Origin of the sequence: Microbispora sp. NPDC046973, from assembly GCF_040644495.1 — a bacterium.
Lineage (GTDB): Bacteria > Actinomycetota > Actinomycetes > Streptosporangiales > Streptosporangiaceae > Microbispora.
In genome coordinates, this window is sequence record NZ_JBEYWQ010000006.1 from 224,614 (window position 1) to 339,956 (window position 115,343).

The 115,343-nt window shown below is 72.6% G+C and carries 99 protein-coding genes and 1 tRNA gene (1 of these 100 running past the window's edge); 44 read left to right on the forward strand and 56 right to left on the reverse strand.

The genetic code is table 11. The features are described from left to right. Positions 1-208 carry the 3' portion of a glycosyltransferase family 2 protein gene (locus ABZ860_RS15055; RefSeq protein WP_357220096.1) on the forward strand. 830 nt of this gene lie to the left of the window's left edge, so 208 of the gene's 1,038 nt are visible here — the last part of the coding sequence; its start codon lies off the left edge, out of view; the stop codon is at positions 206-208. 122 nt (positions 209-330) lie between these two features. Here the strand turns inward: ABZ860_RS15055 and ABZ860_RS15060 are convergent, their stop codons facing one another. Genes ABZ860_RS15060 through ABZ860_RS15080 form a run of 5 tightly spaced genes read right to left on the reverse strand, consistent with a single transcriptional unit; the run spans position 331 to position 6,848 of the window. Further along, a complete protein-coding gene (locus ABZ860_RS15060) occupies positions 331-573 on the reverse strand; it encodes a CDGSH iron-sulfur domain-containing protein (RefSeq protein WP_357220098.1) in 243 nt (80 codons plus the stop codon). A 55-nt stretch (positions 574-628) separates the two neighbouring features. Continuing rightward, on the reverse strand, positions 629-2,584 hold the full coding sequence (locus ABZ860_RS15065; protein ID WP_357220100.1) for a hypothetical protein: 1,956 nt from the start codon (positions 2,582-2,584) through the stop codon (positions 629-631). An 18-nt stretch (positions 2,585-2,602) separates the two neighbouring features. Continuing rightward, positions 2,603-3,355, reverse strand: coding sequence for a hypothetical protein (locus tag ABZ860_RS15070; protein ID WP_357220102.1), 753 nt, complete (start codon positions 3,353-3,355; stop codon positions 2,603-2,605). Next, positions 3,355-4,335, reverse strand: coding sequence for a MinD/ParA family protein (locus ABZ860_RS15075; protein ID WP_357220104.1), 981 nt, complete (start codon positions 4,333-4,335; stop codon positions 3,355-3,357). The genes ABZ860_RS15070 and ABZ860_RS15075 overlap by 1 nt, the downstream gene beginning before the upstream one ends. Before the next feature lie 41 nt (positions 4,336-4,376). Then, entirely contained in the window at positions 4,377-6,848 is a 2,472-nt protein-coding gene (locus ABZ860_RS15080) for a hypothetical protein (RefSeq protein ID WP_357220106.1), read from the reverse strand. A gap of 572 nt (positions 6,849-7,420) precedes the next feature. On the opposite strand from ABZ860_RS15080, the gene ABZ860_RS15085 reads away from it, so the two are divergent. Beyond that, positions 7,421-8,710 (forward strand): deoxyribodipyrimidine photo-lyase, encoded by a 1,290-nt coding sequence (locus ABZ860_RS15085; RefSeq protein WP_357220108.1) that lies wholly within the window; start codon positions 7,421-7,423, stop codon positions 8,708-8,710. 138 nt (positions 8,711-8,848) lie between these two features. Here the strand turns inward: ABZ860_RS15085 and ABZ860_RS15090 are convergent, their stop codons facing one another. The 3 genes from ABZ860_RS15090 to ABZ860_RS15100 form a co-directional block, all read right to left on the reverse strand. Next, the gene (locus tag ABZ860_RS15090; protein WP_357220110.1) at positions 8,849-10,636 is read right to left on the reverse strand and encodes a SelB C-terminal domain-containing protein; all 1,788 of its coding nucleotides are present in this window, start codon (positions 10,634-10,636) and stop codon (positions 8,849-8,851) included. After that, positions 10,636-11,907, reverse strand: coding sequence for an L-seryl-tRNA(Sec) selenium transferase (gene selA / locus ABZ860_RS15095; protein ID WP_357220112.1), 1,272 nt, complete (start codon positions 11,905-11,907; stop codon positions 10,636-10,638). The genes ABZ860_RS15090 and selA overlap by 1 nt, the downstream gene beginning before the upstream one ends. 87 nt (positions 11,908-11,994) lie before the next feature. After that, a complete protein-coding gene (locus tag ABZ860_RS15100) occupies positions 11,995-13,896 on the reverse strand; it encodes a hypothetical protein (RefSeq protein ID WP_357220114.1) in 1,902 nt (633 codons plus the stop codon). Positions 13,897-14,118: 222 nt separating this feature from the next. Here ABZ860_RS15100 and ABZ860_RS15105 point away from each other — a divergent pair, with 222 nt between their 5' ends. The 4 genes from ABZ860_RS15105 to ABZ860_RS15120 all read left to right on the forward strand — a co-directional run bounded on the left by ABZ860_RS15105 (position 14,119) and on the right by ABZ860_RS15120 (position 20,302). Further along, positions 14,119-15,261 (forward strand): pectinesterase family protein, encoded by a 1,143-nt coding sequence (locus ABZ860_RS15105; protein WP_357220116.1) that lies wholly within the window; start codon positions 14,119-14,121, stop codon positions 15,259-15,261. 158 nt (positions 15,262-15,419) lie between these two features. Then, complete coding sequence (locus tag ABZ860_RS15110; RefSeq protein ID WP_357220118.1) at positions 15,420-16,103, forward strand: helix-turn-helix domain-containing protein; 684 nt, start codon at positions 15,420-15,422, stop codon at positions 16,101-16,103. A 98-nt stretch (positions 16,104-16,201) separates the two neighbouring features. After that, positions 16,202-18,823 carry a caspase family protein gene (locus ABZ860_RS15115; protein ID WP_357220120.1) on the forward strand — a complete coding sequence of 874 codons (2,622 nt, stop codon included), beginning with the start codon at positions 16,202-16,204 and terminating at the stop codon, positions 18,821-18,823. A gap of 210 nt (positions 18,824-19,033) precedes the next feature. Continuing rightward, positions 19,034-20,302 (forward strand): ATP-binding protein, encoded by a 1,269-nt coding sequence (locus ABZ860_RS15120; RefSeq protein WP_357220122.1) that lies wholly within the window; start codon positions 19,034-19,036, stop codon positions 20,300-20,302. A 20-nt stretch (positions 20,303-20,322) separates the two neighbouring features. Here ABZ860_RS15120 and ABZ860_RS15125 read toward each other — a convergent pair. Then, positions 20,323-20,416 (reverse strand) — tRNA-Sec (locus ABZ860_RS15125). 90 nt (positions 20,417-20,506) lie between these two features. Between ABZ860_RS15125 and selD the strand changes: the two genes are divergently transcribed. Together selD and ABZ860_RS15135 are read left to right on the forward strand one after the other, a co-directional pair. Next, positions 20,507-21,520, forward strand: coding sequence for a selenide, water dikinase SelD (gene selD / locus ABZ860_RS15130; protein WP_357220124.1), 1,014 nt, complete (start codon positions 20,507-20,509; stop codon positions 21,518-21,520). A gap of 46 nt (positions 21,521-21,566) precedes the next feature. Continuing rightward, on the forward strand, positions 21,567-22,160 hold the full coding sequence (locus tag ABZ860_RS15135) for a DUF6886 family protein (protein ID WP_357220126.1): 594 nt from the start codon (positions 21,567-21,569) through the stop codon (positions 22,158-22,160). Between the two features lie 11 nt (positions 22,161-22,171). On the opposite strand, the gene ABZ860_RS15140 is transcribed toward ABZ860_RS15135, so the two are convergent. The 3 genes from ABZ860_RS15140 to ABZ860_RS15150 form a co-directional block, all read right to left on the reverse strand. Continuing rightward, the gene (locus tag ABZ860_RS15140) at positions 22,172-23,347 is read right to left on the reverse strand and encodes an MFS transporter (RefSeq protein ID WP_357220128.1); all 1,176 of its coding nucleotides are present in this window, start codon (positions 23,345-23,347) and stop codon (positions 22,172-22,174) included. A gap of 179 nt (positions 23,348-23,526) precedes the next feature. Beyond that, positions 23,527-24,174: a response regulator transcription factor gene (locus ABZ860_RS15145; RefSeq protein WP_357220130.1), complete on the reverse strand. Its 648-nt coding sequence runs from the start codon at positions 24,172-24,174 to the stop codon at positions 23,527-23,529. After that, a complete protein-coding gene (locus tag ABZ860_RS15150; RefSeq protein WP_357220132.1) occupies positions 24,159-25,418 on the reverse strand; it encodes a histidine kinase in 1,260 nt (419 codons plus the stop codon). The genes ABZ860_RS15145 and ABZ860_RS15150 overlap by 16 nt, the downstream gene beginning before the upstream one ends. A 223-nt stretch (positions 25,419-25,641) precedes the next feature. On the opposite strand from ABZ860_RS15150, the gene ABZ860_RS15155 reads away from it, so the two are divergent. From ABZ860_RS15155 to ABZ860_RS15165, 3 genes are read left to right on the forward strand one after another with little or no spacing between them, the layout of a single operon-like run. After that, positions 25,642-26,052 (forward strand): hypothetical protein, encoded by a 411-nt coding sequence (locus ABZ860_RS15155; protein ID WP_357220134.1) that lies wholly within the window; start codon positions 25,642-25,644, stop codon positions 26,050-26,052. Between the two features lie 58 nt (positions 26,053-26,110). Further along, a complete protein-coding gene (locus ABZ860_RS15160) occupies positions 26,111-26,500 on the forward strand; it encodes a hypothetical protein (protein ID WP_357220136.1) in 390 nt (129 codons plus the stop codon). 1 nt (position 26,501) lies between these two features. After that, complete coding sequence (locus tag ABZ860_RS15165; protein WP_357220138.1) at positions 26,502-27,113, forward strand: helix-turn-helix domain-containing protein; 612 nt, start codon at positions 26,502-26,504, stop codon at positions 27,111-27,113. A 34-nt stretch (positions 27,114-27,147) separates the two neighbouring features. On the opposite strand, the gene ABZ860_RS15170 is transcribed toward ABZ860_RS15165, so the two are convergent. Together ABZ860_RS15170 and ABZ860_RS15175 are read right to left on the reverse strand one after the other, a co-directional pair. Next, positions 27,148-28,485: a HAMP domain-containing sensor histidine kinase gene (locus ABZ860_RS15170; protein ID WP_357220140.1), complete on the reverse strand. Its 1,338-nt coding sequence runs from the start codon at positions 28,483-28,485 to the stop codon at positions 27,148-27,150. Between the two features lies 1 nt (position 28,486). Further along, positions 28,487-29,155 (reverse strand): response regulator transcription factor, encoded by a 669-nt coding sequence (locus ABZ860_RS15175; protein ID WP_357220142.1) that lies wholly within the window; start codon positions 29,153-29,155, stop codon positions 28,487-28,489. Between the two features lie 156 nt (positions 29,156-29,311). On the opposite strand from ABZ860_RS15175, the gene ABZ860_RS15180 reads away from it, so the two are divergent. Beyond that, positions 29,312-29,929, forward strand: coding sequence for a hypothetical protein (locus ABZ860_RS15180; protein WP_357220144.1), 618 nt, complete (start codon positions 29,312-29,314; stop codon positions 29,927-29,929). Positions 29,930-30,067: 138 nt separating this feature from the next. Here ABZ860_RS15180 and nrfD read toward each other — a convergent pair whose 3' ends face one another. Genes nrfD through ABZ860_RS15200 form a run of 4 tightly spaced genes read right to left on the reverse strand, consistent with a single transcriptional unit; the run spans position 30,068 to position 37,781 of the window. Beyond that, positions 30,068-31,003: an NrfD/PsrC family molybdoenzyme membrane anchor subunit gene (gene nrfD / locus ABZ860_RS15185; RefSeq protein WP_357220146.1), complete on the reverse strand. Its 936-nt coding sequence runs from the start codon at positions 31,001-31,003 to the stop codon at positions 30,068-30,070. Between the two features lie 22 nt (positions 31,004-31,025). Then, entirely contained in the window at positions 31,026-31,775 is a 750-nt protein-coding gene (locus ABZ860_RS15190) for a 4Fe-4S dicluster domain-containing protein (protein WP_357220148.1), read from the reverse strand. Further along, entirely contained in the window at positions 31,768-34,938 is a 3,171-nt protein-coding gene (gene fdh, locus ABZ860_RS15195) for a formate dehydrogenase (protein WP_357220150.1), read from the reverse strand. Before fdh ends, ABZ860_RS15190 begins: the two co-directional genes overlap by 8 nt. A 29-nt stretch (positions 34,939-34,967) precedes the next feature. Then, complete coding sequence (locus ABZ860_RS15200) at positions 34,968-37,781, reverse strand: BTAD domain-containing putative transcriptional regulator (RefSeq protein WP_357220152.1); 2,814 nt, start codon at positions 37,779-37,781, stop codon at positions 34,968-34,970. Between the two features lie 105 nt (positions 37,782-37,886). Between ABZ860_RS15200 and ABZ860_RS15205 the strand changes: the two genes are divergently transcribed. From ABZ860_RS15205 to ABZ860_RS15225, 5 genes are all read left to right on the forward strand, one after another. Further along, positions 37,887-38,786: a M23 family metallopeptidase gene (locus tag ABZ860_RS15205; protein WP_357220154.1), complete on the forward strand. Its 900-nt coding sequence runs from the start codon at positions 37,887-37,889 to the stop codon at positions 38,784-38,786. A 5-nt stretch (positions 38,787-38,791) separates the two neighbouring features. Continuing rightward, positions 38,792-40,270: a peptidoglycan recognition family protein gene (locus tag ABZ860_RS15210; protein ID WP_357220155.1), complete on the forward strand. Its 1,479-nt coding sequence runs from the start codon at positions 38,792-38,794 to the stop codon at positions 40,268-40,270. Positions 40,271-40,495: 225 nt separating this feature from the next. Further along, a complete protein-coding gene (locus ABZ860_RS15215; RefSeq protein WP_193204198.1) occupies positions 40,496-40,786 on the forward strand; it encodes a hypothetical protein in 291 nt (96 codons plus the stop codon). 201 nt (positions 40,787-40,987) lie between these two features. Continuing rightward, positions 40,988-41,626, forward strand: coding sequence for a DedA family protein (locus ABZ860_RS15220; protein ID WP_357220157.1), 639 nt, complete (start codon positions 40,988-40,990; stop codon positions 41,624-41,626). A 64-nt stretch (positions 41,627-41,690) separates the two neighbouring features. Further along, a complete protein-coding gene (locus ABZ860_RS15225; protein WP_357220159.1) occupies positions 41,691-42,833 on the forward strand; it encodes a histidine kinase in 1,143 nt (380 codons plus the stop codon). Between the two features lie 96 nt (positions 42,834-42,929). On the opposite strand, the gene ABZ860_RS15230 is transcribed toward ABZ860_RS15225, so the two are convergent. Both ABZ860_RS15230 and ABZ860_RS15235 read right to left on the reverse strand, forming a co-directional pair. After that, positions 42,930-43,661 carry an alpha/beta hydrolase gene (locus ABZ860_RS15230; RefSeq protein WP_357220161.1) on the reverse strand — a complete coding sequence of 244 codons (732 nt, stop codon included), beginning with the start codon at positions 43,659-43,661 and terminating at the stop codon, positions 42,930-42,932. A 223-nt stretch (positions 43,662-43,884) separates the two neighbouring features. Then, positions 43,885-44,586 (reverse strand): DUF998 domain-containing protein, encoded by a 702-nt coding sequence (locus ABZ860_RS15235; RefSeq protein WP_357220163.1) that lies wholly within the window; start codon positions 44,584-44,586, stop codon positions 43,885-43,887. A gap of 341 nt (positions 44,587-44,927) precedes the next feature. Between ABZ860_RS15235 and ABZ860_RS15240 the strand changes: the two genes are divergently transcribed. From ABZ860_RS15240 to ABZ860_RS15255, 4 genes are all read left to right on the forward strand, one after another. Continuing rightward, positions 44,928-45,278: a YciI family protein gene (locus ABZ860_RS15240; protein ID WP_357220165.1), complete on the forward strand. Its 351-nt coding sequence runs from the start codon at positions 44,928-44,930 to the stop codon at positions 45,276-45,278. A gap of 103 nt (positions 45,279-45,381) precedes the next feature. Then, positions 45,382-47,592, forward strand: a complete 2,211-nt coding sequence (locus ABZ860_RS15245) for a sigma-70 family RNA polymerase sigma factor (protein WP_357220167.1) — start codon at positions 45,382-45,384, stop codon at positions 47,590-47,592. After that, positions 47,593-49,197 (forward strand): histidine kinase, encoded by a 1,605-nt coding sequence (locus tag ABZ860_RS15250; protein WP_357220169.1) that lies wholly within the window; start codon positions 47,593-47,595, stop codon positions 49,195-49,197. A gap of 41 nt (positions 49,198-49,238) precedes the next feature. Further along, positions 49,239-49,901: a response regulator transcription factor gene (locus ABZ860_RS15255; protein ID WP_357220171.1), complete on the forward strand. Its 663-nt coding sequence runs from the start codon at positions 49,239-49,241 to the stop codon at positions 49,899-49,901. Here ABZ860_RS15255 and ABZ860_RS15260 read toward each other — a convergent pair. The 4 genes from ABZ860_RS15260 to leuA form a co-directional block, all read right to left on the reverse strand. Continuing rightward, positions 49,864-50,505, reverse strand: a complete 642-nt coding sequence (locus tag ABZ860_RS15260; RefSeq protein ID WP_357220173.1) for a phosphatase PAP2 family protein — start codon at positions 50,503-50,505, stop codon at positions 49,864-49,866. The genes ABZ860_RS15255 and ABZ860_RS15260 overlap by 38 nt on opposite strands. A 108-nt stretch (positions 50,506-50,613) precedes the next feature. Then, positions 50,614-51,936 carry an APC family permease gene (locus tag ABZ860_RS15265; protein WP_357220175.1) on the reverse strand — a complete coding sequence of 441 codons (1,323 nt, stop codon included), beginning with the start codon at positions 51,934-51,936 and terminating at the stop codon, positions 50,614-50,616. 71 nt (positions 51,937-52,007) lie between these two features. Further along, complete coding sequence (locus tag ABZ860_RS15270; RefSeq protein ID WP_357220177.1) at positions 52,008-54,806, reverse strand: AAA family ATPase; 2,799 nt, start codon at positions 54,804-54,806, stop codon at positions 52,008-52,010. Between the two features lie 115 nt (positions 54,807-54,921). Next, a complete protein-coding gene (gene leuA / locus ABZ860_RS15275) occupies positions 54,922-56,655 on the reverse strand; it encodes a 2-isopropylmalate synthase (RefSeq protein WP_357220179.1) in 1,734 nt (577 codons plus the stop codon). 365 nt (positions 56,656-57,020) lie between these two features. Here leuA and ABZ860_RS15280 point away from each other — a divergent pair, with 365 nt between their 5' ends. The 3 genes from ABZ860_RS15280 to ABZ860_RS15290 all read left to right on the forward strand — a co-directional run bounded on the left by ABZ860_RS15280 (position 57,021) and on the right by ABZ860_RS15290 (position 59,903). Continuing rightward, complete coding sequence (locus ABZ860_RS15280; protein WP_357220181.1) at positions 57,021-57,902, forward strand: UbiA family prenyltransferase; 882 nt, start codon at positions 57,021-57,023, stop codon at positions 57,900-57,902. 111 nt (positions 57,903-58,013) lie between these two features. Continuing rightward, complete coding sequence (locus tag ABZ860_RS15285; RefSeq protein ID WP_357220183.1) at positions 58,014-59,033, forward strand: histidine kinase; 1,020 nt, start codon at positions 58,014-58,016, stop codon at positions 59,031-59,033. Positions 59,034-59,189: 156 nt separating this feature from the next. Then, a complete protein-coding gene (locus ABZ860_RS15290) occupies positions 59,190-59,903 on the forward strand; it encodes a response regulator transcription factor (protein WP_357220185.1) in 714 nt (237 codons plus the stop codon). A gap of 3 nt (positions 59,904-59,906) precedes the next feature. Here the strand turns inward: ABZ860_RS15290 and ABZ860_RS15295 are convergent, their stop codons facing one another. The 12 genes from ABZ860_RS15295 to ABZ860_RS15350 form a co-directional block, all read right to left on the reverse strand. Then, a complete protein-coding gene (locus ABZ860_RS15295) occupies positions 59,907-60,848 on the reverse strand; it encodes an aldo/keto reductase (protein ID WP_357220187.1) in 942 nt (313 codons plus the stop codon). A 183-nt stretch (positions 60,849-61,031) separates the two neighbouring features. Beyond that, complete coding sequence (locus ABZ860_RS15300) at positions 61,032-61,808, reverse strand: cupin domain-containing protein (protein WP_357220189.1); 777 nt, start codon at positions 61,806-61,808, stop codon at positions 61,032-61,034. Between the two features lie 14 nt (positions 61,809-61,822). Then, positions 61,823-63,115, reverse strand: a complete 1,293-nt coding sequence (locus ABZ860_RS15305; RefSeq protein ID WP_357220191.1) for an MFS transporter — start codon at positions 63,113-63,115, stop codon at positions 61,823-61,825. Next, the gene (locus ABZ860_RS15310) at positions 63,112-64,338 is read right to left on the reverse strand and encodes an ATP-grasp domain-containing protein (protein WP_357220193.1); all 1,227 of its coding nucleotides are present in this window, start codon (positions 64,336-64,338) and stop codon (positions 63,112-63,114) included. Before ABZ860_RS15310 ends, ABZ860_RS15305 begins: the two co-directional genes overlap by 4 nt. Positions 64,339-64,655: 317 nt before the next feature. After that, positions 64,656-66,149, reverse strand: coding sequence for an MFS transporter (locus tag ABZ860_RS15315; RefSeq protein WP_357220195.1), 1,494 nt, complete (start codon positions 66,147-66,149; stop codon positions 64,656-64,658). Positions 66,150-66,176: 27 nt separating this feature from the next. Continuing rightward, positions 66,177-67,658, reverse strand: coding sequence for an FAD-dependent oxidoreductase (locus ABZ860_RS15320; RefSeq protein ID WP_357220197.1), 1,482 nt, complete (start codon positions 67,656-67,658; stop codon positions 66,177-66,179). Beyond that, entirely contained in the window at positions 67,655-69,772 is a 2,118-nt protein-coding gene (locus ABZ860_RS15325) for a molybdopterin-dependent oxidoreductase (protein ID WP_357220199.1), read from the reverse strand. Before ABZ860_RS15325 ends, ABZ860_RS15320 begins: the two co-directional genes overlap by 4 nt. A 43-nt stretch (positions 69,773-69,815) precedes the next feature. Further along, on the reverse strand, positions 69,816-70,898 hold the full coding sequence (aroF, locus tag ABZ860_RS15330) for a 3-deoxy-7-phosphoheptulonate synthase (RefSeq protein ID WP_357220201.1): 1,083 nt from the start codon (positions 70,896-70,898) through the stop codon (positions 69,816-69,818). 162 nt (positions 70,899-71,060) lie between these two features. Further along, positions 71,061-72,752, reverse strand: a complete 1,692-nt coding sequence (locus ABZ860_RS15335) for a class I adenylate-forming enzyme family protein (protein WP_357220203.1) — start codon at positions 72,750-72,752, stop codon at positions 71,061-71,063. A 5-nt stretch (positions 72,753-72,757) separates the two neighbouring features. After that, entirely contained in the window at positions 72,758-73,744 is a 987-nt protein-coding gene (locus ABZ860_RS15340) for a prephenate dehydrogenase/arogenate dehydrogenase family protein (RefSeq protein ID WP_357220205.1), read from the reverse strand. Positions 73,745-73,746: 2 nt separating this feature from the next. Further along, positions 73,747-75,822, reverse strand: coding sequence for an aminodeoxychorismate synthase component I (pabB, locus tag ABZ860_RS15345; RefSeq protein WP_357220207.1), 2,076 nt, complete (start codon positions 75,820-75,822; stop codon positions 73,747-73,749). Positions 75,823-75,876: 54 nt separating this feature from the next. Continuing rightward, on the reverse strand, positions 75,877-76,185 hold the full coding sequence (locus tag ABZ860_RS15350; RefSeq protein WP_357220209.1) for a chorismate mutase family protein: 309 nt from the start codon (positions 76,183-76,185) through the stop codon (positions 75,877-75,879). A 312-nt stretch (positions 76,186-76,497) separates the two neighbouring features. On the opposite strand from ABZ860_RS15350, the gene ABZ860_RS15355 reads away from it, so the two are divergent. After that, on the forward strand, positions 76,498-77,817 hold the full coding sequence (locus tag ABZ860_RS15355) for an ATP-grasp domain-containing protein (RefSeq protein WP_357220211.1): 1,320 nt from the start codon (positions 76,498-76,500) through the stop codon (positions 77,815-77,817). A gap of 77 nt (positions 77,818-77,894) precedes the next feature. Here ABZ860_RS15355 and ABZ860_RS15360 read toward each other — a convergent pair whose 3' ends face one another. Further along, positions 77,895-80,528: a discoidin domain-containing protein gene (locus ABZ860_RS15360; protein ID WP_357220213.1), complete on the reverse strand. Its 2,634-nt coding sequence runs from the start codon at positions 80,526-80,528 to the stop codon at positions 77,895-77,897. Between the two features lie 220 nt (positions 80,529-80,748). Beyond that, positions 80,749-81,933, reverse strand: coding sequence for an ROK family protein (locus tag ABZ860_RS15365; RefSeq protein WP_357220215.1), 1,185 nt, complete (start codon positions 81,931-81,933; stop codon positions 80,749-80,751). A 196-nt stretch (positions 81,934-82,129) separates the two neighbouring features. On the opposite strand from ABZ860_RS15365, the gene ABZ860_RS15370 reads away from it, so the two are divergent. Both ABZ860_RS15370 and ABZ860_RS15375 read left to right on the forward strand, forming a co-directional pair. Continuing rightward, complete coding sequence (locus tag ABZ860_RS15370) at positions 82,130-82,381, forward strand: type II toxin-antitoxin system prevent-host-death family antitoxin (RefSeq protein ID WP_079314423.1); 252 nt, start codon at positions 82,130-82,132, stop codon at positions 82,379-82,381. Then, positions 82,366-82,773: a PIN domain-containing protein gene (locus ABZ860_RS15375; protein ID WP_357220217.1), complete on the forward strand. Its 408-nt coding sequence runs from the start codon at positions 82,366-82,368 to the stop codon at positions 82,771-82,773. Before ABZ860_RS15370 ends, ABZ860_RS15375 begins: the two co-directional genes overlap by 16 nt. A gap of 24 nt (positions 82,774-82,797) precedes the next feature. On the opposite strand, the gene ABZ860_RS15380 is transcribed toward ABZ860_RS15375, so the two are convergent. Genes ABZ860_RS15380 through ABZ860_RS15390 form a run of 3 tightly spaced genes read right to left on the reverse strand, consistent with a single transcriptional unit; the run spans position 82,798 to position 87,266 of the window. Continuing rightward, positions 82,798-83,865 carry a nitronate monooxygenase gene (locus ABZ860_RS15380; RefSeq protein ID WP_357220219.1) on the reverse strand — a complete coding sequence of 356 codons (1,068 nt, stop codon included), beginning with the start codon at positions 83,863-83,865 and terminating at the stop codon, positions 82,798-82,800. 9 nt (positions 83,866-83,874) lie between these two features. Next, positions 83,875-85,254, reverse strand: a complete 1,380-nt coding sequence (pcaB, locus tag ABZ860_RS15385) for a 3-carboxy-cis,cis-muconate cycloisomerase (protein WP_357220221.1) — start codon at positions 85,252-85,254, stop codon at positions 83,875-83,877. Then, on the reverse strand, positions 85,251-87,266 hold the full coding sequence (locus tag ABZ860_RS15390) for an FAD/NAD(P)-binding protein (RefSeq protein WP_357220223.1): 2,016 nt from the start codon (positions 87,264-87,266) through the stop codon (positions 85,251-85,253). The genes pcaB and ABZ860_RS15390 overlap by 4 nt, the downstream gene beginning before the upstream one ends. A 99-nt stretch (positions 87,267-87,365) precedes the next feature. Here ABZ860_RS15390 and ABZ860_RS15395 point away from each other — a divergent pair, with 99 nt between their 5' ends. Further along, positions 87,366-88,304, forward strand: a complete 939-nt coding sequence (locus ABZ860_RS15395; RefSeq protein WP_357220225.1) for a LysR family transcriptional regulator — start codon at positions 87,366-87,368, stop codon at positions 88,302-88,304. A gap of 10 nt (positions 88,305-88,314) precedes the next feature. Here the strand turns inward: ABZ860_RS15395 and ABZ860_RS15400 are convergent, their stop codons facing one another. Beyond that, a complete protein-coding gene (locus ABZ860_RS15400; protein ID WP_357220227.1) occupies positions 88,315-88,974 on the reverse strand; it encodes a disulfide bond formation protein DsbA in 660 nt (219 codons plus the stop codon). Between the two features lie 169 nt (positions 88,975-89,143). Between ABZ860_RS15400 and ABZ860_RS15405 the strand changes: the two genes are divergently transcribed. Further along, entirely contained in the window at positions 89,144-89,938 is a 795-nt protein-coding gene (locus ABZ860_RS15405) for an isocitrate lyase/phosphoenolpyruvate mutase family protein (RefSeq protein WP_357220229.1), read from the forward strand. Positions 89,939-89,966: 28 nt separating this feature from the next. On the opposite strand, the gene ABZ860_RS15410 is transcribed toward ABZ860_RS15405, so the two are convergent. Further along, positions 89,967-90,395: a TIGR03668 family PPOX class F420-dependent oxidoreductase gene (locus tag ABZ860_RS15410; protein WP_357220293.1), complete on the reverse strand. Its 429-nt coding sequence runs from the start codon at positions 90,393-90,395 to the stop codon at positions 89,967-89,969. A gap of 76 nt (positions 90,396-90,471) precedes the next feature. On the opposite strand from ABZ860_RS15410, the gene ABZ860_RS15415 reads away from it, so the two are divergent. Next, the gene (locus ABZ860_RS15415; RefSeq protein WP_357220231.1) at positions 90,472-90,897 is read left to right on the forward strand and encodes a ClpX C4-type zinc finger protein; all 426 of its coding nucleotides are present in this window, start codon (positions 90,472-90,474) and stop codon (positions 90,895-90,897) included. A gap of 40 nt (positions 90,898-90,937) precedes the next feature. On the opposite strand, the gene kynU is transcribed toward ABZ860_RS15415, so the two are convergent. Next, positions 90,938-92,176 carry a kynureninase gene (gene kynU / locus ABZ860_RS15420; protein ID WP_357220233.1) on the reverse strand — a complete coding sequence of 413 codons (1,239 nt, stop codon included), beginning with the start codon at positions 92,174-92,176 and terminating at the stop codon, positions 90,938-90,940. Between the two features lie 262 nt (positions 92,177-92,438). Here kynU and ABZ860_RS15425 point away from each other — a divergent pair, with 262 nt between their 5' ends. Together ABZ860_RS15425 and ABZ860_RS15430 are read left to right on the forward strand one after the other, a co-directional pair. Next, positions 92,439-93,194 (forward strand): GntR family transcriptional regulator, encoded by a 756-nt coding sequence (locus tag ABZ860_RS15425; RefSeq protein WP_357220235.1) that lies wholly within the window; start codon positions 92,439-92,441, stop codon positions 93,192-93,194. A gap of 115 nt (positions 93,195-93,309) precedes the next feature. Further along, entirely contained in the window at positions 93,310-93,522 is a 213-nt protein-coding gene (locus ABZ860_RS15430) for a hypothetical protein (RefSeq protein WP_079314365.1), read from the forward strand. A 113-nt stretch (positions 93,523-93,635) separates the two neighbouring features. Here ABZ860_RS15430 and ABZ860_RS15435 read toward each other — a convergent pair whose 3' ends face one another. Further along, positions 93,636-94,784: a hypothetical protein gene (locus tag ABZ860_RS15435; protein WP_357220238.1), complete on the reverse strand. Its 1,149-nt coding sequence runs from the start codon at positions 94,782-94,784 to the stop codon at positions 93,636-93,638. A gap of 152 nt (positions 94,785-94,936) precedes the next feature. On the opposite strand from ABZ860_RS15435, the gene ABZ860_RS15440 reads away from it, so the two are divergent. Continuing rightward, positions 94,937-95,467, forward strand: a complete 531-nt coding sequence (locus tag ABZ860_RS15440; protein WP_357220240.1) for a gamma carbonic anhydrase family protein — start codon at positions 94,937-94,939, stop codon at positions 95,465-95,467. On the opposite strand, the gene ABZ860_RS15445 is transcribed toward ABZ860_RS15440, so the two are convergent. Beyond that, positions 95,373-96,347: an endonuclease/exonuclease/phosphatase family protein gene (locus tag ABZ860_RS15445; protein WP_357220242.1), complete on the reverse strand. Its 975-nt coding sequence runs from the start codon at positions 96,345-96,347 to the stop codon at positions 95,373-95,375. The genes ABZ860_RS15440 and ABZ860_RS15445 overlap by 95 nt on opposite strands. 26 nt (positions 96,348-96,373) lie before the next feature. Then, complete coding sequence (locus ABZ860_RS15450; protein ID WP_357220244.1) at positions 96,374-97,618, reverse strand: mannosyltransferase family protein; 1,245 nt, start codon at positions 97,616-97,618, stop codon at positions 96,374-96,376. A 312-nt stretch (positions 97,619-97,930) separates the two neighbouring features. Here ABZ860_RS15450 and ABZ860_RS15455 point away from each other — a divergent pair, with 312 nt between their 5' ends. Both ABZ860_RS15455 and ABZ860_RS15460 read left to right on the forward strand, forming a co-directional pair. Next, positions 97,931-99,379, forward strand: coding sequence for a hypothetical protein (locus tag ABZ860_RS15455; protein ID WP_357220245.1), 1,449 nt, complete (start codon positions 97,931-97,933; stop codon positions 99,377-99,379). A gap of 147 nt (positions 99,380-99,526) precedes the next feature. Further along, entirely contained in the window at positions 99,527-99,715 is a 189-nt protein-coding gene (locus ABZ860_RS15460; protein ID WP_142574679.1) for a hypothetical protein, read from the forward strand. A 118-nt stretch (positions 99,716-99,833) separates the two neighbouring features. Here ABZ860_RS15460 and ABZ860_RS15465 read toward each other — a convergent pair whose 3' ends face one another. Then, complete coding sequence (locus tag ABZ860_RS15465) at positions 99,834-100,115, reverse strand: metal-sensitive transcriptional regulator (protein ID WP_079314359.1); 282 nt, start codon at positions 100,113-100,115, stop codon at positions 99,834-99,836. A gap of 114 nt (positions 100,116-100,229) precedes the next feature. Between ABZ860_RS15465 and ABZ860_RS15470 the strand changes: the two genes are divergently transcribed. Beyond that, positions 100,230-101,273 (forward strand): PP2C family protein-serine/threonine phosphatase, encoded by a 1,044-nt coding sequence (locus tag ABZ860_RS15470; protein ID WP_357220248.1) that lies wholly within the window; start codon positions 100,230-100,232, stop codon positions 101,271-101,273. Positions 101,274-101,383: 110 nt separating this feature from the next. After that, the gene (locus ABZ860_RS15475) at positions 101,384-101,767 is read left to right on the forward strand and encodes an anti-sigma factor antagonist (RefSeq protein ID WP_357220250.1); all 384 of its coding nucleotides are present in this window, start codon (positions 101,384-101,386) and stop codon (positions 101,765-101,767) included. A 10-nt stretch (positions 101,768-101,777) separates the two neighbouring features. Here ABZ860_RS15475 and ABZ860_RS15480 read toward each other — a convergent pair whose 3' ends face one another. The 7 genes from ABZ860_RS15480 to ABZ860_RS15510 all read right to left on the reverse strand — a co-directional run bounded on the left by ABZ860_RS15480 (position 101,778) and on the right by ABZ860_RS15510 (position 109,052). Beyond that, positions 101,778-102,326 (reverse strand): hypothetical protein, encoded by a 549-nt coding sequence (locus tag ABZ860_RS15480; RefSeq protein ID WP_357220252.1) that lies wholly within the window; start codon positions 102,324-102,326, stop codon positions 101,778-101,780. 77 nt (positions 102,327-102,403) lie between these two features. Continuing rightward, on the reverse strand, positions 102,404-103,480 hold the full coding sequence (locus tag ABZ860_RS15485; RefSeq protein ID WP_357220254.1) for a glycosyltransferase: 1,077 nt from the start codon (positions 103,478-103,480) through the stop codon (positions 102,404-102,406). Then, positions 103,477-104,346, reverse strand: a complete 870-nt coding sequence (locus ABZ860_RS15490; RefSeq protein ID WP_357220256.1) for a hypothetical protein — start codon at positions 104,344-104,346, stop codon at positions 103,477-103,479. The genes ABZ860_RS15485 and ABZ860_RS15490 overlap by 4 nt, the downstream gene beginning before the upstream one ends. Positions 104,347-104,505: 159 nt before the next feature. Further along, positions 104,506-106,608, reverse strand: coding sequence for a (Fe-S)-binding protein (locus ABZ860_RS15495; protein ID WP_357220258.1), 2,103 nt, complete (start codon positions 106,606-106,608; stop codon positions 104,506-104,508). A 225-nt stretch (positions 106,609-106,833) separates the two neighbouring features. After that, entirely contained in the window at positions 106,834-107,451 is a 618-nt protein-coding gene (locus ABZ860_RS15500; protein WP_357220260.1) for a TetR family transcriptional regulator, read from the reverse strand. A gap of 18 nt (positions 107,452-107,469) precedes the next feature. Then, positions 107,470-108,240: a class I SAM-dependent methyltransferase gene (locus tag ABZ860_RS15505; protein WP_357220262.1), complete on the reverse strand. Its 771-nt coding sequence runs from the start codon at positions 108,238-108,240 to the stop codon at positions 107,470-107,472. Next, entirely contained in the window at positions 108,237-109,052 is an 816-nt protein-coding gene (locus ABZ860_RS15510; RefSeq protein WP_357220263.1) for a sugar phosphate isomerase/epimerase, read from the reverse strand. Before ABZ860_RS15510 ends, ABZ860_RS15505 begins: the two co-directional genes overlap by 4 nt. Before the next feature lie 163 nt (positions 109,053-109,215). On the opposite strand from ABZ860_RS15510, the gene ABZ860_RS15515 reads away from it, so the two are divergent. The 7 genes from ABZ860_RS15515 (at position 109,216) to disA (ending at position 114,603) form a co-directional block, all read left to right on the forward strand. After that, positions 109,216-109,917: a class I SAM-dependent methyltransferase gene (locus tag ABZ860_RS15515; protein ID WP_357220265.1), complete on the forward strand. Its 702-nt coding sequence runs from the start codon at positions 109,216-109,218 to the stop codon at positions 109,915-109,917. Positions 109,918-109,958: 41 nt separating this feature from the next. Beyond that, the gene (locus ABZ860_RS15520; protein WP_357220267.1) at positions 109,959-110,366 is read left to right on the forward strand and encodes a MerR family transcriptional regulator; all 408 of its coding nucleotides are present in this window, start codon (positions 109,959-109,961) and stop codon (positions 110,364-110,366) included. Next, complete coding sequence (gene trxA, locus ABZ860_RS15525) at positions 110,363-110,677, forward strand: thioredoxin (RefSeq protein ID WP_357220269.1); 315 nt, start codon at positions 110,363-110,365, stop codon at positions 110,675-110,677. Before ABZ860_RS15520 ends, trxA begins: the two co-directional genes overlap by 4 nt. A 71-nt stretch (positions 110,678-110,748) precedes the next feature. Further along, positions 110,749-111,162 (forward strand): metalloregulator ArsR/SmtB family transcription factor, encoded by a 414-nt coding sequence (locus ABZ860_RS15530; RefSeq protein WP_357220271.1) that lies wholly within the window; start codon positions 110,749-110,751, stop codon positions 111,160-111,162. After that, on the forward strand, positions 111,159-111,797 hold the full coding sequence (locus ABZ860_RS15535; RefSeq protein WP_357220273.1) for an SRPBCC family protein: 639 nt from the start codon (positions 111,159-111,161) through the stop codon (positions 111,795-111,797). The genes ABZ860_RS15530 and ABZ860_RS15535 overlap by 4 nt, the downstream gene beginning before the upstream one ends. An 84-nt stretch (positions 111,798-111,881) precedes the next feature. Continuing rightward, entirely contained in the window at positions 111,882-113,318 is a 1,437-nt protein-coding gene (radA, locus tag ABZ860_RS15540) for a DNA repair protein RadA (RefSeq protein ID WP_357220274.1), read from the forward strand. Positions 113,319-113,514: 196 nt separating this feature from the next. After that, positions 113,515-114,603: a DNA integrity scanning diadenylate cyclase DisA gene (gene disA, locus ABZ860_RS15545; protein WP_357220276.1), complete on the forward strand. Its 1,089-nt coding sequence runs from the start codon at positions 113,515-113,517 to the stop codon at positions 114,601-114,603. A 6-nt stretch (positions 114,604-114,609) separates the two neighbouring features. On the opposite strand, the gene ABZ860_RS15550 is transcribed toward disA, so the two are convergent. Beyond that, a complete protein-coding gene (locus tag ABZ860_RS15550; RefSeq protein ID WP_357220278.1) occupies positions 114,610-115,308 on the reverse strand; it encodes a hypothetical protein in 699 nt (232 codons plus the stop codon). Positions 115,309-115,343 lie beyond the last annotated feature (35 nt).

The following is a 115,343-nucleotide window of genomic DNA, read 5'->3' on the forward strand; positions in this document are numbered from 1 at the left end:
GGCGGAGATCGGACGCCGCCGCGCCGGGGGCCGCCGGGTCTTCCCCGCGGCGGCCAGCCTGTTCGCGCCGGTCTGGGTGCTCGAACGCGCCACCTGCAGCTGGGCGGCCCTCGCCGCCAGGTTCGCGCTGGGCGGCGTGCCGTACGCCGGGCGGCGCCTGCGGGTCGCCGCGCACTCGACGCGCCGGCTCCGCCGCCGGGCACTCTAGGCGTCCGCCCCTTCCGGATCGGGCTTCGCCGGCCGGATCGGGCTTCGCCGGCCGGATCGGGCTTCGCCGGGCAGATTCGCTGGGCAGATCAGGCTTCGCCGGGCGGCGGTCGGCGGCTCTCGTCAGGCGGGCGGGTCGGGCTCGCTCGCCGCGCGGAAGCCGACCGCCTTGTGAGAGCCGTCGCAGAACGGCTTGGTCGAGGATCGGCCGCAGCGGCACAGCGCCACCGTGGCCCTGCCCGGATCGATGCGCCGCCCGTCCTGCGTCATGAGCGTGAACGGCCCGCGCACCAGCAGCGGGCCGTCCTCGCAGGGCGTCACCGTGACCGCCGTCGCCGTGCCCGGGTCCTCCGCCATGTGGTCCATGCGGTGCAGCCTGCCCGGGACGGCGACGGCATAACACGTGGTCAGCGGCGTACGGTCAGTCCCATCTCGCACAGTGGGCGGAGGGGCTGAAGGCCCAGCACCCCGCCCGGCGCGCGTCCGGTTCGTCGGCCGCGAGCGCGAACCCGGCGTACGGCGCGCTGAACGCCCCGGGGACGCCCGACGGGCTGGGCAGGCCCGGCTTCGCGCTCGGCGGGGCGAAGGCCCACCGCGGCGTCGCCGTGCCGCCCGTCGTGCCCCCGTCGGCCGAGAACTCGTGGGAGTGCCCGGCTGTACGGCTCCGCCAGGGCGCCAGGCTCCAGCAGCCGGCCGTACCGTCGTCCCCGCATCGATCGTGCGCACGGGCGATCAGCGGCGGCAGCGGCAGGTATCCCGGGATCGCGATCGGCGCGGTCGCCGCGGCCGGCGGCTGTCCGGCGGCGGGAGGCGCCGCCGCCGCGGACCGGCCGGTGAGCGACGGCGCGGGGATCCCCCACTCCGGGCCGCCCGGGGACGTCGGCACAGCCGTGGGAGCCGTGGACGCCGTGGGAGCCGTAGGAGCTGTGGAGGCCGTGGGCGTCACGGGCGGAAGAGCCGTCCGTGCCGGCGTCGCCGTACCGACCTGGGGGACGCTGGGCGGACTGGCGGCGGGAAGCGCGGTCGAGGTGACGGCTGCGCTGGGCTTGGGCTCCGGAGCTTGCTGCGTCGGCTTGTGCGTCGGTTTGTCGCTCGGCGCCTGCTTGGCTGTGGGCTTCGGCTTCGAGGTGGGCTTGTCCGTCGCCTTCTCGTCCGGCTTCGAGGTGGGCTTGTCCGTCGCCTTCTCGTCCGGCTTGTCTTTCGGTCCATCCGTGGGCTTGCTCGTGGGCTTCTCGGCCGGTTCATCCGTCGCGGTGGAGCCCGGTTGTGTGCTCCCCGTGGAGCCCGGGTTGGGCGAGACGCTCACCGGGACGGGCGCGGGCGGACCGGCCTGCGGTGTCGCGGCGTGGTCGCCGCCTGCCTTGGGCTCGGCATGCTCACCGCCTGCCTTGAGCTCGGCGTGGTCGCCGCCTGCCTTGGGCGCGGTCGCGCCGCTCGCGGCGGGTGCGGGGGTCTCGGGACCGGCGTCCCGGGCCGCCACCCTCTGCGCCGCCATCCCGGTGGGTCCGCTGCTCGCGGCCGGCGCCTGCGCTCCCTGACCGGCCTGACCGGCCTGACCGCCTTGGCGGTCCTGATCACGGGACTCGTGGGCCGTCCGGTCGCGCGGGGAGGCGCCGCCCGACCCGGTGCCCGGGGCGTCGCCGGACGAGCCGGAGGAAGATCCGGCGGACTCGTGTGACTCCCCCGACGAGCGATCGGAGCCGCCGGCGGAGTCACGGGCCGCACCGGACGAGCCGCCGGAGTCGCCCGAACCGGCCTTGTTCGCCGTCTGCGTGTCGGACCCGGCGTCGTTCCCCGCGTTTCCGGCGGCGCGCGACGCGTCCCTGGCACCGCCTGACTCGTTTTCGGCGCGATTCGGCGCATTCGTGGTGGTGTCGCGTTCCTTCGCGGTGTCCGCCGAGGAGTCGTCGTGCGCCGAGCCGGATGAGTCGCCCGGACCGCCGGACGAGTCCCGCTCCGCACCCGACGCACCGTCGGAACCGCGCGAAGAGCGATGTGAGGCGTCGGAGGAGTCGTGGACCGCGACCGCGTCGGACGAGCCGCCGGAGGAACCGGAGCCGGCCCTGTCCGTCGCCTGTCCGTCAGAGGCGGCGTCCGGGGCGTTCGCGGCGTCGTCATTCGCGCTGTCACGCACGCCGCCGGAGCCGCCCGACGAGGAATCCGGCGCCGAATCCGATGACGACGAGGCGTCGCCGGGCTCGTCGGAGGTGGGCGCGGCCATGGGGGCGGCGCCCTCTATCGGTGGGGGGGCGTCCCGGCCGGGCTCGGCCACGGCGGCCCAGGGCTGCGCGACGACGACGCCGCCGGTGGCGGATACCGCGGCCAGGAGCAGGCCGGAGACCAGGGTGGCGCGCCGGGAGGACATTCGGGGGGTCATTGAGGGCTCTTCCTCGATCTAGGGAGTGGGCCGGGGACCGATGAGGGACTTCCAGCCCGCCGCGGCGAACTCGGGCGTCCCTGGGAGAGCGGCTGCGGGGACGGACGGGGGCGTCGGGTCGGGGATGTTGACCCAGTCGCCCTTGTCCGCACCGCGCATATCGGGTTTCCACGCCATCAGCAGGCTCATGGCGTAGGGGCTGGAGTAGACGGGGCCGGTGGCACCGGCGCCCGTGGTCGCCGTCACCTGCACCAGGACGGAGACCTGCACCTGGTCCTCGGAGCGAACCTTCCACTGCACGCCGATCGTCTGCGTGCGAAGGGCCGCCCCGGCGGGGAGTTCGCCTTCGGAGGGAAGGCCGAGGGTCTCCCGCCAGCCGCGTACGGCGTCGCGGGCACCCTCGCGTGCCGCCTCGCGCTGGTCCGGCGGGGCGTACAGCGCGGCCGCCTGTTCCGCCTGACCGACGTCCAGCGTCCAGGCGGCCTCCAGGGCGGCGGCCGCGGCGGACGCCGCCCCGATCTCGGTGTGGGGGAAGCCGACGGGATAGCCCCCGTCGCCCTGGTGACCGGTGGGCACCGCCAGCGCGACGGACGGCGCGACGACGCGTGCCCGTGTGGGCGGCGCCTCGGCGTGCCGGGTCTGCAGCACGATCACCGCGACGGCGATGACGGTGACGACCCCCGCGACGGCGACGATCAGGTGCCGGGGATCCCACCGTCGCGGCGGTCCCAGGTCCCAGTCGAGCGCCGGATCGGGGATGACCGGTCCCACTACTTGCTCCGGTCGGGCCGCTGTGAGAACGCCTGCCCGGCGGCCGCGGCGAGGCGCAGGTACGCACCGCGGGTGGTGGGCCGCAGCCGGGCCAGGTCGACCTCCGCGCCCTCCTTGAGATGCGGGTCGAACGGCACCCGCACCACCGTGCGGCAGCGTCCGGCGAAGTGGCGTTCGAGCAGGTCGACGTCCACGTGTGACTTCGGCTCGACCGCGTTCAGCACGACGATGGCGTTCTTGACGAGGTGGCCGTGGCCGTGGGCGGTGAGCCAGTCGAGGGTGGCGGCGGCCGAGCTCGCGCCGTCCACCGCGACCATGGTGACCAGCACGATCTGGTCGGCGAGCTCCAGCGTGGCGCCCATGGCGCCGTGCAGGAGCCCGGTGCCGCAGTCGGTGATGCAGATCGAGTAGTAGCGCTCGATCAGATTGGCGACCGTACGGTAGTCCTCGGCGTTGAACGCCTCGCTCACGGCCGGGTCGGTGTCGGACGCGAGCACCTCCAGCCGGGCGGAGGACTGCGAGGTGAACGCGCGAGCGTCGGCGTACCGGACGATGTGCGGCGCCTCGGCCAGCAGGGTCCTGATCGTCGCCGCGGTCTCCGACTTGACCTTGATGCCGAGCGTCCCCCTGTCGGGGTTGGCATCGATGGCGATCACCCGGTCGCCGCGCAGCGAGGCCAGCGTGTTGCCCAGCGCCGCCGTCGTCGTGGTCTTCCCCACCCCGCCCTTGAGGCTCATCACCGCGATCCTGTGGTGACCGCTGGCGACGGGCGTCTGGGCCTGGGCGATCAGCGTGCGCCGTTCCAGCTCCGCCGCCGACTCCGAGGGGATGATCCGGCCGCCGGAGAGCTGGTAGACGAGCCGCCGCCACCCGCCGGTGGGCTCGATGCGGCGGTTGGTCAACAGGTGTTCGGCCGTGAGAGGCACGCTCTCCGGGAACTGCTCGGCGGGAGTGGGCACCGAAGTGTGGATCTCAGTCATGGGCGGGTCCTTTCACCGAGGACGAGAGGAAACGGAGGCGGTCAGCAGGTGCTCCATCGCACGGTGGCGGTGCCTTTGCCCTTCGGGCCGTGCAGTTCGAGCGGCGCCGTCACGGGCGCGGGGACCCCGCACCAGTAGCGGACGCGCATCGCGCGCACGGTGAGCACGTCGGTGTGCCCGGGCTTGAGCGTTCCACTGGACGGCTCGACCACCAGGCCGGGAGCCGATATCCGCCATTTCACGGGTTTTCCAGATGTCGTCGAGAGAGTGAGGGTCCCTCTCCCGAACGCGTCGAGTGTGACGACGGACGGCGCCTGCACACCCCAGGCGCCCATCAGGAAGGCGCCGGGAGATGCGGGGGTGTCCGGAGCGGCGCCCGGTTTGCCGGCCTGCGCGGCGCCTCCGGCTGTGGTGCTCTGTCCGCCAGGCTGCGCGGCGCCTCCGGCTGTGGTGCTCTGCCCGCCAGGCTGCGCCGCGCCCCCGGCCGCGGTGCTCTGTCCACCGGGCTGCGCGGCGCCTCCGGCTGTGGCGCCTCCGGCGGCGGTCGCGGTCACCGTGGCCCGCGGCGCGCCCGAGGCCGTGCTCGTGGCGCCCTCGCCCGCCGCCGCGCCACCCGCCGCGCCACCCGCCACGGTCCCGCCGGTTGCGCCGCCCACCGCCGCGCCGTCCGTTCGGCCGGCCGCCGGAGGGTTCGCGCCCGTCCTCGTTCCCTGCGGATCGCCGGACGCCTGCGCGACGCTCGCCTCCAGTGACCCCTTCTGGGATTGGGGGGCGGGAGCGAAGAGGTTGATTCCCGTCACGGTCCCGGCGGCCCCCGCGATGACGACGATGACGATCCTCAAGGCGGTCGCCCGAAGCAGCGTGCCGACCCGGGCCAGGACCTCGACGATCCTGATCTGCGCACCGGCGGGCGGCCTGTGGGTGAGGTCCACCTCCCCCACCGTGTCGGCGACCTCGGCGGCGTGAGCGGGAACGGGGGCGGGGGCGGGAACCGCCTCGGCGGCGTGCGCCAGTGCCTCTCTGGCCCTGATCTGCGAGAGCAGCGCGTTGTAGAGGGGCGTGTCCTGCCCCGGTGGCAGACCGGCGTCCTCTCCGGACGCCGGATGCGCCCCTCTCGCCGCCCCGGTCGCGCCCAAGTAGCCGGTCGGCCCAACCTGCCCGGACGGCCGGGCGGGCCCGACCGGCCCGGCCGAGCTCGCCCCCGGTGACCCAGGCGCCCCCGGGGACCCAGGCGACCCAGGGGACCTGGCGGCGCCCGACGGCTTGGGGAACGGGTTGGGCCGTTGCGCGCCGCGCGACCTCGCTATCCCCTGCGGCCACGGCAGGCTCGGCTGGGTGTCCTCCTGGGAGATGGCCCGCACCGGGCGCTCCGGCAGTTCTGGTCCGGCACCGGCCGCAGCGCCGGCAGGACGCGGCGCTACCGGCAGTTCTGGTCCGGCACCGGCCGCAGCGCCGGCAGGACGTGGTGCTTCCGTCTTCGCGGGCGGGACCAGGCGGCCGGGACTCGTGTCCTCCCTGCTCTCCCTGCCCTCCCGATCCCGCCGGGCCTGCCGCGCCTGCCGGTCCTCGTCGGACGGCGGGCGGGACTCCTCACGCGGCACGGCCGGCGACAGGCCGGAATCGGGCGGCGCCGACGGCGGAGCGGCCGGAGACGGCGCAGGGAACGCAGGTACGGAAGGCGGCGCGGGGAACGCAGGTGCGGGGACGACAGGCGCGGGCGCGGTGTCCACGGGCGCGGACAGCGGCATGCCGAACGACGAGGGAGGCCGGTGCGCCGCCGTCCGCTCCGCCGGAGCGGGCCTGGCCCTGCTCAGGGCGTCCAGGAGTCGCTGCCTGGTCTCGGGTGCGAGGTCGGCGACCGGAGGGCGGGAGAGGATCTGCGGAACGGTGTATCGGATGTTGATGGGCCGCTTGCACACCACGCACGTCACGATGTGCCGGAGCAGCGCCGTACGGGCCGCGCCGAAGTCGGCCGCCTCGCCGTGCTCGTCCGGGAAGACGGCGGCGGCCAGTGGAGCGATCTCAGGGCAGATCGGCCGGCCCCGGGCGAGGCCGTCCAGCCCGCTCACGAGGATCTCCACCACGTCCTGGGTACGCGCGATGAGCCTGCCGGTCTCCTTCAGCGGCAGGGCGAGCACGTACACGAGATCCCGAAGTGGGAGTTCGTGGCGGTAGAGCAGGAGCAGCGTCTCCGCTCCCAGAGGGTCCGCCAGGCGCCAGGCGCGCCGCACCGCGAGGTGGTCGGGCCCGCCGGGACCGGCCCCGGGCAGGAAGCCCCGCCCCGGGCCGGTGGCGACCTCACGGCGCAGCGCGGACAGCAGCCAGGCCCGGTCTGAAACGTTCCCGGGCCGTTCGCGGGCGGCGCACGACTCCAGCGCGGCGATCACCGCCGCGAGCATGGGGCCGGACTCGAGGTGGCCGGAGGCGTAGTCGACGAGGTGGGCGCCGTGCTCGTCCACCCATGCCATCCCCCGGCCGGGGTCGAGCGTCACATCCCCGGCGGGCGGGTTCATGCGCACCGGATCGGGGTGAGGATGACGACGGCGTCATGTTCGGCCAGAGCATCCCTGCGACTTAGGCATGGCACTTGCCTAACAGGAAATCTTGATGCATACCGATACATAGAACGAGATCTTAGACTGACTGCGATGTGTTGGGAAGGAAAAGAACCAGAGAAATCCTGAGTTGAGGATAAGCCGCAAATAACACCGATATGGTCATCCGAAAGGGACCCAATCGCGGCACCGTTATCGCCTCCCGACATGTCTGGAGAAGTTGCGGATCACGCCCGCTCCGGCCAGCCCATCAACCGGATGACCTGGCCTTTCATTTCGTTTTCCGGCTCGGAACACAGTCGGGGGCGGACCGGTTTCCATGCCCGCCTTTCGCCCGTCACCCGATCGCCACATCCGATGTGAATAGCCTTCATATTTCCGGGGAATAACCAGCTTTCCATGCTTTTTCGGCATTACAGCATGCGCACGACCGGTCTCGGCGTGAAGCAGCCTCCGCCGTACGACGAAACGATCTCCTGATTTACTCGGGAGCCGCAACCATCGGCGTGATCGGCGGCGAAGAGGTACGCGTGGAGACCGTCGTCGTGTTGTTCAACCGGGACCTGCGAATTCATGATCACCCGGCGTTGTTCGAGGCGTGCGCCGTGGCCGGGCACGTCGTTCCGTTGTTCGTGTTCGACCCCGCGATCGGGGCCCGGCACCGCCGTGACTTCCTCCACGCGTCCCTCCATGACCTGCGGTCGTCCCTGCGCGCGCTCGGCGGGGACCTCGTCGTACGGCACGGCGACCCGGTGGCCCACGCCGTACGGGCCGCCGGGGAGGCGGGCGCGTCGGCGATCTGGGCGAGCGAGGACGTCAGCCCGCTGGCGCGGCGGCGGGAGCGGCGCCTGGCGGAGGAGTGCCGGGCCAGCCGGCTGGAGTTCCGCCTCTTCCCCGGCGTGACCGTGGTGCCCCCCGGCGCGCTGCGACCCGGCAGCGGGAGCCACTACCGGGTCTTCTCGCCCTACTGGCGGGCCTGGTCGGCCACGGCGAGACGGCCGGTCCTCGATGCGCCCCACCGTCTGTGCCTGCCGCCCGGCGTCGACGCGGGAGTCCTGCCCGGGGCTCTTCCCGAGCCGTACGGGATCGTGCGGGGCGGGGAGAGCGAGGCGCGACGGCGGCTGGAACGGTGGGTGGGCGACGGCCTCGCCTCCTACGCCGAGACCCGCGACCGGATGGCGGAGCGCACCTCGATGCTGAGCGCCTACCTCCACTTCGGTTGTGTGTCGCCGCTGGAGGTGGTGGACCGTGCCGGCGAACGGCCCGGCGGCGAGGAGTACGTCAGGCAGCTGTGCTGGCGCGACTTCCACTACCAGGTCGTCGACGCCTTCCCGGACATGGGCCGGCGCGACTACCGCCCGCGAGACGTGGAGTGGCGGCGCGACGAGGAGGCGGAGGCCGCCTGGCGGGAGGGCGCGACCGGGGTTCCGATCGTGGACGCGGGCATGCGCCAGCTTCTCGCCGAGGGCTGGATGCACAACCGGGTGCGCCTGGTCACCGGCTCCTACCTGACCAAACGGCTCGGGATCGACTGGCGGGCCGGGCTGGAGCACTTCGCCGAGTGGCTGCTCGACGGCGACATGCCCAACAACTGCGGCAACTGGCAGTGGGTCGCGGGGACGGGCAACGACACCCGGCCCTACCGCAGGCTCAACCCCCTGCGGCAGGCCAGGAGGTTCGACCCGGAGGGGGAGTACGTGCGGCGCTATGTCCCCGAGCTCGCGTCACTGCCCGACGACCTGGTCCACGAGCCGTGGAAGGTACGCGGCGGGGTGCCGGGCTACCCCTCCTGTCCTCTGGGCGGCGAGCTCAGTGCGTGACGGCCGCTGTGCCCGTCCCGCCACCGGCTGCGCTCTCGGCGCGCGCCGGGCGGCGCCACGCTCTCCTGCGCCCGCGCTTCTGCGGTGCGCCGCGCTTGAAGCGCGACGTCCCGGAGGCGTGAGCATCCTCGAACCGGATCAGCCGGCGGGCCGGCAGCGGCGGTGGACCTCGTCCACCCGCTCGGTGAGGCCTCTGCGGTCGAGGTGTTCCAGCAGCGGCACCGCGACCCTGCGGCTGGTGCCGAGCGCGCTCCTGGCCTGGCTGACCGTGAACGGCTGCGGCAGCCGGGCCAGCAGCGCCGCGGCCCGCGCGTCGGCGCCCGGCCCGAGCACGATGCCCTCGGCCACGCGCAGCAGCGCCCCTGCGCGTACGGCGGCGGCGAGCTCGCGTGGCCCGAGCCCCAGCGCGGCCAGCCGCCCGGCCTCCGGCGCCTGGAACGGGGCCGTGGCCAGGTCGTCCAGCAGGGCCCGCACCGCCCGGGCGACGGGAGCGGGCAACCCCGCGGTCCCGGTCACGACACGGCCCGTCGTGGTGATCCGCCCGTCGGTCACCGTCAGCGGCGGCCGTACGAGCGCGGTCACGAGCCGGCGGTCGGGCAGGCCCAGCTCGTGGCGGGCGGCCTCCACCGGCATGCCGGGCTCCAGCGGATGTTCGGCGGCGTATCGCCGTACGACCTCGGGGAGCCGGGCGGACAGCCCCGACCAGTGATCGGGATCGGCGTGCCAGCCGGCGGCCACCGGCCGTCCCTCGGGTGGGCAGCCCATCGCGACCAGCTCGCCGTCGCGCAGCAGCAGGTGCGTACGCAGGAGGGAGGCCGCGTCGGCCGACGCGTCCGCCAGCGCCTTGGCCCGCTCCCTGGCCGCCCCCCGCCGGCGCAGCTCCGGAGGCCGCACGTCGAGCACGGTCGCCCGCGCGAGCACCCGCGGCTCGCCCTGTCCCCGGCCCGGGTCCCGCAGCAGCAGCGCGTCTCCCACGTGCAGGGGAAGCGGCCGGGCCAGGCGCAGCCGGGCCGCCGCCCCCTCGGCCTCGGCGCCGAGCGGGCGCACCTCGCAGGGCACCGACGCCGAGCCGATGTGGGCGGTGAGCCGCGCCGGCAGGGGCCCGCGCGCGCCTTCCGCCATCGTCACCCGCACGTCGGCCAGGCTCGTCGCCGTCCAGGCGCCGGGCGTGACGAGGGCGTGCCCGCGTTGCGGCGCGATCCGCCCGCGCAGGTTGAGCGCCACCCGCGCGACCCCGGCGACCGACTCGACGTGCTCCTTCAGCGACTCCAGGCCGCGCACCCGCACCGGCTCGCCGTCCAGCTCCAGCTCGTCGCCCACCTGCACGCGGCCGGCGGGCAGCGTGCCGGTCACGACGGTCCCGCTGCCCCGCACGCTGAACGCCCGGTCGATCCACAGTCGCACGGGGGCCCGCGGATCGGGCGCGGGCAGCGCCGCCACCAGCCGGTCGAGGGCGGCGCGCAGCCCGTCGAGGCCCTCGCCGGTGCGCCCGCTCACCGCCAGTGCCTCGACGCCGCCCAGCCCGGCCTCCGCCAGCCGGTCGCGCGCGTCCTCCAGGGCGGGGGCGGGGTCGGCCAGGTCGGCGCGGGTGACGGCGAGCAGGCCGTGCCGTACGCCGAGGGTGCGCACCGCGACCAGATGCTCCTCCGACTGAGGCATCCACCCCTCGTCGGCGGCGACGACGAACATCACGGCGGGCACCGGGCCGACCCCGGCGAGCATCGTGCCGAGGAACCGCTCGTGTCCGGGCACGTCGACGAACGCCACCCGCTCCCCTGAGGGCAGCGCCGTCCAGGCGTAGCCCAGCTCGATCGTGAGCCCGCGCCGCCGCTCCTCCGCCAGCCGGTCGGGCTCCATCCCGGTCAGCGCCCGCACCAGCGTCGACTTCCCGTGGTCGACGTGCCCGGCCGTGGCCACGACGTGCATCAGCCGGCCGCCTTCAGGACGGCCTCCAGGACCTCGCCGTCCCGTTCCGGCGGCACGGCGCGCAGGTCGAGCAGCAGGCGGCCCCCCTCGACCCGGCCGACGACCGGCGGCTCACCCCGCCGCAGCGGTGCGGCCAGCCGTTCCGGCAGGCTCACCGCCATGCTCGGCAGGCGCACTCCGGGGGCTCCGCCCCCGCCCACGGTCGCCTCCGCGGACACGGCCGCGGCGTCCACACCCGCCTGGCACAGCGCCTTGGCCAGCGCCTCGGCCCGCTCGCCGAGCGTGATCGGGTCGGCGTGGAGAGCCTGCCGTACGGGGGGCTCCGGGCCCCGCAGCGTCGCCTCGAGCGCGGCCAGCGTCAGCTTGTCCACGCGCACCGCGCGGGCGAGCGGGTGCCGCCTGAGCCGTTCGACGAGGTCGCGGCGGCCGAGCAGCAGGCCCGCCTGCGGGCCGCCGAGCAGCTTGTCGCCGCTCGCGGTGACCAGGTCGGCGCCGGCCCGCAGCACGCTCGCGGCGTCGGGCTCCTCGGGCAGGAGAGGATCGCGTTCGAGCAGCCCCGAGCCGATGTCGACGACCACGGGCACGCCCAGCCCGGTCAGCTCGGCCACCTGGGCGGAGCCGGTGAAGCCCTCGACCCGGAAGTTCGACGGGTGGACCTTGAGCACGAACCCCGTCTGCGGCCCGATCACGTCTCGATAGTCGGCCGGCGTGGTGCGGTTGGTCGTGCCCACCTCGCGCAGGCGCGCGCCGGTGGACACGAGCAGGTCGGGGATGCGGAAACCGTCGCCGATCTCGACCAGCTCACCCCTGCTGATCACGATCTCCCGCCCGGCGGCGAGCGCGGTGGCGGCCAGCACGAGGGCCGCGGCGTTGTTGTTGACCACGTGGACGCCCTCGGCGTCGGGCACGGCCCGGGCGAGCGCCTCGGCCGCGCCGCGTCCCCGGCGCGCCCGCGCCCCCGCGACCAGGTCGAACTCCACGTCGGTCGCCCCCGCCGCCACCGTCACCGCCTTAACGGCGGCCGGGGACAGCGGCGCGCGGCCCAGGTTCGTGTGGAGCAGCACGCCGGTCATGTTGATCACAGGACGGAGGCTCGTGGCGTGGCGCGGCAGCGCCGCCAGCGCGACGCCGGCGACGTCCTCCGGTCCGATCTCGCCCTGCCGCACCCGCTGCTGCGCGCGCACGACCGCGTCCTTGACCGCCGGACGGCCGAGCCGTTCGACGGCGGCGACCAGCCGCGGATCGGCCAGCACGGCATCGGTGCGCGGCACCCGCCTCCGTGGATCCACACTTCAAATTACAGCGGTGGCGCACGACCCGGCCCGCGAGGCCGGGCCGTGCGCTCATCTGGTCCGTCGTCAGCTCTGGCAGCGGACGGGGTAGGTGACCTGCACCGCCGGCTTGTTGTGGTTCAGGACCTCGAGCTTGACCGTGCCGTCGGTCCTCGCCTCCCGTGTCCAGTAGTAGGCCTGGACGCCCAGCACTCCGCTGTCCGGGACCTTCAGGGTGACGGTCTCCCGTTCCACTCCGTCGACCACCCAGCGGTGGGTGATCTCGGTTCCCGGGGCGGCCTTGAACTCGCCCATCGCCGACGTGTACGGGGCGGCCACGCAGTCACCGTAGTAGCCGAGCGGCTCGATCTCGGTGATCTGGACCGTGCCCGGCGAGGGGTCCGGCGCCACACACGTCCAGGTGTACGGCACCTGCTTGGCGGGCTTGTTGTGGTTCAGGATCTCGAGGCGGACGACGCCGGAGCCACTGGACCTGGCGTTGCTGTACCAGAAGTCGCCGATCTTGCTCCGTACGCCGGGCTTGAGCCGATCGGTCCTGACCGTGCCCGGCTTGCCGTCGACGACCAGGCGATACTTGACCTCCGCGTCGCGGTCCGTCATCACCAGCGCGTCGGCACGCAGGCTGAACGAGCCGTCGCACTGCCCGGTGAACTGGGACGCCAGCATGTATTCGAAGGTCAGGGTGGCGTCGCCGCCCTCGGCCACGCACGCGAACGTGAACGTGCGCTGGACCGGCTGGGCGGGGCCGCCCTCGGCCTGCAGGCCGAGGGTGTGGGAGCCGCTCCGGGTGGAGTCGAGGCTCCAGGTCGCGGACACGTTCTGCACACGGGGCTGGTCGCCGGCGGGGAAGTCGGCGAACTGCTCCTGCCACTTGGTCCCGTCGAGGGTCCACCAGTACCTGACCCTCTGGGCCGCACCCGCCGGGAGCGAGATCTGGCCGGTGGCCTGGTACGCGACGGGCTCGAGGCAGCCGCCCTCGTAGTCGCCCGGGGTGAGGTCGGTGATCTGCGGCACCGGCGTCTGCACGGGCGGCGGACTCGGACTCGTCGACGGCGACGGCGACGGGCTCGCGCTCGTCGACGGCGACGGGCTCGGGCTCTTCGACGGACTGGGCGACGGCGACCGGCTGGGCGGAGCCGACGGGCCCGGCGAGGTCGGCGGCGTGGTCGGCGGCGTGGTCGTGCAGGTCACCGTGTAGGCGGCCCGTCCGGAGTCGCGGCCGCCGGCGTTGACGATGCGGATGGCCTTCCAGCCCGTGGTGGAGCTGCCCACGGCCAGCGGGAGGGTGACCTGCCGGCTGCGCGGGCCGCCCGCCGCGAAGAAGAGCGACTCGAGCCGGCCCTCCCCGGTGCCGCTGTCGATCCAGCGGTAGTAGACCTTGGCGGGCGTACGCGACACCTGGACGGTGCCCGTGAACGTCACGGTCGTGGGGCAGGCGCCCCGATAGGTCGCCGGGCTCGCGCCGACCGCGGCCGCGGCGACGAGCGGTGCGCCGGGCCTGGCGGGCAGCGGGTGGGCGGTGTCCCAGATCACGACGGCGCCGGTGCACCCGACGTCGAAGCGGCCCTTGGCCGACAGCCCCTTGCCGAGGATCTCCACGGCCTGCCAGCCGGAGGTGCTGCGGTCGAACGTCTGGCGGTCCCGCACGACCACCTTGCGTGCGCCGTTGACGCGGAAGCTCCTGATGGCGCCCTTGCTCCCGTCGCCGCGCACCCAGCGGTACCGCACGGTTCCCTTCCCTCTGGCGGCCACCACGGCGGAGAAGCCCACAGTGGTGGGGCAGGCGCCGGATCTCGTGGCCGGGCTCGCCTTGACCCTGGCCACGGCCGTCTTGACGACAGGGGCCGGCCTGGCGGCGGCCGGCTTGGAGACGGGGGCCGTCATGGGGGCAGGGGCCGCGAGCACCGGAGGGGCGGTCAGCAGGCTGCCGAGCAGCATGGCGCTCAGCAGCGTCGCCGTCCATCTCATCGGGGGTCCCTTTCGTTGTTCACGGGGGAGTCGTTGCTCTTGAAAGACGGGCCATGCTGTCCGATCCGGCTTGGAGATCACTTGGCACCCGCTTGCGACTGCCGCCCCCGCCGTCTCCCTCCGGCCGTCTGCGGCCGTCGTTGACAGGGCCGGAGGCGGATCTTACGGTGCTTCTGTTCGCATGTGAGGAAGTAGTTCACATATGTGACTATAGGAGTCGCCATGTCGTCCCTGACCCCCCTGATCGGCCGGCGGCAGGCGCTGGCCGGTGCGGCCGCCGCGATCCTCGGCCTCGCGGTCGCACCGCCCGTACGCGCCGCCCACGTGCTCCCCTTCGGCCGGTACGGCTCGCCCCGGCGCCGGCTGGACGACCGCACGCTGTACGTCGACGCCCAGGGACGAGGGGACCACGCCACCGTCCAGGCCGCCGTCGACGCGACCCCGGACACCCCGGCCGAGGGCTGGACCCTGGTGATCGCCGCCGGGACATACCGGGAGACCGTCCTCGTGCCGCAGGCCAAGACCGGCCTGCGCTTCCTCGGGGCGACCGGCGACGCGCGCGACGTGGTGATCGTCTACGGCAACGCGGCCGGCACGCCCAAGCCCGAGGGCGGCACGTACGGCACCAGCGGAAGCGCCACCACCACGATCCAGGCCGACGGCTTCACCGCCGCGCACGTCACGTTCGCCAACGACTGGCTGCGGGCCGACCATCCGGACGTCACCGGCACCCAAGCGGTGGCGGCGAAGGTCATGGGCGACCGGTCGTACTTCGAGAGGTGCCGCTTCCTCGGCCACCAGGACACGCTGTACGCCGACACCCGCACCCTGGCCTCCTTCGCGCGGCAGTACTACCGCGAGTGCCACATCGAGGGGGACGTCGACTTCGTCTTCGGCCGCGCGACCGCCGTCTTCGAGCGGTGCGAGCTGAGCGCCCTGGCCAGGGACGTGACGTTCCGCCCGTACGGCTTCGTGTTCGCGCCGAGCACTGCCGCCGCCAACCCGCGCGGCTACCTGGCGGTGCGATGCGTGATCGACGGGACCGCGGCCGACGCGTCCTTCGGCCTGGCCCGGCCCTGGCGGCCCAGCAGCGACCCGACCGCCCTCCCGTCGCTCGTCGTACGCGAGACCTGGATGGGCCCCTCGATCGACGCGGCCACGCCGTACGTGGACATGAGCTCCGGGTATCACTGGCAGGACGCGCGGTTCGGCGAGTTCCACGACATCGGCCCCGGCGCCGCGATCCCCGTGCCCGAGAACCGGCCGCAGCTCACCCCCGAGCAGGCCGCAGAACACACCCCCCGGACCTACCTCGGCGACTGGCGCCCCGGCCCCGCCCTGCTCCCCCGCCCCTCCGGCAGGTGACACCGTTCTCCCTGTTCCGGCGGTAACGGCCGGCTCCTCCTCCGCGAGTTCCTGGTGACCGCCTCGGGAGGGGAGCCCTTATGGATGTGCGGGACCACGCCGGCGCCGGTCCCGGGCATGGACCGGCGGTTCGAGCCGGGACAGCCGGCGGACGCGGCGTGCTCGAAGGGGCGTTCCACCTGCTCGACGTGCTGGCGGCGGCCGAGGAGGGAGCCGGTCTGTCCGAGCTCGCCCGCGACGCCGGCATGCCGAAGGCGACCACCTATCGCCTGCTCCGGCAGCTCGCGGCCCTTGGCGCGGTGCAACAGCACGGGCAGCGCTACTTCGTGGGACGGCGGCTCGCCCGCCTGGGCGGCGCCTGGCAGCCCGACCCGCGGCTGCAGGCCGCCGCCCGCGAACCCGTACGCCTGCTGTCCGCGCTGACCACGACCGTCACGTTCCTCACCGTGCTGGAAGAGGACCGGGTCAGGGTGATCACGGCGACACGGGGAGAGATCAGGGAGGTGCCGCCGGTCCTGCCGGGCTCCGAGCTGGCCGAGGCGACCGCCGCGGGCCGGGTGCTGCTGATGCAGAGACCGGACGGCGACGCCGTGCCGCCGGGGTTCACGCTCGCCGAATGGCGGCGGGCCCAGGCGGCCTTCCGCCGGTCGGGTTCTGTCGCCGCCGATCACCAGGAGGTCCTTCCCGGGGTCTGCTGCGTGGCCGTACCGGTCCGGCGCCCGGACGGCGAGATCGTCGCGTCGGTCAGCGCGCTCGTGATGCGGCCGACGGTGCCGGCCGGGCTCACCGAACTCGTGCTGCGCGCGTCGCGGGAGATCACCCGCAATCTCGGCCGCACCTGACGCCCGGTCCGCTGAGTGGACCGCGCTGTTTCCTCCCCCGGGTCGCCCGGCCGACACTGCATCGGCAGAGAACCGGCCGTACGTGCGAGGGAGCCGCAATGGCCGCTGAGACGACCCGGCTGACCATCCATATCGGGGAGGAGGACGCCGACCCCCACGAGCTGGAGGACCTGACGGCCCGGCTCCGGGCGGAGTTGCTGGAGATCGACGTGGTGACGGCGCAGGCCGAGCGGGGGGCGCCGCCACCACCCGGCGCCAGGGCGGTCCTGTCGTTCTCCCTCGGCGGCCTGGTGGTCTCCCTCGCGGGCACGGAACTGCTCGCCGCGGTCGTGAGCGCGGTGACGGCCTGGCTGGCGCGCAACCAGCACCGGTCCGCGAAGCTCACGATCGACGGCGACGCCATCGAGCTGACCGGTGTGCCGTCCGGCGAGCAACGCCGGCTGACCGATCTCTGGGTGCGGCGGCACGAGAGTGCTCGGCAGGGCGGCGCTCACGCCCCCGCCGGGACGCGGAGCGCTCTCATCGTGGCCGGCGACGAGTATCGCGATCCGGGACTGCGCCGGCTGCGCGCCCCCGCGCACGACGCGGAGGCGCTGGCCCGCGTGCTCGGCGACCCGGCGATCGGCGGCTTCCACGTACGGACGCTGCTCAACGAGCCCACGCACGTGGTCAGCGAGATGGTCGAGGAGTTCTTCACCGACCGTTCCCCGGACGACGTGCTGCTGCTGCACTTCTCCTGCCACGGCGTGAAGGACGACAACGGAGAGCTGTACTTCGCCACGCCCACCACCAAGCTGAACCGCCTCGGGGCGACCGCGGTCTCGGCCGAGTTCGTCAGCCGCAGGATGAGCCGCAGCCGGTCCAGGCGCATGATCCTGCTGCTCGACTGCTGTTACGCGGGAGCGTGGGCACGAGGCGCGCTGCCGCGTGCCGGCCTGGGCGTGCACGTGGAGGAGCAGTTCGGCGGTCGCGGCCGGGTGGTGATCACGGCGTCGAACGCGATGGAGTACGCCTTCGACGGCACCGAGCTCGCCGACGCCCAGGAGCAGGCGCCGTCGGTGTTCACCCGGGCCCTCGTGGAGGGGCTGGAGTCCGGGGACGCCGACCGCGACCAGGACGGCTACGTCGGCATCGACGAGCTGTACGACTACGTCTACGACAAGGTCCGGCAGACGACACCGGGGCAGACTCCGGGCAGATGGGCGTTCGACCTGCAGGGCGATCTCTACGTCGCGCGGCGCGCCCGCCCCGTCACCGTGCCCTCTCCCCTGCCGGCGGAGCTCCAGGCGGTCATCGAGAATCCCATTCCCGGGGTCCGCGCCGGGGCGGTCAAGGAGCTGCGGCGCCTGCTGAGGAGCAGGCACGAGGGTCTCGCCCTGGCGGCACGGCTGGCCTTGCAGGAACTCGCCGACGACGACAGCCGCTCCGTGTCCACGGCCGCGGCCGAGGCCCTCGCCGGGGCCCTCGCCGGCGGCAGGACAGCGGTGCCGGCATCGCCGCCGACGCTCCCGCCCTCCGTGCCGGCAGCGCCGGAGCCCGAGCCGTCGGAATCCGCACCTCCCGCGCCCCCCGCCCGTGCCGCTACAGGCGAGCCCGCTCCGCCCGCGCCCACCCGCCCCGCGGACGACCGCGCCGAACCGGTTCCGGGGGTGGTCACCGCCCCTGGCGAAGGCAGGCCGGGCCGATCGGTCCCGTCGTCCCGTCAGGAAACACCCCCGGCCACGCCGTCCCCGGCGGGACAGCCCACGTCATCCGTTCCCGCCGCGGCGACCCCGGCGCCGCCGACCCCGTCCGAGGGTACGGCGGGGATCCGGAACCACACCCTCGCGGCGCTCCGGAACCGCGTCCTCACGGCGTTCCGGTCACGCGACCGAGCCCCGAACCACCGGGTGCCCGCCCTTCTGGCGGCCTTCCTGCTGGCGAGCGCGGCGCCCTCAGTGCTGAGCCCGACCGCCACGATCTGGCACTGGCTGCTGGTGGCCGCCGCCCTCGGGGCGGCACTGCTGCCCCCGGACGGACGCGCCCGGGAGATCACCCTCGGGTTCGCCGCCGGTCTGGCCGCGATCGCGCTGGCGTTGATCGCGTTTCTCGCGGATGAGTACGGCATCGGCTGGAGCGTGTGGATCGCGGCGGCCGGAGCCCTGCTCGTCCTCGCGATAGTCATGCTGGAGGACGCACCGGGCACGACACGGTGGTCACGGCTCGGGGAGCGTGTCGTCGGCCTGATCGCGGTGGCGTTGATCGCGGCCCACCTGGTCTCTCCCGAACGCATCACCTACGACCCGGGGGAGACGCTGCAGTGGTGGGGAGCGATGGTGGTGGCGGTCGCCTGCCTCTGCCTGCTCGTCGTCCACGCCATCGAGCAGCGACGCGACGCCCGAGCCCTCGTCGCGTTCGTCCTCGGCGCCGTCGCGACCGTGCTCGTGGTGCTCGACCTCGGCCGGTCCGAGGCGGTCACCACTTACCTGCCCACTCTGCTCGTCATGCTGCTGCTCGGCGTCCGCCCGGCCCGCCGGCGACCGGAGTTCCTCGCCGCCGCCCGGCTCTCCCTCATCGCGGGAGTTCTGCAGGGCGTCGTCGACTACGGTCTCGTGAACCGCACCCTCCCGAGGTTCATCACGGGCACCGCCGCGAAGGACCACCTGATCCTCCAGCTCGTCGCGGCCCTCCTGGTCGCGATCGCCGCCTACACGGGGGGACAACGAGGCACAGAACGGTAGAGGTCGCCTATCTAGTGGCGCGAACCGTCCGGCAGATCCACCGCTACATGTTCGGCAGATCCACCACAGATGTCCGGCAGATTCGCCACATACCATCCGGCGAATCCACCACGACGTAGTCGGCAGAATCACCACGTGGAGCCCGGCAGATCCACCATAAGCTGTTCGGCAGATCCACCACGGCGAAGCCCGATCGCCTATCCTGAACTGGTGGATATCGATGAGCTGACGCTCTTCCCCAGGCGTGCGGAAGACATGGCGCTGGAGGCACTGGCGGATACTCGCGTAGTCGTCATCAACGGCGCGCGCCAGGTCGGCAAGAGCACTCTGGCGAAAGCGATCGTACGGCGCTCGCCCAGGGCTCGGGAGATCTACCTGGACCAAGCCGCTGTACGTGCTGCCGCCCGGCAGGATCCGGATGGCATCGTGCGCCACGACGGTCTTCTGCTCATCGACGAGGTCCAACGCGTACCTGAGCTGCTTCTGTCGATCAAAAGCGTTGTCGACGCCGATCCTCGGCCAGGGCGCTTCCTGCTGACGGGCTCCGCCCGGCTCCTGGGTCTACGAGATCTCCCCGATGCACTACCCGGCCGGTCCGAGACAATCGAGTTGTGGCCGCTCTCACAGGGGGAAATCGAGCGGAGCGCAGATGCGTTCGTCGACGCGGCCTTTCGGCACGGACCTGACATCAAGGTTCCGAGAACACGCCTTCGACGGGTCGACTACGTGGACCGCGCGCTGAGAGGAGGCTATCCGGAAGCAGTCCACCGGCCGACACACCGAAGGAGGGCCCGCTTCTTCGAGTCCTACATCTCAGATCTCATCAACCGAGACGTGAGACAGGTCTCCGACATCGAACGTCCCGCGGACATGCGTCGCCTGCTCAACATCCTGTGCGGCCGGATGGGCGGCCTGGCCGTGATCGACAACATAGGCCGTGATCTGGGATTGCCGTCCACCACCACCAAGCGGTACGTCGACCTGCTCGAACTTGTCTACGTGATCCGGCGGATTCCGGCGTGGTCCTCCAACGCCACCACCCGCGCCATCGCAACACCGAAGCTGCTGGTGGTGGACTCCGGTCTCGGGGCTCATCTCGCCGGGCTCACTCCCGCCCGCACCGCCGACTTCACCGCCCCAATCGGGCCTCTCCTGGAGAACTTCGCCCTCGGCGAGCTGGCCCGCCAACTCACCTGGGCAGAGGAACCGGTCAGGCTCTACCACTATCGAGATCGCGATGGAGTGGAAGTAGACGGGGTGCTGGAGAGGGCATCCGGCGAGATCATCGGTATCGAGGTGAAAGCGGCGGAGACCGTTCGCAGCGAGGACTTTCGGGGGCTCCAGCACCTCGCTCGCAAGCTCGGCGACCGGCTGATCGCCGGATACGTCCTATATGCGGGTCCGGAGACACTCCCCTTCGGGGATCGGATGCGGGCGCTTCCGATGTCCGCGGTGTGGGAGGCGGGGCCGGACGCCTGACGTAGGAAGGCGAAAGGTGAGCGGAGGTGGACGGGAATCGAACCCGCCAGGCCGAGGACCTCGGCCTCGTCGGTTTTGAAGACCGCGGGGGCCACCAGGCGCCCACACACCTCCAGGGAGAAACCTAGCCGGAACGGGGTAGGGACCGGGGCACGCCCCCGCGGTGGCGGCGTGACGGACGGACGACGCGAAAACGGGTGCGGGATGACCGAGACGGCGGAGCGGGCCGGGATCCGGCTGACCCGGCAGGCGCACGGAGGCGGCTGCGCCTGCAAGATTCCCCCGGGTGAGCTGGAGAGCATCGTGGCCGGGCTCGTGGCCCCGGACCCCTCGGCGTACGCGAACGAACTGGTCGTCGGGCTGGACGACGGCGACGACGCGGCCGTGGTCAGGATCGAGGGCGGCCGGGCCGTCGTCGCCACCGCCGACTTCTTCACCCCCGTCGTGGACGACCCGTACGACTGGGGGCGGATCGCGGCGACCAACGCGCTGTCCGACGTGTACGCGGTGGGCGGCGAGCCGGTCGTCGCGGTGAATCTGCTGGGCTGGCCCAGGGAGAAGCTGTCCATGGACCTCGCCAGGGAGGTGCTGCGCGGGGGCCTGGACGTGGCGCGGGCCGCGGGCTGCCACGTCGCGGGTGGTCACAGCGTCGACGATCCCGAGCCGAAGTACGGCATGGCGGTCACCGGCCTGGCCGACCCGGACCGGCTGCTGCGCATCGACGCGGGCCGTGCGGGGACCCCGATCTCCCTCACCAAACCGCTCGGCGTGGGCGTGCTCAACACGAGGCACAAGGCGACAGGCGAGGTGTTCCCGCAGGCGGTCGAGGTGATGGCGACGCTCAACCGGGACGCCTCCCGGGCGGCGCTGGCGGCCGGGGCCGGGTGCGCGACCGACGTGACCGGATTCGGCCTGCTCGGCCACCTGTACAAGCTGGCCAGGGCGAGCGGCGTCACGGCGGTGGTCGACGTGGCGGCCGTGCCCTACCTGGAGGGCGCGCGGCAGGCGGTGCGCGACGGCTACGTCAGCGGCGGCACCCGCCGCAACCTGGACTGGGTGTGGCCCCACCTCGACCCGGGCCGGTACGCGGAGGAGGACCTGCTCCTGCTGGCCGACGCCCAGACCTCGGGCGGCCTGCTGGTCGCCGGCGAGGTCCCCGGCGCGCCGATCGTCGGCGAACTCGTCCCGGCCGAGGCCGCCGCGATCCGGCTCGCCTGAGTCCTCGGCATCGGCCGCGGTCACGGCGAGGTGGTAGACCCGGGACATGCGACCTGAGCCGGGCGAGGTGCTGCATTTCTCCGAGGACCCCGATATCACCCGATTCGTTCCACATGTAGCGGCCACGGCGCGGCAGCCGGAGGCGTACGTCTGGGCGGTGACGGCCGAGCGCTGCCCCGACTACTGGTTCCCCCGCCAGTGCCCGAGGGCCATGGCGTGGACGACGCCCGACTCCACGGACGCCGATCGCGACCGGATCATCGGGCCGGGCTGCGGCGAGCGGGTCCACGCCATCGAGTACGGCTGGCTGGAGGCCTTCCTGACCGTCCGCTTGTACGCCTACCGCTTCCCCGCCGAGAAGTTCGTGCCGTTCGGCGAGCCGGTGCCGAACGCGGTGGTGGCGACCGAGCCCGTCGAACCCCTCGGGCCGCCCGAACCCGTCGGCGACCTGCTGCGGCTGCACGAGGAGGCCGGCATCCAGCTCAGGCTGCTGAACGACCTCTGGCCGTTCTGGGACGCGGTGACCGCGAGTTCCCTGGGCTGGAGCGGCATCCGCCTCCGCAACGCTCGCCCCCGGCGCTCACAGCCGTTCGTCGATCGCGGCGATGAGGATCGCGGTTCCGTGGCGCACGGCACGTGACCTCGCGGGCGTCAGCGGGGTCTGCCGAGTGACCACAGGGATGCCGCCATGAGGAGAGCGGTCAGCCCGCCGCAGATCATCACAGTGGAGACCGAGAAAGCGTCGACGACGCGTCCGCCGAGAAACGCGCCGAGGGCGAAGGTCGCCTGGAAGGAGGAGGTGAAGACGACCGTCGCGGCCTCGGGCGCGTGCGGGGCGGCGACGATGAACGATGCCTGCGAGCAGACGGGTACGCCTCCGTAGGCCAAGCCCCAGACCACGAGTGACATCACGGCGCCGATGGTCGTGCCGCCGACCGAGGGCAGCAGCAGGGTGGTGACCGCGATCAGGCAGCCGCAGGTCACGAAGGAGGTTCGCAGCCGCGTCGCAGTGCCCTTGCCAGCCAGGAAGTTGCCGACGATTCCGGCGATGCCGTACGCCAGCAGGATGGCGCTGACGGCGGCGGGAGGCAGGCCGGTGACGTTCTGGAGGAAGGGTGTGACGTAGGTGTAGGTGCCGAAATGGGCCAAGACGATGAGGAAAGTGGCCAGCAAGGCGATGGCGGCACCCCGGGTGCGCAGCAGGTCGAGCAGGACGCGAGGGCTGGTGACCTGATGGGCGGGCAGCGGCGGCAGCAGCAGGATCAGGGCCGCGAGGACCAGGAGTGCCAGCACGGCCAGGCCCAGGAAGGCGGTCCGCCAGCCGGCGAGGTTGCCGATGAAGGTCCCGGCCGGTACGCCGAGCACGGAGCCCAACGGCACGGCCGAGAAGATCACAGCGGTGGCGGCGCCGACGGCGTGCGGCGGCATCAGACGGCCGGCCAGTCCGGCCCCGATGGACCAGAAGCCGCCGATCGTGAGGCCGACGAGCACCCTGGAGATCAGCATGATCCAGTAGGAGGTCGCCACCGCGGCCAGCACGTCGGCCAGGGCGAGCACCCCCATGAGGACACACAACATCACACGCCGGTCCAGGCGCGCGGTGGTCAGTGTGACGGTGGGCGCGGCGATCGCGGCGACGATACCGGGCAGGGTCATGGTCAGCCCTGTGGTGCCGTCGGAGATGCCGAAGTCGGCGCCTATGGCGGTCAGCAGGCCGATGGGCAGGATCTCGCTGGTGACGATGGCGAAGATGCCCAGCATGAGCGAGGTGACGGCGAGCCAGCCGATGAGAGGCGAGCGGGGCCGCGTGAGCGTGGTGGTCGACATGGGTCCGTTCAGCCAGGTGCGGGTGGAGGGCGTGCACCCAGCCAAGCAGTGGGGAGGCAGCGGGCACCGGCACGTTTCGGACGTGACCACCCGCCTTGCCGGCGGTGGCCGGCAAGGCGGGGCGTTCGCGGGCATCGTCGTCACGCCTCCGCGACGCCCGGCTGGCCTAGGCAGGCACGTCAGGGCTTGTTCAGGTAGGTGAGGACGGCGAGGACCCGGCGGTTGTTGTTGCCGTCGTCGGTGATGCCGAGCTTGCCGAAGAGGGAGGTCGTGTACTTGCTGATGGCGCTCTCGCTGAGGAAGAGCCGCTGGCCGATGGCCTGGTTGGACAACCCTTCCGCCATGAGGCCGAGCACGTCGTGTTCGCGTTCCGTGAGCCGTTCGAGCCGCCGGTTCGATGATCCGCTGGACAGCAGTTTCGCGATGACGGCCGGGTCCATGGCGGTCCCGCCACCGGCCACCCGTTCCAGCGCGTCGACGAACTGATCGGCGTCGAACACGCTCTCTTTGAGGAAGTAGCCGATGCCGCCGGTGCCGTCGGCCAGGAGCTCGCGGGCGTACAACTGTTCGACGTGCTGGGAAAGGATCAGGATCGGCAGTCCGGGCAGCCGGCGGCGGGCGTCGAGAGCCGCCCGCAGGCCCTCGTCCGACTGGGTCGGCGGCATGCGGACGTCGACGACCGCGACGTCCGGCCGCTGTGTCAGCAGCGCGTCGAGCGTCTCGGGCCCGGTGGTCGCCGTCGCCACCACCTGGTGTCCGTACGCCTCGAGGAGGCGGACCATCCCGTCGCGCAGGAGGTAGAGGTCTTCGGCTACGACGATTCGCATGGCACCGCCATTCTCACCCGGGTCGGACCGCCCGCCGGGCTGGTGATCTCCAGAGTGCCGTCGAAGACCGCGAGGCGGCGGCGCAGCCCGTCGAGCCCGCCCCCGGCCCGCATGCCGGCCCCGCCCCCGCCGTCGTCCTCGACGTCGACGACGATGCCGGTGCCGTCGCCGGTGATGGAGATCCGCGCCCGGGTCGCACGGGCGTGCTTGGCCGCGTTGGCGAGCAGCTCGGCGACTCCGAAATACAGGGCGGACTCGATCGGCGGGTCGAGTCGCAGCCCGAGGTCGGCGCTGACGGCGGCTTCGAGGGGGCTGTCCAGGGCGAGGGCGCGGACGGCGTCGACCAGCCCTCGCTCGGTCAGCACCGGCGGGCTGATGCCCTTGACCAGGTCGCGGAGCTCGGTCAGCGACGTGGCGGCCCCGGCTCGCGCCTCCCGCAGCAGCCCCTTGGCCCGGCCGGGGTCGGTCTCCATCAACCTCTCGACGGTCGCCAAGGACATCCCGAGCGCGACCAGCCGCGCCTGCGCTCCGTCGTGCAGGTCCCGTTCGATGCGGCGGATCTCGGCGGCCTGCGCGACCGTCGTGTCCGCGCGCTGGGCCGTCAGCTCGTCGACCCGGTCCGCCAGCGCCATCGCGCGCGACGGCCGCAGGAAACGGACGGCGACCGGCCCGACAGGCCGCCAGGCGTACGGGGCGGCGCCGATCGCCACGGCCACGCCGAGCACCCCGAGGAGACGCATGGGGAGTCCTGGGTGGCTGAACCCGGCGACCGCCGCCACGACCCCGGCCGGCGGGACGGCCGCGATCAGCCCCATGGTGAACGGTGCGATCACCGCGAAGCGCAGGTCGCGCCAGGTGGCGGGATCGCTCCACCACAGCCGCATCCGCTGGTCGCGGTGAGCGTGCCGGCTGGTGCGCTCGTAGGAGAATCCGTTCCACCAGTATCCGGTCGACATGCGCACCACCGGCGCGGCCTGCCGATATCCGGGGGGAATGACGGCGCCCGTCCATCTGGCGACGACGGCGCGGGTCATTCGGCACACCGGGCGGGACAGGGCGAGCGTGCCGATGCAGGCCCACAGCAGCGGCGCCGGCCCCGGCCACGGGTTGCCGCCCCACCACCAGATCCACAGCCCCACGGCGGCGGCCCACACGGCCGGGACCGGCATGCTGACGACCACCACGACGCACGCTCGCACGAACCCCACGGCGGCACTCGCCACCCACGACGTCAGTTGCCGCATGATTCTTCCTTCGCGCTTCATGACCCCGATTCCCGGTGTGTCCAGCAATGCGCCGATCCGGCCGGTACGGCGTGATGATTCCACTGTGTACCGCGCCGGGCCCCGTCCCCACCGGATCGGCCCCGGAGTAGGTCTGGCCCCACCCCCCGTACGTCCAGACGGATATCGCGCCGCCCATCCGCTCCGTAGCGTCGAGACCACGACGAGAAGGAGGAAGAAGGACATGACCACCATCGACGACGCCCGCGCCCACGAGGCCTTCGACATGGCGAAGAAGTGCGTCACCCTCTACGGCGTGATCTGCGCCATCACACTCGCGACGGTCGCCGCGCTGTCGATCATCGACCACACGGCGACCACGTTCATGTGGGTCCGGGCGGTCATACTGCTCGCCATCGCCCCGGTGCTCCACCGGCAGATCGTCGGTGCTTCACAGGGAGCGCGGCGCAGCTACGAGCGCATGCGCACCGTCACCGTCGTCATGCCGATCGCGATCATCGGCGTCGACCTGATCCCCGGCATCTGCCCGACGTGGTACGCGGTGATGCAGGCCATAGGCGCCCTGCCCCTGGTCGCGGTCGCTTTCCTCCTCAACGGGTCCGGATCACGCGCCGCCTTCCCCGCATCACGCTGACCGGCCCGGTCCTCCAGGAGGGTTGCGCATTCTTATCCATGCGGATAATTTTATCCGCATGGATAAGAAGTCGGTCTGGACTCCCGTGCGGGCGCTCTTCATCGCCGTCCTCGTCATCTCGATCGCCGCACTCGGCGTGGCCGCCGTCGTCGGCGGCACCTGGGTGGTGTGGGTGCGCGGGGCCGCGGTGGCCGCGGCATCCGCCTGGCTCGTCGCCCTGACCGGGCAGGCCGCGCGCGGCAGGCGGTCCGCCTACGTGCGCATCCGCTTCGTCAGCATCGCCGCCCCCATCGGCATCGTGCTCATCCTGCTCGCGCCCGACAGCGGATACCCGGTGTGGATGAAGGCGGAGCAGGGCGTGGTCGGCGTCCTGGTCGCCGCCGTCGCGCTGATCGTCAACCGGCGCGAGGTGCGTGAGGCCTATCCCAAGGGTGGCAAGCTGAGGTGACATGAGAAGCTCTGGGACCCGGCAGGCGGCCACCGAGGCACGCAAGGCTCAGATCGCCTCGGCCGCGATCGCCGTGCTCGCCGAGCGCGGCTACGCGGAGACCACGTTCGAGGCCATCTGCGACCATGCGGGGCTCAGCAGCAAGAGACTGATCACCTACCACTTCTCCAGCAAGGACCGGCTGTTCGAGGCCGTCGTCCACCAGGTCGTCGCCGACGCCGCGGCCTTCATGCGCCCGGCGCTGCAGGCCGCGCACGGAGCCCGCGCCCAGCTGGAGGCGTTCATCCGGTCGAACCTCGCCTTCGTCGCCCGCCATCCCGGACACGTGCGCGCGGTGCAGCAGATCGCCCTCAACCAGGTCCCCGTCGGAGGCCAGGAGCGGGACGCCGCGATAGCCAGGCTGGTGGACCTGTTCGCGGACGGGCAGCGCACGGGGGTCTTCCGGACGTTCGACTGCACCGTGATGGCGGCGGCTCTGCGCGCGTCCATCGACACGATGGCCGAGCGGGTCGTCGACGGCCTCGATCCCGGCGTCTGCGCGGACGAGCTGTTCGAGCTGTTCGACCGCGCGACCCGCGCCGAGCCCTCACCGGCGCAGGGTGACCGGCACTAGCCAGTGCTGTGCCCGGCATCGGGTCGGGTGGTCGTCAGGCGCGTTCGCGACGGTGCGCGCACACCGCAAGATCACCGAGCGGGTCCGCAGCAGACCTCCCGGACAACGGGAAGACCGCACGCAGCCTCGCGCCCGGGCTGTGCGGGACCACCTGGAGGGTCCCCCCGTGAGCCCGCGCGATATCCCGGGCGATCGGCAGCCCCAACCCTGAGCCTCCCGTGTCCCGGGTCCGGGCGTGGTCCAGGCGGGTGAATCGGTCGAAGACGATGGCGTGGTGTTCCGGTGGGATACCGGGGCCGTCGTCCACGACGTCGAGGACGGCGTGGTCGCCCAGAGCCGTGAGGGTGACGTGGACCGACGTGGAGGCGTGGCGGACCGCGTTGTCGACGAGGTTCGCGACAAGGCGGCGGAGTTGGTCGGCGGAGCCGTCGAGGAGCAGGTCGGGGGTGAGGTCGAGGTACACGTGGACGTCCGGCCGAGGGCGTTTGCGGACGGCCTCCTCGGCGACGACCTGGGCCAGGTCCAGTTCCTCGGCCCGCGACAGGGGTTCGCCTGCGTCGAGCCGGGCCAGCAGGAGGAGGTCGGCGGAAAGGGACTGGAGGCGTGCGACATCGTCCAGTGCCGCAGTCGCCAGCGGCTTCTCGGCGGGCCGGGCCAACTCCAGCCGGGTTCGCAGGATCGCCAGTGGGCTGCGGAGTTCGTGCGCGGCGTCGGCCACGAACTGTCGCTGCGCGTCGACGGAGGTCTGCAGCCGGTCGAGGGTGGCGTTGACGGTGCGGGCCAGTGCCGCGATCTCGTCTCGGGTGTCCGGCTCCGGCACGCGTTCGTGCAGGCCGTGCGCGGTGATGTCGGCGACCTTCGCCCTGATCGCGGAGACCGGGCGTAGCACTCGGCCGACCGCCAGCCACGTGAACAGCGCGACCACCGCGAGGAGCGCCGGAACCCCCGGGATCAGCAGGTTCCTCAGCGTGGTCATCGCCGCCAGGGCGGGTGCCTTGGAAGCTTTTCCGAGGACGGTGACCGGGCCGTCCTCGGTCTCGAACGTCCGCCTGACCACGAACACGGCCTCGTCGGGTATCGGAGGGCCGTCGTCTTCGCCGGTGGCAGCCGAGCCCGGCATCGGTCCCTTCCCGCCCGGCGGCACCGCTCCCTTTTCGAGCGGTGACACCATTCCCGTTCCGTCCCCCGCGTAACCCGGCCCCGACTCCGCCTTCAGATGTCGCATCTGTTCCTTGGCGTCGTTCGCCGCCAACTCCTTGGTGGAGGCCGTCAGGCTCGAGTCCAGCGCGGTGAACAGCGCGATCGAGGCCAGGCAGAGCGCCGCCGCCACCGCCGCGGTGGCCGTCAGCGTCGTGCGCAGACGTACTCCCATGTCAGCCCTCCAGCCGGTAGCCCACGCCCCGCACGGTCTTCAGCGTCGCCCGTCCGAAGGGTTTGTCGATCTTGCGGCGCAGCGCGCTGATGTAGACCTCGACGACGTTCGAATCGCCGTCGTACGCGAAGTCCCACGCCTGGGCGAGCAGCTCGGCCTTGGTCACCACCTCGCCCGCGTGCCGCGCCAGGCAGTGCAGGATCGCGAACTCCTTGGGCGTCAACGCGATCTGTACGTCCCCGCGACTGCACTTCAGCCCCGCCGGATCGACCCGGAGATCCCCGGCGGTCAGCACCGTCGGCCGCTCCCGCACCTTGCGCCGGGCCAGTGCCCTGAGTCGCGCCAGCAGTACGACGTATGAAAACGGCTTGGTCAGATAATCGTCCGCGCCGGTGTCCAGCGCCTCCGCCTCGTCGTACTCTCCGTCCTTCGCGGTCAGCATGAGGATCGGCGTCCAGTTTCCGGCCTCCCGCAGCTTCGCGCAGACCCCATAGCCGTGCAGCAACGGCAGCATCACATCCAGCACGATCACGTCGTACGAATGCTCGGTCGCCATCCACAGGCCCTCGCGCCCGTCGTAGGCGAGATCGACCGCGAAGCCCTCTTTGGTCAGGCCGTCTTTGAGCAGCTCGGTCAGCCTGCGTTCGTCTTCCACCAGAAGTAAGCGCACGCCGACAGGGTGAAGGTACGCACCTAAGGCAAACATGAAGATCATCGCTTACCTCTTCAGGATCGCTTCAGGTGGAGGAGCCCAGACTGCTGAGCGTTCCGTCAACCGATCACGCGCAGCCCCCCACGGGCAGCCGATCTAGGGAGTGACCAGAGAATGAAGAAGAGGAGCATGATCCTCGCGGGGGTCGTCATGACGGTGGGCCTCGGCATCGGCGGCGCCACGGCCGCGTCCGCGACCTCCACCGGCGCCCCGAAGCCGGGGGTCGCCTGCGCCGTGAAGGGTGGGCCGACGGCCGCGGAGAAGGGCAAGACCACCGTCAGGGTCGACCAGGACGGCAAGGTCTTCGTGGACGGCAAGGAGGTCCCGAAGAGCAAGCTGCGCATCCTCTGCAAGCAGCCCCCGCTGCCCGGCAAGGGCGCCACCTGCATCGTGCACGTCAAGGACGGCAGGGCCGGCAAGGGCGGCAGGTTCAGGGAGGACACGTTCAGAAGGGACACGCTCAGGGGCGGCAAGGTCTTCCTGGACGGCAAGGAGGCCCCGAAGGGCAAGCTGCGCACCCTGTGCAAGGAGCCCCGGCTGCCCGGCAAGGGCGTCGCCTGCATCGTGCACGTCAAGGGCGACGAACGCGGCGAGTTCGGCACGAGCGACGAGAAGATCTACGTCGACGGCAAGCCGGCGCACGGCAAGTGCCCCGTGCCCAAGAAGCTCGGTGAGGGCATGGATGACGTGCACGCCGGGGACGACGCCCCGGTGACCGTCACGCCGAACTGACACACGACTCGCCGCAGGCGCTGACCACCCCATGCGAAGGTCCCGCCGGCCACCTCGCCGGCGGGACGTCTCCGCCGGTCAGCCGCGTGCGAGCATCCGGCTTGAACCAGGCGGGCAGATCGTTTCCGGTCCACAGCACTAGCGGCCGGGGACGGAGGCGGGGCGGCCGGCGTCGAGGCGGTCGCGCTGCGGCACGACCGTGTACCTGGGGTCCTTGGCCGAGGCCCGGCCCGCCTCCAGCACGCCGAACCGGGTGCACAGGGCTCCGGCCGTGATCGCGAGCCCGCTCAGCGCGGTGAGGGCCCGGCTGCGCCCGGCGACGGTGGCGAGCAGGCCGCCGCCGAGGGTGAGCGCGCGGGAGGCCCGCATGAGCCTGCCCGCCCTGCCCTTCCGGTACGGCTCGCCGACGAGACCGAGGCGGCGCTCCATCAGCCCGCCGGCCACGACCTCGGCCATCGCACCCGCCGCCGCCGCGGCGCGGGCGGGCCCGGCCTGCGCCCTGGGCGTGGTCAGCATGACGGCCGCGCCCGCCGAGGCGAGCGCGCTTCCGGCGAACAGGAACGGCAGCTCGCGCATCGCCTCGTGCCACGCCGGAACCGCCGTGTCGGCCAGCAGGACGGCCGTGTAGGTGGCCATCGCCACTCCGCTCAGGCCGCTCGCGAGCGTCGCGGCGTCGCCCACCACGGGCAGGACGCCGGTCACGGCCGAGCCCATCGCCACCGAGGTCAGCCCGCCCTGCGCGGCCAGCGTCCAGGACCCGACGCTCATCGGCGAGCTCGGCTTGAACACCCGGAGCATGTTGAGGAAGCGCATCGGGCGGCCCAGTTCCGCCACGAGGAAGGCCGCCCCGGCGCTTCCCCCGGCGAAGGCGGCCGCCCGGGCGGCGAGTTCGAGCCGTTCGTGCCCGGTCAGGCGGGCCACGGCTGCCATCGTGGAGGCCGCGCCCGACATCCCGCCCAGATAGAGGTACGCCGGCATGTGGGGCTCGTGCCAGATGGGCTGTTTGATGACCGGCTGGCCGTAGTAGGACCGGAACTCGGCGTCCGGCACCATCTCGTCCCGGCGCCTCGGCATCAGGCCCTCCCCGCAGAAACGATCACGGCCTTCTCCTCAGGAAGCACGCGGCGACGCCGGCGGCCAGGGCGAGCGCCGCGCCGCCCGCCCAGCGCCACATCGCGGGCAGGTCGCGGGTCGTCACCACGGGGTCCGGCGGCAGGCCGTAGGTCTCGGGCTCGTCGAGCAGGAGGAAGAACGCGCCCGTGCCGCCCACCCCGTCGTCCGGGTCCGCGCCGTACAGCCGGGCCTCGGTCGTGCCCTCGGCGTGCAGCCGCTCGACCCGTTCCGCGGCCCGCTGCCGCAGCTCGTCGAGCGGCCCGAACTGGATGGACTTCGTCGGGCACGCCTTGGCGCAGGCGGGCTCCATGCCGCCGCGCAGCCGGTCGTAGCAGAGCGTGCACTTCCACGCCCGGCCGTCGTCCTCCCTGCGGTCGATCACGCCGTACGGGCAGGCGGGGACGCAGTAGCCGCAGCCGTTGCAGACGTCGGCCTGGACGACGACGGTGTCGAACTCGGTGCGGAACAGCGCCCCGGTGGGGCAGACGTCGAGGCAGGCGGCGTGGGTGCAGTGCTTGCACACGTCCGACGACATCAGCCACCGGCCGTCCTGCTCCACGAACGCCACGTGCCGCCAGGTGCTCGCGCCGAGCGCGCCGGTGTTGTCGTAGGAGGTGGCCCGGAACACGAACCCGTCGTCGGGCACCTGGTTCCACTCCTTGCAGGCCACCTCGCAGGCTTTGCAGCCGATACAGATGGACGTGTCGGTGAAGAACCCCACCCGCTCAGCCATGGCGATACCTCTCGATCAGGTCGAGCAGGGCCTCGCCCCGCGGGCGGCGCCCCGGCAGGACGTCGCAGGTGCCGGCCTTGCTCTCCTGGATGTAGACGTTCGGGTCGAGCACGATCGACGGCAGGTCGTTGACGACGTCCCCGGTGATCACCCCGCCGCTGCTGTACCCCCAGTGGTACGGCATGATCACCTGGTGGACGGTCCGGCCGTTCAGCCGCAGCGGGCGCACCCGGCCGGTCACGAGCACGCGCAGCTCGATCGCGGTCCGCGTGGTGACGATCGTCGCCCAGCCGCCGTTCTCCAGGCCGAGCTCCTCCGCCATGTCCGGGGACACCTCGCAGAACGCCTCCGGCTGGAGCTCCGCGAGGTAGGGCAGGGGCCTGCTCATGGCGCCCGTCGTGTGGTGCTCGGTGAGCCTGCTCGTCGTGTAGACGTACGGGAACCGGGGCGACAGCGCCGGGTTGTACGGGTTCTCCGGCCGGTCGATGGTCCGGCGGGCCGGGTTGGCCTGCTGCCCGTACAACGCGTTGCGCACCGGCGACTCGTGCGGCTCGTAGTGGGTGGGCAGCGGCCCGTCGGACAGGCCGGACGGGACGTACAGCCAGCCCCTGCCGTCCGACTGCATGATGAACGGATCGGTCCCGGCCAGCGCGTCCTGTGCCTTGGCCCCCTCGGGCGGCACGTAGCCGGGCGCCTTGTCCTCCTCGAAATCCGGCACGTCGGGTCCGGTCCATTTGGTTCCGTCCCAGTAGACGTACTTCTTCCGCTCGCTCCACGGGCGGCCCTGCGGGTCGGCCGAGGCGCGGTTGTAGAGGATGCGCCGGTTCGCCGGCCAGGCCCAGCCCCATTCGAGCGCGACGGGCCCCTGCTCGGTGTGCGGCGTGCGCCGGGCCGCCATGTTGATCCCGTCGGCGTACACCCCGCAGTAGATCCAGCAGCCGCAGCTCGTCGAGCCGTCGGGCTTCAGCTCGCGCAGCGACGCCAGCAGGCGGCCGTCCGGGCCGGTGCCGTTGATCTCGCGCAGGACGGCCCCGGCGTCGGGATCGCGCTGCTCGCCGATCTCCGGGTAGTTCCAGGTCAGCTCCATGACCGGCCGGTCGATCTCGTCGTCGCCGAGCCGCTGCCTGATCCGCTTGCCGAGGTGGTAGAAGAACCACAGGTCGCTGCGGCAGTCGCCCGGCGGGTCGAGGGCCTTCTCCCGCCACTGCAGCAGCCGCTGGGTGTTGGTGAAGGTGCCCTCCTTCTCCACGTGGCTCGCGGCCGGCATGAAGAAGACCTCGGTGCCGATGTCCTCGGTCCGCAGCTCGCCCGTCTCGATCTCGGGCGCATCCTTCCAGAACGTCGCGGTCTCGACCGGTACGAGGTCGCGGACCACCAGCCAGTCGAGGTTCGCCAGGCCGAGCCGCTGGGCCTTGCCGTTGGCCGAGCCGACCGCCGGGTTCTCGCCCACGACGAAGTAGCCCTTGACCGTCCCGTCGATCTGGCCCATCACCGTCGCGTAGTGGCCGTGGTCGCCGGTCAGGCGCGGCAGGTAGTCGAAGCGGTAGTCGTTGGCCTCCGTCGCCGCATCGCCCCACCACGCCTTGAGCAGGCTGACGACGTACGCCCGCCGGTTGCCCCACCAGCCGGTGTCGGCGCCCTCCCGCTCCAGATAGTGGTCGAGGCCGTCGTGCCGGTGGGCGTGCGGCATCGCGATGTATCCCGGCAGCAGGTTGAACAGCGTCGGGATGTCCGTGGAGCCCTGGATGCTCGCGTGCCCGCGCAGCGCCATGATGCCGCCGCCCGGCCGGCCCATGTTGCCCAGCAGAAGCTGCAGGATCGAGGCGGCCCTGATGTACTGCACGCCGACCGAGTGCTGCGTCCAGCCGACCGAGTAGACCCACGCCGTGGTCCGTTCCCGGCCCGAGTTGGCCGTGATCGCCTCGGCCAGCTCGTGGAACCGCTCCGGCGGGATGCCGCACAGCTCCTCGACCATCTCGGGCGTGTAGCGCGAGTAGTGCCGCTTGAGTATCTGGTAGACGCACCGCGGGTTCGTCAGCGTCGGGTCGGCCGGCGGCGTCGCGCTCGCGCCCGCGCCGCGCGCGCCGTAGGAGTCGGACCCCGCCGCCTCCGCGTGACGCTTGCCGCCCTCGACCTGCTCCTCCTCCTCCTCGGGCACGTCGCCCTCGTACGCCCAGGTCGACGGGTCGTACCTGCCGGTCTCCTCGTCGTAGCCGGAGAACAGGCCGTCGAGGTCCTCGGTGTCGCGGAAGTCCTTGTTCACCAGGGTCGCGGCGTTCGTGTACGCCAGGACGTACTCGCGGAAGTCGAGCCCGTTCGACAGCACGTAGTTGATCAGCGCGCCGAGCAGCACGATGTCGGTGCCGGCGCGGATCGGCAGGTACCTGTCCACGGTCGCGCTGGTCCGGCTGAAGCGCGGGTCGATGTGGAAGACCTTCGCGCCGCGCGCACGCGCCTCCATCACCCACTGGTACCCCACCGGATGGCACTCGGCCATGTTGGAGCCCTGGATGACGATGCAGTCAGCGTTGGCCAGATCCTGCTGATACTGGGTCGCGCCGCCACGCCCGAAGCTGGTCCCCAGACCGGGGACGGTGGAGGAGTGTCATATGCGCGCCTGGTTCTCGACCTGGATCGCGCCGAGGGCGGTGTAGAGCTTCTTCATCAGGTAGTTCTCTTCGTTGTCGAGCGTCGCCCCGCCCAGGCTGGCGATGCCCAGAGTCCTCCTGACCTCCTGCCCCTCGTGCGTCTGCTGCCAGGTCTCGCGCCGGGTCCGCACCACGCGGTCGGCGATCATGTCCATCGCGGTCTCGAGGTCGAGCGGCTCCCACTCGGTGCCGTACGGCCTGCGGTAGAGGACCTTCGTCTGGCGGCCGGGGTGGGTGACGAGCTGCTTGCTGGCCGATCCCTTCGGGCACAGCCGCCCGCGGGAGATCGGCGAGTCGGGGTCGCCCTCGATCTGGGTGACCTTGCCGTCCTTGACGTAGACGAGCTGGCCGCAGCCCACGGCGCAGTAGGGACAGACGGAACGCGCGACCGTCTCGGCCCCCTCGACCCGGGGCCGCAGGGCGTCCGTACGCGCCGAGCGCGCCGCCTGCCCCCTGCCGTCCTCTCCCTTGAGCTGCCGGATCACCGGCCAGCGGGAGAGCCATCCACCACCCACGACGCCTCTGATGCCCCAGTGGTGACGGTCTAATCATGAGAAATCGCCGTGTCTTCCCCCACCTGCCGGGAGGTGACCGCGTGGAGGTAGCCCCGGGCGAGCGCGCGACGCCCGGACGAGCGGCGCAGCTCGCTGAGCAGCCGCCGCGTGGCCGCCTCCCCGCTCCGGTCGCCGAGCTGCCGGAAGATCGCCAGCGAGCTCTCCAGCCTGGCCGAGCCGTGCCGCCAGTCGCCCCTGGCCGCCTGGAGCCCGCCCAGCCCCTGCATCGCGTACGCCGCGCAGTGCCGGTCGCCGAAACCCTCGAATATCGTCAGCGCGCGGCCCTGGGCGCGCATCGCCCGCCCGGTCTCCCCCGCGAGGTCGTGCAGGCGGCCGATCTGGAGCGACACGCAGCCCTCCCGGTGGGCGTCGCCGAGTTCCCGCGCCATGCGCAGCGCGCCGCCGAGCCAGTCGGCGGCGCCGTTCAGGTCGCCCGCGCTCAGGCAGGTGCGCCCGAGCGCCTGCCGGGCGTACGCCTCGCCCGACCGGTCGTCCAGCGACACGAACATCCCGAGGGCCCTGCGGAAGTGCCGGGACGCGGCGGCCTGGTCGCCCCGGAACTGGCCGACCGCGCCCAGCCCGCAGATCGACACCGCCTCGCCCCTGACGTCCCCGAGCGTACGGAAGATCACCCGGGAGCGGCGGAACATGCCCGCCGCCTGGACGTACCTGTCCCGATAGAGGGCCACCTGGCCGAGCCCGCGCAGCATGGCGGCCTCGCCCGCCCGGTCTCCGGCGGCGCGCGCGGCCTCCAGCGCGACGCGGTGGGTTTCCTCCCACGCGCCGAGGTGGCAGCGCAGGTCGAAGTACGGCACGAGCGCCGCCGCCAGGCCCCAGGCCGCGCCGGCCAGCCCCGCGTCCGCGGCCAGCCGTACGGCCTCGACCAGGGTCTCGTGCTCGGCGCCGAACCAGGAGACCGGGTCGGCGGCGACCCGGCGCAGGGCGTCCTCGGGCAGCCGCCAGCGCCGGGCGGCGGGCGAGGTCAGGCGGAAGACCGTGGTGGGCAGCCGGGCCGTTGCGTGTTCCGCGGCGGCCGTCCAGCCCGCGACCACGCGCGCCAGCGCCGGCATGTCCACCGCGCCCGCCTTGTCCCTGGCGTCGACGCGCAGCAGGTCGGGCAGCCGGTAGCGGGGCTGGCCGAGGGGATCGGTCCCCACCGGGCGCAGCAGGTTCGCGTCGACCAGCACGTCGGTCACGTCGTCGCTGCGGTGCCGGTCGAGCACCGCGTCGACCACCCAGCCGGGCAGCGGCCGGGTGCCGAGCAGGCCGAGCGCGCGGAACGTGCGCGCGGCGTCGTCCGGCAGCAGGCGGTAGCTGCGGTCGAAGGACTCCCGCACCTCCAGGTCGCCGGCGCGCAGCTCGGCGAGCCTGGCCGTCTCGTCGTCGAGACGCCGCCGCAGCACGGCCGGCGACCAGCCGGGGCGGGCGGCCAGCCGGGCCCCGGCCACCCGGATCGCGAGCGGCAGCCGGCCGCAGGCCCGCACGATGGCGGCGGCCTCCTCCGGCTCCCGCTCCAGCCGCTCCGCGCCGACGATCGCCGTCAGCAGCCCCAGCGCCTCGGCCTGTGGCAGGACGTCCAGGTCGATCCGCGCGGCTCCGGGCAGCTCGGTGATGCGGCGCCTGCCGGTCACGACGACGGCGCTGCCACCGCCCGGCAGCAGATGCCGCACCTGCGCGGCGCCCGCCGCGTCGTCGAGCACGACCAGCATCGGCCGTCCGGCGAGCAGCGTGCGGTAGAGCGCGGCGCGCTCGTGGACGGTGGGCGGCAGCGGCTCCGCCGCGCCCAGCGCGCGCAGCGCCTCGGCCAGCAGCTCCCCCGGCTCGACGAGCTGCGCCGTGCCGCCCAGCGACAGGAAGAGCTGGCCGTGGGGGTACGCCGTGCGGACGGCGTGCGCGCAGCGCACCGCGAGCGCGGTCTTGCCGACGCCCGGCGGCCCGGTGACGACGGCGACCCCGCCGGGGGCGAGCGCCCGGGTCAGCGCCGCCACCTCGGCGGCCCGCCCGGTGAAGTCCACCAGATCGGGTGGCAGCTGACGCGGCACCACCCCCGGGGGCGGCTCCCCGGCGAGCACGGCCTCGTGCGCCCGGCGCAGCTCGGGGCCGGGCTCGATGCCGAGTTCGGTCACGAGGTGCGCGCGGATCGTGCCGAAGGCGTGCAGCGCCTCGCCCTGCCGCCCCGACCAGTGCAGGGCCAGCATGAGCCTGCGCCACAGGTCCTCGCGGAAGGGGTGGTCGGCGAGCAGGGCGCGCAGCTCCCCCGCCGCCTCGCCGTACTCTCCGGCCGCCATGAGCAGCTCGACCAGGTCCTCGGCGGCGCGCAGCCGCGTCTGGGCGAGCCGTTCGAGCCTGCGGTCCCACAGCGGGCTGCCGGGCAGGTCGGACAGCGGGACGCCCTGCCACAGCGCCAGCGCGCGGGCCAGCAGGTCGGCCGCCTCGTCCGGCCGGCCCCGCGCCCGGCGCTCCCGCGCGGCGGCCACCCGTTCCTCGAACAGCAGCAGGTCGAGCTCATGCGGCGGCAGCTCGATCGCGTACCCCGCCCCGAGGGCCCTGATGCGGGCCGGGGCCTGGCCGAGCTCCGCGCGCAGGGCACTCGCGTACGTGCGGAGGTTGGCCGCGGTCGAGCGCGGCCGATGGTCCGGCCACAGCACCTCGGCGAGCTCGTCGCCGCCCACCGTGTGGTTGGCGTGGAGGAGAAGGGTGGCCAGGAGCATGCGGGGTTTCGGGCCGCCGAGCCGTGCCGCCGAGCCCGGCAGGCGGACCTCCAGGGGACCGAGCACTCTGAACGTGGGCTGATCGACTGTCATGACCGCGTTGCTCCCCCTGTCGAAGGACCGGTTCGCCATGACTCGCCCACCCTTTGTACCGACTCTTGATGTTTTTTGTGCAGTAGATTCCGACTCTTTTTGGTCATGAGACTCAGATCGCTTGTCACGGCGGGCCTCGCGGTGGTCCTCGGCCTCGCGTTCGGCGCCGCCACCGCCCCGGCGGCCTCCGCGGCGGGTCCGCGCCCGGACTTCCAGATGCCGTTCCCCTGCGGCCAGGTGTGGACCGGCAACTCCAGCGCCAGCAGCGCGCACCAGTCGTGGGAGATCGACTTCAACCGGGGCAGCACGGCCGACGCGGACCTCGGCGACCCGGTCGTCGCGGCGGCGGCAGGCACGGTCGTCATCGCCGCCAACCAGGGCTCGACCAACGGCTTCGGCAACCTCGTCAAGATCGACCACGGGGGCGGCTGGTTCACCTACTACGCCCACCTCCGGGTCATGTCGGTGAGCCAGGGCGCGCAGGTCGGCCAGGGCCAGAAGATCGGCGAGGTCGGCAACACCAGCAAGCCGGGCAACAACATCTCGCCGCACCTGCACTACGAGGTGCGCACGAGCGACACGTCCTACCCCGCCAACATCCAGAAGGCGGTGTTCGACGGGGTCACCTTCGGCTACCCCGTGCAGACCGTGACCTCGCACAACTGCGGCGGCGGATCGACCAACCCGTACACCCCGCAGGAGGTCTGCGGCAGCGGCTACTCGGTGATCGACTCTGCCGCCCTCGGCACGGCGGGCACCGTCTACCTGCTGTACAACTCGGGCAACGGCTACAACTGCGTCGTCACGATGAAGAAGACCTCGCTGGGCACGACCACCGCGACCAGCGCCTACCTGGAGGTCCAGGGCAAGACCCGGGTGACCGACTCCGGCGACTACGGCTACTACGCCGGGCCGGTACGGGCGGCCGCCGCGGACAAATGCGTGAAGTGGGGCGGCAAGGCCGGCTCGTCCACCTACGACAGCCCCTTCGAGCACTGCGGCTGACCCCCATGACCGAACCCCTGACCGTCCGCGTGTCCCGACGTACGGCCCTGACCGCCGTCGGCGTCGTCACGCTCCTGCTGTGCCTGGCCGGGCTCGTCCCGGCCGGGCCGGCCTCGGCCGCCGAGGGCCCGCTCGCCGCCGCCTTCACGCGGGCGGCGGCGGCCCACGGCGTCCCCCGCGACCTGCTCGTCGCGCTCGCCTACGCCGAGACCCACCTCGACGGCCATGACGGCAAGCCGAGCGCGAGCGGCGGCTATGGCGTGGCGCACCTGGTCAGCAACCCCACGGCGCACACCCTGGAGGAGGCGGCGCGGCTCACCGGAGCGCCGGTCGCCTCGCTCAAGGCCGACGACACGGCCAACGTGGCGGGCGCGGCGGCCGTCCTGCGGGCCCGGGCCGACGCCCTGGGCCTGGACGCCGCCGCCCGCGCCGACGCCGGCCGCTGGTACACCGCCGTCGCGCGCTACGGCGGGGCGAGCACGCCCGAGGTCGCCCGGCTGTACGCCGACGCCGTCTACGACCTGCTCTCGGCAGGGTTCACCGCGCGGACGCCGGCGGGCGAGACGATCACCGTGGCCGCCCGCCCGGTCGATCCGGACCGAGGGGCCCTGGCGAGCGCCCGCGACCTCGACCGGCCGGAGAACCGCACGCTCGCCGCGGCCGCCGTCGACTATCCCGGCGCGACGTGGGTGGCGGCCAGCAGCGCCAACTACGCGGTGTCCGACCGGCCGGCGAGCGACGCGATCGACCGCATCGTCATCCACGTCACCCAGGGCTCGTACGCCGGGACGATCTCCTGGTTCCAGAACCCCGCCGCCCAGGTCTCTGCGCACTACGTCGTACGGTCCTCCGACGGCGCGATCACCCAGATGGTGCGGGAGAAGGACCGGGCCTGGCACGCGGGCAACTCCGACTACAACCACCACTCCATCGGCATCGAGCACGAGGGATACGTGGACGACGCGTCGTGGTTCACCGACGCGATGTACCGCTCCTCGGCCGCCCTCGTCCGCTCCATCGCCGCGCGGTACGGCATCCCCAAGGACCGGTCCCACATCGTGGGGCACTACCAGGTCCCCGGATCCGACCACACCGACCCCGGGCCCTACTGGGACTGGAACACGTACATGCAGTACGTCACGGGTGGCAGCGGAACCGGGAACCCGTACACGCCGGAGCAGGTGTGCGGCAGCGGCTACTCGGTGATCGACTCTGCCGCCCTCGGCACGGCGGGCACCGTCTATCTGCTCTACGACTCCGGCAGCGGCGACAACTGCGTCGTGACGCTGAAGAAGACATCGCTGGGCACGGCCACCGCGACCAGCGCCTATCTGGAGGTCCAGGGCAGGACCCGGGTGACCGACTCCGGCAGCTACGCCTACTACGCCGGGCCGGTACGGGCGGCCGCCGCGGACAAATGCGTGAAGTGGGGCGGCAAGGCCGGCTCGTCCACCTATGACAGCCCCTTCGAGCACTGCGGCTGACCTCTTCCGGCATCGGTCCGAGGCCTGATCCCGGCATGACCGGGACACGATCGAGAGCCCCCGCGCGCCGCATCGCGCCGGGGGCTCTCCCCGGTTGTCTGAGATATCCGTGAGAGCGTGGGCCCTGTGGGGTGTAGAGCGCGCAGGGAGGGCAATAAGGGCCTGATCCGGCACTCTTCGTGGGCTACTCATGCCCGCGGGACCACCCTCACGCAGAGGACATCGATGAGCGACCAGCCGCCCGAGTGGGCGAGGAATCTTGAGAAGGCGGCGATCGAGGCGGCCAGGGCCGTCGAACGCGCCGGCCGGGCACTCGGCAAGGCGGTGGAGCAGGCAGGGCGCACCGCCAAGGCCCAGGCGGCGATGGCGGCCGCCTACCAGGCGGACCTGGAGGGACTGGAGAAGGTGCTGCGGGCCCTTCCCGCGGAGCAGGTCAGGGACATCTCGGCGGCCGCGGCGGTGGTCACGGCGACCGCCGACCAGGTGCTGGCCCAGACGCCCAAGGACGACCTCTGAGCCGGCGGCGGCGAAGGCACGCGGATCCTTCCCCTGAACGGCGGGCAGGAGCGGCGGGCAGGAGCGGCGCGCCGGTATCCACAGCCTGTGGACGACCACGGGGCCCTGTGGTTTTCCGCACCCCCGGGATGCGGCGCACCGGACAGAGCCCGGCGGCGCCCCTCATGGTGACCGCATCGCCCGGCTTCTAGCGTCACCCGCATGGACACCGCGGAAATCGGAGGGATCGCCGGGTGGGCGATGGAGCTCACCGAACGCCTGGGCGCGCCGGGCGCCGGCGTGGCGATCGCCCTGGAGAACCTGTTCCCACCCCTGCCCAGCGAGGTCATCCTGCCGCTCGCCGGGTTCACCGCCGCGCGCGGGGACATGAGCCTGGTCGCCGCCCTCCTGTGGACGACCGCGGGCTCCGTCGTGGGGGCGCTCGCGCTCTACTGTGTGGGCGCGCTGCTCGGCCGGGAGCGTACGGTGGCCATCGCGGCGCGTCTGCCGCTGGTCAAGATCTCCGACATCGAGAAGGCGGAGGCGTGGTTCGCCCGGCATGGTGTGAAGACGGTGTTCTTCGGGCGCATGATCCCGATTTTCCGCAGCCTGATATCGGTCCCCGCCGGTGTGGAACGCATGCCGCTCGGCACCTTCCTCCTGTTCACCACGCTCGGCAGCCTGATCTGGAACACCGTGTTCGTGCTGGCGGGTTACCTGCTCGGCGAGAACTGGCACCTCGTCGAGGAGTACATGGGGATCGTGTCCAAGGTGGTCGTGGCGGCCGTCGTGCTCGTCGTCGTCCGGTTCGTGGCCGTACGGCTGCGGGAACGGCGCGGCCAGGGACGCCGTGCCCGTTGACCAGCCGCTCCCCGGGCAGGTCCGCCTGCCGTCCGGAGCGGCGCGAACCGCCGCGAAGGAGCCGATGAACGTCGCGCGCGCCCTCAGGATCCTCACGGCGCTCGTCATCGGCACGCTGACGGCGGTCGTCGAGCTGGCCTGCCTGCTGGTGGCCGCGCCGCTGGCCCTGCTCTGCCTGCCGCACCCCGCCGCGCGACGCACCGGGGAGCGGGTGCTGCGGGCCGTGGCCGTGCCGCTGGCCAGGCTCGAGATGCGCAGGCTCGGCCTGCTCGGCGGCCTCGACCTCGCCGTCGGAACGGGCCGGGTCGCCGGGTATCTCGCGGCCCGGTGGCCGGTCGGCCTGCTCGGCGGTCTCGTGCTCTTCCTGCTGGTCGTGGGCGTGAGCGTGTCCGTGTACATGGTGTGGAGCTGGGCGCACGGGGAGAACCCCGACGGCATCCCGCCGACTCCCGGCATCCTCGCCTACTTCGGGGTGGCCGGGCTCGTCCTGCTGTTCCTCGACGTCATGGGCATCCAGGGCGTCGCCGCCCTGGAACTGCGGGTCGCCCGGCGCTTCCTCGGCCCCAGCCCCACCGAGCTGCTGGAGCGCCGCATCGACGAACTGGCGAGGACCCGCGCCGGCATCGTGAGCGCGGTGGACCAGGAGCGGCGCAGGATCGAGCGCGACCTGCACGACGGCGTTCAGCAGCGGCTGGTGGCCCTCGCCGTGCTGATCGGGCGGGCCCGGCGGGGGCGCACCCCGCAGCTGCGCGACGACCTGCTCCAGCAGGCCCACGAGGAGGCGCAGGAGGCCCTGCGCGAGCTGCGCGAGGTCGCCTGGCGCGTCTACCCGGCCGAGCTCGACACGCTCGGGCTGCGCGAGTCGCTGGCCGCCGTCGCCGAGCGGGCCGGGACGCCCGTCACGGTCGCGTACGGCCTGACCGCGCGCCCGCCCACCGAGGTGGAGACCGCGGTCTACTTCGTCGTACGGGAGGCCGTGACGAACGCCGCCAAGCACGCGGCGGCGGGGCAGGTGCGGGTGGAGATCCTGGAGGACCGGGACACGATCGTCGTACGGGTGCGCGACGACGGGCGGGGCGGCGCCGACCCCGGTGGGGGCGGCCTGTCCGGGCTGGCTCGCAGGGTCGCCGCGCTGGACGGCCGGTTCCGGGTGGACAGCCCGCCCGGGGGCCCGACCACCGTGAGCGCGGAGCTGCCCTGCGGGTGACCCCGCTCGAAGGCCGGGCCCTCCTGCGATACCGAACGGCCTTTCGTGCGAACGCGCCGGCCGGATACGAAGCCCGGCCGGCGCGTCACGGATGATCTAACCGAGGTGCCGTGCGAAGAACCGCAGCGCGCTGTCGGTCTCGAACTCGGGGACCTCCCCGTGCCCTCCGGGATTGGCGTGCAGCGTCTTGTCGGCCGTCCCCAGAGCGTCGAACAGCGCCAGGCCCCGCGCCCGCGGCACCCGCTCGTCGTCCCACTGGAGCAGGAACCGCACCGGGACGGCGACCCGGGCGGCGGCCTCGGCCAGCCCGTCCACGCCGAGCAGGCCCAGCACCGCCGCGCGGACCCGGGGGTCGGCGGCGACGAAGGGCACGCCGAGCCCGCAGCCCATCGACATTCCGTAGTAGCCCACAGGGCCGGCGCCGACGACGTCGAGTTCCCGCACCGCGGTCAGGACCGCCTGCCATTCCGGAACGGCGTGGCCGGCCAGGAACGTGTGCATGGTGGCGAGATGCGGGGCGATGTCCTCACCCGCGGCCATGCCTGCCCGCAACCCGGCCGCGACCCGGGCGAACTCCTCGGTTTTCGGCCGGTCGCCGTGGCCCGGCGCATCGACCGCGACCACCGCGAAACCGCCCTCGGTGACGAAGCGGCGCGCGCGGGCCACGATGCCGGGGGCCTTCTTGTGCTGCCCGCCGCCGTGGCCCATCAGGATCAGGGGGCGAGCTCCGGTGGCGTCTTCCGGCGTCCACAACACACCGGGAACCTCGCCGAGGGTGAACAGCTGTTCGGTGACGCCGTCCGACGACGTCCGGGAGATGAAGCGCAAAGCGTTACACGCCTTTCGGGATGCCTTCTGCGGGCGCTCCCCAGCCCGTGCGACGGAGGGAGCCCCGACCTGTCACAGCGTTGATCGGTCTCACCTCCTCGGGTCGCAGCGGTGCACGGCGACGCCGAACGTATCACCGGACCGCGCGGAGCTCCCAGTGATTTACGCGGCACAGTGATTTACGCGGCACCAGGAGCTCTGCGCGGCTTTCCCGTCGAGTGCGTCAGCGTTCCCCGAGGTCCGCGCGCTTGGCCGCGGCGACCACCGACACCCAGGCCATCGCGACGAGCACGCCGACGCAGAGGGTGAGGGAACCGGCCCGCCCGCCGGACATGGCCCATCCGTTGCCCAGCAGGAGAGCCAGGCCGCCGAGGCGGGAGGCGACCGCGTACGCCCCCCGCCCCGCGCGGGCGAAGTGCCGGCCGAGGACGAAGCAGGCCGCGATCAGTGCGGTGAAGGCCACCGAGCCGGCCGCCATGTGCAGCATCGCGTGCCAGCTCATCCCGGCCGGAGCCCCGAGCGGGGTGCCCACGGGGAAGCCGTCCCCCGGGTCCATGCCGAAGGCTCCGGCCGCCGCCAGCCCGGCGCCCTCGACGAGCAGCAGCCTCGGCGCCCACGTCCCTCCGGGAGTGCCGCGCATGACCCTGCGCAGTCCGATCGCCCCGGCGACCGTCAGGACGGCGGTGATCCAGAAGTTGCCGATCTGCAGCCATCCGAGGTCGCCGGTGCTGAGCATGCTGAGCGGATGACGGAGCAGGTCGAAGCCCTCTCGGGTGAACGCCTGCGTCAGCGAGACGATCCCGAAGACCGGCGTGGTGAGCACGGCGCAGGTGAGCAGCGTACGCGTCGAGCCGGTCGAGCCCGATGTGCGGCGCGACGCGGCCGGCTGGGTGGTGGGCTGGGTCGTGTCCTGCGTGGCGGTCATGGCCGTTCCCTTCTCCGGTGGTCTCGGCCGGTGCGGTGTCCGGCCTCGCTGACGCGTCGAACGGCGGCCGCGCGATTCGACCAGCCCTGCCCGCCCAGGCCAACCCGTGCTCATCCGCGCCCGTCCGTGCCGTCCGCCCGCCCCCTACCTGCGGCATCAGCGACGTCTGCGCATTCCCTGTCACATGTGCGTTCCCTGTCACATCGACGCGAAGGCCCAGGTCACGACGTGTCAGGATCGGAGCCTGTCGATTCCGGTTCGTCCGCCACGACGTGGAGGTGACGGCGGGGACCGGCGAACGGCCCGGCCGGCCACCGGAACCAAGGAGAAGGAGAACGACGATGCGGTTTCTGATGACCACCAAGGGCACCGACGCGAACCCGGACGCGGCGATGATGGCCGAGATGGGCGCCTTCATCGAGGAGATGACCCGGGCCGGTGTGCTGCTGGCCACGGGCGGGCTGGAGCCGGGCGGTGTGCGGATGATCTCCTCCGGCGGCGAGATCACGGTGACCGACGGCCCCTTCACCGAGGCGAAGGAGGCGATCGTCAGCTTCGCCCTGATCGAGGCGCGGTCCCGCGAGGAGGCCGTGGAGCTGGCCCGCCGCTTCTGGAAGATCGTGGGCGACGGCGAGGGCTCGATCCAGCAGGTGTTCGGCCCCGAAGACGCCCCCGGGCCCGGCCCCCGCTGACACCGGAGAACGTCGGCGAGGCCGTGACCAGGCAGGTGGTCCGGCCCCCGGCGAGGTACGCGCCGGGTTGCGCGGCGGGCGGGCCGATGCTGTCATCGGTCGGGTGACCTCCCTGGACGCCCATCGCGTCGTGGACGCGGTCTGGAAGATGGAGTCCGCGAGGATCGTCGCCGGCCTCGTCCGGATGGTCGGCGACGTCGGCCTGGCGGAGGAGCTGGCGCAGGACGCCGTCCTCGCCGCGCTGGAGCGGTGGCCCGGGGCGGGCGTCCCGGACAACCCGGGCGCCTGGCTCATGACCGTCGCCAAGCGCCGCGCCGTCGACCACCTGCGCCGGGAGGAGCGGCGGGACCGCGGGCAGGAGCAGCTCGCCCACGATCTCGCCACCCGCCCCGACGACGGCGAACGTGACGTGGACGACGTGGTGGACACGCTCGACGGAGAGGTCGGCGACGACGTCCTCCGGCTGATGTTCGTCTCCTGTCACCCGGTGCTGTCCACCGAGGCCCGGGTCGCGCTCACACTGCGGCTGATCGGCGGCCTTCGGACCGACGAGATCGCGCGGGCCTTCCTCGTCTCCGAGAGCGCCGTCGCGCAGCGGATCGTGCGGGCCAAGCGGGCGCTCGCCGACGCGCACGTCCCCTTCGAGGTCCCGTCGGGGCCGGAACGGGCGGCCCGGCTGTCGTCGGTGCTCGAAGTGATCTATCTCGTGTTCAACGAGGGATACGCGGCGACGGCGGGCGACGACCTGATGCGCCCGTCCCTGTGCCTGGAGGCGCTGCGCCTGGGCCGGGTCCTGGCCGAGCTGACCCCGGACGAGGCCGAGGTGCACGGCCTGGTCGCGCTGATGGAACTGCAGCAGTCGCGCTCGGCCGCGCGTATCGGCCCTTCGGGGGAGCCCGTCGTGCTGCACGAGCAGAACCGGGGACGCTGGGACCCGCTGCTCATCCGGCGCGGCTTCGCGGCGCTGCTGCGGGCGCGGCAGGCCGGCGGCCCCCTCGGTCCGTACGTGCTGCAGGCGGCCATCGCGGCCTGCCACGCGCGGGCCGCCACGCCGGAGGAGACCGACTGGCCGCAGATCGCGGCGCTCTACGAGGCTCTCGTCAGGGTGCTGCCCACGCCGGTCGTCCAGCTCAACCGCGCGGTCGCGCTCGCCATGGCCTACGGGCCGCGCGTGGGTCTCACGCTGGTGGACACGCTGACCGGCGAACCCGCGCTCAAGGGCTACCACCTGCTGCCCGCCGTACGCGGGGACCTGCTGGCCCGGCTCGGCCGGCACGACGAGGCCCGCGCGGAGTTCGACCGCGCCGCGTCCCTCACCCGCAACACCGCGGAACGGTCAGTGTTGCTGCGGCGCGCCGCGACCTGCGGCCAGGAAGCCCAAGAAGCTCAGGAAGGCGGGGAAGGCGGGAAAGCCCGGGAAGCGGCCGCGGAGGCCGGACCGGCGGATGCGGAGGTCACGCTCGGCAGGGCCATGGGGCTCTTCCTCGCCCGGCCCGATCTGAGCGCCGACACGATCCGCTCCTACAACCAGACCCTGGCGCGGCTGTGCCGGCACCTCGGCGAGGACGTCCCGCTGCGCGACGTGACGTCCCACCGGGTCGCCGAGGTCTTCGCCGCGGCGTGGGGCACGGCGGCGGGGGCGACCTGGAACCGGCACCGCGCGGCACTGCGGTCGTTCGCCGCGTGGGCGGCCGAACGCGGCTGGGCCGCCGCCGGCCTCGCCGCCCCGCTCGACCGGCGGCCCGAGCCCCGCGCCCGCCCCCGCCCCATCGACCGGTCGCGACTGGACAGCCTGTGGGAGCGGCCGGACGTCCCGCTGCGCGAGCGCGCGCTGTGGCTGCTGCTGTACGAGAGCGCGGCCCCGGCCGAATGGGCGCTCTCGCTCGACGTGGAGGACCTCGACCTGCCCGGCATGCGCGGCCGGGTGAAGGCCAGGGGGCACTGGCTGCGCTGGCAGTCCGGCACGGCCGCGCTCCTTCCCCTCCTCGTCGGAGACCGCCGCCGGGGCCCGCTGTTCCTCGCCGACCGCAGGCCGGGGCCGGGCCGCATGCCGGCGGCGGCCGACCTGTGCCCGCACACGGGCCGGGGCCGCCTGTCGTACGAGCGGGCGGAGTACCTGTTCAAACGGGCGACCAGGGACCTCGATCCGGAGGGCGGCGGTTACACCCTGCACCGCCTGCGCCACTCGCGCCTGGCCCACCTCGGCGAGGACGGCTGGTCCGCGCCGATGCTCATGTCCCTGTCCGGCCACGCCAGCGCGCGGACCCTGCACGGATTCGTCAGGGTTCCGCGACCTGCGGATACCGTTGCCTGAGTGGGGAGGAAAGCGGCATATCTCAAGGACGTCCTGCTCTGGGCCGTCCTCGTGCTGCCGGCGCTGTGGGCGGGCCTCACGCACGCCCTGGCCGACAGGTACACCTGGCCCGAGGTGATCACCGGGCTGGCCGCGATCGGCCTCGCCGTCGCGCTCGCCCGGTCCCGGCCGCTGGTGGCGATGCTCGTGCCGGCCGCGCTGTGGGCGGGCTCGGTGGCCGTGCGGGGCGACCCCACCGTCTTCTTCCTGGCCCTGGCCGTGATGAGCTACCTGGCCGGGGTGCGCATGGCCATGGCCCGGCCGGCCCTGCTCGGCCTGTCGGCCGCCGCGGTCGCCGCCGCCGCCGTCGTCCCGGTCGTACGGTGGCTTCTCACGGCCCGGTGGGACCTGGGCGCGTGGTTCTTCGCCGTCACGGGCATCGCGCTGTTCGGACTCGTCCCGTGGCTCGCGGGCCACGCCCGGCACCAGAGCCAGGCCCTGACCAGGGCGGGCTGGGAACGCGCCGGGCATCTGGAGCGCGAGCGGCGCATACTCGCCGAGCGGGCGAGGCTGCGGGAGCGCGCGGCGATCGCGAGGGAGATGCACGACCTGCTCGGTCACGACCTGAGCCTGGTCGCGCTGCGGATCGGCGCCCTGGAGATCGCCGCCGACCTCCCCGAGAGCCGGCGCAGGGCGGCGGGCGAGGCCCGAGAGGCGGTCACCGCCGCGGCGGAGCGCCTGCGCGACGTCGTCGCCGTGCTCGGGGACGGCGACGGCCTCGGCCCGGCGTCCACGGACCCGGTATCCACGGACCCGGCATACGCGGACCCGATGTACGCGGATCCGCCCGAGGTGAGCGTGGACGAGCTGGTCCGCCGCGCCGTGGCCGCAGGGATGACGGTCACGCTGCACGGCGCGCACGAGGAGGCGAGGATCCCCGCGCCCGCGCTCGCCACCGTGCGGCGGGTCGTCCGTGAGGGGCTGACCAACGCCGCCAAGCACGCGCCGGGGGCCCCGGTCACCGTACGGCTCGCGCACGCACCGGGCGAGACCGTGGTCGCCGTCGCCAACGCCGCGCCGCACCGGCCCGGCCTCGGCGTGACGGGCGGACACGCGCTGCGGGCGCTGGCGGAGCGGGTCCGCCTGCTGGGCGGCTCCCTGCGGAGCGGCCCCGCCGACGGCGGATTCACCCTGACCGTACGGCTCCCGCACACCGGGCCCCCGCATGTCCCCCCGCGAGCGGCGTCGCGTCCCGTGGAGCTGGAGCTGGCGCTGGCCCGGCGGCGGGTGCGCCGCACGCGGCTGGCAGCAGCGCTCGTCTGCCTGGCCGCGGCGGCCGGAGTGGCGGCGTTCGTGCTGGGGTTCACGGTCTACGAGGCGACCACCTCGGTCCTGCCGCCTGCCGAGTTCGCGAAGCTGAGGGTCGGGCAGGCCGAGTCCGAGGTCGCGGCGGTGCTGCCGGCCAGGACCAGGATCGACGACCCGTCGTGGCCCGAGCCGCCGATCCCGCCGGGCGCCCGATGCCGCTACTACAGCACCAGCCCCGAGCCGTTCGGCGAGTTGACGCTCTACCGGCTGTGCTTCGCCGGGGGCCGGCTGGTCGGCAAGACCTTCCTGCCCTCCTGAGCGGCGCCCGGAGACTTTCCGCGCTTCCGTACCATCAAGGCGTGCACGCGATCCGGGTGGTCCTGGCCGACGACGAACCGGTGATCCGCGCCGGGGTGCGGGCGATCCTGGCGGCGGACCCGGGCATAGACGTGGTCGCCGAGGCCGCCGACGGGCGTGAGCTGGTGGACGCCGTCCTGGCGCACCGGCCCGACGTCGCGCTCGTCGACATCCGGATGCCCGGCCTGGACGGGCTGGCCGCCGCGGCCGAGGTGCGCAGGACCGCCCCCGCCACCGCCGTGCTGATCATGACGTCCTTCGGCGAGGACGCCTACGTCGCCCGGGCGCTGGGCGACGGCGCGGCCGGGTTCCTGCTGAAGACCGGGGATCCGCGCGAGTTCCCCCTCGGGGTGCGGGCGGCGGCCGAGGGCGGGGCGTACCTGTCGCCGCCGGTGGCCGCACGGGTCATCCGGGGCCTCGCCGGCGACCGCCTGTCGCGCTCGGTCGCGGCCCGCGATCGGGTCGCGGCGCTGACCGACCGGGAGCGCGAGGTGCTCGCCCTGGTCGGCGAGGGCCTGTCGAACGCGGGCATCGCCGCCCGCCTGCACCTCGCCGAGGGCAGCGTCAAGACCTACATGAGCACGATCATGGGCAAGCTCGGCGTGCCCAACCGGGTGCGGGCGGCGGTCATCGCCCACGAGGCGGGACTGGCGGGCGGGCGGTAGTCAGCACCGCCGCCAGCGCCGGGCGCCGCCGCATCGCGGCGACCAGGGCGGTCGCCGGGTTCCGCAGGGCCAGCAGGACCAGCGGCGCGACCAGCGCGCCGAACAGCAGCCCCGCCGCCACGTCGTGGGGGTAGTGGACGCCGACGAAGACCCGGGAGAACGCCTCCAGCAGCGCGAGCGCCGGCGCCACCACCGCCGCGCCGCGCCACAGGGCGACCAGCGCGACGGCCCCGGCCGCGGCGAAGGTCGCGTGGTTGCTCGGCAGCGACCAGTCGCCGTACGGTGGGCAGGGCGCCACCGTGACCACGTCGGTCAGGTCCCAGCAGGGGCGCCTCAGCCGCAGGACGCTCTTGACGCCCTCACTCGCGAGATAGGCCGTCACCACCGCGACCGGTGCGAGCAGGGCGAGCGCCATCCTGCTGTCGGCCGCCCGCCGCGCCCGCCACCAGCCGAAGACGAGGAACGCGAAGAGGATCGCGGGGACGGCGTCCGTCGCGACCTCCGCCGCGTCGCGCACCCACGCGGGTGTGTGCTGGGCGAACGCGGTGACCTCCCGGTACCACTCGGCGCTGATGTCCGGGACGTCCTCGATCTCGTTGCCCACCGGTTCCCCTCGGTGCCGCGTCCTGCCGGTCCGTCCGGCCCCTCGACCCTAGGGACCGGCCGGCACGGCGGGCACTCGCGGAAAGTCGCCGGTGACCCTTCACTTTCGTCAATGTTCCGCCAGGACGCGTCGACGCTCCGCCGCGACGGCCGCCCTCCGGCGGGTGAACCACGCGTACGCAAGGGCGGCGCCGCCGACCAGCAGCGGCCAGACGAGGTAGACGCCCGACGCGGCGACCAGCAGGGCGACCGCCACGAGCGCGAGCAGGGCGGCGGCCCTGGCCCGGCCGGGCGGCAGCAGCCGGATGGCGGCCGCCACGCCGATCGCGTAGACCACCACGAACGACCCGTTGGTCATCAGCACCAGCGGACGGATGCCCGTCCCCGCCGCGTACACGACGGCGAGCGCCAGGAAGGACAGCACGGCGACGACCGCGAGGCTGCGCCGGGGCACCTCCCCGGCGACGCTGCCGCGCGACAGCCAGCCGGGCAGGGCGCCGTCGCGGCCGAGGGCCGCGCCGAGCTTGGCCGCCCCCGCCCAGTACGCGTTCATCGCGCCGAGCGTCAGCAGCAGCGCGGCGACGGCGGCGAGCAGCCGGGCGTTGCCGCCGAGACCGAGGGCCAGCAGGTCGCCGAGGGGAGCCCGCGCGCCTCCGGCGGCCGGGCCGAGGACGGCGACGGTGGCGAAGGCGACCGACAGGTACAGCACGCCGACCAGCACGACGGCGGCCGCGGCGGCCCTGGGCAGGTCCCTGGACGGCCTGCGGAAGTCGGCGGCGAGGTGCGTGATCGCCTCCCAGCCGGCGAAGCTCCACACCAGCAGGGCCGCCGCCGGGGCGATGGCCGTCCAGCCGTGCGGGGCGAACGGCCGCAGGTTGGCCACATCGGCGTGCGGGAGCGACAGCGCGACGGCGACGACGAGCAACGCGACGAGCAGCCCGGCCAGCCCGAGCTGGACCCGGCCGGTCACCCGCAGACCCGAGGCGTTCGACACGGTCACGACCGCCATCAGCCCCGCCGCCGTCAGCGTCGCGGTGCCGGTCCCGCCGCCCACCGCCGCGGCGACGTACTCGCCGCCGAACAGCGCCGCGGCGGCGGCGCTGGGCGGAATCGCGAAGTAGAAGCACCAGCCGACGACGACCGCCGCCCGGTCCCCGAAGGCGAGGCGGGCGTAGGTCGACACGCCGCCGGAGTCAGGGTGGCGCGCGCCGAGCGCCGCGAACGCCGCCGCCAGCGGCGCCGACAGCACGACCAGGCCGAGCCAGGCCAGCAGCGACGCCGGTCCGGCCGCCTGGGCCGCGAGTGCGGGCAGGGCGATGACGCCCGTGCCGAGCACCGCGCCGACGTACATGGCGGTGCCCTGGGCCGCCGTGAGGCGGCCCGCCGGTGCGGTAGCGGATGCGACAGCAGGGGTGACGCTCGTCTGAGTCATGCGCGTTCACCTTCCAGTCAGGGAAGCGGCCGGCCGGGAATGCCCCGGCCGGCCCAGGTCGTGGAGCTGTCTCAGGCGGAGGTGCTGAACTCGAGGCTGGCGGGCAGGTCGGAACGGCGCGTGACGTTGAGCTTGCGGTAGATCCGGGTCAGGTGCTGCTCGACCGTGCTGACCGTGATGTACAGCTTGTCGGCGATCTCGCGGTTGGTGTATCCGACCGCGGCGAGCGAGGCCACCCGGCGCTCGGCTTCGCTCAGCGTCCCCGAGGCGCTCTCGGTGCGGGGCGGCTCGACCGGCTGCCCGGGACCGCCCTGGGTGAGCGCGTTGACCAGCGGGACCGCCTCGCACTCCTCCGCGATCCGCTGCGCCTGCCTGGCGACCGTACGGGCGCGGCGCAGCTCTCCCACCGCCTGGTAGGCGTCGGCCAGGTCGACCAGGGCCCGGGCCAGCTCGTACTGGTCGCCGCTCGCCTGGAGCATGTCGGCGGCGCGGCGCAGCAGCGGGGGACGCTGCCGGGGCTCGCTCGCGGCGGCCGTCAGCCGCAGACCGGTGCCGCGGGCGCGCACCGGGCCGGGGGCGCAGCGGGCCACGTGCTCGTCCAGCAGCGGGCGGGCCCGCTCCGCGCGGCCCATGCGGATCAGCGCCTCGGCGGCGCCCGTACGCCAGGAGACCAGCCCCGGCGAGTCGAGGCTCCAGGAGCCCATCAGCTCGCCGCAGGTCTGGAAGTCGCGCAGCGCCATGCCGAGGTCGCCCGTCGCCAGGTGGTAGCGGCCCCGCGCGTTCAGATAGTGCAGGCCGTACCGGGTCTGGAGCATGGCCTCGGGCACCGGCTGGTTCACCAGCTGCACGGCCTCGTCCAGCCGGCCCATCGCCGTCACCGAGGTCAGCAGCACCGACAGCGGGGCGCCGACCGCGACCCCCCAGCTCGACGGCGGGATGAGCCGCACGGCCATCTGGGCGAGGCCCTCGGCGCCCTCGAGGTCGCCCTGCCGCAGGCTGATCTCGGCGCGCAGCGCCGCGAGGCGGGCCTGCCTGCTGGGGGCACGCCGGCTGGCGGCCTCCTCGAAGAACAGGTCGCACCAGGGGGCCGCCAGGTCGGGCCGCTCACCGTAGATCAGCGCGAGCAGGGCGCACTCGACGGCGTCCATCGACATGTCGTCCAGACGGGAGCCGCGCAGGATGCGCTCCACGTCGGCCAGCGTCTGCGGGTGCGGGCCCTTGGTCAGCACCGCCGCGAGCGCGGTGGCGGCCTCCAGCCGGCCGATGACCGGCGCGGACGGCGGCGCCTGCGTGCTCATGTCGGTGACCCTCGGGATGTGGGCCAGGAACGGCGTGTAGGAGCAGCGCAGCCACGGCCGGGCGGCGCGGATCTCGGCCACGGTCTCCGCGTCCATGATCGAGCCGATCCTGCCCAGGTGGTCGAGCACGTCGCGGGCGTCGTCGAAGCGGCCGTGCCACAGCAGCGCCTTGGCCAGCACGACCGCGTCGGAGCCGCGCAGGTGGCCGCGGTGCATAGCGTCGGTGAGCTCGTCGAGGTGGGCGGCCGGGGCGCTCGGGTTGAGCCGCCACTCCGCCCGCACCAGCGTCGTCTTGATGGTGGCCCTGCGCTGGTCGTCGGTGCACGCGCCGTCGGCCAGCCGCAGGTAGTCGACGGCGGGCTCGACGCGTCCCTCGCTGAGCGCCTGCCGGGCCGCCTCCTCGAGGATCGGCACGGCCCAGGACCCCCCGTTGTGCTGGGCGGCCAGCAGGTGCTCGGCGATCACGGCGGCCGGGGCGGCCTGGCCGTACGCCAGCTCGGCGGCCCTGCGGTGCAGGTCCGTCCGCTCGTGCCGGTCGAGATCGGCGAGCACGGCGGCGCGCGCCTGCGGGTGGCGCAGGTGCAGGTCGGCGCCGACCAGCCCGGCGTTGTGCAGCGAGTTGAGCGCCTGGACGACCACGCCGGCGTCGAGGTCGAGCAGCCGGTCGAGGTGGCCGGGGTCGCCGGATACCGCCAGGCCCCGGGCGACGCGGGCCGCGAGCGGGTGCCCGCGGTGCAGGCACGACTGCACCGCCAGGCGGTAGGCGTCGCCCGCGACGATCTCGTCGAGCCCCGCGTCCGTCTCGTTCTCGGCCGCGACGCCTCCGGCGTCGGCCGCGGCGAGGTGGTCCTCGATGAGCGCGCCCACGAGCAGCGGGTTGCCGCCGCTGACCGCGTGCCAGTCGGCGGCGAACCGCCGGGCGACCTCGTCACCCACGATGTCGGCGGCCATGATCTCGACGCCCTCGCGGGACAGGGCCGACAGCGGGAGGCGGCGGCAGTGCGGCTGGCGCAGCAGTTCGGTCTGGAACAGCGTCGGGGCGTTCCACGACTCCTCCGACTGGCTGAAGATCGCCAGGATGTGGGCGAAGCGCAGCCTGCGGGCGAGGTAGGCCAGGCAGAGCTGCGAGGCGCGGTCGGCGTGCTGGATGTCGTCCACCACGATCATGAGCGGGTGCCGCTCGGCGAGTTCGAGGAGCACCATGCACAGGGCGTGCACGATGTGGGCGTCCACCTGGTCGACGTAGTCGGCCAGCGGGTCGGCCGACATAGCGCAGCGGGCGCCCTCGTGCAGCAGGTTGCGGGTGCGCTCCTCCTCGTCGGGGGTGAGCGGCGCGTTGTGCAGGATCTGCGACAGCACGGCCAGGGCCAGCCCCGACTCCGCCTGCGAGCAGGTCGCGGTCAGCGGCAGCGCGCCGTGCTCCAGCGCGTCCTCGACCAGGGTGTTGAGCAGCGCGGTCTTCCCCGTCGCGACGGGCCCGCCGACGATCGCGATCTTTCCTCTGCCGGTGACGGCGTCGGCCAGCATGTCCTCAAGGGAGGCCAACACCTCTTCCCGCTCCACCAGGGCCATAATGAGCCTCCCGAATTCCGTTCGATTCTCGGCCGGACGGCCGGTTTCACAATTGCCGTGACTTCTGTAAGACTTGTTGGTTGAGATGTCGTGGGGCTTGTCGGCCGAGACGCCGTCAGCCGACCAGCGTCATTCGCGCGGAAACGCTCTCGCCGGCCCGCTCCGCCGCGCCTTCCACGTTCGTTTCGCCCGCGCGGGCCAGCGCCGAGCGGACGGCCGCGAAGGACGCGGCGACCACGTCGTGGTCGAGGCCCACCCCCCAGACCTGCCGCCCGTCGATCACGCACTCGGCGTAGACCGCGACCTCCCGGTCCTCCCCGCTCCCGGCCGCGGCCTCCACGCCGGTGCGGTGGACCATCTGCACGTCCACGTTCCAGACCGCCAGCCGGGCGCCCAGGGTGCGGATGGCGTCGGCCCGCGGCCCGGCGACGTCGAAGCGCGCGCCGTCGACGTACAGCGTGGTCTGCAGCGGCCGGCCGCCGAGCCCGAGCGGGACGGTGATCTCGGTCCGCGACAGGTACTCCTCGTCGAACAGGTCCCGGACGACGGTCGGGGTGATCTCCCCGCCCGAGCCGTCCGCGTGGGCCTGCACGACGCGGGCGAACTCCGCCTGCAGGCTCTTGGGCAGGTTCAGCCCGTGCCAGGCGCTCAGGATGTAGGCCACGCCGCCCTTGCCCGACTGGCTGTTGATGCGCACCACCGCCTCGTACGTGCGGCCGACGTCCTTGGGGTCGATCGGCAGGTACGGCATGCGCCACGGCAGGTCGTCCACGCTGACGCCCGCCTCGCCGGCCTCCACGGTCAGCGCGTCGAAGCCCTTCTTGATGGCGTCCTGGTGGGAGCCGGAGAAGGCCGTGTAGACGAGGTCGCCGCCGTACGGGTGGCGGGGGCTGACCTGCATCTCGTTGCAGTACTCGACGGTGCGCCGGATCTCGGTGATGTCGGAGAAGTCGATGCCGGGGTCGACGCCGTGGGTGTACATGTTCAGGCCGAGCGTGACCAGGCAGACGTTGCCGGCCCGCTCGCCGTTGCCGAACAGGCAGCCCTCGATCCGCTGGGCGCCGGCCAGCAGCGCCAGCTCGGAGGCGGCCACGCCGGTGCCCCGGTCGTTGTGCGGGTGGATCGACAGGCAGACGTGCTCGCGGCGCGACAGGTTGCGGTCGAGCCACTCGATCTGGTCGGCGAAGACGTGCGGGAGCGACCGCTCCACCGTCGTCGGGAAGTTGAGGATGATCTCCCGGCCCTCCTCCGGCTGCCACACGTCCATGACCGCCTCGCAGACCTCGAGCGCGAACTCGGGCTCGGTCTCGTTGAACAGCTCGGGCGAATACTGGAACCCCAGGTCGCAGTCGCCCAGGGTGGCCTCGGCGTACTTCATCATCAGGCGGGTGCCCTCGACGGCGAGGTCCCTGCACTCGTCGCGCGTCATGCCGAAGACCACCCGGCGGAAGAGCGGGGCCGTCGCGTTGTAGAGGTGGATGTTGGCCCGGGGCGCACCGGCCAGGCTCTCCACGGTCCGCCGGATCAACTCGTCGCGCGCCTGCACCAGAACCGAGATCCGCACGTCGTCGGGGATCCGGTCCTGCTCGATGAGCATGCGCACGAAGTCGTGGTCGTCCTGGCTCGCCACCGGGAACCCGACCTCGATCTCCTTGTAGCCCATCCGTACGAGCAGGTCGAACATCGCGAGCTTGCGCTCCGGGCTCATCGGGTTGACGAGCGACTGGTTGCCGTCGCGCAGGTCGGTGGACAGCCATCGCGGGGCGGCCTCGATCGTCCGGTCCGGCCAGCGCCGGTCCGCCAGGCGGACGGGGGTGAAGGCCGAGTAACGGGAAGGAGAGCTGCTCATGAGGAATTCCTTTCTCATCGGCGACCATGCCACCGAATTCGCGACCGACCGTTTCTCTCGAAAAGCTGCCCGCGAATCGCGCCGACTTCCTTCGGGAAGGCCGTCCAAATTGCTGGTGATTCGCTGACCGGTACGTTGCCGAAGCTACAAGCGCCCTGGTCAAGGGGCAAGAGAGAAGCAACTAGAGTGCGCCCGGTGTCAGCCGTACGATCGGTAGGGGTATCGAAAGTTGTAGGTCCGGTACAACCTCCCGGGCGGCCCCCTTAACGCCCCCCTGAATCGGACACATACTCCGAGTCATGTCGATCAGCAGAGCAGCATTCCCGGCCATTTCGATTTCGCCTTTCCGAATCCTCGGAATGTGCGTGACCGAGGCGCGCCCGTCCGTTCTGGCCATCTTCTTCCTGCGGTTCGCCGCCGGCGCGGCCCTGGACGCCGGGCTCGTCCCCGCCGACCCGTTCCGCCTGGCGGCGGGGGCACTGGTGTGGCAGTGCGCGATCTTCTTCGTCTATCTGATCAACGGCGTGATGGACGTGCGGGAGGACCGCGCGAATGGCTCGCGCCGGCCGATCGCCCGCGGCGACCTCGATCCCGACCTGGCCCGGGTCATCGCCTGGGCCGCCGCCGCGGCCGCCCTGCTCGGCGCGCTGCTGCTCGGCGGCGCGATGATCTGGCTGGTCACGGCGGTGCTCGCGCTGGGCTACCTCTACTCGGCGCCGCCCTTCCAGCTGAAGAAGTGGTCCAGCGCCACGGTGCTGGTCGGCGGCCTGTCGGGCCTGCTCACCTACTGCGCGGGCTACACCTCGGACGGGAGCGGCCTCAACGGGCACGAGGTGATCGCGCTGCCCGCGTTCGCCGTCGCGGCCTCGCTGTGGATGGGCCTGGTCGGCACGCCGGCGAAGGACCTGCCCGACATCGCGGGCGACCGCTCCGCCGGGCGCGTGACGTTCGCGGTCAGCCGCGGAGAATGGCCGGTCAGGCTGCTGCTGTCGGCGGTCGCCGCCTCTGTCGCGCTCGCTTTCTGCGCGGTCGCGCTGCTAATGCGAGTGCCCCTCGGGATGGCGCCCGCCGCGATGCTCGCCGGCGCCTCGCTGCTCGTCGTCGTCACTCTCAGCCCGCTTTCCCGGGGGTCCCGGGTGCGCCGCCGCCTGCCCTACCGGGCGTTCATGACGACGCAATACGCTGTGCATTTGGCTGTTCTTCTCCCGCTGGTGTCACAATTCTTATTGTCTGGGCGTGCGGCTTAGTCCAGGATGGAGGCACTCGTCCGCTTCCTCTCGGAGGGTCCATTGGCGGGAGATGGAGAACTGGGACCGGCGGTCCCGGACTTCGAGGCTTTCCTCGAAGCGCATCGCTCCGTGATTCTGGAAGCGTACGCACGGAACCTGGCGGCCCTGGACAGCCCGATCAGCCGCGACCCGATCGCCCTGCGGCAGGCGATGGCGAACGCGGAGCAGATCCTCGACGACGTCGCGGAGACGCTGCGTGCCGGCACCGTCAGGGTGGGCGACTCCCACAAGATGATCGCGTGGGAGGTGGGGGCGACCAGGGCGGCGAGCGGGGTTCACCCCGACGAGTCGCTCCGCGCGGCGTCGGTGTGGTTCCAGGCGGTCGTGACCTGCCTGCTGGACCGCATGCCTGGCGACGCCGAGTCGATGCGGCTGCTCACGCTGGTCGTGCTGGGGCTGGAGCGCAGCATCACGACACGGATCAGGGAGGCCTCGGCCAGCTACTCGAGCTTCCTGCTCGACAAGGTCCACGAGGCCCAGGTCGAGGAGCGCCGCCGGATCGCCCGCGAACTGCACGACCGGCTCGGGCACGGCCTCAGCGTCGCCCACCGGCAACTGGAGCTGTACGATCTGCATCGGGCGAGCAAGCCCGCGACGGCGACCGCCAAAGTGGAGACCGCCCAGCAGGCCATCCTGGAGACCATGCAGAACCTGCGCGCGGTCACCAGCGAACTGCACCCGCAGGAGCCGCTCAACAGCCTGGAGAAGGCCCTGCTGTACTACCTCGAGACCGTGGACATGGACGAGGTGGACATCCGGCTGCGGGTCAGCGGGGACGAGACGTGGGCCTCCCCCACGGTGCGCGACGAGTCCTTCCTCATCCTGCGTGAGGCGACCAGGAACGCGCTCAACCACGGCAACCCCGCCAAGGTGCTGATCCGGATCGACTTCGCCCCCCACGAGCTGCGGGCGTCGGTGGAGGACGACGGCCTGGGCTTCGTCGAAGGAAGCGGCAGGTCGGACGGGGTGGGCCTGCTGTCGATGCAGGAACGCGCCGCGATCATCGGAGGGACGACCACCATCACCAGCAGGCCGGGCCACGGCACGCACGTCGAACTGTACGTGCCCTTCGCAGGGCTCACCCCATGAGCGAGCGCGGCGAGCGAATCAGGGGACGCAGCGCGGTTCGCTCGTGCGACCCCGAGCCGCCGGGCGAGGGGAACGAATGAGCGAGCGCAGCGAGCGAATCAGACAACACAGTGCGATTCGCTCGTGCGCCCCCGAGCCGCCGGGCGAGGGGAACGAATGAGCGGATCGGACAACATGATCAGTATCGCCGTCATCGACGACCACGCGCTGTTCCGGGAGGGCCTGCGCGAGATCCTGGAGGCCCAGGAGGACTTCGAGGTCGTCGGCGAGGCGGGCGACTCGGACGGGGCGGTGGCCCTGGTCGAGCGGGAGCGGCCCGACGTGGTCCTCCTCGACGTCGAGATCCCCGGCGACGACGCCACGCAGACCGTGACCCGCATGCGCGCGATCTCGCCCGAGTCGCAGATCATCATCCTCAGCATGTACGACGGCCCACAGCTGCTGAGCCGCCTGCTGGCGGCGGGCATCCGCGGCTACCTGCTCAAGAGCGTGCACCGCCAGGAGCTGGTCTCGGCCGTCAGGAGCGTCAGGAACGAGCCCGACCGGCTCGTGCTCGCCGTCTCGCGCGACTCCTTCGCGCAGGTGCAGGGGGGCGGGTCGAAGGTGGTGCTGACCGACAGGGAGCGGGAGATCCTCGAACTCGCCGCCCAGGCGCTGAGCAACTACCAGATCGCCACCCGGCTCACGCTCACCGAGGCGACGATCAAGCGGCACCTGCACAACATCTTCACCAAGCTCGGCGCGGTCTCCCGGATCGACGCGGTCAACAAGGCGCTGGCCGCCTCGCTCATCTCGCCGCGCCGCGACCAGCCCGCGCCCCGCCCCCGCCCGAACGCCCCCGGCCTGCGCGGACAGCGCCAGATCCCCTGAGGCTCAGTCGTCCGGCAGGGGAAACGTGCCGGCGAGGCTGTCCTTGACCGCCTCGGACAGCAGGATGCCGGCCGCGGTGAGGTTCATCTCCAGGTGGACCAGGTCGCGCGTGCTCGGCACCGGCACGATGTCGTCGCCGCGCGCCAGCAGCCAGGCGATGGCCAGCCGTCCCATGCCGATGTCCATGTCGGCCGCCACCCGCTGGGCGTCGCGCAGCCGCAGCAGCTCGGCCTCCAGGTTCTCCGGTGAGAAACGCGGGTCCTGGCGGCGCACGTCCCCCGGGCCGAGCTGGACCGGCGAGGTGATCCGGCCGGTCAGGAAGCCCCGGCCGAGCGGCCTGCCGGCGACGACGCCCATCCCCAGCTCGCGCGCCACCGGCAGCAGCTCCCGCTCCGCCCGGCGCTGCCACAGGGAGTACTCCACCGCGACGGCGGCGACCGGCCGCGCCGCGTGCGCGCGCCGCAACCGGCTTCCGTCCAGCCCGCGGATGCCGATGTGTGCGATCTTCCCGGCGTCCTGGAGCCGGCCGGCCGCGCCCATCGTCTCCTCGATCGGCACGCCGACGGCGCCGGGGTCCACCACGAACAGGTCGATCCGCTCGATCCCCAGGCGGGCCAGCGACGCGTCGCAGGCGCGGCCGAGGTCCTCGGGACGCGACTCGCAGCGCCCCTCCCATCGGGCCGCACCGGCCCATCGAACCCCGCGGGGAGCGGCCGCGATCAAGGCCTCGTCGCGCCGGTGGGCGACGGCCTTGCCGACCAGGCGCTCGGCCTCGCCGTCGGCGTCGATCAGGTCGATCAGCGACACGCCGCCGTCGAGCGCGCGCAGAACGACGCGCATCGCCTCATCGGGGTCGGCCGGGCCGTACGCACCGGTCAGCGCCGTGCAGCCGAGCCCGAGGCTCGCGGAGACGAGGCCCTGCCCGCCGAGGCTCACGCGCCGCATGACGCCGCCCTCGACCCGCGTGGCCGTGACCGGTTGATGGGTTTCGATATCGCTTTGTCATTCACGTGGACACCGCTGGAGGTAATGGAGGTACGAGAAACGCGAGGATGCACCCGATACCACTCAGATTGTGCGAGGCGGATTTTCCACCCCTATTTTTCCCTACCGCTACGGCCGTTCGCGCTACAAATCTGGCAAATCATCGGCCAGATATGACGGCAATTCGGCCACGGAACCGCCGAACACGACGAAGCGGCTGGCGAGGTGGCCCGAGTGGGGGTTGCGGGCGCCGTGCCGGACGCCCGGCGGCGCGAAGACGCCGTCGCCCGGCCCCAGGTCCACCCACCGGTCGTGCAGGTAGAACTGTCCCTCGCCCTCGAAGACGAAGTACACCGCCTCACTCTCCTCGTGCGGGCGGACGCCGAGCGTCTCGCCCGGCAGCATGATCCCGCAACGCAGGCAGAGGCCCGCGTGGCCGGCCCCGGGGCGGAACAGGACGTTCGCGGCAGGCGGGGTCAGCCAGGTCTCGCCGTTCCACAGCGAGCGGAACCGGGCCGGGCCGGTGCTGGGCTGGATGGTGCGGGCCGTGCCGCCCGCGGACGGTGCGGCGCTCCAGATGTAGACGGTCATCTCCCGGTCGCCGGCCGACAGGGAGTACGTGCTGCCCATGGGCGAGTACAGCGCCGAGGCGGCGCGCATCCGGCTGATCTCGTAGCCGACGGTGCCGACGCCCGCGCCGGCCAGCACGACCGCGATCTGCTCGGCCGCCGCCGCGCCGGGCGGCGACCACTGACGGCCCGCGGGGATGCGGACCGCGTCGACGGCAGAGTGCCGCGCTCCGATGCGGGGGCCGACCACTGGGCTCACCCAGCAGTCGCCGTGCCGCCGATACTCCAGCTCCGCGCCCCGCAGCACCGCGCCGGTCTCCTGCCTGGCGCCGATCTCCTGCGTCATGTTCATCGGTCTCTCCCTGGTCACACCCGCGCGAGTTCGGCGCGGGCGGCGGAGGGGGTGAGGATCGCGTGGTACTGCCAGATGATCACCAGGCCGAAGACGGCGTACAACGCGGCCATTCCCCACGGAGGCAGGACCGAGCCGACCGTGATGCACAGCGACGCGACGACCAGGGCCACCCGGATGTTGAGGTTGTAGACCGCCATGTAGCGGGTGCGGGACGCGGCCGGGACCATGTCGGCGAGCAGGGCCTGCCGCACCGGCACGTCCATCAGCTCGCCCACGGTGAGCACCAGCGCGGCCACGAGCAGGACCCAGCCGGTGTCGCTGACGGCCAGCACCATGTATCCGGCGGTGAACAGCCCCGCCCCGGCGTACAGCCGGACCCGGTCGGGCACCCGGCGCAGCACCAGATGGGCGACGAGCGCGAGCGCCACGACCAGCACGGTGTTCTCCGCGCGGAGGATGCCGAGCATCTCGACGCCGTCGACGCGGACCGACCACGAGCCGATCGACAGCAGGTCCTGCGCCGGCAGGTCCCTGGCCAGCCGTACGCCGATGTAGTTGATCAGCTGGAGCTCGATGGACATGAACAGCGTGGCGGCCACCAGCAGCCGGCCGAAGGCGCGGTCCTGGAGCACCAGCCGGTAGCCGTTGGCGAAGTCCCGCAGGATCGAGCCGCGCGGCTCGGCCGCCGCGCCGGTCTCCCCCTGCTCGCTCACCCCCTGCTCGGTCTCCTCCGGCTTGGTCTCCGCGATGAGGAAGTACGTGGCGGCGGCGATCGCGATCGTGCCCGCGGCGGCCAGGGTCAGCAGCAGCGTGAAGTGGCCGTTGTAGAGGAAGCCGCCGAGCAGCGCGCCGAAGGCCAGCGCGAGGTTGATCGACCAGTAGTTGATCGTGTAGACGAGCTTGCGGCTCTCGGGGGTCGTGACGTCGAGGATCATCGCGTCGTTCGCCGGCATCGCGAAGCTCGCGGCGAACTTGTTGACGAGGTAGCCGCAGTAGACGATCGCCGGGCTGTGCCAGGCGGGCGAGTCGGCCACCGCCATGAGCGCGAACGTCAGGCAGACGCCGGTCTCGCCGAGCAGCAGCGTGCGCCGCCGCCCGCGGGCGTCGGACATGTGCCCGCCCGCCAGCGTGCCCACGACGCCGAGCACCATCACGGTCACGACCAGCACGCCCGCGACCGCCACGCCGTACTCGAAGGCGAGGTAGATGGCCATGAACGACATGACCATCGAGTCGAGCAGGCGCTGCAGGAAGCCGACCGCGATGCGGACGCGCAGATTCGGGTGGAGCGCGGCCAGGTTCACGACGTCACGCCCGCTCCGGCCGCGACGGGCTCGCCCACCTCGGCCCGTACGAGCGAGTGGACGTGCCGCGCCCGCGCGACGGCCTGCTCCTCGGTCTCCCCGGTCACGACGACGAAGCCGTGCCGGGTGCGCCAGTCCACCGTCTCCGGGATCCGGTCGCCCGGCCGGAACGGGAACTCCAGCATGTCGACGAAGTCGAGCGCCCTGGCCTCCTCCACGCCGGAGACGGCGCGGACCTCGCCGGGAGTCAGGCTGAAGTACGAGATGTGCGCGACCGCCCGGCGCTCCACCGTGCCCGGCGGCCTGCCGTCGAGGATCCGGAAGACGGCCCGCTCGATGTCGAGCCCGGTGGCGAGCTGCACCAGCCGCGGGATCTGGTCGCCGCCGAGCCGCGCCTGCGACTCGACGATCCGGGGGCCGGCCGCGGTCCAGATGATCTCGGTGTGGGCCGGGCCGGTCTGGTAGCCGGTCAGCCGCAGCATCTCGATCGTCAGCTCGGCCATGGCCGCGGTGTCGGGCCCGGCCTGCGCGGGGTGCACATGCCCGGCCTCGACGAACAGCGGCGGCGGGCCGAGCACCTTGCGGGTGACGCCCACCACCTGGTGGCGGCCGTGGTCGCTGAGCGACTCCACGCTGTACTCGGGGCCGCGCAGGTACTCCTCGACCAGGACCGGACCGTCGTAGCCGTACGAGTCGAGCAGTGCGCCCCATTCGGCGACCTGGCCGGGCTCGCGCAGCAGATACACGCCCCGGCTGCCGGCCAGTTCTGTCGGCTTGACGACCACGGGCAGCTCGAAGCCGCCGAGCAGGGCGGGCACGTCCTGCCAGCGCGCCGCGTGGGCGAACCGCACCGGCGACAGATCGTGCTCGGCGAGCAGCCGCCGCAGCTGGAGCTTGTCGTTGAGCAGTTCGATCGAGCGTGGAGGGTTGACCGCCTTGCCGAGGTCCTCCGCGATGCGGTAGGTCGCGAGCATGCTCTCCTCGGCTCCGATGTGGTAGACGAGGTCGGCGCCGAAGTCGCGCACGGCCTGCCGTACGACCCGGTCGAACGCGACGGGGTCGGCGAAGTCGACGGGCACGAAGGCGTCGGCCAGGTCGGCGATGCCGGCCAGGTAGTCCGGTGTCTGCAGGGTGGGATCCCAGACCGCGCAGATCCGGTGCCCCTCCTCACGGGCCTTGATGACGAACGCCCGGTAGGGCATGACCATGACGAGATTGCTCACCGGGATCCTCCCCTCTTTCTGCTGGAAGCGGCTGTCGTGCTGTGTGTGGGTCTCGGTCAGTAGGGCAGCTCGCGGCCCGACGGCGTGCGGAGGTCGGGCGAGTTCGACTGGGGCTTCCTGGTGGGCTTGCTCACGCGGATGCGACGTGCCATCGAAATCCCTCCAAATCCCGTACGAGCCGTTTCGCCGGGCCCTCTGACCAGCACGCTGGCACGCACATCGGGCCGCCACAACGGCCGCGCACCCTAATGACCAGGCCGGATGACGGAAGGGGCAGACGGCCTACAACTTTGGTTACGCCGGAGTGCTACGAAAATTCACACCTGGGCGTAGGCGAAGCTCGGCGCACGGCTCGGCCCGCGCCGCAGGTAGGTCCACCAGGTGAGCCCGGCGAGCAGCACGTAGGACCCGACGAAGATCCACAGCGCGGGCAGCGACCAGCCCGCGTGCTCCTGGGCGACCCGGGCCGCCGCGGCGCCGGTCATGCCCTTCATCGCGTTCGCCGCGTCGAGGCTCGCCAGGCGGAACACCTGCTGGATCAGGAACCCGCCGAACGCGCCGATCGCCCCGGCGATGCCGATCACGGCCGCGGCCCTGCGCTTGTAGTCCTTCGCGGTCAGCGCCGGGTCGAGGCCGCGCCCGGCCGCCTCCCTGCGCCCCAGCTCGCCGAAGATCACCGGGATCATCCGATACGTCGAGCCGTTGCCCACGCCGGAGCAGGCGAAGACGACCAGGTAGGCGCAGAAGAACAGGCCGAAGTCGTGACGGATCACCCCGGCCGCCGCCGCGACCGTCGCCACGACCATCCCGGCGAAGACGGCCAGGGTCACCCGGGCCCCGCCGTACCGGTCGGACAGCCGGCCTCCGAGCGGCCGGGCGATCGACCCGGCCAGCGCTCCCACGAAGCCGAGCCCGGCGAGGTAGTCGCGCACGAACGGGTGCTGGGCGAGGAACTCGGGGAACGTCGTCCTGGTCACCAGCGGCAGCGCGAAGGAGAACCCGATGAACGAGCCGAACGTGCCGACGTAGAGCAGCGACACGATCCAGGTCTGCCCGTGCCGCAGCGCCGCGGCGTACGACCGGGGGTCGGCCTTGGCCTCGGCGAGGCTGTCCATGAACAGCCAGGCGCCGATCCCCGCCACCACGATGAACGGCATCCAGACCAGGCCGGCGTACGCGAGATGGACCCGCGTGCCCGACGCCACCACGGGCACCCCGGCGACGACCACCAGCGGCACCAGGAGCTGGACGACCGCGACGCCGAGGTTGCCGCCGGCCGCGTTGAGGCCGAGCGCGAAGCCCTTGCGCCGCTCCGGATAGAAGAACGAGATGTTCGCCATCGAGGAGGAGAAGTTGCCGCCGCCGACGCCCGCCACGGCGGCGCAGGCGAGCAGGACCCAGAACCTCGTGTCGTGGTCCTGCGCGGCCAGCCAGCCGCTCGGCACCACGAACGCCAGCAGCGAGGACGGGACCAGCAACAGCCCCGCCGAGATCGTCGTCCACACCCGGCCGCCGAAGCGCGGCACCGCGAACGTGTACGGGATCCGGATCGCCGCGCCCACCAGGTTGGGCGCGGAGACGAGCCAGAACGACTCCGACACGCTCATCGGCAGCCCGGCGGCGGGCAGGCTCAGCACCACCACCGACCACAGCACCCAGATCGCGAAGCCCAGGTGCTCGGTGAAGACCGACAGGATCAGGTTGCGCCGGGCCACCCGGCGGCCCGTGGTCTCCCAGAACTCCTCGTCCTCCGGGTTCCAGTGTTCGATCCATCCGCGGCCGCGCCGGGCGGCCGCCGTCCTGCGAGTCATGAGCAACTCCTCGTGGGCGTGGGGGTCTCAGAACTGGGCGCGCGCCACCCCGGCGGCGTCTTCCTTGTCCGCCTGGGCGAGCCAGCGGGCGATGCCGCACACCGTGTCGGCGCAGGTGCCGCAGCCCGTGGTCGCCCGGGTGGCCGAGGCGAGGGCGGTCAGGTCGCGGGCTCCGGACCGCCACGCGGCGACCAGCCTGTCCTTGCTGACCGCGTTGCAGCGGCACACCACGCTCGTCCCGGGCAGCGCCGCCGCGTTCGTCCCGCCGGGCGCCGCGCCCTCGCCGTACGGCATGGCCCGGCCGAGCAGCAGCGCGAGCCGGTCGGGCGGCACGGGCAGGCCGCGGTCGTAGAACTGGGTGATCGTGGCGGCGGCGTCGGGCACGCCGAGCGCGATGGCCCCCGCGACCCGCTCGTCGCGGACGACGAGCTTGGCGTAGCGGCCCCGGGCCGGCTCGCTCAGCCACAGCACCTCGGCGCGCGGGTCGTCCGGCGCGGCGTGCACGTCGCCGAGCGCGGCCAGGTCCACCCCGCTCGCCTTGAGCCGGGTCACCACCTTCGTGCCGCGGTACGGCGACCGCGTGCCGGTGAGCAGCGCGGCCAGCGCGGTGGCCTGCTCCCAGGCGGGCTGCACCAGGCCGGTGACCGTGCCGGGATGGCGGGCGCAGTCGCCGATCGCGTGGATCAGCGGGTCGCTCGTGCGCAGGTCGTCGTCCACCAGCACGCCGCCGTCGACAGCGAGCCCGGCGGCCGACGCCTGCGCGGTCTGCGGGCGCACCCCCGCCGCCACGACGACGAGGTCGGCCTCGACCAGCCGCCCGTCGTCCAGCTTCAGCCCGTCGCCGGGCAGGTAGCGGGCCGCCCGCGAGTTCAGCAGCACCCGCACGCCGAGGCCGCGCATGACCTGGGCGAGCACCTGGCCCGCGTCGCGGTCGAGCTGGCGCTCCATCAGGTGGCTCCTCGGGTGGACGACGGTGACCGCGTTGCCGCGCGCCGCCAGGCCCCTGGCCGCCTCCAGGCCGAGCAGGCCGCCGCCGAGCACGGCCACCCGCGCGCCGCCGCGCGCCCCGGCCGCGATCGCGGCGCAGTCGTCCAGCGTGCGGAACGTCGCCACACCGGGGGTGAGACCGCCGTCGTCATCGGTCAGCCCCTCCACGGGCGGCACCCACGCACGGGCGCCGGTGGCCAGCACGAGCACGTCGTAGCCGACCCGTGTGCCGTCGTCGAGCGTGACGCCGCGCCCGGCACGGTCGATCGAGACGACCTCGCGGCCCCGCCGCACCTCGACGCCGTGCGCGGCGGCCCAGCCCTCCTCCTGCAGCCGCACCGACTCGGCGGGCATCGCGCCCGCCAGCACGTTCGACAGCAGGACCCGGTTGTACGGCAGGTGCGGCTCGTCGCCGATCGCGACGATCGCGACGCGCTCCCCCGCCGGGTCCCGGCGGCGGATCTCCTCCGCCAGCCGGGCGCCGGCCATGCCGTAGCCGGCGATCACGACCGTGGTTTTCACTGCGCCTCCCGTTCCCCCGCCGGCGACAGCCGTACGGCGCAGACCTTGAATTCGGGCATCCGGCTGACGGGATCGAGCGCCGGATTCGTCACGAGGTTGGCGCGCTGGGCGCCCGGGAAGTGGAACGGCAGGAAGACCACGTCGGGCCGCATCGACGGCACGCAGCGCACCGTCGCGACGACCCGTCCGCGCCTGCCGGCGACCGACGCCGCCGCGCCGTCGCTCAGCCCCGCCCGGTGGGCGGTGTCCGGATGCACCTCGACGTACGCCTCGGGCACGGCCGCGCGCAGTTCCTCCACCCGGCGGGTCTGCGCGCCCGACTGGTAGTGCTGGAGCACCCGGCCGGTGACGGCGTACAGGGGAAACTCCTCGTCCGGCGGCTCGGCCGGCCCTTTGTGGTCCACGGCGGCGAACCTGGCCCGTCCGTCGGGGTGAGCGAACCGGTCCAGGAACAGCCGCGGCGTCCCCTGATGTCCCGGCTGGCGGGGAACGGGCCAATGGAGCCGCTCCCCGGCCCGCAGCCGGTCCCAGGTGACGCCCGAATAGTCGGCGGGGCCGCCCTCCGACGCCGCCCGCAGCTCGGTGAAGACCGTCTCGGGGTCGGTGGGGAAGCGCTCGGGCGGCTGGCCGAGCCGCACGGCCAGGTCGTGCAGGACCTGCAGGTCGGTGCGCACCCCGGGCGGCGGGGACAGCGCGCGGCGGCGCAGCAGCACGCGCCCTTCGAGGTTGGTCAGCGTGCCGTCCTCCTCGGCCCACTGCGTGATCGGCAGCACCACGTCGGCGGCCCTGGCGGTCTCCGACAGCACGATGTCGGCGACCACGAGAAGGTCGAGCGCGGCCAGCCGGTCGGCCACCCGGGCCGAATGCGGCGCCGACACGACCGGGTTGCTGCCGAAGACCAGCAGCGCGGACGGGCCGCCGGAGGTGCCGAGCGCGTCGAGCAGTTCGAACGCCGACCGGCCCGGGCCGGGCAGCGCGGACGGCTCGATCCCCCACACCCGCGCCACGTGCGCGCGGGCCGCGGGGTCGTCGATCCGCCGGTAGCCGGGCAACTGGTCGGCCTTCTGCCCGTGCTCGCGCCCGCCCTGCCCGTTGCCCTGGCCGGTCAGGCAGCCCCAGCCCGAACCGCGGCGGCCGGGCAGGCCCAGCGCGAGCGCCAGGTTGATCCAGGCCCCGACCGTGTCCACACCCGTCGCGTGCTGCTCCGCCCCCCTGGCGGTCAGCACGTAGGCGCTCGCGGCCTCGGCCAGGATCGCGGCGGCCCTGCGCTGGTCGGCGGCGGCGACGCCGGTCACTCGCTCGGCCCGCTCGGGCCACCAGGCGGCGGTTACCCGCCAGGTCTCCTCGAAGCCCGTCGTGCGGCCCTCGACGTACGCGTGGTCGAGGCGGCCGTCGGCCACGGCGGCGTGGAGGATGCCGAGCGCCAGCGCGAGGTCGGTGCCCGGGGCCGGCGCGAGGTGCAGCGCCGCGCGCTCGGCCGTGGGGGTGCGCCGGGGATCGACCACGATCAGCCCTCCGGCGTCCATGGCGCGGCGCAGGTGGGACAGGAACGGCGGCATGGTCTCGGCCGGGTTGGCCCCGGCGAGCAGCACCGCGTCCGCGCCCTCCAGGTCGGCCAGGGGGAACGGCAGCCCCCGGTCGAGGCCGAAGGCGCGGTGCGCCGCGGCGGCGGCCGACGACATGCAGAACCTGCCGTTGTAGTCGATCTGGGAGGTGCCGAGCGCCACCCGGGCGAACTTGCCGAGCAGGTACGCCTTCTCGTTGGTGAGCCCGCCGCCGCCGAAGACCGCGACGGCGTCCGGCCCGCGCTGCGCGGCGATCTCCTTGATCCTGCGGGCGACGAGGCCGAGGGCCTCGTCCCAGCTCGCCGGGCGCAGGGTCCCGCCGTCCCGGACGAGCGGTGTGGTGAGCCGGGCCGGCGAGCCGAGCAGGGCCGCGGCGGTCCAGCCCTTCTGGCACAGCCCGCCGGCGGACGGGTCGCGGGGCCGCACCCGCACCGAGGCGCGGCCCGCCGGGCTGAGGGTCATGCCGCACTGCAACGCGCAGTACGGGCAGTGAGTGTCGACGGCACCGACAGCGGCGTCCGCCGGGCGCGTGCTCGTCGCCGCGCGCATCGCTCCACCTCCTCGACCGGCACTCGTACGCAGCCGGGCCGGTTTAGACGACGTCGGGGGTGAGGGCGTCGTGGATCTCGGAGTAGTCGGCGGCCGGGGCCGGGGCCAGCCGGCGGCCGACGCCGAGCGCGAGCATCTCCAGGCGGCTCATCAGCCGGGCGAAGTCCTCGGGGAGCAGCGCCTGCTTGCCGTCGCACAGCGCCTGCTCGGGCTGGACGTGCACGTCGATCAGCAGGGCGTCCGCGCCCGCCGCGACGGCGGCCAGCGTGAGCGGCTCGATGAGCTCGGGGATGCCGAGCGAGTGGCTGGGGTCGACCATCACCGGCAGGTGGGTGCGCCGCTTGAGCAGCGCCACCGCCGACAGGTCGAGCGTGAAGCGGGTGGCGCCCTCGAACGTCCGGATTCCCCGCTCGCACAGCACGAGCTGGTCGTTGCCCTCGGCGAGGATGTACTCGGCGGCGGTGAGCAGCTCGTCGACCGTGCAGCCGAAGCCGCGCTTGAGCACGACCGGCATGCCGCTGCGGCCCACCTCGGTCAGCAGCTCGAAGTTCTGCATGTTGCGGGTGCCGATCTGGAAGCCGTCGATCACCTCGGCCATCCGGTCCACGTGCCGGGGATCGACCACCTCGGTGAGGATCGGCAGGCCGGTCTCCTCCCTGGCCTGCACCAGCAGGTCCAGGCCCGCCCACTTGAGGCCCTGGAAGGAGTACGGCGTGGTGCGCGGCTTGAACGCGCCGCCGCGCAGGCCGACCGCGCCGTGCCGGGCGACGGCGCCGGCCGTGGACATCATCTGCCCGGGGTTCTCGACGGCGCAGGGCCCGGCGAAGACGGCGATGTCCCCGTCCCCGACCACGGCGGAGCCGATGGTCACGGCCGTGCCCGAGGGGAACAGCTCGCGCCGGCCGAGCCGGAAGCCGCCGCTCGCCCGTGCCGTCTGCCGGGGCCGGGGCAGGTCGGCCGGGAGGGGCAGCAGCGTGCCGGGCCCCTGGGCCACCATCACGTCCGCCCCGCCCAGACGGTACGTCGTGGCCGTGGTGCCGGTGGAGTCGAAGTGCTGGGCCCACCCGTCGATGCCGGATGGATCGATCGTCGAGTCGAACACCAGCAACAGCTCGGCGTCAGTCATGGGAGTTCTCCACATCCGTGTGGTCGGGTCGGAGTGCGTCTGCGTGTGCGCCGCCGGGCCGGGCCTGGGGGGGAACCTCCGGCCCGGCGGCGCGGATCGGGTGCGGATCGCCGTTGATCCGCGTGCGGATCGCGGGAATCGGGGGGCGTCGGCCGGGCGGGATCAGACGAAGACGTCGGTGAGGATCGTGCCGAGCTGCCTGCCGCTGTTCTCCCGGATGTAGGTGGACAGCGAGCTGTACTTCTCCCGCAGCCGGCGCTTGAGGACCTTGCCGGTGACGCCGACCGGGAAGTCCTCCTCGTTGCGCGCGACCTCCAGCATGGTCAGCTCGGGGTGGCCGGCGGCCTTCAGCCTCTCGTTCGCCTCGTTGAGCAGCTTCTGCGCGTCCGGTCTGGCGGCGCTGGACGTCACGACCGCCACCGGGACCGTGCGGCCGCGGTGGATGCCCGCGACCACGGCGCAGTCGAGGACCTCGGGCAGGTCGTTGAGCAGCAGCTCCTCCATGAAGACCGAGTAGCCGGTGCCGGTCGGGGTCTCGATCGCGTCCACCGCCCGGTCGACCTGGAAGTAGTTGCCCGCCTCGTCGCGGTAGGCCATGTCGCCGGTCAGCCAGTAGCCCGACAGCTTGCTGCGGTAGGTGGTGTCGGAGTCGCTCCAGTATCCGGCGGTGATCGCCGGGCCCTTCGCGCCGAGCAGCCCGACCTCGTTGACGTCGGCGATCGTGCCGTCCCTGCGCAGCACGGCGACCTCGGCGACGCCGACCGGCTTGCCCACGCACCGGTCGTTGCGCTCGTCGGCCAGCGTGCGGACCTTCAGCAGCACGCCCCAGCCCAGCTCGGTGGTGCCGAGGCGGTCGAAGAACGCGGCCGGCGGCAGCGACGGGTCGCGCATGGCCAGAATTCCCTTGATGTGCTTCTCGTGGACCGCGTCGCCGATGGAGATCCAGACGTTGACGGAGTCGATCGCCCCGGCCGGCAGGTCCGCGCCCGCCAGCTCGGCGTACGCGTGGCCGAAGGCCATGACGGTCGTGGGGCGGTACTTCTCGACGGCCTTGGCCAGCTCGGGGCCGCTGGTGTCGAACCAGGGCACGATCGGCGTGCCGCCCAGCACGGCGTACGTCGTGTAGGCGATGCAGCCGAGGTGCGACTGCGGCAGCGCGGTCATCATCACGGCGCCCGGCTGCTCGTGGTGGTCCACGAGGCGGAAGCGCGGCCCGGCCACGCACGAGCGGTGGGTCTGGATGACCGGCTTGGGCCGCCCGGTGGTGCCGGAGGAGTGCAGGATCGAGACCGGGTCCTCGCCGACGTGGCGGAAGCGGGCCTCCTGCGGCAGCACGGCGGGCGGGGGCGCGGGCAGCTCCTCGGCCACCTGCGTCCACCGCAGGCCGGGCAGCAGGTGGAACTCCTCGCCCAGGATCTCCAGATGGGCGAGGTCGGTGTACATGCCGACCGGGTTGGTCTGGCGGCACAGCTCGGTGGCGATGTAGCGCGACGCCTTGCTGTTCACCAGCACCGCCACCGCGCCGATCTGGGCCAGCGCGTAGAAGTGCAGGGAGTAGGCGAAGGAGTCCTCCAGGTAGATGGCCACGCGGTCGCGGGGCCGCACGCCCTGGCGGAGGTACCACACCGACCAGCTCTGGGCCAGCTCATCCAGGTCCAGCAGGCTGAACTCGGTCTGCTTCTCGCCCTTGGTGTTGGTCAGCGGCCTGCCCAGGTGGATGAACGGCAGCTCGGGGTGCGGGTTGGCCTCGATGGCCTTCGTCAGCAGGTTGCCGCCGCCGAGGTCCGGGTCCGCGGCGAACCTGGCGCGCTGCTCCGGCGTGAGGACGGTCTCGTGGGAGATGGAGATGGTCATCGGTCTCACCTTTCAGTAGGGACGGGAGATGACGTGCTCGTGGAGGGGCCGGGCTCGTAGGGGGTCGGGCGGTGCTCGTAGGGCCGCAGCGCGCCGAACATCTCGGCGCAGGTGTCGCGGTAGAAGCCGAGATCGGAGCCGAGGAGGTCGCGCAGCCCGTCCAGGGCCGCCGCGAACTCCGCCTCTCCGTCCGCCCGGCCGTCGAGGAGGCCGGCGAGTGTGCGTACGCCTTCGGCCAGCGCCGCGCGGGCGGCGGCGGCCTGCGGGTTGGCCGACTGGACGTCCCAGTAGACCTCCGGGGTGCCCGAGGCGATCCGGGCCAGCAGCGCGAGCATCGTGGCGTGCGGCGGCGGGGCGACCGCGGCCAGTTCCGCGACGCCGACGCCGAGGCGGGCCAGCGCGAGCCCGAACGACAGCACCGCCGCGTGGGTGAGCGCCTGCGTCGCCGCGGCCAGCCGGTCGTGCTCGTGCGCGCCGAGCCGTACGGCACGGCCGCCCCAGCTCTCGACCAGCCGCAGCAGCGCCCCCACGCGGGGACCGTCGTGGACCACGACGGCGGCGACCGGCCGTCCGGCGAAGCCGAGCGACGGGGCGAACATCGGGTTGAGACCGGCCGCCTCGACCCCCCCGGCGTGGGCCAGGATCTCGTCGGCGATCGGGCCCTTGACCGAGAGCGTGTCGGCGAGCAGCGCGCCCGGCCGCATCGCCGCGGCCACCTGCTTCACCGCCGCCAGCGCCACCTGCTCGGGCACCGCGAGCAGGACCAGGTCGGCCCGCCCGATCTCCGCGGCGAGATCGGGCCCGATGTCGGTGATGTCGCCACGCAGGAACCTCGCCTCGCCTGCGGGGGCCATCCCGGCGCCGGGGTCGACGACGAGCACTTCGGCGCCGGACCCCAGCAGGTGCTCGGCGAACAGGCGGCCCACGGCGCCCGCGCCGCCGACGACGACGCAGCGCCGCAGCAGGTCCGTCGTGTGGTCCCCGCGAATCATCGTCAGGCCCCCACGGTCTGGGCCGCGGTGGCCAGCACCGCGGTGATCATGGCGCGGGACTTGACGACCGTCTCCTCGAACTCCTCCTCGGCGTCCGAGAGGGCCACGATCGCGCCGCCGACGCCGAAGCTGACCCGGTCCCGGGTGGCGACGAGGGTGCGGATGATGATGCTGAGGTCGGTGGCGCCGCTCAGGGAGAACCAGCCGAGCGCGCCGGAGTAGGCGCCGCGCGGGCCTTCCTCCAGGCGGTCGATGATCTCCATCGTGCGGATCTTGGGAGCGCCGGTCATCGACCCGCCGGGGAAGGCGGCCCGCACACAGCTCACCACCGACTCCTCCGGCCGCAGCGTGCCGCGGATCGTGGAGACGAGCTGGTGCACCGGCGCGTACGTCTCGACGTGGAAGAGCCGGGGCACGTGCACCGACCCGACCTCGCAGACCGTGTTCAGGTCGTTGCGGATCAAGTCGACGATCATGAGGTTCTCGGCGCGGTCCTTCTCGCGGCTGAGCAGGTCGTGGCGGAGCGCCTCGTCCTCCTCGGGCGTCGCGCCGCGCGGCCGGGTGCCCTTGATCGGCTTGGACTCGGCGACCCGGTCGGGGCCGATCGTCATGAACCGCTCGGGCGAGGCGCTGAGCACCGCGACGTCGGGGAAGTCGAGCAGCGCGCCGTACGGCACGGGGCTGATCTTCCGCAGGTGGCTGTAGGTCCGCAGCGGGTCGATCTCGGCGCGGACGGTGACGGCGTTGGTGAGGCAGATCTCGTAGGACTCGCCGTGGTAGATCTCCTCCAGGCACTCGCCGATCCGGCTGAGGTAGCCCTGCTTGTCGTGCCGCATCTCCACCGCGCCGGCGATCGCCGGGTCGGTCATGCCGACCCCCGTGAACGCGGCCGGCTCGGCCGGCTCGTGCCTGGGCAGCGAGAACAGCCGCGCCGCGGTCTCGTCCAGCCAGGCGATCGCGCCGCCGTCCGTGTCCCCGTCCGCGTTCGTCGTCAGCGCGAGCAGGTAGCAGACGCCCTCCACGTCGTCGAGCACGAGCATCCGGTCGGCGAACAGCAGCGCCGCGTCGGGCTCCTCGGCCTGGTGCGCGGCCTGGCCGCCCGCCTCCGCCTTGAGCTCGTAGCCCAGGTAGCCGACGTACCCGAGGTTGAAGTCGAACGGCAGGCCCTCGGGCGCCGGCACGGCGCGCTCGCGCAGCCGCTCGTCCAGGTACTCGAAGAACGGCTGCTCGACGCGCTGCCGCGACCCGTCGGCCCGCTGTACGGTGACCGTTTCCTCGGCCACCCGGTAGGTGACGTACTCGGCGAGCGGCCCGGAGCCGTCGCCCATGAACGAGAAGCGCGACAGGCCCTCGATCACCGAGCTGCTGTCGAGCCAGAAGCCGTGCTCCTTGCCCGCGAACAGCTCCCGGTAGGCGGTCTCCGCGTCGGGCAGCAGCGGCAGCCTGCGCACGTGCACCCGGTAGGGCGAGCGGGCGGCGGCGGCCTTCTCCTCCCTGGCCCGGCGGTGGGCCAGCGCGAGGTCGCGGAAGTTGGCCAGCAGCTCGCGGCCGTGCTCGCTGCTGATCGACTCGGGGTGGAACTGCACGCCCCAGATGGGCTCGGTGCGGTGCCGGACCCCCATGACCACGCCGTCGTCGGTCCAGGCCACGGCCTCCAGCTCGTCCGGCAGGTCGGTCGCGGCCAGCGAGTGGTAGCGCACGACCGAGAACGGCGAGGGCAGACCGGCGAAGATGTCGGCGCCGGTGTGGCGCACCTGCGAGACGCGGCCGTGCATCGGCTGCGGCGCGTGGGTGACGGTTCCGCCGAACAGATGGCAGATGCCCTGGTGGCCGAGGCAGACGCCGAGCACGGGCAGCCCGCTCTCGCGGATGGCCCGCGCGCTCACGCCGAAGTCGCGGGCCCGCTCGGGCCGGCCGGGACCAGGGGAGATCACGACGCTGTCGAACTCGTGGATAGGCACCTGGGACCAGTCGGCGTCGTTGCGCACCACGACCGGCGGCTGCCCGTTCACCTCACCGAGGAGCTGGTAGAGGTTGTAGGTGAACGAGTCGTAGTTGTCGATCAGGATCGTTCTCATTCCGGGGTTCCTCCAAGCCGTGTCGGAATAGCCGGTGAGCCGCCGGCGCCGCGTTCACCGAGCGGCGACATCGCCGATCACCAGGTCCTCGACCCTGCAGGTCTCCGCGATGACGAGTTCGTAGAGACGGCGCAGGAAGTCGGGGTCGATTCCGTGGTCCTGCGCGTATCGGGCGGCCCGCCGCTGCACGATGCCGATGCGGTGGGGCTGCATCATCGGGACGTTGTGCTCTCGCTTGTAATGCGCGATTTCCACGCAGCACTCGATGCGCCTGCGCAGTGTGTCGAGCAGCGACTCGTCGATACGGTCGAGCGAGGCCCGCAGCGTCTCCAGACCGTCTTCTCCGGCGCCGTTGCCAGCCATGTGAACAGCCCTCCAATCGGGGGTGCACGGATGTTCCGGCCCTGTCGGGCTAATTCAGGATTCGATCCGGCGCACATTTCTCACAACCCCTAACGGCCCCACAGCACAGCCGGACAATCCGGGATGACCTCGGACTTCTCGGAGCCCCCGAGGCCGCGGGGGCGGGGGGCAGCCGGCGACCCCGGTTCACCCCTATCGGGAAACGGCTCATCCCGAATGATCGGGAAATTTCATTGACCGTCCGAAAATGGCGGAACTAATCTCCCTTCGCGAAGTGCCTGTGAGCACGTGCGAGAAACGGCGGTGACGAAAGTGAAACCACGAGCATTCGTACTTACCGGATCATTCCTGGTGATCTGCCGGGCCCCTCTTTATCTGCGCGAACTGTCCCGCCGGGGGCTGCGGATCCTCGTGGTCACGCCGGCCTCCTGGCGGGAGCAGGCTCTGGCCCAGATGCGCGACCCCGAGCACCCGGCCTCGGTCATCGAGGAGATCGCCTTCACCGACGGCGACGTCAACACGGACAACTCGTTCACCGCGGGCGTGATCTCCGGCGTGCGGGAGTGGCGGGACCGCTACGACATCGCCGGCGTCTACGCGGTGGGCGAGACGCTGGTCGAGCCGACCGGCCTGCTCGCCGACGCCCTGGGGCTGCCCTCCCCCGGCCTGCGGGCCACCCGCGCCTGCCGCAGCAAGTACCTCCAGCGGTGGTACCTGCCGGAGTTCAGCCCGGCCTCGGTGGTCGTCCCCCCGGCCGCGCGCGCGACGTTCACCGCCGCCGGCGTGTCGTTCCCCGCCGTGGTCAAGCCCGCGAGCCGGCACTCCAGCTCGGGCGTGGAGACCGTGCGCGACCCGGCCGAGCTGCGCGCCCAGCTCGACGCGTACCTGCCGCACGAGACGGTGCTGGTGGAGGAGAAGGTGACCGGCCAGGAGTTCTCCGTGGAGAGCCTGGTGCAGGATGGCCGGGTCGTCTTCGCCTCGGTGACCCGCAAGGAGACGACCGAGTCGGGCACCCGCACCTTCGTCGAGCTGTCCCACTCCGTGCCGAACGAGCTGGAGGGCGTGAACGGGATCATCCTCGACGCCAACCAGCGCATGCTCGAACGGCTGGCCTTCGCCGACGGCATCGCGCACGCCGAGTGGCGGGTGGACGACGCGGGCCGGACCTACCTGATGGAGGTGGCCGCGCGCACTCCCGGCGACGGCCTGTCGATCCTCTACTCGCTCGCGACCGGCGCCCCGATGGAGCCGGAGATCATCCGTATCGCCCTCGGGGAGCCCGCCGCCTACCCCGCGCCGCGCCGCTACGCCCGGCAGGTCTACCTGGAGCACGAGCCCGGGCGGCTCGGCGACGTGACGGTGGACTGGCCGGGGATCTCGCCGGCGTGGGTGGGCGAGGGCGGCCTGTGGCCCGAGATCGAGCCCGGCGCCCCGGACGACCCGCCCACCCTGCGCGCCGTGCTCGTGCTCAAGGACCGGGGCGCCGAGCTCGGGCCGCTGCACAGCTCAGACGACCGGGCCGTGACGTTCCTCATCGACGCGGCCACCCCGGCCGAGCTGGACGAACTCGAGATGCGCGTTCGGCACGCCGTGCGGATCCACACGCTCGAGGCCGCCGGTGCGCGGATGTAGTGACTGCCCGGACGTGCGAGGCGCGGCGGGAGGCGATGAGCCTCCCGCCGCGCCCGTGTGTCAGGGGTCGTGGACCGTCAGGGGTAGCTGACCACGTTGACCGGCACGGTGGCCGTGCCCTGCGCCGCGCCGCCCGTGTCGTTGATGACGTGGGCGATCGTGCCGACGCCGCCCAGCGACACCGTGAGCAGGTCGTGGAACTTCACCCCGGACCTGTTGGGGGCCTCGAAGCCGCGCTCGGCCACGATCGAGGGGTCGGTGCTGAAGTTGCAGTAGCTGCCCATGCCCCAGGCCTCGTGGCTGGTCACGCCGTCGGCCACCTTGTAGGCGGCGTAGCCCCGGGTCGAGCCGTTCATCCAGGACGCCTGGTTGGGCGGGTCGTAGGGCAACTCGTTCTGGAAGAAGATCGTCTTGCCGCCCTGGCCGTTCCAGATCACCTCGTATTTCTTGTAGTGCTCGACGAACAGGCCGTACGCCGTGACGTTGTCGCCGTTGACGATCAGGCCGGTGTCGGCAGGGTTGGAGTTCCAGCCCACGCCCGCGCCGTGGTCCGCCCGCCACGCCCAGATGTGGTCGATGATGGTGTTGTCGCTGTTCACCACCAGGCTGGTCGTGGCCGAGCCGGGGCCCGCCCCGCCGATCCGGAAGAACACGTCCTGGATCGAGATGGGGTTGCCGGTGTGGCTCGCCGAGGCGCCGTCGGGGCCGACCCGCAGCAGCACCGGTGAGTTGACCGTGCCGGCGTCGAAGAGCAGACCACCGATCTTCACGCCGTCGACGTCCGCGACGTTCATCGCCACGACCCCGTTGTCCGGGATCAGCGTGGCGTAGCCGAGCCCGAGGACCACCGTGTCCGCCCGGGTCACGTTGAGCGTCTGGTCGAGGTGGTAGACGCCCGGCGTGAACAGCAGGTTGAGGCCCTGGCCCAGCGCCCGGTTGAGCGTGGCGGCGCTGTCGGACGGCTTGGCGACGTAGAACTGCGTCAGCGGGATCGACGTGCCGGGTGTCGCGCCGTTCGCCCAGCTCACGCCGCTGGAGTTCGTCCGCAGCGAGGGGACGAAGACGCGGTAGGCGCCGCCCGAGTCCACGTACAGGTACGGCTTCTCCCGGGTGACGGGGCTGGTCGCGAGCGTCGTGTACGGCGGGTTGGGGAAGCTCTGCGCCGGAGCGCCGACGACGCCGGAGAACACCATGTTCCAGACGCCGTTGGTCCAGCCGCCGATGGTGCTGTCACGGGTGAACCACTGCTGCTGGGAGTACGGGCCGACCGTCCCGTCGATCTTGCTGTCGGCGATGTAGCCGCCGCTGGCCCAGCCGTACCCGTTGGGGGCGAGGTTCAGCCCGCCGCGCACGTGGATCCGCCGGAACGGCGCGGCCTGGGCCACGGCCCACCTGTCGGTGCCGTTGACCGGGACGACGGCCAGGTTCTCCGCCGACCGCCAGAAGTTCTGGGTGGCGTTGCCGTTGAACCAGCCGGCGTCGACGGTGATGTCCCCGTTGATCGTCACGTTGTCGGGCGACTGGCCGAGGCCGGCGATCGAGGTGTAGAAGCCGATCTGGGCGTTGAGGCCGCTGTAGCTGCCCGGCTTGAACAGCAGCGCGTACCTCTGGCTGCCGAACTGGTTCGACTCCTGCTGCTTGAAGATGGTGTCGAGCGTGCTCTGGATGCTCGCGCTCGACATCGACGGGTCGAAGACCTTCACGTTCGGCCCGAGGTCGCCGCCGCCCGGGAGGTTGGGGCCGCCGTCGTCACCGCCGCCGACGGTGTTGACGGCGAACTCCCAGAGCGAGTAGCCGTACGCCGTGGCGCGGGTGAGCCCGTACATCCGGACATAGCGGCCGGTGGCCGACACGTCGAGCGACTGCGTCCCGCTCACGCCGTTGAGCGTGGCGGTCGCGTCCGACCACGACGAACCATCCGGCGACACCTGGATCTTGAACGTCTGGGCGTAGGCGGCCTCCCAGTTCAAGATCACCTTGCAGATCTGCTGCGAGCTGCCCAGATCCACCTGGATCCACTGCGGGTCGCTGAACGCGCTCGACCACCGGGTGGAGGCGTTGCCGTCGAACGCGGCCGAGGCCGGGGACGCGGCGTTCTCCGTCGAGGAGGCCGACGACGGCCTGCCCTGCGCGACGTTCGCGGTGCCGCAGGTGGTCCCGCCGCCGGAGGCGACGTTGACGGCGAACTCCCAGAGCGAGTAGCCGTACGCCGTGGCGCGGGTGAGCCCGTACATCCGGACATAGCGGCCGGTGGCCGACACGTCGAGCGACTGCGTCCCGCTCACGCCGTTGAGCGTGGCGGTCGCGTCCGACCACGACGAACCATCCGGCGACACCTGGATCTTGAACGTCTGGGCGTAGGCGGCCTCCCAGTTCAAGATCACCTTGCAGATCTGCTGCGAGCTGCCCAGATCCACCTGGATCCACTGCGGGTCGCTGAACGCACTCGACCACCGGGTGGAGGCGTTGCCGTCGAACGCGGCCGAGGCGGGGGACGCGGCGTTCTCTGTCGACGAGGCCGACGACGGCCTGCCCTGCGCGGCGTTGGCCGTGCCGCAGGCCGCCGCCGCGGCGCTGTAGGTGGCGGGGACGACGCCGGTCACGGCCACGAAGGTCGACAGCGCGACGAGCGCGGCGGCGACCAGGCCCGAGCGTCTGCGCCGCCCGCGCAGTCGTCCGGGCGCGGGATGAGGCGGGGAGGAGGGAGGCATACGCGTCTCCTTGTGCGGAGCCCCTCAGGCGAGGGTTCGGGGGATGAGAGAGGTCCAGCGGCATGAGCGTCGCCCGCCGCTCCGCTTATGTCAATGCTTAGTTCACAATCAGAAATATCTATTGACTCCTGCGGGCCGGCGGATGCTAATGTCCGGGAGAGCGCTCTCCTACGAGCCGTACGACAGGCGCCACAGACGCTCAGTACGTCCGGCGGCGGCGTCAGCCGGCGGCGGTGATCCTCGCGACCTGGGGCGCGTTGAGGAACTCCTCGAGGACGAGCGTGGCCGCCCCCAGCGCGACCGCGTCCGGACCGAGGCGGCCCAGGACGATCGACGTCGCGGCGTACGGCTCGGCCAGCGAGTTGGCCGCGGTGGCGCGGCGGATGCCGGGCAGCAGGCTCTCGCCGAGCTGGACCCCCACCCAGCCGCCGATCACGATCTTCTCGGGGTTGATCAGGTTGACCAGGTTGGCCAGGCCGACGCCCAGATAGGTGACGGTCTCCTCGACCACGGGGGACTTCGAGGCAAGCACGCCGGCGAGGTCCTCCTCCCAGTCGCCCCGCGAGGTGACGCCCGCGCGGTCGAGGATGGCCTCGATCCCGACGTACGCCTCCAGGCAGCCGCGTCCGCCGCAACGGCAGGGGCGGCCGTTCGCCACGATCTTCGTGTGGCCCCACTCGCCCGCGCTGCTGCTGACCCCGCGGAACGTGGTGCCGTCGGCCACGATGGTCGCGCCCACCCCCACGCCGAGCAGCACGATGACCGCTTCCGAGGCGCCCCGGCCCGAGCCGAACCACAACTCGGCCTGACCCATCGTCTTGGCGCCGTTGTCCACGTACAGCGGGAGCGAGGTCCCACGCCGCAGGAGCGCTCCAAGCGGAACGCCGTCCCAGCCGAAGGTCTTGGCGTGGATGACGCCGTCGGCGCCCGGCTCGACGATGCCGGGAACCCCCACGCCGATGCCGAGCACCTGCTCGGGGGACACGCCCGCGTCCGACAGCACGACCTCGACCCCCGAGAGGATGTGCCGGGCGACCAGCTCGGGGTCGTGGCGGGCCGGCCGCAGCATGTAGTCCACCTTGGCCCGCTCGGTCATCTCCAGGTCGAACAGTCCGACCCGGACGTGCGTCTCGGCCACGTCGACGCCGACCGCGAAGCCGTACTCGGGATTGACCCGCAGCAGCACGCGGGGCCGGCCGCCGTCGGACTCCACCTGGCCCGCCTCGACGACGATGTTCTCGCCCAGCAGGTCGGCGGTCATCGTGCTGACCGTGGCGGCGCTCAGGCCGGTGCGCGCGGTGAGGTCGTTGCGGCTGGTCGGGCCGGAGAAGTAGAGCGCGCGCAGCAACACGGCACGGTTGCCTCTGCGGATGTCCCGTACCGTCCTGCGCTGAGGCCTCGCCATGACCCACCCTCCCCGTCGCGACACGGTCATCTTAGTTCAGAGGCGAAAACAAGCACCCGTGCCCCACGTCTGCCTCTTCACGGTCGCAGCTGCGGATTACCGGTTCATTAAGCCGCCGTATCGTCCTCGCCTTCTTCCGACCTTGAACGAACAGCCTACACGGCCCGTTCTCAGATAATCTGATTCTATGAAGGTGATGACCGCAACCGAGGCCTCGCGGAACTTCGCGGCCGTCCTGGACGAGGCCGAGCACGGAGAGACGATCGTCGTGACCCGCGGAGGCAAGCGGATCGCCGTGATCGGTCCCGCACCCGTCGCGCCGGGGCGCATGGTGAAGGCATTCCTGGCCGGAAGCGCCGGAACCCTCGACGCGGAGTTCGAGGCCGACGTCGCGGCGGCACGGGAGAGCATCCGGGACGAGATGAGGACCACGTGGCCCGACGCCTGATCCTCGACACCGGCGTCCTGATCGCTACCAAGCGGGGCAAAGCCGAGGTGGACTCCGTCATCGGCGACGCCGACGACGTGGCCGTCGCCGCGATCACCATCGCCGAGTTGCTCGTCGGCGTGGAACTGGCCGATCCGGCACGACGTCCGGCCCGGCAGGCTTTCGTGGACCAGGTCCTCGCGCTGATCCCCGTAGAGGAGTACACGACCGACGTCGCCAGGGTCCATGCGCGGCTGATGGCACACGTGCGGCGCGAGGGCAAGACGCGCGGCGCCTACGACCTGCTGATCGCGGCGACGGCGGCGGCCACCGCCCGGACCGTGGTCACGATGGACTCGTCCGCGGCTTTCGACGATCTGCCGGGCGTGCGGGCCCAGGTCGTGCCCCGCTGATCGCGAGCAGCGCGCGGACGGCGGTCAGGCGCGGGCGGTCGCGAGTTCCTTCATGAGGGCCTCGACGAGGGCGGCGGCGGGGAGGTCGCGGCAGCGGCGGTATCCCCAGCCGCACCACAGGGCCATCGCCCCGGGGTCGCCGTGCTCCGCCGCGGCCCGCCGCAGTCCCTTCGTCAGGTGGTGCACCTGCGGGTAGCACGCGGGCGCCGACGCCTCGTGCTCCGCCATGAACCGGTTGGCCAGGCCACGCGCCGTACGTCCCGAGAAGGCCCGGGTGAACGCGGTGCGGGTGAAGCGGGGATCGGCGAGGGCGGCCTTGTGCACGGGGTGCGTTCCGCTCTCCGGGGTGCGCAGGAACGCGGTGCCCAGCTGCGCGGCGACCGCACCCGCGGCGAGGACGGCGGCGACGTCCGCGCCGTCCATGATCCCCCCGGCCGCGACGAGCGGTACGTCGGTCGCCTCCCGCACGAGGGCCACCAGCTCCGGCAGGTCGTGGGGCGCCTCCCAGGAGGGCGGCGGGGGAAGGAAGGCCGCCTGGTGCCCGCCCGCGCCGGGGCTCTGGACGATCACGGCGTCGGCGCCGGCCTCGGCCGCGGCGACCGCCTCCCAGGGGGTGTTCACCATGATCATGATCACGGCACCGGCGTCATGGAGACGGGCCGTCACCTCGGGCGGCGGGCAACCGAAGGTGAACCCGGCCACCGGCACCCGTTCGTCCACCAGCAGGTCGATCTTGGCGTCCCACTCGTCGTCGTCCCACGCGGGGGCCTCAGGCAGCGTCACGCCGTACCGCTCGGCCTCGGGGGCGAGCTCGTCGCGGTAGCGGGCAACCGCCGCGGCGGCACCCGGCGCCTCCCGGACGGCCTCGAAGTCGGGGACGAAGACGCTCACGCCGAACGGCCGGTCCGTCCGCTCGCGCACCGCCGCGATCTCCCGGCGCACGTCCTGCGCCGTGCGGTAGCCCGCGGCGAGGAAACCGAGGCCGCCCGCCTCGGACACCGCCGCCGCCAGAGCCGGCGTGGATCCGCCGCCCGCCATGGGCGCCTGGATGATCGGGCTCGACGGCCCGAAGGGAAGGACGCGACCGGTCACGGGACCTCCTCACTCGTCTGGACAGCAGCCTAGAACGCGGTCGACGAGCGCCCCGGCGGCCCCCGTGTACTCGGCGGGGTCGAACAATCGGGCCAGGTCCAGCCCTTCCGGCACGGGCAGGAGCTCCTCCAGCACCTCGGCCACGGGGCGCCCGGACGCGGCGGCGGCCGCGGACGCCTCCCCGAGCAGCCGCTTGGCGGCGCCCTTTCCCAGGAAGGGCGCGAGCACGGCGGCCGCCCGTTCCGTGACGGTCAGGCTGCCGGTGAGCGCGAGGTTGGCCCGCATGCGCTCGGGGAACGCGACCAGTCCCTCGGCCAGCTCGGCCGTCACGGCGGCGGACCCGCCGACCAGCCGCAGGCACTCGCGCAGCGGCTGCCACTCGGCGTGCCAGGCGCCCGCGGGCCGTTCGTCCTCGGCGAGCAGGCACTGGCCGAGGCTCGCGGCGAGCGCGGGCACCTGGATCGCCGCCGACCGCACGAGGGTGGCGAGGACGGGGTTGCGCTTGTGCGGCATCGCCGACGACACGCCCCGGCCGGGGGCGGCCGGCTCCACGACCTCGGCCACCTCGGTGCGCGACAACGACTGCACGTCCACCGCGATCTTCCCGAGCACCCCCGAGGTGAGGGCCAGCGCCCCCGCGAGGTCGGCGATCGGGATCCGCAGGACGTGCCAGGGAAGCACCGGCTCGGCCAGCCCCACCTCGGCGGCGAACGCGGCGATCAGCCGCTCCGGGTACGACTCCAGGTCGGGCACCCCGGCGATCCGCGCGTACTCCAGGTAGCCCGCCAGCGTGCCGGCCGCGCCGCCGAGCTCGGCCGGCAGCTCCGCGCGCACCCGGCGCAGCCGGACCGCGGCCTCGCGTACGGCGTGCAGCCACCCGGCCGCCTTCAGGCCGAACGTGGTGGGCACCGCCTGCTGGGTCAGCGTGCGGCCCGGCATCAGCGTGTCGCGGTGCCGCGCCGCGAGCCCCGCGAACGCGGTCGCGGCCCGGTCCAGGTCGGCGTCGATCAGATCAAGGGTCCGGGCGGCCACCAGCATGGCGGCCGTGTCCATGATGTCCTGGCTCGTGGAGCCGCGGTGCACGTATTCCGCCGCGGCCGGGTCCACCACCGCCACGGCGGCCGTCAGGTCCTCGACCAGCGCCACGACGGGATTGGCCGCCTCGCGGGCGCGCAGGGCCAGGGCCGCCAGGTCGAGGCCGCCCGCCTCCGCCACCTTGCCGATCGTCTCCGCGGCCGCCGCCGGGACCACCCCCAGCCGGGCCTGCGCGCGCACCAGAGCGGCCTCCGCGTCGAGCATCGCGCGCAGCCACGCGCCGTCGCCGGTCGCCCGCTCCGCCGCCGAACCCACCCGGACCGGAGACAGCAGGCCCATATCCAGGTCGCTCATCGGGCGCCCGCCCGCGTCGCGCCGCACGAGGCGGCGAGAGCCGTACGCGGCCCGGCGGGCACGCGGGCGACGCGGCGGCGGCTCGCGAGGGCCCGCGCCGGCGTCAGCGCGAGCACGCTGCGGGCGATGGCGTCGGAGTCGCCGAGGATCACGGAGTTCACCCCCGGCCGCACGCCCGCGGCCGTCACCCAGTGGACCGACTCGGTGGGCACGCCGTACGCGAACCGGCGCGGGTGGGCCCGCCCGTCCGCGTCCAGGAGCCGGTAGGGCCGGCGGGTGACCGCGAGGCCGCCCGTCTCGTGGCCGTCCTCCCCGCGCCGCCCGCCGATCATGTACGCCCGGCACTGGCCCGTGCCGAGCAGGTGGCGCAGCAGGGGGTCGGCCGTGCGCCGCAGGTCGATCTCGGGCAGGCGGGCCTCGACCAGCACCCTGGCCCGTACGGCGGAGCCGGGCACGGCGGCCGACTCGGCCTCGAAGGCGCCGTCGCGGGCGTGCACCCGCATGTCGGGACCGACGACGGTCAGCACACCCGCCTCGATGAGCGCGATCATCTGCTCGACACGCTCGGCCGGCGGCCCGATGGACAGGAACGCGTTGAGCGGCGTGTACCACCGGTCGAGGTCGTCGCGGTGCGAGCGCCCGGTGAGCCCGCCGTGGTCGACCACCTGCCTGACCTCGTTGCGCAGGTCGCGCAGCACATCGAGGGCGGCCTTCAGCGGACCGCTCAGGTTGCCCTCGCGGGCCTGCGCCAGGTCGGTGCGCAGGTAGGCGGTCAGCCACTCGCGGAAGTCGTCCGGGCCGCTGAAGCCGATCCCCCGGTAGGGCTCGGCCACGCGCTCCCAGTCCCACCGCAGCGCCGGGCCGATGCCGAAGGCGTCCAGCACCATCGCCTCCCCCGCGTCGCCCCAGGCGTGGGCGAGGTAGGCGGTGCGGAAGCGGCCGGCCATGCACGCGCAGTCCCGCCGCGCCAGGAGGGTCGCGTAGTAGACGGTCTCCACCTCCTTGGCGATCAGCGGCCACAGGTCGGCGCGGAAGTCGAGCCCGCCGCGGGCCGCCGAGCGCGCCGCCAGCGACGCGATCCTGCTCGGCGTGAGCACCAGCGGCTCGTGCCTGCCCTCGACGCCCTTCTGGTTCTCCCCCCGCGACTGGTACGGGATGCCCCGGCGCGATCCGGCGTACAGGCGGGGCTCGCGGCCGGAGGGCCGGTAGACGAGGCGGCCCGCCTCACCGCGCTCGAACCGGCCACCGCGCCCGAGCGTCAGCAGGGCCATGTGATCGAAGAAGTTGAGGCCGAGCCCGCGCAGCACCACGGCCTCCCCCGGCCGCACTCCGCTGAGATCGGCGTCGGCGGGATTGGCGGGTGGCACGTGGACCAGGCCGTGGGCGGCGGCGTACGCGGCCGCCTCCCGCTCGGCGGCCGAGGGCTCCACCGGCAGGTGCCCCTGGGCCAGGACCACCGCGTCGAGCGAGCCGAGCACGGTGCCGTCCTCGAGCACGACCCGCTGCGCGCCGGTGCCGGGCACCTCGTCGAGCGCGGTCGCCCGCGTGGCGTGCACCCGCACCTCCACCTGCCGGGGCGCCCGCGCGACCACCCGCTCGAACACCCAGCGCAGGTAGCGCCCGTAGAAGGCGCGGGTGGGGTAGGTGTCGGGGCCGAGCCGCCGTGCCTCCGCGAGCACGTCCTCGGCGACGCCGTCCGGCACCAGCACCAGGTGGCGTGCCCACTCGTACAGGCTGGGGCCCGTCTCCAGCGGCCCGCGGATGTCGACGCTGGGGTCGGTGAAGAGCGTGACCTGCGAGGCGACGGTGTTCATGAGCAGCTGGCCCGGCTGGTCGGTGCGCCACACCTGGCCCGCCCCCGGCGGGAACGGATCCACGACGTGCAGCAGGACGCGTGCCCGCGGCGGCAGCCGCCGCGCGTTGGCGCACAGCCGCTCGATCACCGACATCCCGCGCGGCCCCGCTCCGATCACGCACACCTCGAACGGCCGGGTCGATCGTGTTGTGGTCATCCGCTCCTCCAGTTCCCCTCGGGTCGTGAATCGAGGATGCGGGAGCGAAGCCTCCGTGAGGTATGTCACATTTGGCGAGGCGGTGTTAAGCATTGCTTCATGCACGACGTGACGCGCCTCGGGGCGCTGGTGGCGGTCGCCGAGGCCGGTTCGATCACCCAGGCCGCCGCCCGCCTGGGTTACACGCCGCCCGCGCTGTCGCAGCAGATCGCCAAGCTGGAGCGAGAGGCGGGGGCCGTACTCGTGATCCGGCACCGCCGGGGCGCCACGCTCACCGCGGCGGGCGAGCTGCTGGTGGAGCACGCCCGGCGCGTCCTCGACGAGCTGGACCGCGCCCGGCACGGCCTGGCCGCGCTCGCCGGCCTGTCCGGCGGGCACATCACGATCGGCACGTTCACGACCGCCGGCATCCACCTGCTGCCGCCGGTCCTCGCGGCGTTCCGGCGGGCTCACCCCGCCGTGGAGGTGAATGTGAGGGAGTACGAACCGCCGTCAGGGCTGCCCGCACTGGCCGCGGGCGAGGCGGATCTCGTGCTCACGCACACCTACGAGCATCAGCCCGCCCCCGCGCTGCCCTCCGGGGTCACCGTCGAGGCCCTGCTGGTGGAGGAGCTGGTGCTGGTGGCCGCCCCCGGGCACGCGCTCACCGATCCGGCCGAGCCGCTGCCGTGGCCCGAGCTCGCCGGCCGGCCGCTGATCAGCGGCTCCCGCGGGCTGGCCAACCGGGAGGCGCTCGAGGCGCTGTTCCGCCGCGAGTCGCTGGCGCCGCCCGTCGTGGCGTACGAGACGGGCAACTACGGCATGTCGTGTGCCCTCGCCAGCGGGGGCATGGGTCTCGCCCTCGTGCCGAGAACGGTGGCCGAGCTGGCGGAAAACCCCCTCAGCGTACGGCGGCTCGCCCCGCCGGGCCTGCACCGGACGATCAGCCTGGCCCGGCGGTCCGACGACAGGTCTCCCGCGCTGGCGACCATGCGTTCGCTGTTCAGGAGCACGGGCAAGGCCGCGCCCCGGCGGCCCCCGGAGGAGCCGCCGAGGTGAGGGACGCCGGTCAGTCGAATTCGGGGTCGGTGGTGCGGCTGCGCTTCATCTCGTAGAAGTACGGGAACTTCGCCATGGCGACGGCGCCGTCGAAGATGCGGACCGCCTCCTCGCCGCGCGGGATGCGGGTCATCACCGGGCCGAAGAACGCCACGCCGTCGATGTGGATCGTGGGCGTGCCCACCTCGTCGCCGACCGGGTCCATGCCCTCGTGGTGCATGCGGCGCAGGGCCTCGTCGTACTCGTCGGTGCCGGCGGCGTCGGCCAGCTCGACCGGCAGCCCGACCTCGGCGAGCGCCTCCTTGGCCACGACCCCGTAGTCCTTGTTGTCCTGGTTGTGGATGCGGGTGCCCATCGCGGTGTACAGGTCGCGCAGCACGCCCTCACCATGGTGCTGCGCCGCGGCGATGCACACCCGGACCGGGCCCCGCCACCTGGGCACGGCCTCGCGGTAGAAGTCGGACAGGTCCTCCTTGCCCTCGTTCAGCACGGACAGACTCATCACTCGGAACCGCAGGTCCATGTCGCGCTGCTTCTCGACCTCCAGGATCCACCGCGACGTGACCCACGCGAACGGGCAGACGGGGTCGAAGTAGAAGTCCACTCGGGGACGGCTGTCCGCTCCGGCCTGGTCGGCGGCGCTGTCGGCGGCGCTGTCGATGTCGCTCATGAGACTCTCCTGACGAGATGGGGTCGGGGATCGGGGGCCGGTTTCGCGAGCGTATCCAACGGCAGGAGGGCCGCGACACCGGAGTCGACCCCTCAAATGAGGACCGGTTTCCCCTCATTTCCGGTCAAGGGCTGGCGTTTTTTCCTGCCGGGCTCTCTAGGGTGTCCTCGTGACTGAGTTCCACGAGAAGCCGGCCATCCACGAGAAGGCGGCGGCCCTGCGGGCGCTCCACGTGCCCGGCGACCCCGTCGTGCTGCCCAACGCCTGGGACGCCGCGTCGGCGCGCGCCGTCGAGGCGGCGGGCTTTCCCGCCGTCGCCACAGGCAGCGCGTCCGTCGCCGCCGTCCTGGGCTACGAGGACGGGCACGACACGCCTGCGGATGAGATGTTCGCGGCCGTGGCCCGCATCTCCCGGGCCGTCGCGGTCCCCGTGACCGCCGACGTCGAGCGCGGCTACGGCCTGGAGCCCGCCGAACTCGTCGAGCGGCTCGCCGCCGCTGGCGCCGTGGGCTGCAACCTCGAGGACTCCGACCCGGCGACCGGAGCACTGATCGACCCCGGTGAGCAGGCGGACTTCCTGGCCGCCGTACGGGCGGCGGCGGCCGAGGCCGGGACCGGCCTCGTGATCAACGCCCGCGTGGACACCTTCATCCACGGTTCGGGGACTCCCGGCGAGAGGCTCGCGGAGGCGCTCGACCGGGGCGGCCGCTATCTCGAGGCCGGCGCCGACTGCGTCTACCCGATCCTGGCGGGCGACCCCCAGGTGATCGGCGCGCTCGCCAAGGAGATGGGCGGCCCGATCAACGTGCTGTTCCGGCCCGGCGTGCCGGCCATCCGCGACCTCGCGGCCCTCGGCGTGGCCAGGGTCAGCTTCGGTCCCGGCATCCACCGCGCGGCGCAGGCGTTCACGGCCCGCATGCTCAACGCGATCGCCCGGGGAGACGACCCCTTCCCGCCCGCCTGACGACGCCCGCCTGACGGCGTCCGCCGGCCTACGTCTCGGCGTACGACCAGCCCGACCAGCGCTCGACCCGGACGAGGATGGCGGGCCCGGCCGGGGGACGCTCGCGATACTGGGCGTACCTGCGCGCCAGCCACGCCACGGCCCGCTCGCGCTCGTCGCCGCCCTCCACGACGCGGGCGTGCCCGTCTGCGCGCACCCACCACAGCCGTTCCCAGTCGTCCTCGTAGTGGTCGGCCAGCAGGCAGACGCGAGGGTTGTCGCGGATGTCGCGCAGCCGTCGCAGGTCGGTGGTGGCCTTCGGCTTGTGGTCCACCGCCGTCACCACGGTGCCCTTGTCACCGCCGGGCACCACGGCGAAGGTGACCGGGACGAGCCGTGGCGCGCCCCCGGCCCCGGCGGTCGCGAGGCGGGCCACCCGGGCCGCCGCGAACAGCTCCCGGGCCCGCCCCTCGGGCATTCTCACCTGGCCAGCCTACGCAGCGTGGTCACGCGCACGCTTGATCGTCTTTGTACGGCGGCCTATGGTGTCCGCCATGGAGGCATCTGAGTTACTCGAGCGGGCCCGCTCGCGCGCATCCGACCCCGAAAACCCCCTGGAAGTCCTGTCCGCCGCGATCGCCCTGTGCCGGGACCTGTCCGGCGAAGCGGGCGGCGAGGTGGACGCCCTGCTCGATCTCGCGGTGTGCCGGGCCCGTGAGGCCGGCGTGTCCTGGACCGCCATCGGCGAGCGGTTCGGGTACATCAGGCGGAGCACGCGCAGGCGCTTCACGCCCGCCTTCGCGATCGCCCACCGGCACCTGGTCAACCGCCGCATGAAGCGCGACGCCGCCTGCTCCTTCTGCCGCAGGCCGCCGGGGCCGCGCGTCCACATGGTCCACGGCGAGGGCGGGCGCATCTGCGACCGCTGCGTGGCACTGGCCGGAGACATCGTCGCCGGGCTGGCCCGCCGCGGCCGCTGACGCACGTCAGGTCACGGTTCGCCGCGGCCGCTGACGCGCGTCAGGTGACCGTGAGCCGCCGCGTGTAGCGCTCGTCCCGCCACGGCTCCTCGCCCAGCACCTCCGCCAGCGTCGTCGCCGCGTCGTGCACGTCGACGTAGCGCAGATACAGCGGGGCGAAGCCGAAACGGACGAAGTCCGGCTCGCGGTAGTCGCCCACCACCCCCCGGTCCGCGAGCGCGCGCACCACGGGGTAGCCCTGCGGGTGACGGTAGCTGACCTGGCTCCCCCGCCGTTCCGGGTCGCGCGGGGTGGCCAGGGCGAGCCCGAGCCCGGGGTCGACGAGATCGTCGAGCAGGTCGATGAACAGCGAGGTCAGGGCCACGCTCTTGGCTCTGACCTCGTCCAGGTCCACCCGCTCCCAGATGTCGAGGGACGCGTTCAGCGCGGCGTACGACAAAATCGGCGGACTGCCCGTGGCGAAACGGCGCACACCGGGCGCGGGGCGGTAGTGCGGTTCGAAGTCGAAGGGCGCGGCGTGGCCGTGCCAGCCCGACAGCACGTTGTGCACGGCGTCCTGGTGGCGCGGCGCGACGTACAGGTAGGCGGGGGCGCCGGGCCCGCCGTTCAGGTACTTGTAGGTGCAGCCGACGGCGAAGTCCGCCTCGCCCACCCGCACGGGCAGCGCCCCGGCGCTGTGGCACAGGTCCCAGACGATGAGCGCGCCGGCCGCCTGGACCAGCTCCGTCACCGCCGCCATGTCCCTGGCCGCGCCGGTCCGGTAGTCCACCTGCGACAGCAGCACGAGCGCGACGTCCTCGCCGAGGGCGTCCTCCAGCGAACGGCCGTCCTCGCCGATGTCCCGGATCTCGTACGCGCCGAGCGTCCGCGCGGCGCCCTCCACGACGTACCGGTCGGTAGGGAAGTTGTCGAGGTCGGAGACGATCACACGGCGTCCGGGCCGCAGCGGGAGGGCGGCCGTGACCACCTTGAAGATGTTCACCGAGGTGGAGTCGCCGGCCAGCACGTCGCCGGGGCCCGCGCCGATGAGGGGTGCGATGCGGTCGCCGGTGCTCTGCGGCATGTCCCACCAACCGGCCGTGTTCCAGCTCGCCCCGAGATGCACCCCCCACTCGGTCTCGACCGTGTGGGCCACGCGTTCCGGCGTACGTCTCGGTAGCGCGCCGAGCGAGTTGCCCAGCAGGTAGACGACCCCCGGAGGCAGCGAGAACTCGTCCCGGAACTCCCGGAGCGGGTCCTTGGCGTCGAGGTCCTGGCATTCGGCACGGCTGAGAACCATCGGCAACTCCTTCGTCACCGCATTATGTACCGAAATATCCGATCTTGTCGTGGTCGTGATGACGGAGCGTCCCCGGCATCGGCAATACCGGAAGGGACCGTTCCACGGATGCGGACGGCTATAACCCCCAGAGATCGCCACACCGGCACGATCAGCCAAAAGTAAGCACAAGACGCACCCAAGACTCTGTGCGATCGTGGACAAGACGGGGCAAGTTCTCTGGAGACGCCAAACCCCCGTTGGTGACAGAGGGTGATTGAACGTGACGGAATCCCCGTCGGTGCATCACGAGTCCCCGATCTATCGCCGCATCGCCGACCGGCTGCGCGATCGGATCCTGTCCGGAGAACTCGGTGACGGCGACCGGCTACCGGGCGAGAACGCGCTCATGAAGGAGCACGGCGTCGCACGGGCCACGGCACGGCAGGCGCTCGCCGTGCTGATCAACGAAGGGCTGGCCGTGCCGAAGCGGGGATCGGGCGTCTACGTGCGGCTGTTCCGCCCCATCCGCCGCCACGGGTCCCGCCGGCTCTCGCGGGAGCAGTGGGCCCAGGGCCTGGCCATCTGGGACTCCGACACCCGGGGGCGGTCGTACGTCGTGGACGAGGTGACCATCCTGCGCGAGCCGGCGAGCGAGCAGGTCGCCCGCGTGCTCGGCACCGGCGAGGTGTGGGTGCGCCGCCGCCGCTACTCCGTGGACGGCCGTCCGGTGCAGCTCGCGGCCTCCCACTTTCCCGCCGATCTCGTGGAGGGCACGCCGGTCGTCCTGCCCGACACCGGCCCCGGCGGTGTGTACGCCCGGCTGGGCGAGCTCGGCCGGCCTCCCGTCCACTTCAGCGAGGAGGTGCGGGCGCGGATGCCGCTGCCCGGGGAGACCGAGTCGCTGAGCCTTCCGGCCGGCACACCGGTGATCTCCGTCACCCGCGTGGCCTTCGCGGAAGGGGGCGTGCCGGTCGAGGTCAACGAGATGGTCCTCGACGCGGCGTCGTATGTACTCCAGTACGACTTCGACGCCTAGGTCAAGAGGCAACGTTGACCTGACCATCCCGATCATTGATTTCTCTAGAGATGTCCCGCACCTTGAGGAGGAGACGTCAAGAGCACCCGGGCATACGGCGAGGGAAGGTGTACGGATGTCCTTGGACCGACGCCTCGCCGAGATCGCCCGGGAGTTTCCGGAGTGGACGATCTGGCGGAGTGACGCGGGCCGGTGGTGGGCGACCCGGCACCACCCGCTCACCTCGGCGCAGCGGACGGCGGGATGCGCGATGACCATCGACGCCGACGAGCCCGACGGACTGCGTGAGCTGTTGCGCGAGCAGGAGGCCCGCGCCGCCGATCCATGAGCGCGGAAGCCCCCGACCCGATCGGGGGCGGGGGCTTCCGCTACCGGTCCTCACATTCTTCGTCACACGCCATGAGGTCAGCGGCACCGGCTCGCCGCCGGCTCACTCGCCGGTCACTTGTTGGCGACCGACTCCCCGTCCGGCATGGCACGCCGCACCCGGCCGAGGTTGACGTCGGTGTCCTCGGGCGACGGCGTCGCGTCGTGACCGTTCTCATGGCGTCCGTCGTCCACGATCAGGACCGCGTCGTCCTCGTCGCCGTCCAGCCGCCCCTGGCCGGCGGCCTCGTACTCCGCGGACCCGTCGGCGGCGACGTGCGCCTCGTGCCCGGACGGCGCGGCCTCCAGGGCCTGCCGCTGGTCCTCGACCGGCTCGTACGACTGCTCGTACGACTGTTCGGGCGACTGGTCGTGCCGCTGGTCCGGCGCGCCCGCGGCGATGGCGTGCACCTGCGGCGCGGGCGGCAGCACGGCGGCCTCGTCGATCAGCGGGCCGGCCGCGGTCTCGCGGTGCATCAGATCGCCGAGCACAGAGCCGATCTCGTTGAGCCGGCGCACGACCTCCGCATGGGTGTCGGTGAGGTAGGCCACCCGGCGGCCGGTGTGCTCGTCCAGCGCGTTCACCCGCTGCTGCGCCGCCGCCAGCATGGCCTCGGCCTGCCCGCGCGCCTCGACGAGCAGCCGCTCCGCCTCCATCCGGGCGACGGTGAGCTGCCGCTCCGCCTCCGCGCGGGCGGAGCGCAGCGTCTCCTCCGCCTCCGCACGGGCCGTGCCCAGCGTCTCCTCCGCGTCCGCGCCCGCCTGCGCCAACAGCCGTTCCGACGTGGCGGTGGCGTCGGCGACGCGGCGCTCGGCCTCCTCCTGGGCGGCGGCCCTGATCGCGTCGGCCTGCTCACGCGCCGACGTCACCAGCCGTTCGGCCTCGGCCGCCGAGGTCTCGCGCAGCCTCCTGGCCTCCGCCTCGGACGCCTCCTTGTTGGCCGCCGCCTCCTCCTGCGCCAGCTTGAGTATCTGGCTCAGCCGCTCGCCCAGCTCGTCGGGGTTCTGCGGCGCCTCCGCCATCCTCCGCCGCGCCTCGGCCAGCTCCAGGCGGCTCTGCTCCGCCTGGTCGATCGTGCGCGCGAGCCGTTCCTCCAGGTCCCGGATCTGGTTGCGGGTCCGGACCATGTAGTCGTGGACCTGCCTGCGGCTGTACCCACGCATCACGACTTCGAAGGAGTCGTCACTCATCAGGTCGGGGAAGTTGTCGGTCTGATTCGTCATGAGAAACCCTGGGGTTGGAGATAACGACGGTAACGCAGCCAGGACACGACTTTCCTGCTATCCGTCGCACATCGCAACCTGAACGCCTCGAGCGGCCGCCGAAACCGGACGCCGCATCGGGCCCGGCCCGGACCTCATGGGATCATGGCCTCATGCCGTACATCGCCGACCTGGACGACGACGCGACGCCGATCATCCATCCCGAGGCGTGGGTGGCCCCAGGGGCGGTGGTCGTCGGGAGGGTGCGGCTCGGACGCGGCGCGAACGTCTGGTACGGCTCTGTGCTGCGCGGCGACGACGAGCGGATCGAGGTCGGCGCCGAGGTCAACATCCAGGACCTGTGCTGCCTGCACGCCGACCCGCGTGAGCCCGCGATCCTCGAAGACCGGGTGAGTCTCGGCCACCGGGCGATGGTGCACGGCGCGCACGTCGAGACCGGCGCCCTCGTGGGCATCGGGGCGGTCGTGCTCGGCGGGGCGGTCGTCGGAGCCGGGTCCCTGATCGCGGCCGGGGCCGTCGTGCCGCCCGGCCGACGCATCCCGGCGGGCGTGCTGGTCGCGGGCGTGCCGGGGAAGGTGGTCCGCGAGCTCACCGACGACGACCGCGCCTCCTTCGCGCGTACGCCGGACAACTACCTCGCCAAGGCCCGCCGTCACGCCGCGGCCTCGGTTCGGTCCCGATGAGCGTGCCGGCCAGCGCCAGGTGGTCCGACAGCTCCGGGTCGGTGGTGATGACCTCGGCTCCGCCCGGACGGTAGTCGGCCTCGGTCGCGAAGATGTAATCGATCTTCCGGCCGCCGCGCGTGGTGGGCTCGCCGCCCCGGCGCGCGATCCCGCACGACTCGGCGTCGACCTCGGTGTAGCCGCCCTCGCCCAGGCCCATGCCGTACACGCCGGTGAGCTGGTCGTGGCCGGGCTCACGGTTGAAGTCGCCGGTGAGGATCACCGGGGCGTTCCCGGCGTACGCCGACACCAGCCCGGTGACCTGCCGCGGGGTCTCGGTGTCGGAGATGTGGGTCACGCAGCAGACCGAGCGGCGCGGGCCGACCCGGCCGGTGGCGCACAGCAGGCCGCGCGGGTGGATCGTCTCACCGGGCGTGGCCGGGGCGTGGTCGGCGCGCAGCAGCCGCCGCAGCGGCGGGCCCTCGGCGCCGTTCTTCAGCGCCAGCGCCATGCCGAAGGTCTTGCCGTCCGGCGGGGCCGTGTCCGGGGTGAGGTCGCTCCACAACGTGCGGCACCGGTCCTCGCGGCCCGGCCCGCCGCCCCTGGCGTAGCCGTACCAGACCAGGCGGTAGCCGGGCAGCTCACGCCGGAGCAGGCCCACCTGGGCGTAGCACATCTCGGTGAACGAGGCGACGTCCACGTCCCTCGACCGGATCAGCCCGGAGACCTGACCGGCCCACGTCCTGCGGCGCCCGGGAGTGAGGTCGCGTACGCAGGTGCCGGCGCTGTTGCCCGCCGCGCAGACGTTGTAGGTGAGGACGCTCACCCGGTAGGTGTCGGCGGATGGAAGACCGGCCACCACCAGCGCAACAACCGCCACTCCCGCGACAAATACCCCCATACGTGGCGAAGCTAGTCAGGAGTGGATCAACCAATCCAGGCGCCTGTGGTGAAATTTCCGACATTGATTGCCCACACCGGTGCGGCGACCGAGAGGTAGGCCATCATGACCCAGGGCCTTCGGCTGCCGACGACGCCGACGGAGATGTAGAGCGGCCACCACAGCAGCGACGCCCGGCCCACCGACATGTAGAACGACGACATCGCCAGCAGCGCCACCGCCTGCGGCGCCAGGTAGGCGACGTCGGCCCAGTTGCGCCGGGCCAGCCGCGCGACGATCAGCAGGACCAGCACGATCGCCGACAGGATCTCCTCGCGGTACGACGTCGCCAGGACGGGCTCGTTGAGCGACCTGTGCCAGGTGTCGATGAACACGTTCCAGGGCGCCGCGGGATAGCGGCCCCAATACTGCGCCTCCGCCGACTTCCAGGCCATGAGGTCCCCGGTGCGGTGCCAGAGGTAGATCATGTAGGCCAGCACCGGCACGCCCGGCAGCACCAGCCAGGGCGCGTTCCGCCATCCCTTCGGCGCACGCAGCCCGTCGCGCGAGACGAGGAACTGCACGACCAGGCCGAGGGCGAGGAAGAGCCCGGAGATGCGGATGGACGACGCGAAGGCGGCGCACACGGCCGCGGACTCCCACCGGCCCCGGCGCGCCAGCAACCAGGCGGGGATGGCCAGCGCGAGGAACAGCCCCTCCGTGTAGCCGGCGAGCAGGAACACCGCGAACGGGCTGAGGAAGAACGCCAGCACGGCCCAGGGGCCGCTGCCCTCCCGATACGACTCGCTCAGCCGTGACAGCGCCACCGCCACGACGGCGCTCGCGACGAGCGAGATCAGGACGAGTGCGAGCCTCAGGTCCGGGATGAACACGTGCAGGGCGCGCAGCAGCAGCGGCAGACCCGGGAAGAACGCGACGAGCCGCGGCGCGTCCGGGTCGTCCGGCCGGCCGTCGTAGCCGTACTTCGCGATGTCCATGAAGTTGTAGGAGTCATACCGGTTGAACCGGTCGAGGATCGCGTCCTCCGTACGACCCGGCGCCGCGAGGATCAGGTAGATGTACGAGGCGACCTGCCAGAAGAACCAGATGAGCAGGGCCGTGCGGTCGGGCGAATGGCCGAGCCACCACATGGCCCAGCGTCTGCGGGCCGAGAGCGGTCCCGTCTGCTCGCCGGTCGCCGTGCCGCCCGAGGTGTCCACGGGCGCCATCTTCTCCGATGCCTCGTCCGCGCCCCGCTCGCGGGCGGCCCCGGCCTGCTGGATCTCCGTCACGAGCACCTATGGAATACGCCACGGCAGCTCATGCCAAGTGGCAGGCACCCCCCGGGATACGCCTCAACCCGGAGAAATACGCAAATGTGCTGCTCAATGCCTTCCGTCGCATGAAACTTTCACCAACGGTCTCCAGCGCATCGGCCACCCCCGCCACCTCGGGGACCGGCGAGCTACCATCGGATCCAGCGAGGGGACCGCCGGAGTTCGTCCCGGCATTCGTGTGCCCCGGAGGGGCATCGGACTACTCCGGCTGCGTCAACCGGGACAAGCGAGAAGCCGTCCTCTCCGGAGGACGGAGGTCACTGCCGCGTGTACTGGGACGGGTTCACGACGATGGAGCGCGACGTGCGCGCCGTCGTCGGCGACCCCCGGTGGACGCTGCTTCCCCCGGTCACCCGGGCGCACACCCTGGCCCAGCGGGCTCTGGTCACCCCGGACGGCGCCCGGTGGCTGTTCGGCGCGCACGCCCGCTGGTATCGCCTCGACCGCGTCGACGGCCGCTGGCACCTGTCGGCTCCCCCACTGCATCCGGCCATCCGCTCCGGCGCACGGCCGAGTCCGCCCGGCGTGGCGATCCCGCCCGCGCTGATCCCCGCGGGCCCCGACTTCGCGTACGACCGCGGGTCCACCCAGGCGTTCGTCGGCCCGGACGTCCCGCACGAGATCACCGAACGGCTCCGCGCGCTGCTGCTCGCCCACCGTGGACTGCGCCGGGAGGACTTCCCCCTCGGCGACAGCGTCTACCAGCAGGTCTTCGCCCGCGACGTGGCCGCGACGGTGGCCGCCGTGTGGGGCACGATCATGTGGTGCGCCTACGCGCCCGCCTTCGACGGCAACGAGGTCATGCTGTCGATGTTCGGCGAGTTCCTGGCCCGGCCCCTGCCCGGGGACGACTGGGTGCGCTGGCTGCCCATGGGTTCGCTCGACGCCCTCGTGGCCCTGTACGCCGAGCGGATGCGCTCCGGCGCGCGGGAGGCGGGCCTGCGCCTGGCCGGGCTGATGGCCGAGACCGCCACCGTGCTGCGCGCCGACCCCCGGTTCCGGCCGCGCGCCGACGCGCTGATCGCGATGGCCGAGCCGCTGCTCGGCAGCCCCTGGCTGGACCAGCACGCCATGCCCGGCGGCGCCGTACGGCAGGCCTGGCTGTCGCGCTGCCCGCCGCACCTCGTCCCGGCCACGCTCCCCGAATGGGCGCCTGGCGAGCACTTCCGGCACACCCTGTACGACCTGATCGAGGCCCTGGGCTACACGGCCGCACGCGGGATGGATCCGCGTGCCGTGGCGGCCGCGCTGCTCGCCGCCGACGTGGCGGGCGTGTGCGGCGTGTCCGAGCCCGCCTGGGCGGCGCCGGGCAGCTCGCGCACCGCGCAGGTCGTCACCGCGCTCTATCCGTGGATGGACGACGAACTCCGGCAGGCCCTCTATCTCGCGCTCGCCGAGCCCACCCACCCGCTGCGGGGCTGCTGGCCGGCCGGCGGCGAGCTGCCGCCGGGGCTGGTCCCGCCCGACCGGGGGACGGCCGCCGCCCTGCTCGGCTCCGCGTACGCGACCGGCCTGGCCTGGTGCGCCCTGACCGGCACGTCCGCGCCTCACGAGGGTTTCGCGGTATGCTCCGCGGTCGTCAAGTGCCTCATCCATCAGCGGGACGACCCACGGCCGCAGGAGGCGGCGGAGCGGCGCAAGCCCGACCTGGACGAGTCCGGCGGCTGGCTGTTCGAAACTTCCAATTCGGATATTTCGCCCTTACCTCCGCTTTAGCAACCCGTTCCCCCCATCACCGTCTCATTCATCGAATTGTGATCTCGGTATCGGGGAAATGGTCCCGGAGGGACGAGGAGCGCGGGTCGGAATGGTCACGATGGGCCATGTCGCGGCAGGGTACCCGGACGTAACCTCGTGATGGGTGTGGGCTGCGGAAGGAAGGACGACGCGGTGGGGCACGACGACCTGGACTCTCGGGTCCACGACCGTGTCGCGTTGGACGAGATCGCGCTCTACGCCGAGGTGCTGGAGGCCGTGAACATCACGGAGAACCGACTGACCTTGGAAGAGCTCGACAACGCGCTCGGATTGCGGACTTCGGCGAGCCGCTGAAGGCACTGAGAGCACGGACCGTCCCGGGCATCTGGTGGGCCCGGGACGGTCGCTCGACCGGAATGATCCGTCCGGCCCCTCGGACGGGCCGTGACGGACAGGCGGTGACAGGCAGGCGTCACGACCTGACGAGCCGGGCGATGGCCGCGGAAGCCTCCTTCACCTTCTCGCCGGCCTCCGGGCCTCCGCTCTTGACGGCGTCGGCGACGCAGTGGGCGATGTGGTCCTCCAGCAGGCCGAGCGCCACCGCCTGGAGGGCGCGGGTGGCCGCCGAGACCTGAGTGAGGATGTCGATGCAGTAGGCCTCCTCGTCCACCATCCGCTGCAGTCCCCGGATCTGTCCCTCGATCCGGCGCAGGCGGGTGAGGTAGGCCTGCTTGTCCCCGCTGTACCCGTGCATCCCTCAACGATACCCGTAACAGGTATCCAGCGTCGCGGTCCCGATACGGCGGGTAGGGCGGGTGGTCCCGGGAATGCATCCATAACCGGCTCGAAACGGTGCTGGGAGTCGCGGATGGGAACCCAGGCTGTCCTCCGTACGCTGCCGTTCGCCGTCATGGCGACGGTGGTGGTGCTCGACCTGCTCGCCGGGCCGTCCCTGGGCCTCCTGCCGTTGCTGACCCTCGGGCCGGCGTTCGCCGCGGTGACGGGCGGCGTGCGCCCCGCGGCACTGGCCGGGCTGGTCGCGCTCCTCCTGTCCATACCGCTGGCCTACCACGACCACCTGCTCGGCCGTCCGCAGATCACCATCACGCTGGTCGCGATCGTCGGGGTCACCGCGGCCGCCATGCTGGCGGGCCGGCTCCGGGTCGAGGGCGAGCGCACGCTGGCGAACGTCCGCCTCGTCGCCGAGGCGGTCCAGCGCGTGCTGCTACACCCGGTGCCCCGCCGGGCGGGCGACCTGCGCATCGCCCTGTCCTACACCTCCGCCGCGGTGGACGCCCGCATCGGCGGAGACCTGTACGACCTCACCAGAGGCCCGGAGGGTTTCCGCCTGATCGTTGGCGACGTGCAGGGCAAGGGCCTGGACGCGGTGGAGACGGCGGCCTCGGTGGTCGGCGCCTTCCGGGAGGCCGCCTACGACGAGCCGGCGCTCGCCGATGTCGGCCGGCGCCTGGAGGACCACCTCGCGCGGCGGCTCGGCGGGGAGAAGTTCGTCACCGCCGTGCTCGCGGAGGTGGGCGAGCACGAGATCGCGCTGCTCAACTACGGCCACCCGCCGCCTCTGCTGCTCACCTGCGACGGCCGTGTCCATTTGCTCGAACCGCGTGAGGAGGCGCCGCCGCTCGGCCTGGTCGCGCTCGCCCCCACGGGCCCGCAGCCGTACTGCTGCGCGTTCCGCGAGGGCGACCAGATCCTCTTCTACACCGACGGCGTGTGCGAGGCGCGCGATCGGGGCGGCGCCTTCTATCCTCTGGAGGACCGGGCACCCCGCCTGCTGCGAGCCGGCGATCCGCAGGACGCTCTCGACCTGCTGGAACGCGACCTGGTCGCGCACGTCGGCGGGCCCGTCCCGGACGACGCCGCCATGCTGCTCGTCCGCAGGGAACGGCCCTGACGGCCTGGCCCGGGCATCATTTGCCATGTGCAATCATTGACGGACAGCAGCTCCGGCGGGTCGTGAGCGACGGCCGGACGGCAGGGCCAGGTGAGCAGGGGCGAGCGCGAGTGGAACCGGGAAGGCACGGACAGCCCGACACCTTCTCCATGCTCACCGTGCTGGACGAGGGCGTCGTCGTCATCCGGATGTTCGGCGACCTGGACCTGGGCTCCGCGGCCGCACTGCGCGCGTGCCTGGCCGAGGCGGTCGGGCTGCGCACGCCGCCCCGGATCGTGATCGACGCCGAAGGGCTCAAGTTCTGCGACTCGACCGGACTGAGCGTCCTCATGGGGGCGCTGCCCGCCGTCAGGGCGGCCGGTGGGCGCCTGGCACTCAGCGGCGCCCACGGGCGCTTCGCCCGGATGCTCAGGATCACCGGTCTCGACATGGAACTGCCGATCCACGACTCCGTCGACGCCGCCACCGCCTACCTCAGCCGGCCCGGCGACTGAGCCGGCCCGGCTAGTTGAAGCAGTCCTGGTTCTTCAGGGTCAGAGCCATCTCGTACACCTTGCCGTGGGACAGCAGGAAGTAGTAGGCGGCCTTGCGGTTGCCGGGGACCGCGGCGATGGGGAAACCACCGGCGGGAGTCTCGAGGTGAGGGTAGGCCTTCTTCAGCTGCTTCATGGTGGAGCCGAGCCCGATGCCCTCCGGAGTCCTGGCCCCCTTGAACGCGAAGATCGCGGCCACGCCGAGCTTCTTCGAGATGAACAGGCCGACCCTCTCCTTGGGGGTCGGGTGTGCCTTCAGGTCCCAGCCCGTGCAGGTCTCGCCGCCGAGCTTCTTGACGATCTTGCCGGTCTTCTGGGCCTGCTTGGCGCTCATCCCCAGCTTCACGGCGCCGTAGCCGTACGGCCCCAGCCGCACGGCCGCGCTCGCGGACGTGCCGCCCGCCGTGCTCTCCTCCGTGCTCTGCGCCGCGCTCGCGGACGTGGCGCCGCCCAGCGCGACGCCCACGGCGAGCGCCGTCGCCATCGCAGAACGTCCCAGACGCACAGCCCTGCTCGTCATGCCGCTTCCTCCTGTGGTTTCCGTGATCATCATTTCCTACGGGACACCGATATCACCAACCAACCGAGGGTGGCGGATCAGGGGCGGGAGCGCAGGCCGTACATGAGCTCTTCCCAGCGGACCGCGACGGCCGGCGCGGCGTGGGCGGACGCGGTCTCCAGCGCCCCGGCCGCCAGCTTCATGCGGCGGCGTTCGTCGTCCACGAGGGTGAGCAGCGCGCAGGCGAGCGACTCGGCGTCGCCCTCCCCCTCCTGGACCAGCACGCTGTCGCGGTCCGGGCGGAGGAACTCGGCGGGTCCGCGGGATCCGGCGAAGCCCACGACCGGCACCCCGCAGCTCAGTGCCTCGATGACGGTCATGCCCAGCAGTTCGTGCCGCGACGGCACCGCGACGATGGACGCCTTGGCGAACTCGCCGGGCAGGTCGGGGGTGGTGCCCATGAAGTACACGTGGTTGTGCAGGTCGAGGTCGCGGACGAGGGCGCGCAGCCGCCGCTCCTCCGGGCCCCCGCCGTACAACCGCAGCCGCCAGTCGGGCCGCTTGTCGGCGACGATCGCGAAGGCCCGCACGAGCCGGTCGTACGACTTGCCGGGAACCAACCGGCCACCTGCGCTGACGATCCGGTTGTCCATGCGGGAGCGCGGCCAGGGCGTCCCGGGCAGGGCGTCGGGGATGACGTGGACCGACAGGTCGTCGTCGAGCAGGCGCACCCACTCGTCCCGCCGGCCGGCGGTGCTCGCCACCACGGCGTCGAGGCGGGGATAGAACCGGCGCACCGGGCCGGGCACCGCCGGCCTGCCCCACTCCCGCGCGATGCGGACGACGTCTCGCGGCGCATACCGGGCGGCCTGCACGCTCAGCGAGGGCCGGGTGGTGATCAGAACGTCGGCGCGCAGGCCGCGCAGCATCCGCCAGAGCGCCACCTCCGTGCGCACCTGTCCCCTGGGCAGCAGGTGATGGACACCGGGCCGGGCGTCCACGAGCCAGCGCAGCGTCACCCTGCGGTCGACGGGGAAGAACGGCGTCTCCCTGGTGCGCCGGACGCTCACCACCTCGATCTCGTGCCGTGAGGCCAGTCCTCCCGCGAGGTTCAGCATCGCCCGCACGTCGCCGCGCATGCCGTACGCCGAGGGGAGCAGGAACGCGATTTTCACGCGCCCACCTCCAGCAGCAGCTCGTCGCCCGGAGTGAAGCTGGGCCGGATCGGCACGCCGTCCACGAGCGCGCGGGGATAGTGGACGCGGCGGCGCTTGCCCTCGACGTCGTCGAGCCTGGCGCCCAGCGGAAGCGCGCGGTCGACGCCGTCCACCTCCAGGTAGGGCTCCCAGGAGCCCTGCGAGTCGGGGGTGGCGGCCAGCACGTCGCACAGCGAGAGCGCGGCGTGGAACCGGACCCCCTGGACGGTGGCGGCGACCCGCACGGTCGCCGCCGGATCGCCGTGCCCCGGATCGCTGTCGCCCGAATCCCTGTGAGCCGGGTCGCTGTGAGCCGGGTCGCTGTGAGCCGGATCGCTGTGACGCAGCGCGAGGGTGGCGTGGCGGTGCTGGTCGTCGTCGTCCAGGCCGGTGTAGGCCAGCAGCCCGGTCACCTCGAACCGCCCCTCGCGGAACCACACCGCGCGGACGTCGGCGACCGGCTCCGCCGGATCTATCTTCAGGGCCAGATATCCGTTGCGCGTGCGGTAGGCCCGGTAGGCCAGCGTCCGGCGTCCCAGCGCGTACGCGTCGAGGCGGTCGAGCGAGAACCCGGGATCGGCGCTCTGGATGCGGGCGCGGACGCCGTCCTGTTCCAGGTAGGTGTCCCAGCGGCCGGGATCGAGGTCGAGGGGCGCGAGGGAGACCGCGACGCTGGCGTCCCTCGTGCGCCCGCCGGAGGCGCCGAGCGTCACCCGTCGTTCCTCACCCGTGCCCCGTCGCCGCAGGATCAGGCGGGTGCCGTCCGCCAGCGGCTCGGCGATGGACAGACGCAGGGAGAGGACGTCCGCCAGGGTGACCTCCGCGTCGATGACGACCACACCCACCGTCCAGCCCCCTCCCCGTCGATTGAGCCAACGTTGAGGTTACCGTGATTTTCCTGTTATGTGGAGAAAGCCTTTGTCACTCTTCTGTGAAACACGGTTCATTCCATCGCCTTGACCGGTGATTTCCACAAAAAGTTCACGATCGCGGCAAAGATTGGTTTACCCCTGCTTGATGGATTTGATGAGGAGCTGGGCGACGTCCACGACCTCGAGCGACTCCTTGGCCTGACCGGCGTTCTTCTTCTCGTTGATGGCGTCGCCGAGCATCACGAGGCAGAACGGGCAGGCCGTGGAGACGGTGTCGGGATCGGTGGTCAGCGCCTCGTCCACGCGCTCGGTGTTGATGCGCTTTCCGATGCGCTCCTCCATCCACATGCGCGCGCCGCCGGCGCCGCAGCAGAATCCGCGCTCCTTGCACCGGTGCATCTCCTGCGCCTGGACGCCCGGCACCTTGGCCATGATGTCGCGCGGCTGGGCGTACACCTTGTTGTGCCGGCCGAGGAAGCACGGGTCGTGGTAGGTGATTTTCTCCTCGATCGGGGTGATCGGGGTGAGCCTGCCCTCCTCGACCAGGTGCGCCAGCAGCTGGGTGTGATGCACGACCTCGTACGTGCCGCCGAGCTGCGGGTATTCGTTGGCGAGGGTGTTGAAGCAGTGCGGGCAGGTGGCCACGATCTTCTTGACCCCGGCCTCGTTGAGGGTCTCGATGTTCTGCTGGGCGAGCATGTTGAAGAGGAACTCCATGCCCAGGCGGCGGGCCGGGTCGCCGGTGCAGGCCTCCATCGGGCCGAGCACCCCGAACTTGACGCCGGCGATGTGCAGCAGCTCCGCGACGGCCTTGGTGGTCTTCTTGGCCCGGTCCTCCAGCGCGCCGGCGCAGCCGACCCAGAACAGGTACTCGACGTCCTCGGGCATCGTCGAGTCGACGATCGGGACCTCGAAGTCCAGCTCCTCGATCCACTCGGCGCGCTTCATCTCGGACATGCCCCACGGGTTGCCCTTGTTCTCCAGGTTCTTGAGCATCACGCCCGCCTCGGACGGGAACGACGACTCGATCATCACCTGGTAGCGGCGCATGTCGAGGATGTGGTCGATGTGCTCGATGTCGACCGGGCACTGCTCGACGCAGGCGCCGCAGTTGGTGCACGACCACAGGACGTCGGGGTGGATGACCCCGTCCTCGCCGACCAGCGGCTTGTCGAGCAGGGCCAGCACGTCCTCGGAGAAGCTCTCCTTCTCCTTCTCCCCGGCCAGCAGGTAGGGCGCGACCGCGAAGGCGTGGTCACGCTGGTCGAGGATGAGCATCTTGGGCGACAGCGGCTTGTCGGTGTTCCACGCCGGGCACTGCGACTGGCAGCGGCCGCACTCGGTGCAGGTGTAGAAGTCGAGGAAGCCCTTCCAGGTCGTGTCGGTGACCTTGCCGCGGCCGAACACGTCGACCTCGGGGTCGGCCTCCTCGAAGTCGAGCACCTTGCCGTTGCTGCGCATCGGCTGGGCCGGGCCCAGGCCGTCCGGACGGCGGGAGAACAGCACGTTCAGCGGCGCGGTGAAGATGTGCAGGTGCTTGCTGTTCACCACGATGACCAGGAACACCAGCATGAGGCCGATGTGCAGCAGGAGGGCGATCTGCTCGAGCAGCTCGCTGTGCGGCAGGATCTTCCCGATTGCCAGGCTGGCGAAGGCGCCCGAGTCATAAGGGAAGTTGCCGTTGGCCGCCGCGGCGCCCCGGGCGAGGAACAGCGTCCAGATGATGTTGAAGATCATGAACAGGACCAGCCAGGCCCCGCCCAGGTGGGATCCGGAGAAACGGGAGTCGCGCCCGAGCTTCTTCGGCGAGTTCTTGATCCGGATGGCGGTGAACGCGACCAGCCCGAGCAGACAGGCGACCGCGATGAAGTCCTGCAGGAAGCCCAGCACCGGCCAGGTCCCGATGAGCGGGATGTGGAAGTCCGAGTGCCCGGTGATCGCACCCTGGATGATCGCGCCGTACGCCTCGATGTAGACGGTCAGCAGGATGAAGAACGCCCACATGACGAAGAAGTGGGCGGTGCCGGACGGGGTCCACTTCAGCAGCTTGCGCTGGCCGAAGACCTCGACCAGCTGGGCCTTGATCTCGGCGCCGGCGTGCTCCTTGGCGTACTCGATCCGCTCCGGGGCCGGCTGGCCGCTGGTGGCGAGCCGATAGAGGAACAGCACGCGACGGCCCGCCAGCGCGACCGCCACGGCGGTCGCGACGAGGCCCACAATCGCTACCCAGAGCACGAGTCCCTCCCATATCGAACGTCGGCGGCCAGCGTAGGGGCGCGGCGCCTTCGCGTGGGCGGTGGAGTCCCGCCCTGTGGATAACGCCTACGCTTCCCGAATGGTACCGGCGAGTAACATGTCCTGCGTCACGCTCGGCGAGTGGCACTTGTCACTGCGTTTCCCGCCGTCGGCACGATACTAGAACAAAGCTCTATAAGAGGGTATGAGAGGGGCGCCGGTAATCTATCCGGCCAGGTAGCGCTGCACGGTGGGCCCCACCAGCGCGACGATCTCCTCCACGTCGGCGGAGGCCAGCGGTTCGAACCTGAGGATGTACCGCGTCATCACCACGCCGAACAACTGCGCGAAGGCGGCCTCCATCCGCAGCGGCGGAACGTCCAGCGCCTCGGCGACCCGGCCGAGGACGGCCGTCGTGAAGAACTCGCGGATCATGCCGACGGCCTGCTCGTTCGCCACCGCCGTCCGCACCAGCCCCAGCAGGGGCTCCCTGGCCGCCGGGTCCGCCGTCATCGTCAGGATGAAGCGGACGAGGCGCTCGCCGACCTCCTCACGCGGCCCCGCCAGGATGAGCGGAAGCACCGCCGAGGGGTCCATCGGCAGCCGCATGGCCGCGACGAACATCCCCTCCTTGGTGTCGAAGTAGTGGTGGACGAGAGCCGGATCGACACCGGCCTCCCGGGCGATGCCGCGGATCGTCGCCTTGTCGAACCCCTTCTCCGCGAAGACCCTGCGCGCCGCGGCCAGGATCTCGCCGCGGGTGTCCGCCGAGCCCGGACGCCGGCCGGGCCGCCGCCCCGGTCGCCGCCTGCCGCCCGAGACCTCCGGCACCTCCGTCGTCACGTCGCTCCCCGCTCCAGCTCAGCCCCTGCGGCCCACCGCAAGATACACGCGCATGGGGACGGTCAGCCGCCCGTCGGGAAAGACGCGGCCGAGTTCGACGCGCTCCCGGGCGAGCAGTTCCGTCACCACGTCACCCTCCATCCTCGCCATGTACGAGTGGGAGCGCAGGTCGGTCAGGAAGTCCTCCAGCCGCACCGACCTGGTCCAGTCGACCCAGGTCTTCGCCACGACGAGGCCCGCGTCGGACATGGCCGCGGCGATCGGCGGCATGGTCCACCCCGGCAGCACGGGCCCGATGTAGCCGGGGCACGACTCGGCGAGCCGCACCTGGTTGGCCGCCAGCCAGTCCGCCTTGCCGGGGTCCACACTGTTCCACCAGCCCGCGACCGCGCCGTCGCCCCCGATCACGCGTACGGCCTCGGCCACCGACAGCGCCGGGTCGAGCCAGTGCCACGACTGGGCGTACGTCACGAGGTCGGCGGCGCCCGCGCGGAAGGGCAGGTCGTTGCCGTCGGCCAGCAGGGCCGGGCAGGCCGTACGGGCGCGCAGGCGGGCCAGCATCCGCTCGCCGCGGTCCACGGCGACGACCCGGGCGCCGCGGTCGAGCAGGCCCCGGGTCGAGATGCCCGTGCCCGCTCCGACGTCGATCACGGTCGCCCCGGCGAGCCGGACCCCCGACAGGGTCTCCAGCGCGACGTAGAGGGCCTCCGGGTAGTGGGGCCTGGCCGCGTCGTACTCCTGCGAGACGCGGTCGAAGACCCGGTGGCTGTCCGCGAGCCGCTCGTTCATGAGGCCGTGGACGAGGCGGCGTAGTGGAGCCTGGCGAAGGCGAGCGCCTCGGTCAGGTCCTCGATCCGCTCGCTGCGGCTGGTGGCCTTGCGCGTGTTGATCTCCAGGACGATCAGGCCCCGGTAACCGTTGCCGGCCAGGCGCTCCAGGATCGGCGCGCAGGGCTGCGACCCCCGGCCGGGCACCAGGTGCTCGTCCTTGTTGGTGGTGCCCACCCCGTCCGCCAGGTGCAGGTGGGCCAGCCGTTCGCCCAGCTTGGTCGCCATCTCCATCGCGTCCGTCCCGGACACCGCCGTATGGGACAGGTCGAGCGTCACGTCGGGGAAGTCGTAGTCGATGGGGTTCCAGTCCGGCGCGTACGGCACGACCTCGTTGCCCCTGGCCCGCAGCGGGAACATGTTCTCCACGGCGAAGACGACGTCGGTCTCCTCGCGCATCCGGGCCAGGCCCTTCTCGAACTCCTTGGCGTAGTCGCGCTGCCAGCGGAAGGGCGGGTGGACGACGACGGTCTGCGCGCCCAGCCGCTCGGCCGCCTCGCGGGCCCTGCGCAGCTTCAGCCACGGGTCGCGGCCCCACACCCGCTGGGTCACCAGCAGACAGGGCGCGTGCACGGCCAGGATCGGGATCTGGTAGTGGTCGCGCAGCCGTTCGAGGACCTCGACGTCCTGACTGACCGGGTCCTGTCCCACCATGATCTCTACGCCGTCGTACCCGAGCCTGGCGGCCAGTTCGAAGGCGTCCGGCGTACGCTCCGGGTACACCGACGCCGTCGACAGCGCCACCTGGCCGCTGGGCACGCGGATGTCACTCATGAGGCCAGCCTCCCCTGGCGGCCCGCGGGCACGTTCCAGTCCCGTGGCCGTGGCCGTCCGTTCGCTCCCTGCGCCCGTTCACGGATCCAGCCTAAGCCGCACCAGCGCCGTGCGCCGCTTCGCCACAATCAACTACCCAAGGTCGCGAACTAATGTGGGGCGCATGGCACGGATCGTGAGCGGGGCCGTACCCAGTCCGAACATCTGGAACACTCCCCAGATCTACGAGCTGGAGAACCTCGCCGTGGGACCCGCGGGCGCCGCCGAGGCGGCGATGCGGGCCCTGATGCGGCCCTGGGACGGCGCGACCGTGGTCGAGATCGGCTGCGGCAGCGGCTTCCACCTGCCCGCGCTCGCCGCGTCCGCCGGGCGGGTCGTGGGCGTGGAGCCGCACGGCGGCCTGGCCGCCCAGGCCGCCGCCCGCTGCGCGTCGCTGCCCAACGTCTCGGTGCGTACCGGCACCGCGCAGGCGCTGCCGCTCCCCGACGCGTCGGCCGACGTGGCGATCGCGCGGTGGGCGTACTTCTTCGGGCCCGGCTGCGAGCCCGGCCTGCGCGAGCTCGGGCGGGTGCTGCGCCGGGGCGGCGCGGCCTTCGTCGTGGACGTGGACGCCTCGCGCGGGGCGTTCGGCCGCTGGTTCCGCCGGTCGCTGCCGTCGTACTCCCCCGAGGCCGTGGAACGCTTCTGGTCACGGCAGGGCTGGCGGCGCGAGGACCTGGACCTGCGGATGACGTTCCGGTCCAGGGCCGACCTGGAGGCCGTGCTGCGCATCGAGTTCACGCCCGAGGTGGCAGGCGAAGCGCTGCGGGAGGTCGAGGGCCTGGACGTCGACTACCCGAACGTCCTCAGATGGCGGGAATTCTGAGTCCGGGCTTGACCTTGTCATCGGCGTCAAGCTTTACCGTCGTGCCCAGGACAGCCGAGGAGGGGCCGATGCGGATCGGCGAGCTGGCCCGGCGCGCGGGAGTGAGCACTCGCGCGCTGCGCTACTACGAGCAGCGGGGGCTCATCCGGGCGCGCCGCTCGGCGAACGGATATCGGGAGTACGACGAGTCGGACGTCCGGATCGTCACCGAGATCCGCGAGCTGATGTCGGTCGGCTTCACGCTGGAGGACGCCCGCCCGTTCGTGGACTGCCTGCGCTCGGGACACGCGTCCGGGGGCTCCTGCCCCGAGTCGGTCGCCGTCTACCGGCGCAAGCTCGCCGAGATCGACCGGCAGATCCGCGACCTGCTGGCCCGCCGCTCGGAGGTGGCCGCCCAGTTCGCCGACGCCTGCCCGGGCTGTCTCCTGACACGACGAGGAGAGACATGATCACGCTGACCGCGGAGAACTTCGACGAGCAGGTGCTGCGCAGCGACAAGCCCGTGCTGGTGGACTTCTGGACCGACTGGTGCCCGCCGTGCAAGATGATCGCCCCGATCCTGGAGGAGATCGCCGCCGAGTACGGCGACCGCCTCACGGTGGCGAAGATCAACGCCGACGACCACCCCGAGATCGCCCAGCGCTACAACGTCCTGGGCTTCCCCACGCTGAACCTCTACCGGGACGGCGAGATCGTCCAGCAGATCAGGGGCGCCAAGCCCAAGCGCCTGCTGCTCGCCGACCTCGCGGGCCACTTCTAGTCGCCTCTATTTGCCGAGGACCACTTATATAAGCGTTGACTTTTATAAGCGGCCCTCGGCATAGTGGGCGCGTGCACGCATTCGACGCGCTGGGGGATCCGGTGCGACGCCGGATCCTGGAGCTGCTCTCCCACGGCGAGCAGACGTCGGGCGCGCTCACCTCGGTCATCCGCGCCGAGTTCGGGATCTCACAGCCGGCCATCTCCCAGCACCTGCGCGTGCTCCGGGAGTACGGACTGGCGTCCGTACGGGCGGAGGGCACGCGGCGGCTGTACGCCGTCGAAGCCGCGCCTCTGCGGGAGGTCGACGCCTGGCTGGAGCGGTTCCGCGGCTTCTGGGAGCAGCGGTCCGACGCGCTCGGCACCGAACTGGCGCGGGGCAGACGTGAGCGGCGGCTCGGACGGCGGCACGGCGGCGGCGATGCCCATCACGCTGCCCATCACGCAGCCCACGACGGACGGACCGACGAGGAAGAGCGGCCATGAGCGACTTCATCGACATGATCAACCAAGCCAGTCGCGCGGTCGGCACGCGCGACCTGCCGGAAGGCGAGGCCCGCACGGTGCTGCTGCGGCGCACCTACGACGCCGGCATCGAGGACGTGTGGGACGCCTGCACCGACGCCGAGCGGATCAGCCGCTGGTTCCTGCCGGTGAGCGGCGAGCTGAAGCTCGGCGGGCACTACCAGCTCCAGGGCAACGCGGGCGGAGAGATTTTGCAGTGCGAGCCGCCGCGGCTGCTGCGGGTGAGCTGGCTGTTCGGCGAGAACCCCGGCTTCAGCGAGGTCGAGGTGCGGCTGAGCGCGGAGGGCGACGGCCGCACCGTGTTCGAACTGGAGCACGTCGCCGTGGTGCCGCCGGAGTTCTGGGACCGGTTCGGGCCGGGGGCCACGGGCGTCGGCTGGGACCTGGCGCTGCTCGGGCTCGGGCTGCACCTGCGCGGCGAGATGCTCGACGACCCCTCGGCATGGGAGCAGTCGGAGGAGGCGCGGGAGCTCATGCGGCTCAGCAGCGACCTGTGGGGCGAGGCATACCGCGCCTCCGGCGCGCCGGAGGACGTGGTGGCCACCGCGGTCGCCGGCACCACCTCCTTCTACGTGCCGGAGAAGCCGGAGAACTAGTTCTCACCCGGCCGCCGCCTTCCGTCGGAAGGGCCGCCGCTGTTTCAGACGGGATTGTCGGCGGCGGCCGGTAACCTCCCGCACGTGAGCAAGGCAGCGAAACCGGCGTACCGGTGCGGCGAGTGCGGCTGGACCACGGTCAAATGGGTCGGCAGGTGCGGGGAGTGCCAGGCGTGGGGCACGGTCGAGGAGGCCGGCGCCCGGCAGGGCGTCCACGTGGTCAAGCCGGGCGCGGTCTCCGCCCCCGCCGTCCCGATCGGCCAGGTGAAGGCCGAGGCCGTCAGCTCGCGGACGACCGGAGTCCCCGAGCTCGACCGCGTGCTCGGCGGCGGCCTCGTCCCCGGCGCGGTCGTGCTCCTGGCGGGAGAGCCGGGCATCGGGAAGTCGACGCTGCTGCTGGAGGCCGCCGCCCGCACCGCGCGGGGCGAGACCGTCCTCTACGTAACCGGCGAGGAGTCCGCCGCCCAGGTGCGCATGCGCGCCGACCGCATCGGCGCGATCGAGGACAGGCTCTACCTCGCCGCGGAGACCGACCTGTCGGCCCTGGTGGCGCACGTCGAGAAGGTGCAGCCGACCCTGCTCATCGTCGACTCGGTCCAGACGATCGGCTCCGCCGACGCGACCGGAGTGCCCGGCGGCGTGACCCAGGTCAGGGAGGTCGCCGGCAATCTGGTCCGCCTCGCCAAGGAGCGGGCCATGTCCACGGTGCTCGTCGGCCACGTGACCAAGGACGGCACGATCGCCGGGCCCCGGGTGCTGGAGCACCTGGTGGACGTCGTGCTCCACTTCGAAGGCGACCGCAACTCGCGGCTGCGCCTGGTGCGCGCGGTGAAGAACCGGTTCGGCCCGATCGACGAGGTGGGCTGCTTCGACCTGCACGAGCGCGGCATCACCGGGATCACCGACCCCAGCGGGCTGTTCGTCTCCCGCCATCCCGAGCCGGTGCCGGGCACCTGCGTCACCGTGACCATCGAGGGCACCCGGCCGATCCCGGCCGAGCTGCAGGCCCTGGTCGGCCCGACCGAGGCTCCGCAGCCCCGCCGCACGTCCTCCGGCCTCGACTCCTACCGGGTGGCGATGGTGCTCGCCGTCATGGAGCGGCGGCTCAACGCCAAGATCGGCAAGTGCGACGTCTTCACGGCCACCGTGGGCGGGATCCGCCTGACCGACCCCGCCGTCGACCTCGCGCTGATGCTGTCGGTCGTCAGCGCGGCCGGCGACCAGGCCCTGCCCGCCGGGCTCGTCGCGCTCGGCGAGGTCGGCCTGGCCGGCGAACTGCGGCCCGTGCGGGACGTCCGGCGGCGGCTGGCCGAGGCGGCCAGGCTCGGCTTCACCAGGGCACTGGTGCCCACCGGCTCGCTGGAGGAGGAGGGCCCGCGCCTCGAGGCGTCGGCGAGCCGCGGCCGCCTCGTGGCGCTGCGCTCGCCGACCGGCCGTACGACGCCGTTCGCGCCGGGCTTCGAGGTCACGGAGGTGGAGAACGTGTGGGACGCGCTCAACCTCATGAGATCGGCGAGGTGATCGGCCGTCACACCGGTGAGCACGGCGTCACGCCGGTAAACTCTGTTGCCTGCCCCGTCGGCCGTGGCCTCGCCCCCGCGCCCCCGAGGGGCTTCACAGGGCGTCCGCGGAGCGCCTCGCGGATCTCGGCCGCGACAAGAGATCGGTAGGAAGACGATCTGACGGATAACGACCGGGCGAGCCCACTGGGGTGCATGTGCTGGACAACGACAAGGCGATCGACGACCGCAGAAGGGCCGTGCTCGCCGCGCTCGCCCCGGGGACGGCGCTGCGTGACGGGCTGGAGCGCATCCTGCGCGGCCACACCGGCGGCCTGATCGTCCTCGGGTACGACCGCACGGTCGAGGACATCTGCACCGGCGGGTTCACGCTCGACGTCGAGTTCTCCGCGACCCGCCTGCGCGAGCTGGCCAAGATGGACGGCGCGATCGTGCTCGACACGGCCCACCTCAGGATCGTGCGGGCCGCCGTGCACCTCGTGCCCGACCCGGCCATCCCCACCGACGAGTCCGGCACCCGGCACCGCACCGCGCAGCGGGTGGCCAGGCAGACCTCGCTCCCGGTCATCGCGATCAGCAAGTCGATGCGGATCATCGCGCTCTACCTCGACGGCATCCGCTACGTGCTGGAGGAGTCGGCCGCGATCCTGTCCAAGGCCAACCAGGCCCTGGCGACGCTCGAACGCTACAAGAAGCGGCTCGACGAGGTCTCCGGCAACCTGTCGGCCCTGGAGATCGAGGACCTCGTCACGGTCCGCGACGTGGCCGTCGTCGTCCAGCGCCTGGAGATGGTCCGCCGCATCGCCCGCGAGATCGAGGGATACGTCGTCGAGCTCGGCACCGACGGGCGGCTGCTGTCCCTCCAGCTCGACGAGCTGTTCGCGGGCGTGGAGACCGACCGCGTGCAGATCATCCGCGACTACGCGCCCGCCTCGCTCGGCGCGCGGCCGTACGGGGACGCCGACGCCATGCGGGAGCTGGACGAGCTGTCGTCAGGCGACCTGCTCGACCTGTCGAAGGTGGCCCAGATCCTCGGGCACCACGGCGGCGACGCGCTCGACACGCCGGTGAGCCCACGCGGCTTCCGGCTGCTCACCAAGGTCCCCCGCCTGCCCGGGGCGATCGTCGACCGGCTCGTGAGCCACTTCGGCGGCCTGCAGAAGCTGCTCGCGGCCAGCACCGACGACCTCCAGGCCGTCGGCGGCGTCGGCGAGACCCGGGCGCGCAGCGTCCGCGAGGGCCTGTCCCGGCTCGCCGAGTCGTCCATCCTGGAGCGCTACCTGTAGGTCTCGTCAGCGCAGGTGGAAGACGATCTTCGGGCTCTTCAGCCGGCCCGAGTGGGCGGTCGCGACGTACGTGCCGGGGTCGGCCGGCGACCGCTTGCCGGCGCAGGTGCTCCCCGAACGGTGGCGGTCCCACCGGATCGAGCGGACATAGGGGATGCCGCGCTCCAGCAACTGCCTGTCCACGCCGTCGCCCGCCACGCAGTCGGCCGTCGACCACACGCGCTCGCCGCCCGACAGCACCCGCATCTCCAGCGTGCGCGGCCCGACGTCCACCGTGCACTCGACCTTGCCCGTGCTCACGACCGTAAGCAGGAAGGTCGGCGTGACATCCTTGCCGTACACGTCCTGACCGGACTGCAGCGCGAGCACGAGGTCCTTCTCGTCGCAGGGGTCGCCGGGGCGCCGCGGCTTGCCGGGCGAGGGCGAGACGCCCGCCGAGGCGGACGGCGACGGCTGCCCCGGAACGGCGCCGGAGACGGCCGGCGTCTTCGGAGCCAGCCCGGCGGGCAGCGAGACGACCAGCCGGTCGGAGGGCGTCGTTTTGACGGCGGCGGCGGTCTCGTCCGGCCGCCCGGAGGCGCTGCTGCACGCCCATGCCACGACCGCCACCACGACGAGCATCCCCGTGAGCACCGACACCCGGCGGCGCCAGTAGACGTCCGCCCCCTCGACGCCCATGTCACCACGGAAAGTGTCCGGATCCATACGCACAGTATGGAGAGCCCTGGCGGGTCAGAGGG

Coding starts and splice junctions, on each gene's coding strand:
- ABZ860_RS15370 (WP_079314423.1), top strand. CDS start 82,130: ATGACCGCAACCGAGGCCTCGCGGAACTTCGCGGCCGTCCTGGACGAG.
- ABZ860_RS15325 (WP_357220199.1), bottom strand. CDS start 69,772: ATGCGCGCGGCGACGAGCACGCGCCCGGCGGACGCCGCTGTCGGTGCC.
- ABZ860_RS15290 (WP_357220185.1), top strand. CDS start 59,190: ATGAGCGGATCGGACAACATGATCAGTATCGCCGTCATCGACGACCAC.
- ABZ860_RS15100 (WP_357220114.1), bottom strand. CDS start 13,896: ATGAGATGGACGGCGACGCTGCTGAGCGCCATGCTGCTCGGCAGCCTG.
- ABZ860_RS15550 (WP_357220278.1), bottom strand. CDS start 115,308: ATGGATCCGGACACTTTCCGTGGTGACATGGGCGTCGAGGGGGCGGAC.
- ABZ860_RS15225 (WP_357220159.1), top strand. CDS start 41,691: ATGAACGTCGCGCGCGCCCTCAGGATCCTCACGGCGCTCGTCATCGGC.
- ABZ860_RS15190 (WP_357220148.1), bottom strand. CDS start 31,775: ATGGCTGAGCGGGTGGGGTTCTTCACCGACACGTCCATCTGTATCGGC.
- ABZ860_RS15535 (WP_357220273.1), top strand. CDS start 111,159: ATGAGCGACTTCATCGACATGATCAACCAAGCCAGTCGCGCGGTCGGC.
- ABZ860_RS15350 (WP_357220209.1), bottom strand. CDS start 76,185: ATGGCTGGCAACGGCGCCGGAGAAGACGGTCTGGAGACGCTGCGGGCC.
- ABZ860_RS15240 (WP_357220165.1), top strand. CDS start 44,928: ATGCGGTTTCTGATGACCACCAAGGGCACCGACGCGAACCCGGACGCG.
- ABZ860_RS15435 (WP_357220238.1), bottom strand. CDS start 94,784: ATGACGAATCAGACCGACAACTTCCCCGACCTGATGAGTGACGACTCC.
- ABZ860_RS15505 (WP_357220262.1), bottom strand. CDS start 108,240: ATGAACGAGCGGCTCGCGGACAGCCACCGGGTCTTCGACCGCGTCTCG.
- ABZ860_RS15470 (WP_357220248.1), top strand. CDS start 100,230: ATGGGAACCCAGGCTGTCCTCCGTACGCTGCCGTTCGCCGTCATGGCG.
- ABZ860_RS15265 (WP_357220175.1), bottom strand. CDS start 51,936: ATGACTCAGACGAGCGTCACCCCTGCTGTCGCATCCGCTACCGCACCG.
- ABZ860_RS15340 (WP_357220205.1), bottom strand. CDS start 73,744: ATGATTCGCGGGGACCACACGACGGACCTGCTGCGGCGCTGCGTCGTC.
- ABZ860_RS15390 (WP_357220223.1), bottom strand. CDS start 87,266: ATGACCACAACACGATCGACCCGGCCGTTCGAGGTGTGCGTGATCGGA.
- ABZ860_RS15135 (WP_357220126.1), top strand. CDS start 21,567: ATGCGACCTGAGCCGGGCGAGGTGCTGCATTTCTCCGAGGACCCCGAT.
- ABZ860_RS15400 (WP_357220227.1), bottom strand. CDS start 88,974: ATGAGCGACATCGACAGCGCCGCCGACAGCGCCGCCGACCAGGCCGGA.
- ABZ860_RS15515 (WP_357220265.1), top strand. CDS start 109,216: ATGGCACGGATCGTGAGCGGGGCCGTACCCAGTCCGAACATCTGGAAC.
- ABZ860_RS15210 (WP_357220155.1), top strand. CDS start 38,792: ATGACCGAACCCCTGACCGTCCGCGTGTCCCGACGTACGGCCCTGACC.
- ABZ860_RS15060 (WP_357220098.1), bottom strand. CDS start 573: ATGGACCACATGGCGGAGGACCCGGGCACGGCGACGGCGGTCACGGTG.
- ABZ860_RS15465 (WP_079314359.1), bottom strand. CDS start 100,115: ATGCACGGGTACAGCGGGGACAAGCAGGCCTACCTCACCCGCCTGCGC.
- ABZ860_RS15205 (WP_357220154.1), top strand. CDS start 37,887: ATGAGACTCAGATCGCTTGTCACGGCGGGCCTCGCGGTGGTCCTCGGC.
- ABZ860_RS15105 (WP_357220116.1), top strand. CDS start 14,119: ATGTCGTCCCTGACCCCCCTGATCGGCCGGCGGCAGGCGCTGGCCGGT.
- ABZ860_RS15180 (WP_357220144.1), top strand. CDS start 29,312: ATGAAGAAGAGGAGCATGATCCTCGCGGGGGTCGTCATGACGGTGGGC.
- ABZ860_RS15200 (WP_357220152.1), bottom strand. CDS start 37,781: ATGACAGTCGATCAGCCCACGTTCAGAGTGCTCGGTCCCCTGGAGGTC.
- ABZ860_RS15445 (WP_357220242.1), bottom strand. CDS start 96,347: ATGGGGGTATTTGTCGCGGGAGTGGCGGTTGTTGCGCTGGTGGTGGCC.
- ABZ860_RS15315 (WP_357220195.1), bottom strand. CDS start 66,149: ATGACTCGCAGGACGGCGGCCGCCCGGCGCGGCCGCGGATGGATCGAA.
- nrfD (WP_357220146.1), bottom strand. CDS start 31,003: ATGCCGAGGCGCCGGGACGAGATGGTGCCGGACGCCGAGTTCCGGTCC.
- ABZ860_RS15080 (WP_357220106.1), bottom strand. CDS start 6,848: ATGAACCCGCCCGCCGGGGATGTGACGCTCGACCCCGGCCGGGGGATG.
- trxA (WP_357220269.1), top strand. CDS start 110,363: ATGATCACGCTGACCGCGGAGAACTTCGACGAGCAGGTGCTGCGCAGC.
- ABZ860_RS15395 (WP_357220225.1), top strand. CDS start 87,366: ATGCACGACGTGACGCGCCTCGGGGCGCTGGTGGCGGTCGCCGAGGCC.
- ABZ860_RS15270 (WP_357220177.1), bottom strand. CDS start 54,806: ATGGCCCTGGTGGAGCGGGAAGAGGTGTTGGCCTCCCTTGAGGACATG.
- ABZ860_RS15065 (WP_357220100.1), bottom strand. CDS start 2,584: ATGACCCCCCGAATGTCCTCCCGGCGCGCCACCCTGGTCTCCGGCCTG.
- kynU (WP_357220233.1), bottom strand. CDS start 92,176: ATGGTTCTCAGCCGTGCCGAATGCCAGGACCTCGACGCCAAGGACCCG.
- ABZ860_RS15415 (WP_357220231.1), top strand. CDS start 90,472: ATGGAGGCATCTGAGTTACTCGAGCGGGCCCGCTCGCGCGCATCCGAC.
- ABZ860_RS15335 (WP_357220203.1), bottom strand. CDS start 72,752: ATGACCATCTCCATCTCCCACGAGACCGTCCTCACGCCGGAGCAGCGC.
- ABZ860_RS15150 (WP_357220132.1), bottom strand. CDS start 25,418: ATGCGGCAACTGACGTCGTGGGTGGCGAGTGCCGCCGTGGGGTTCGTG.
- ABZ860_RS15510 (WP_357220263.1), bottom strand. CDS start 109,052: ATGAGTGACATCCGCGTGCCCAGCGGCCAGGTGGCGCTGTCGACGGCG.
- ABZ860_RS15075 (WP_357220104.1), bottom strand. CDS start 4,335: ATGACTGAGATCCACACTTCGGTGCCCACTCCCGCCGAGCAGTTCCCG.
- ABZ860_RS15430 (WP_079314365.1), top strand. CDS start 93,310: ATGTCCTTGGACCGACGCCTCGCCGAGATCGCCCGGGAGTTTCCGGAG.
- ABZ860_RS15300 (WP_357220189.1), bottom strand. CDS start 61,808: ATGAACATGACGCAGGAGATCGGCGCCAGGCAGGAGACCGGCGCGGTG.
- ABZ860_RS15215 (WP_193204198.1), top strand. CDS start 40,496: ATGAGCGACCAGCCGCCCGAGTGGGCGAGGAATCTTGAGAAGGCGGCG.
- ABZ860_RS15365 (WP_357220215.1), bottom strand. CDS start 81,933: ATGGCGAGGCCTCAGCGCAGGACGGTACGGGACATCCGCAGAGGCAAC.
- ABZ860_RS15160 (WP_357220136.1), top strand. CDS start 26,111: ATGGATAAGAAGTCGGTCTGGACTCCCGTGCGGGCGCTCTTCATCGCC.
- leuA (WP_357220179.1), bottom strand. CDS start 56,655: ATGAGCAGCTCTCCTTCCCGTTACTCGGCCTTCACCCCCGTCCGCCTG.
- ABZ860_RS15140 (WP_357220128.1), bottom strand. CDS start 23,347: ATGTCGACCACCACGCTCACGCGGCCCCGCTCGCCTCTCATCGGCTGG.
- ABZ860_RS15145 (WP_357220130.1), bottom strand. CDS start 24,174: ATGCGAATCGTCGTAGCCGAAGACCTCTACCTCCTGCGCGACGGGATG.
- ABZ860_RS15295 (WP_357220187.1), bottom strand. CDS start 60,848: ATGCGGCGCGTGAGCCTCGGCGGGCAGGGCCTCGTCTCCGCGAGCCTC.
- aroF (WP_357220201.1), bottom strand. CDS start 70,898: ATGACTGACGCCGAGCTGTTGCTGGTGTTCGACTCGACGATCGATCCA.
- pabB (WP_357220207.1), bottom strand. CDS start 75,822: ATGAGAACGATCCTGATCGACAACTACGACTCGTTCACCTACAACCTC.
- ABZ860_RS15360 (WP_357220213.1), bottom strand. CDS start 80,528: ATGCCTCCCTCCTCCCCGCCTCATCCCGCGCCCGGACGACTGCGCGGG.
- ABZ860_RS15155 (WP_357220134.1), top strand. CDS start 25,642: ATGACCACCATCGACGACGCCCGCGCCCACGAGGCCTTCGACATGGCG.
- ABZ860_RS15115 (WP_357220120.1), top strand. CDS start 16,202: ATGGCCGCTGAGACGACCCGGCTGACCATCCATATCGGGGAGGAGGAC.
- pcaB (WP_357220221.1), bottom strand. CDS start 85,254: ATGAGCGACCTGGATATGGGCCTGCTGTCTCCGGTCCGGGTGGGTTCG.
- ABZ860_RS15480 (WP_357220252.1), bottom strand. CDS start 102,326: ATGACGAGCAGGGCTGTGCGTCTGGGACGTTCTGCGATGGCGACGGCG.
- ABZ860_RS15165 (WP_357220138.1), top strand. CDS start 26,502: ATGAGAAGCTCTGGGACCCGGCAGGCGGCCACCGAGGCACGCAAGGCT.
- ABZ860_RS15220 (WP_357220157.1), top strand. CDS start 40,988: ATGGACACCGCGGAAATCGGAGGGATCGCCGGGTGGGCGATGGAGCTC.
- ABZ860_RS15410 (WP_357220293.1), bottom strand. CDS start 90,395: ATGCCCGAGGGGCGGGCCCGGGAGCTGTTCGCGGCGGCCCGGGTGGCC.
- ABZ860_RS15235 (WP_357220163.1), bottom strand. CDS start 44,586: ATGACCGCCACGCAGGACACGACCCAGCCCACCACCCAGCCGGCCGCG.
- ABZ860_RS15170 (WP_357220140.1), bottom strand. CDS start 28,485: ATGGGAGTACGTCTGCGCACGACGCTGACGGCCACCGCGGCGGTGGCG.
- ABZ860_RS15440 (WP_357220240.1), top strand. CDS start 94,937: ATGCCGTACATCGCCGACCTGGACGACGACGCGACGCCGATCATCCAT.
- selD (WP_357220124.1), top strand. CDS start 20,507: ATGACCGAGACGGCGGAGCGGGCCGGGATCCGGCTGACCCGGCAGGCG.
- ABZ860_RS15090 (WP_357220110.1), bottom strand. CDS start 10,636: ATGCACGTCGTGGCCACGGCCGGGCACGTCGACCACGGGAAGTCGACG.